This is a genomic window from Ignavibacteria bacterium (assembly GCA_017303675.1).
Lineage (GTDB): Bacteria > Bacteroidota > Ignavibacteria > Tepidaquicellales > OLB5 > OLB5.
The window spans coordinates 1,267,476-1,382,818 of sequence record JAFLBX010000002.1 but is presented as its reverse complement, the minus strand read 5'-3'; the positions used below and the strand labels follow the sequence as shown (position 1 = coordinate 1,382,818).

74 protein-coding genes and 2 tRNA genes (2 of these 76 cut by a window edge) are annotated in these 115,343 nt (G+C 37.0%); 50 read left to right on the top strand and 26 right to left on the bottom strand.

What is annotated here, in order from left to right:
• The 4 genes from J0M37_15465 to J0M37_15450 form a co-directional block, all read left to right on the top strand.
• Nucleotides 1-6,272: the 3' portion of an OmpA family protein gene (locus J0M37_15465; protein ID MBN8586487.1), read on the top strand. Its footprint begins 1,243 nt before the window's first position; only the last 6,272 of its 7,515 coding nucleotides appear in the window; the start codon falls outside the window, past its left edge; it ends in the stop codon at nucleotides 6,270-6,272.
• A 145-nt stretch (nucleotides 6,273-6,417) separates the two neighbouring features.
• Nucleotides 6,418-6,567 (top strand): hypothetical protein, encoded by a 150-nt coding sequence (locus tag J0M37_15460; GenBank protein MBN8586486.1) that lies wholly within the window; start codon nucleotides 6,418-6,420, stop codon nucleotides 6,565-6,567.
• Nucleotides 6,568-6,890: 323 nt separating this feature from the next.
• Nucleotides 6,891-15,422 carry a hypothetical protein gene (locus J0M37_15455; GenBank protein MBN8586485.1) on the top strand — a complete coding sequence of 2,844 codons (8,532 nt, stop codon included), beginning with the start codon at nucleotides 6,891-6,893 and terminating at the stop codon, nucleotides 15,420-15,422.
• Between the two features lie 37 nt (nucleotides 15,423-15,459).
• Nucleotides 15,460-16,719 (top strand): T9SS type A sorting domain-containing protein, encoded by a 1,260-nt coding sequence (locus tag J0M37_15450; GenBank protein MBN8586484.1) that lies wholly within the window; start codon nucleotides 15,460-15,462, stop codon nucleotides 16,717-16,719.
• A 103-nt stretch (nucleotides 16,720-16,822) separates the two neighbouring features.
• Here J0M37_15450 and J0M37_15445 read toward each other — a convergent pair whose 3' ends face one another.
• On the bottom strand, nucleotides 16,823-17,527 hold the full coding sequence (locus tag J0M37_15445; protein ID MBN8586483.1) for an SDR family oxidoreductase: 705 nt from the start codon (nucleotides 17,525-17,527) through the stop codon (nucleotides 16,823-16,825).
• 163 nt (nucleotides 17,528-17,690) lie between these two features.
• Here J0M37_15445 and J0M37_15440 point away from each other — a divergent pair, with 163 nt between their 5' ends.
• Genes J0M37_15440 through J0M37_15430 form a run of 3 tightly spaced genes read left to right on the top strand, consistent with a single transcriptional unit; the run spans nucleotide 17,691 to nucleotide 18,994 of the window.
• The gene (locus J0M37_15440) at nucleotides 17,691-18,059 is read left to right on the top strand and encodes a DUF2200 domain-containing protein (protein MBN8586482.1); all 369 of its coding nucleotides are present in this window, start codon (nucleotides 17,691-17,693) and stop codon (nucleotides 18,057-18,059) included.
• Between the two features lie 58 nt (nucleotides 18,060-18,117).
• On the top strand, nucleotides 18,118-18,567 hold the full coding sequence (locus J0M37_15435) for a VOC family protein (protein ID MBN8586481.1): 450 nt from the start codon (nucleotides 18,118-18,120) through the stop codon (nucleotides 18,565-18,567).
• A gap of 4 nt (nucleotides 18,568-18,571) precedes the next feature.
• Nucleotides 18,572-18,994, top strand: coding sequence for a DUF1801 domain-containing protein (locus J0M37_15430; GenBank protein ID MBN8586480.1), 423 nt, complete (start codon nucleotides 18,572-18,574; stop codon nucleotides 18,992-18,994).
• Nucleotides 18,995-19,052: 58 nt separating this feature from the next.
• Here the strand turns inward: J0M37_15430 and gdhA are convergent, their stop codons facing one another.
• The gene (gene gdhA, locus J0M37_15425; protein ID MBN8586479.1) at nucleotides 19,053-20,420 is read right to left on the bottom strand and encodes an NADP-specific glutamate dehydrogenase; all 1,368 of its coding nucleotides are present in this window, start codon (nucleotides 20,418-20,420) and stop codon (nucleotides 19,053-19,055) included.
• Nucleotides 20,421-20,640: 220 nt separating this feature from the next.
• Here gdhA and J0M37_15420 point away from each other — a divergent pair, with 220 nt between their 5' ends.
• Nucleotides 20,641-21,561: a hypothetical protein gene (locus J0M37_15420; protein MBN8586478.1), complete on the top strand. Its 921-nt coding sequence runs from the start codon at nucleotides 20,641-20,643 to the stop codon at nucleotides 21,559-21,561.
• A gap of 143 nt (nucleotides 21,562-21,704) precedes the next feature.
• Here J0M37_15420 and J0M37_15415 read toward each other — a convergent pair whose 3' ends face one another.
• The gene (locus tag J0M37_15415; protein MBN8586477.1) at nucleotides 21,705-23,126 is read right to left on the bottom strand and encodes an aldehyde dehydrogenase family protein; all 1,422 of its coding nucleotides are present in this window, start codon (nucleotides 23,124-23,126) and stop codon (nucleotides 21,705-21,707) included.
• A gap of 201 nt (nucleotides 23,127-23,327) precedes the next feature.
• Nucleotides 23,328-23,891 carry a hypothetical protein gene (locus tag J0M37_15410; GenBank protein MBN8586476.1) on the bottom strand — a complete coding sequence of 188 codons (564 nt, stop codon included), beginning with the start codon at nucleotides 23,889-23,891 and terminating at the stop codon, nucleotides 23,328-23,330.
• 202 nt (nucleotides 23,892-24,093) lie between these two features.
• On the opposite strand from J0M37_15410, the gene J0M37_15405 reads away from it, so the two are divergent.
• From J0M37_15405 to J0M37_15390, 4 genes are all read left to right on the top strand, one after another.
• Nucleotides 24,094-25,674 carry a methylmalonyl-CoA mutase gene (locus J0M37_15405; protein MBN8586475.1) on the top strand — a complete coding sequence of 527 codons (1,581 nt, stop codon included), beginning with the start codon at nucleotides 24,094-24,096 and terminating at the stop codon, nucleotides 25,672-25,674.
• A gap of 34 nt (nucleotides 25,675-25,708) precedes the next feature.
• Complete coding sequence (locus J0M37_15400; protein ID MBN8586474.1) at nucleotides 25,709-26,416, top strand: SDR family oxidoreductase; 708 nt, start codon at nucleotides 25,709-25,711, stop codon at nucleotides 26,414-26,416.
• Nucleotides 26,417-26,695: 279 nt separating this feature from the next.
• On the top strand, nucleotides 26,696-27,421 hold the full coding sequence (locus J0M37_15395) for an SDR family oxidoreductase (GenBank protein MBN8586473.1): 726 nt from the start codon (nucleotides 26,696-26,698) through the stop codon (nucleotides 27,419-27,421).
• 182 nt (nucleotides 27,422-27,603) lie between these two features.
• Complete coding sequence (locus J0M37_15390) at nucleotides 27,604-28,890, top strand: hypothetical protein (GenBank protein ID MBN8586472.1); 1,287 nt, start codon at nucleotides 27,604-27,606, stop codon at nucleotides 28,888-28,890.
• Nucleotides 28,891-29,057: 167 nt separating this feature from the next.
• On the opposite strand, the gene groL is transcribed toward J0M37_15390, so the two are convergent.
• Together groL and groES are read right to left on the bottom strand one after the other, a co-directional pair.
• Nucleotides 29,058-30,707: a chaperonin GroEL gene (groL, locus tag J0M37_15385; protein MBN8586471.1), complete on the bottom strand. Its 1,650-nt coding sequence runs from the start codon at nucleotides 30,705-30,707 to the stop codon at nucleotides 29,058-29,060.
• A 123-nt stretch (nucleotides 30,708-30,830) separates the two neighbouring features.
• Nucleotides 30,831-31,118, bottom strand: a complete 288-nt coding sequence (gene groES / locus J0M37_15380) for a co-chaperone GroES (GenBank protein MBN8586470.1) — start codon at nucleotides 31,116-31,118, stop codon at nucleotides 30,831-30,833.
• A gap of 195 nt (nucleotides 31,119-31,313) precedes the next feature.
• Between groES and J0M37_15375 the strand changes: the two genes are divergently transcribed.
• The 21 genes from J0M37_15375 (at nucleotide 31,314) to J0M37_15275 (ending at nucleotide 57,215) form a co-directional block, all read left to right on the top strand.
• Complete coding sequence (locus tag J0M37_15375; protein MBN8586469.1) at nucleotides 31,314-32,300, top strand: T9SS type A sorting domain-containing protein; 987 nt, start codon at nucleotides 31,314-31,316, stop codon at nucleotides 32,298-32,300.
• Nucleotides 32,301-32,308: 8 nt separating this feature from the next.
• Nucleotides 32,309-33,265 carry a T9SS type A sorting domain-containing protein gene (locus J0M37_15370; GenBank protein MBN8586468.1) on the top strand — a complete coding sequence of 319 codons (957 nt, stop codon included), beginning with the start codon at nucleotides 32,309-32,311 and terminating at the stop codon, nucleotides 33,263-33,265.
• A gap of 11 nt (nucleotides 33,266-33,276) precedes the next feature.
• Nucleotides 33,277-34,566 (top strand): T9SS type A sorting domain-containing protein, encoded by a 1,290-nt coding sequence (locus J0M37_15365; GenBank protein MBN8586467.1) that lies wholly within the window; start codon nucleotides 33,277-33,279, stop codon nucleotides 34,564-34,566.
• 52 nt (nucleotides 34,567-34,618) lie between these two features.
• The gene (locus J0M37_15360) at nucleotides 34,619-35,485 is read left to right on the top strand and encodes a T9SS type A sorting domain-containing protein (protein ID MBN8586466.1); all 867 of its coding nucleotides are present in this window, start codon (nucleotides 34,619-34,621) and stop codon (nucleotides 35,483-35,485) included.
• 10 nt (nucleotides 35,486-35,495) lie between these two features.
• Entirely contained in the window at nucleotides 35,496-36,812 is a 1,317-nt protein-coding gene (locus J0M37_15355) for a T9SS type A sorting domain-containing protein (GenBank protein ID MBN8586465.1), read from the top strand.
• Nucleotides 36,813-37,044: 232 nt separating this feature from the next.
• Nucleotides 37,045-38,862, top strand: a complete 1,818-nt coding sequence (locus J0M37_15350; protein ID MBN8586464.1) for an aryl-sulfate sulfotransferase — start codon at nucleotides 37,045-37,047, stop codon at nucleotides 38,860-38,862.
• A 160-nt stretch (nucleotides 38,863-39,022) separates the two neighbouring features.
• Nucleotides 39,023-40,777: an ABC transporter ATP-binding protein gene (locus J0M37_15345; GenBank protein MBN8586463.1), complete on the top strand. Its 1,755-nt coding sequence runs from the start codon at nucleotides 39,023-39,025 to the stop codon at nucleotides 40,775-40,777.
• A 92-nt stretch (nucleotides 40,778-40,869) separates the two neighbouring features.
• Nucleotides 40,870-42,591 carry an ABC transporter ATP-binding protein gene (locus J0M37_15340; protein ID MBN8586462.1) on the top strand — a complete coding sequence of 574 codons (1,722 nt, stop codon included), beginning with the start codon at nucleotides 40,870-40,872 and terminating at the stop codon, nucleotides 42,589-42,591.
• 8 nt (nucleotides 42,592-42,599) lie between these two features.
• Nucleotides 42,600-43,196, top strand: coding sequence for an XTP/dITP diphosphatase (locus J0M37_15335; GenBank protein ID MBN8586461.1), 597 nt, complete (start codon nucleotides 42,600-42,602; stop codon nucleotides 43,194-43,196).
• Nucleotides 43,197-43,253: 57 nt separating this feature from the next.
• A tRNA-Thr gene (locus tag J0M37_15330) sits at nucleotides 43,254-43,329 on the top strand.
• Between the two features lie 168 nt (nucleotides 43,330-43,497).
• Complete coding sequence (locus J0M37_15325; protein MBN8586460.1) at nucleotides 43,498-46,542, top strand: PAS domain S-box protein; 3,045 nt, start codon at nucleotides 43,498-43,500, stop codon at nucleotides 46,540-46,542.
• A 56-nt stretch (nucleotides 46,543-46,598) separates the two neighbouring features.
• A complete protein-coding gene (locus tag J0M37_15320) occupies nucleotides 46,599-47,888 on the top strand; it encodes an aminopeptidase P family protein (GenBank protein ID MBN8586459.1) in 1,290 nt (429 codons plus the stop codon).
• 277 nt (nucleotides 47,889-48,165) lie between these two features.
• Nucleotides 48,166-51,492, top strand: a complete 3,327-nt coding sequence (locus tag J0M37_15315) for a PAS domain S-box protein (GenBank protein MBN8586458.1) — start codon at nucleotides 48,166-48,168, stop codon at nucleotides 51,490-51,492.
• A complete protein-coding gene (locus J0M37_15310; GenBank protein MBN8586457.1) occupies nucleotides 51,485-52,129 on the top strand; it encodes a response regulator transcription factor in 645 nt (214 codons plus the stop codon). Before J0M37_15315 ends, J0M37_15310 begins: the two co-directional genes overlap by 8 nt.
• 125 nt (nucleotides 52,130-52,254) lie before the next feature.
• The gene (locus J0M37_15305) at nucleotides 52,255-52,644 is read left to right on the top strand and encodes a response regulator (protein MBN8586456.1); all 390 of its coding nucleotides are present in this window, start codon (nucleotides 52,255-52,257) and stop codon (nucleotides 52,642-52,644) included.
• On the top strand, nucleotides 52,604-54,139 hold the full coding sequence (locus tag J0M37_15300; GenBank protein ID MBN8586455.1) for a PAS domain S-box protein: 1,536 nt from the start codon (nucleotides 52,604-52,606) through the stop codon (nucleotides 54,137-54,139). The genes J0M37_15305 and J0M37_15300 overlap by 41 nt, the downstream gene beginning before the upstream one ends.
• A gap of 106 nt (nucleotides 54,140-54,245) precedes the next feature.
• Nucleotides 54,246-54,443: a hypothetical protein gene (locus J0M37_15295; protein MBN8586454.1), complete on the top strand. Its 198-nt coding sequence runs from the start codon at nucleotides 54,246-54,248 to the stop codon at nucleotides 54,441-54,443.
• Between the two features lie 52 nt (nucleotides 54,444-54,495).
• The gene (locus tag J0M37_15290; GenBank protein ID MBN8586453.1) at nucleotides 54,496-55,305 is read left to right on the top strand and encodes an AraC family transcriptional regulator; all 810 of its coding nucleotides are present in this window, start codon (nucleotides 54,496-54,498) and stop codon (nucleotides 55,303-55,305) included.
• 81 nt (nucleotides 55,306-55,386) lie between these two features.
• Nucleotides 55,387-56,646 (top strand): aspartyl protease family protein, encoded by a 1,260-nt coding sequence (locus J0M37_15285; protein MBN8586452.1) that lies wholly within the window; start codon nucleotides 55,387-55,389, stop codon nucleotides 56,644-56,646.
• Between the two features lie 70 nt (nucleotides 56,647-56,716).
• Nucleotides 56,717-56,806, top strand: a tRNA-Ser gene (locus J0M37_15280).
• 130 nt (nucleotides 56,807-56,936) lie between these two features.
• Entirely contained in the window at nucleotides 56,937-57,215 is a 279-nt protein-coding gene (locus J0M37_15275; GenBank protein MBN8586451.1) for a GIY-YIG nuclease family protein, read from the top strand.
• A 398-nt stretch (nucleotides 57,216-57,613) separates the two neighbouring features.
• Here the strand turns inward: J0M37_15275 and speB are convergent, their stop codons facing one another.
• From speB to J0M37_15240, 7 genes are all read right to left on the bottom strand, one after another.
• On the bottom strand, nucleotides 57,614-58,507 hold the full coding sequence (gene speB / locus J0M37_15270; protein MBN8586450.1) for an agmatinase: 894 nt from the start codon (nucleotides 58,505-58,507) through the stop codon (nucleotides 57,614-57,616).
• Nucleotides 58,504-60,255 (bottom strand): DNA polymerase III subunit gamma/tau, encoded by a 1,752-nt coding sequence (gene dnaX, locus J0M37_15265; GenBank protein MBN8586449.1) that lies wholly within the window; start codon nucleotides 60,253-60,255, stop codon nucleotides 58,504-58,506. The genes speB and dnaX overlap by 4 nt, the downstream gene beginning before the upstream one ends.
• Nucleotides 60,256-60,284: 29 nt before the next feature.
• Nucleotides 60,285-61,562 carry an exo-alpha-sialidase gene (locus J0M37_15260; GenBank protein ID MBN8586448.1) on the bottom strand — a complete coding sequence of 426 codons (1,278 nt, stop codon included), beginning with the start codon at nucleotides 61,560-61,562 and terminating at the stop codon, nucleotides 60,285-60,287.
• 6 nt (nucleotides 61,563-61,568) lie between these two features.
• Nucleotides 61,569-63,152, bottom strand: a complete 1,584-nt coding sequence (locus tag J0M37_15255) for a T9SS type A sorting domain-containing protein (GenBank protein ID MBN8586447.1) — start codon at nucleotides 63,150-63,152, stop codon at nucleotides 61,569-61,571.
• A 233-nt stretch (nucleotides 63,153-63,385) separates the two neighbouring features.
• Nucleotides 63,386-64,687, bottom strand: coding sequence for an exo-alpha-sialidase (locus J0M37_15250; GenBank protein ID MBN8586446.1), 1,302 nt, complete (start codon nucleotides 64,685-64,687; stop codon nucleotides 63,386-63,388).
• 331 nt (nucleotides 64,688-65,018) lie between these two features.
• Complete coding sequence (gene sppA, locus J0M37_15245) at nucleotides 65,019-67,637, bottom strand: signal peptide peptidase SppA (GenBank protein ID MBN8586445.1); 2,619 nt, start codon at nucleotides 67,635-67,637, stop codon at nucleotides 65,019-65,021.
• A 204-nt stretch (nucleotides 67,638-67,841) separates the two neighbouring features.
• Nucleotides 67,842-69,818, bottom strand: a complete 1,977-nt coding sequence (locus J0M37_15240; protein MBN8586444.1) for a T9SS type A sorting domain-containing protein — start codon at nucleotides 69,816-69,818, stop codon at nucleotides 67,842-67,844.
• A 211-nt stretch (nucleotides 69,819-70,029) separates the two neighbouring features.
• Between J0M37_15240 and J0M37_15235 the strand changes: the two genes are divergently transcribed.
• From J0M37_15235 to J0M37_15220, 4 genes are read left to right on the top strand one after another with little or no spacing between them, the layout of a single operon-like run.
• A complete protein-coding gene (locus J0M37_15235) occupies nucleotides 70,030-72,327 on the top strand; it encodes a tetratricopeptide repeat protein (GenBank protein MBN8586443.1) in 2,298 nt (765 codons plus the stop codon).
• 33 nt (nucleotides 72,328-72,360) lie between these two features.
• Nucleotides 72,361-72,699 carry a histidine triad nucleotide-binding protein gene (locus tag J0M37_15230; protein MBN8586442.1) on the top strand — a complete coding sequence of 113 codons (339 nt, stop codon included), beginning with the start codon at nucleotides 72,361-72,363 and terminating at the stop codon, nucleotides 72,697-72,699.
• Nucleotides 72,700-72,728: 29 nt separating this feature from the next.
• A complete protein-coding gene (locus tag J0M37_15225; protein MBN8586441.1) occupies nucleotides 72,729-74,621 on the top strand; it encodes a S9 family peptidase in 1,893 nt (630 codons plus the stop codon).
• Between the two features lie 20 nt (nucleotides 74,622-74,641).
• The gene (locus J0M37_15220; GenBank protein ID MBN8586440.1) at nucleotides 74,642-74,992 is read left to right on the top strand and encodes a hypothetical protein; all 351 of its coding nucleotides are present in this window, start codon (nucleotides 74,642-74,644) and stop codon (nucleotides 74,990-74,992) included.
• A 54-nt stretch (nucleotides 74,993-75,046) separates the two neighbouring features.
• Here the strand turns inward: J0M37_15220 and J0M37_15215 are convergent, their stop codons facing one another.
• Complete coding sequence (locus J0M37_15215; GenBank protein MBN8586439.1) at nucleotides 75,047-77,503, bottom strand: T9SS type A sorting domain-containing protein; 2,457 nt, start codon at nucleotides 77,501-77,503, stop codon at nucleotides 75,047-75,049.
• Between the two features lie 162 nt (nucleotides 77,504-77,665).
• On the bottom strand, nucleotides 77,666-78,646 hold the full coding sequence (locus J0M37_15210; protein MBN8586438.1) for a cytochrome C: 981 nt from the start codon (nucleotides 78,644-78,646) through the stop codon (nucleotides 77,666-77,668).
• Nucleotides 78,647-78,910: 264 nt separating this feature from the next.
• Here J0M37_15210 and J0M37_15205 point away from each other — a divergent pair, with 264 nt between their 5' ends.
• On the top strand, nucleotides 78,911-80,377 hold the full coding sequence (locus J0M37_15205; GenBank protein ID MBN8586437.1) for a hypothetical protein: 1,467 nt from the start codon (nucleotides 78,911-78,913) through the stop codon (nucleotides 80,375-80,377).
• A 49-nt stretch (nucleotides 80,378-80,426) separates the two neighbouring features.
• On the opposite strand, the gene J0M37_15200 is transcribed toward J0M37_15205, so the two are convergent.
• The 7 genes from J0M37_15200 to J0M37_15170 form a co-directional block, all read right to left on the bottom strand.
• Nucleotides 80,427-81,527 carry a glycosyltransferase family 4 protein gene (locus J0M37_15200; protein MBN8586436.1) on the bottom strand — a complete coding sequence of 367 codons (1,101 nt, stop codon included), beginning with the start codon at nucleotides 81,525-81,527 and terminating at the stop codon, nucleotides 80,427-80,429.
• A gap of 8 nt (nucleotides 81,528-81,535) precedes the next feature.
• Nucleotides 81,536-82,255, bottom strand: coding sequence for a class I SAM-dependent methyltransferase (locus tag J0M37_15195; protein ID MBN8586435.1), 720 nt, complete (start codon nucleotides 82,253-82,255; stop codon nucleotides 81,536-81,538).
• Nucleotides 82,256-82,270: 15 nt separating this feature from the next.
• The gene (locus tag J0M37_15190) at nucleotides 82,271-83,740 is read right to left on the bottom strand and encodes an oligosaccharide flippase family protein (protein MBN8586434.1); all 1,470 of its coding nucleotides are present in this window, start codon (nucleotides 83,738-83,740) and stop codon (nucleotides 82,271-82,273) included.
• An 85-nt stretch (nucleotides 83,741-83,825) separates the two neighbouring features.
• Complete coding sequence (locus J0M37_15185; GenBank protein MBN8586433.1) at nucleotides 83,826-85,550, bottom strand: VCBS repeat-containing protein; 1,725 nt, start codon at nucleotides 85,548-85,550, stop codon at nucleotides 83,826-83,828.
• A 131-nt stretch (nucleotides 85,551-85,681) separates the two neighbouring features.
• On the bottom strand, nucleotides 85,682-88,279 hold the full coding sequence (locus J0M37_15180; GenBank protein MBN8586432.1) for a YfhO family protein: 2,598 nt from the start codon (nucleotides 88,277-88,279) through the stop codon (nucleotides 85,682-85,684).
• Between the two features lie 18 nt (nucleotides 88,280-88,297).
• Nucleotides 88,298-89,659: a hypothetical protein gene (locus tag J0M37_15175; protein ID MBN8586431.1), complete on the bottom strand. Its 1,362-nt coding sequence runs from the start codon at nucleotides 89,657-89,659 to the stop codon at nucleotides 88,298-88,300.
• A gap of 184 nt (nucleotides 89,660-89,843) precedes the next feature.
• Nucleotides 89,844-90,653 carry a class I SAM-dependent methyltransferase gene (locus tag J0M37_15170; protein ID MBN8586430.1) on the bottom strand — a complete coding sequence of 270 codons (810 nt, stop codon included), beginning with the start codon at nucleotides 90,651-90,653 and terminating at the stop codon, nucleotides 89,844-89,846.
• Between the two features lie 167 nt (nucleotides 90,654-90,820).
• On the opposite strand from J0M37_15170, the gene J0M37_15165 reads away from it, so the two are divergent.
• Nucleotides 90,821-91,171, top strand: a complete 351-nt coding sequence (locus J0M37_15165) for a hypothetical protein (protein ID MBN8586429.1) — start codon at nucleotides 90,821-90,823, stop codon at nucleotides 91,169-91,171.
• Nucleotides 91,172-91,373: 202 nt separating this feature from the next.
• A complete protein-coding gene (locus J0M37_15160) occupies nucleotides 91,374-92,852 on the top strand; it encodes a glycine--tRNA ligase (GenBank protein MBN8586428.1) in 1,479 nt (492 codons plus the stop codon).
• Nucleotides 92,853-93,027: 175 nt separating this feature from the next.
• Here J0M37_15160 and J0M37_15155 read toward each other — a convergent pair whose 3' ends face one another.
• The gene (locus tag J0M37_15155; protein MBN8586427.1) at nucleotides 93,028-93,372 is read right to left on the bottom strand and encodes a hypothetical protein; all 345 of its coding nucleotides are present in this window, start codon (nucleotides 93,370-93,372) and stop codon (nucleotides 93,028-93,030) included.
• A 255-nt stretch (nucleotides 93,373-93,627) separates the two neighbouring features.
• On the bottom strand, nucleotides 93,628-93,987 hold the full coding sequence (locus J0M37_15150) for a hypothetical protein (GenBank protein MBN8586426.1): 360 nt from the start codon (nucleotides 93,985-93,987) through the stop codon (nucleotides 93,628-93,630).
• Nucleotides 93,988-94,968: 981 nt separating this feature from the next.
• Here J0M37_15150 and J0M37_15145 point away from each other — a divergent pair.
• From J0M37_15145 to J0M37_15125, 5 genes are read left to right on the top strand one after another with little or no spacing between them, the layout of a single operon-like run.
• On the top strand, nucleotides 94,969-96,249 hold the full coding sequence (locus J0M37_15145; protein ID MBN8586425.1) for a glycosyltransferase: 1,281 nt from the start codon (nucleotides 94,969-94,971) through the stop codon (nucleotides 96,247-96,249).
• A 1-nt stretch (nucleotide 96,250) separates the two neighbouring features.
• Nucleotides 96,251-97,525, top strand: a complete 1,275-nt coding sequence (purD, locus tag J0M37_15140; protein MBN8586424.1) for a phosphoribosylamine--glycine ligase — start codon at nucleotides 96,251-96,253, stop codon at nucleotides 97,523-97,525.
• Between the two features lie 23 nt (nucleotides 97,526-97,548).
• A complete protein-coding gene (locus tag J0M37_15135) occupies nucleotides 97,549-98,469 on the top strand; it encodes an NAD-dependent epimerase/dehydratase family protein (GenBank protein ID MBN8586423.1) in 921 nt (306 codons plus the stop codon).
• A gap of 16 nt (nucleotides 98,470-98,485) precedes the next feature.
• A complete protein-coding gene (gene meaB / locus J0M37_15130; GenBank protein ID MBN8586422.1) occupies nucleotides 98,486-99,418 on the top strand; it encodes a methylmalonyl Co-A mutase-associated GTPase MeaB in 933 nt (310 codons plus the stop codon).
• A 32-nt stretch (nucleotides 99,419-99,450) separates the two neighbouring features.
• Complete coding sequence (locus tag J0M37_15125) at nucleotides 99,451-100,596, top strand: acyl-CoA dehydrogenase (GenBank protein MBN8586421.1); 1,146 nt, start codon at nucleotides 99,451-99,453, stop codon at nucleotides 100,594-100,596.
• 106 nt (nucleotides 100,597-100,702) lie between these two features.
• On the opposite strand, the gene J0M37_15120 is transcribed toward J0M37_15125, so the two are convergent.
• Together J0M37_15120 and J0M37_15115 are read right to left on the bottom strand one after the other, a co-directional pair.
• The gene (locus tag J0M37_15120; GenBank protein MBN8586420.1) at nucleotides 100,703-101,476 is read right to left on the bottom strand and encodes an ABC transporter permease; all 774 of its coding nucleotides are present in this window, start codon (nucleotides 101,474-101,476) and stop codon (nucleotides 100,703-100,705) included.
• 66 nt (nucleotides 101,477-101,542) lie between these two features.
• Nucleotides 101,543-102,973, bottom strand: coding sequence for a hypothetical protein (locus J0M37_15115; protein ID MBN8586419.1), 1,431 nt, complete (start codon nucleotides 102,971-102,973; stop codon nucleotides 101,543-101,545).
• A gap of 342 nt (nucleotides 102,974-103,315) precedes the next feature.
• On the opposite strand from J0M37_15115, the gene J0M37_15110 reads away from it, so the two are divergent.
• From J0M37_15110 to J0M37_15090, 5 genes are all read left to right on the top strand, one after another.
• Complete coding sequence (locus tag J0M37_15110) at nucleotides 103,316-104,959, top strand: T9SS type A sorting domain-containing protein (GenBank protein ID MBN8586418.1); 1,644 nt, start codon at nucleotides 103,316-103,318, stop codon at nucleotides 104,957-104,959.
• Nucleotides 104,960-105,127: 168 nt separating this feature from the next.
• Entirely contained in the window at nucleotides 105,128-107,965 is a 2,838-nt protein-coding gene (locus J0M37_15105; GenBank protein ID MBN8586417.1) for a S8 family peptidase, read from the top strand.
• A 137-nt stretch (nucleotides 107,966-108,102) separates the two neighbouring features.
• Nucleotides 108,103-109,869: a T9SS type A sorting domain-containing protein gene (locus tag J0M37_15100; GenBank protein ID MBN8586416.1), complete on the top strand. Its 1,767-nt coding sequence runs from the start codon at nucleotides 108,103-108,105 to the stop codon at nucleotides 109,867-109,869.
• An 88-nt stretch (nucleotides 109,870-109,957) separates the two neighbouring features.
• Nucleotides 109,958-112,912, top strand: a complete 2,955-nt coding sequence (locus J0M37_15095; protein MBN8586415.1) for a TonB-dependent receptor — start codon at nucleotides 109,958-109,960, stop codon at nucleotides 112,910-112,912.
• A 20-nt stretch (nucleotides 112,913-112,932) separates the two neighbouring features.
• Nucleotides 112,933-115,343, top strand: the 5' portion of a protein-coding gene (locus J0M37_15090; protein MBN8586414.1) for a hypothetical protein. 877 nt of this gene lie beyond the right edge of the window; 2,411 of the gene's 3,288 nt are visible here — the first part of the coding sequence; it begins with the start codon at nucleotides 112,933-112,935; its stop codon lies beyond the right edge, outside the window.

Below are 115,343 nucleotides of genomic sequence, written 5' to 3'. Positions count from 1 at the left end.
TAAATGCAGATAACCTGATTCACTCGCCGGTTGGACTTGATGAGCAGTTGTATCAGTTTACTGATCTGTATAATGAAGGTTTAAACGGAATTCTGACAGAACAGGCTAACGGCTGGTATTACAAACATAACCTTGGGAACGGAAAATTTGAACATGCAAAATTAGTTTCACCTAAGCCTTCATTTTCGGGATTGGGAAGACAATTACAGTTAGCGGATTTGGATGCAGATGGAGGTAAACAGCTTGTTTCTTATGATTCAGAACCAAAAGGTTTCTTTGAATTAGACGATGAAAATAAATGGCAGCCATTCAGGTATTTTGATGCCCTACCAAACATTAATCTCAGGGATCCTAATACTCGCATGATTGATTTGAATGGTGATGGAATTGCAGATGTATTGATTTCAGAAGATAACGTATTTACATGGTATGAATCAGAAGGAAGAAAAGGAATTCAAAACATTCACAAAAATTATATAGGAGATGATGAAGAGAAAGGTCCACGCATAATTTTCGCTGATTTAGAACAAAGCATTTACCTTTCAGATATGAGTGGAGATGGGCTGATGGACATTGTCAGGATCAGAAATGGTGAGGTATGTTATTGGCCTAACTTAGGATATGGAAAATTTGGAGCAAAAGTTAGCATGGATAATGCGCCACTATTTGACCACCCAGATTCATTTAATCCCATGTACATAAAATTAGCAGATATTGATGGTTCCGGAACATCGGATATAATTTATCTGGGCAAAAACAATTTCAATTGCTGGTTAAATCTAAGTGGAAATAGCTTTCATACAATTCCTTATGTAATAGAATCTTTTCCGGAGGTCAATAATCAGTCAAAAATCACTGTAACTGATCTTCTAGGTAACGGCGTTGCCTGTATTGTGTGGTCAAGCAGTCTTGAAAAAGACGCAGTAAAACCACTAAAATATATTGATTTGATGAGCAGCAAAAAGCCGCATATTATGACTTCTTATAAAAATAACCTTGGTAAAGAAGTTTATATGGAATATACACCTTCAACCAGGTTTTATATTGAAGATAAACTGGCAGGCAATCCCTGGATAACCAAACTTCATTTTCCTGTTCACTGTGTTTCCAAATCAGAAATTCATGATAAGATTTCAGGTCATAGATTTGTTACAGCATATAAATATCATCATGGATATTATGACCATCCTGAGGGTGAGTTCCGCGGTTTTGGAATGGTTGAACAAACTGATTCGGAACATTTTGAAGATTGGGTTAAGGGAAATTCCTCGAATATAGTTGATAATGAATTACACCGGGAGCCTGTAGTTTCAAAAAGCTGGTTCCATACAGGTGCTTTCCTTGGCAAAGAGAGAATTCTTAACCAGTTTGCCCGTGAATACTGGTATGAGGAAATGCAAAGAAAGGGCTATCCTGTTTCACATGGTGAAATGAATTTACCTGAGGCACAAGTGATTCCAGCTCCGGGTTTATTCTCTAACGATACTTACGAACTTAATCCAACTGAATGGCGCGAAGCGCTTCGTTCATGCAAAGGAATGCCATTACGTTCTGAAATTTTTGCTTACGATGCCCCAGGAGATAATCCAACCCAGGCGCAGCTTATTAAACAACTTACACCTTATAATGTTTCAACTCATAATTGTGTAATTGAATTGCTGCAGCCAAAGGGAAACAACAATCACGCAGTTTTTATAGTCAAAGAAAGCGAAGCAATAACATATAGCTACGAAAGAAAAATCGATGATCCAAGGATTGCACATACTCTGAATATTAAGCTGGATGAATATGGAAACGTGTTAGAATCAGCTTCAGTTGTATACCCAAGAACTTCAGTACAGATTGATAATTCGTTACCTCAAATTACAAAAGATGAGCAGCTCAAAACTTCAATAATTTACACTCAAAATTCATTTACAAATGATGTTATTGGAAATGATGTTTATCGCCAGAGATTGCCTTCGGAAGTTAAAACATTTGAACTAAAAGGTGTGAATGCTACTTCTGGAAATTATTACAAATTAAGTGATTTTAATGATATCCTTTCTGATGATAAATCTACCGAAGTTGAATATTATGATTTGGCAGAACCTGCTGTAGGAGTAACGCAGAGAAGATTAATTGAACATGTTAGATCGGTTTATTACAAAGATGACCTGACTGGTTCGCTTTCATTACACTCAATCGAGTCAAAGGCTTTATCCTATGAAAACTATCAGCTTGCATATTCTCCTGAACTTCTCACAGATATTTTCGGACCAATTAATCTTCCAGTGTCTAAGATTAATGACTCGCTTATGGAAGAAGGCAAATTCACACATTCAGAAAATGATGCAAACTGGTGGATACGTTCCGGAACTGTTCAATATATTAAAGGCACAGAAAGCGTTATTGATGCGAAAAACCGTTTCTTCATGCCGGTTTCATATACTGACCCATACGGAGCTGTAACGAGAGTTAAGTTTTTTGGCAATTACAATTTCTTTATTGAAGAAACCGTAGATGCATTGCAAAATAAACAAACGGTTCTGGAATTCAACTTCAGGACTCTTACACCGCAGAAAATGCAGGATGCCAATATGAACATAAGTGAAACTATTGTTGATGAACTTGGGCTTCCTAAGGCTATGGCTGTTATGGGTAAAGGGACTGAAGCGGATTACCTAAGCGGTTTATTTGAATACCATACTGATGATGATATTAATTTAATTACATCATTTTTTAACAAATCTACATTTACATATTTTCCAGTAGATGATGTTGCCGGGCAGTTATTACAAAAAGCTACCGCAAGATTTGTTTATGATTTTGATATATATAAATCTTCAGGCGGTAAAAAACCAGCCGTTGTTGCATCAATTTTAAGAGAAGAACACTATTCCGTTAATCAAAACTCACCTTTGCAAATTAGTTTTGAGTATTCCAATGGACTTGGAAAAGTCGCAATGAAGAAGGTTCAGGCTGAACCCGGAATCGCTAAAAAGGTAATTGTAAATTCTGATAATACATACTCAGTAACTGAAATCAATACATCAAATTCTGCTCCAAAGTTATTAAGGTGGCTCGGAACAGGAAAAACCATATTGAACAATAAAGGAAACCCTGTAAAGCAGTATGAACCATATTTTTCAGTTACATGTCAGTATGAAGATTTTAAGGAGTTAGTTGAGTCTGGGGTAACACCAGTTTTGTATTATGACGCTTTGGGAAGACTTATAAAAACCGATATGCCAGATGCTACATTTACTAAAGTTGAGTTTGATTCATGGAAACAGGTCATTTATGACCAAAATGATACAGTGGAAAACAGTGAATGGTATAAAAAAAGAACTGATAGCTCAAGACCTGATTATATCAATGATTCCAAAGAACACTCAGCAGCGGTTAAAGCTTATGCTCATTACAACACTCCAACACAACACCATTTTGATACGCTCAGAAGACCGGTTCTCCAGATTGAAAATAACGGAAAGGATGAATTAGGAAATGATAGACTCTATTATACAAAAGCTGTACTTGATGTTGAAGGGAATATCAGAAACGTAATTGATGCCAGAAATAACGCAGTTATGAGCTACAAATATGATATGCTTGGCAATATGGTTTACCAGGATAGTATGGATGCAGGAAAAAGGTGGCTGCTGCATAATGCTGTTAATAATCCATTAAGAACATGGGACGAAAGAAGTCATGAGTTCCAGTATTTTTATGATAATCTTCACAGACCAACTGAAAGTATAGTTATTGGCGGAGATGGCGATGAACCGCTGAATAATACTTTTGAACGTATATTTTATGGCGAGTCAGAAATTGACCCTGAACAGAAAAATCTGCGGGGGCAAGTCTATAAGCATTTTGATACCGGTGGTTTAATTGAAACTCCTGAATATGATTTTAAAGGACAGCCAAAATCGAACAAACGAATACTTTTTAAGGATTATAAAACCGTTGCAAACTGGACAGATTCTAACTTAACAGATGCTCTAGAAACCGATGAGTTTGTATTTATCACAGAAACAGATGCGTTGGGGCGAATTACAAAACAAACAGCGCCAGATGGAAGTGTAATTACACCGGGATATAATGAAGCGGGATTGTTATCAAGCGAATCTGTCCATCATTTAAATCCAGATGTTAATTCGACATATATTATAGATATAGACTATAACGAAAAAGGGCAAAGAAACAAGATAATTTACGGCAACGGAGTTACTACTGAATACAATTATGACAGTGAAACATTCCGTTTGAAAAATCTTGTCACAAAAAGACAGGATAACAGCTTATTACAGGATTTGCATTATATATACGATGCTGTGGGAAATATTACCCACATTGAAGATAAGGCAATACCAACGGTGTTTTTTAACAATATGCGAATTGAGCCGGCGAATGAATATACCTATGACTCATTATACAGGTTAATTGAAGCAACAGGGCGGGAAAATGATGCCGCATTAAGTTTTGACAGTAAAGATAACTGGAATGACGCTGCATATATGCACCGGTATAATTCCGGTGACCCAATGGCAATGCGGAATTACACACAAAGTTATGTGTATGATGAAGTTGGAAATATATTACAAATGAATCATTCTGCCGGCTCGCAAAACAGCTGGAACCGTGATTATACTTATGATACAGTTACCAACAGATTGCTAAGTACTAAGGTTGGTACTGAATCATATTTATACCCACACCACCCTCAGCACGGATTTATTACAGCTATGCCTCATTTGGAGGATATTGGATGGAACTTTAAGGAAGAAGTCATCAGAACCGTGCGACAGAGAGTAAATAATGGTGGTACACCCGAGACCACATATTATCAATATGACGGACAGGGGCAGCGTATTAGAAAAATTACCGAAAACCAGGCTGATGAAGGTATTACACCCGCTGTAAAAGATGAACGAATATATATTTCAGGTTATGAATTATATAAAAAAACAAGTACTGGTTTAAGGCGAACGAGCTTGAGTTTATTGGAAAAGGAACACCGGTTTGTAATGATTGAAACACGCAATGAAATTGATGACGGTACAGAAGAATTTTTAGTACGCTACCAGCATCATAATCACCTTGGCTCTGCTAACCTTGAGCTTAATGAAAATGCGGAGGTAATTAGCTATGAAGAATACCATCCTTATGGCACAACAGCATACCAGGCAAAGAACAGTGCGATAAGAGCCGCCGCAAAACGCTACCGTTATACGGGAATGGAGCGGGATGAAGAAACAGGATTGGAATACCATAGTGCAAGGTATTATTTGCCGTGGTTAGGGAGATGGTGCAGCGCTGACCCGATTGGGATTGGGGATGGGGTTAATGTGTATGTGTATGGGCGGGGGAATCCGATTGGGCTTGTGGATACTTCAGGTAGACAATCAAATGCTCCGGAGTTTATTGTAGTAAAATGGTGGGACAATACAAGTTACGATAAAAGACAACTTCGTGGAGCTCTTTTTGTAAAGGTAGGCAAAAAAAACTATATTGAACCTGCAGAAAAAAAAGCCAATAAGGATAAAGAAAATATTCAAAGCGTTATTGATATGGATGAATCAACGCGCTTAAAGGGTTGGAAAGAGCGAGTTAAACAAAATAAAGAAAACCTTATTATGATTGAAAAAGATTTACAAAGTAAAAAACAAAGCATTGAAAATAGTCCTTCCGGAGTTTTATATATTGACAAATCATCCGACGGTTACATTCCGAACTTTAATACAACAAATGCAGAGTATGAAAAAATTAAAGCTGATGTAGCTTCTTATGTAAGAAATCAGACTCTGTCTCCGGGACTTACCCCACAAGACAAACTCATACTGAGTGAAGGATTGTCCTCATGGGACGCCTATGCAACAAAAATAGGGAAATCTAATAATAATATGTCTTCGGTGATGAGCAAAGACCCCTACTTATTACCTACAATCGAAATTGATTTACCGAAAAATCTTAATGTAACATTTGCAACAAACAGTGCTATTTTAGATGAAAACGGAAAAAAACAATTAGAAGCACTTTACATTAACTTGATGATAATACCAGACTTGAAAGTGACTTTGATAGGTCATACTGACAGTATTGGTTCTGACGAAGCTAATTTAGAATTATCTAAACAAAGAGCTACTGCAAGCAAAAACTACTTAGTAGAGATGGGCATTTCTGCTGATAGAATAAGTATCGATTGGAAGGGCGAGTCATTGCCAATAGCTAATAATGAGACAGAAGCCGGGAGGGCGCTCAATAGAAGAATTGAGGTAATTCAGAATTGACCATTCCCCACTACTGCAATGAGTTCGCTCTACCCAGTCCACAGTTGAAGCGTGGGATAAGGTAAATGTTTTAGACCAGGAATTCGGCAGATCTATTAATAATTACTTTAATTGTATATAGGTTTGAATTTAAAATAAATAAAATATGCCAAAAGCAAATAAGTCAAATTTTATCATTCATGGAACGTTAACCGATAGAAACAAAAATAAACTTTCTGGTTTTTTAGTAATAGCTTTTGACCGAGATATGCGCTTGGAATTTTTAAAAATTGAAAATGGATTAATAATAGAATAGGATTATAAGAAACATACGCATCAATGCGGAATGACAACGTATTTAATGTTAAAAAGTAGAAGAAATAGAATTTGAGAATTATTAATAATTAATATACAAAAAAATATTTTAATTAAAATTATAAGAATATAAAAAAAAGAAATAATTCATACTTGCTCAATATTAATCTTATTGATTCAAATGGCAAAGCACTTCCAGGTTATATACTGAAGCGTGAGATTGTGATAGCATTTAACATTAAATCAACTTTTTAGGAAATAATATCTTTGGCTTAATAAACTAAAAATTCGATTTTTGCAGATTTTTAAAAAAATAAAATTATTATGAAAACAACTATTGCCGGTATCGTTAAAATTCCTGATAATGATGAAAATGCATGTACTGGTTTTTTGAATTTATCAGTTAAAGTTTATCAGGTAACGCTAAATACAGAAAAACCTCTATTAACTCTACCGGTTGATGAAACCGGGAAGTTTACCGGGGAAATTCAATATGAAAAAGGTTTTTCCCTGATCGCAAGATTATATCTGCAATTATCCGAACAACAGGTACAGGAAATTCTTATTGATGAAAGCGGACCGCATTGTTATGGCAGTATATTATCAATCAACTTTACATATCATCCTGATAAACAAGGGATACCTTTATTTAACCGAATTAAAAATTCTGTATCCAAACAATTAGGGAACCTGTTATTGAAGGACTTAAACGAACAGCAGCGTATGAAGCTTTTATGTTTAGCCTGTATCAGAGAGCTTGATCTTAACAGACTATTGAATGCTAACAGGCTGTACACTGAATTGCAGTCTGAAATTGGATATTGTAAAAGAAAAATTGATGTGGCTTTAAAGCAAAAAGAAGCGGAGCAGGAATATCTTAATAAAGCAGCATCAGACCTGCAGAAAATATCCTCAAATATTGAGACTGAAGGTGTTCTGTTTGCATTAGCGGGAACTATTTCCGGGTCTGAATTACATTCTGTTCTTACGTTAAGTAAAAATAATATCATTGCTGCGCTTGAAAAAGCTGCAAACGAAAATGTAATATATAAAAGCAGCTTATTTGAGGATATTGCTGAAGGATTAGTTGTGATCAGAAATTGTTTGCTTATGAATTCATTTTATGATAACAGGTTTTATGATGCTAAAATTATTCATTTATCATCGCTTCAGTTATTTAAAAAAAGCGATTTACTTGATTTAACCATAGATGCCGGGAGTTTGCAATCGTTATTATCTGATGAAGAAGAATCCGGCGATGAACCATTAACTCAAAAGCCTGCCGGTGATATTGCAAAAGGCGGTGCAAAAATTAACGCTGATATACCAAATAACGATGAACTGAAAAAAATAATAGAGATCGATCTTATTCTAAATCAATTTCCTCCGTTGCTGGAACTATCTGTACAGGAATCCGCAAAGCTGCCCGGTCATCTTGATGAAGAAATGTTAATTAAAAAAGATTTGGATAGCTGGCTTAAATCGATTAAAAGTATAAAAGGAGCTGCCAAATATCCTGAAAAATATAAAGAAAGTGATAACCCGGAAGAAAGTTATGCTATTGATATTGTACAGGCATTTTCGGAGAAATATCCATCCCAGTCACTTGCTGTAAACCTGGGCAAAACAAAAATGCCGGGTATAGAACAAATATTGGTGATTTTAAACAAAAATAAAGATTTTAATATTTCTAAACAATCCGCTAATACTTTTTTCACAGTTTCAAAAGAACCTAATAAACCAAGAGAGATCAAACAGGAAGATTTAACCCGGCTGCAATCATTGCAAAGATGTTATAAGCTAACAGAAGGTTTTTCCGGAATAAACCAGCTTGAGGCTCTGGTATCAAGCGGCCTTGATTCAGCCCATAGAATAGTAACAATGGGACGGTTTGATTTTGCCGATAAAATGCAAAAGCGTGGTTTAAGCAGGAAAGAAGCGGATTTTATATTTTGCCGTGCGAAGTCTATTAATGATACTGTTACGCATCTAGCTGTTTTGTATCAAAGATTTGAAAGTAAGGATGCAATGCTGCCCGGAATAATGAGAAATGGAAACAGTAACCAGCCGCCAGCAGCCGCAGGCTTACCTGATATGAAGTCAATTTTCGGCAGTCTTGATACTTGTACATGTAATCAATGCCAGTCAGTATTCAGTCCTTCAGCATATTTAACGGATTTATTGCACTGGATAAAAAGTGATGTTGTTTGTGAGAATACGGGCAAGAACGGATATTCGGCATTGACCGGAAATTCTTCTAAAACCAGAAGAGGTGATATATCTTATATTAAATTAAATTGTAAAAATGCGGAAACAGAGCTGCCTTATATAGATCTTGTTAATGAGATCTTAACTCTAAACATTGAACCAAATGCTGATTACAGTTTGCTTCAAACAAATAATTCATCAGAAGAGTTATTTGTTCAGCCTGAACATCGCTATGATGCGATAGAAGCTAAGTTGATGGATTACTCATACACCTGGAAACTGCCATTTGATGTTAAACTTGCTGAATCACAGAAATATTTGTCAGAGCTTGGTACTACTCACGCTGAACTGATAAGAACATACAGTCACCCGGATTCCCATTTTAATACGATTTATTGGGCAAAAGCATTCCTTGGGATTAATGAAAATGAATATAAGATACTTATTGGTAATAATGCAGCAGGTGCATCATTCTGGCCAAAACATTGGGGTTTAAGCTCTTCTTCAAATAATGTTGGTGAAATATTAAGAAAATCCGGCTTAACTTTGGATGAACTTGAGGATATTATAAGGTCAACATATGTTAAAGGAAATGCCGCCATTACAATTTTACGCCCGCAAAATGGACCTGATGATTGTAACACCGATGCATTTACTTTTGCACCGGCTATAACTTCGGCAGTTGCTGAAAGGCTAATGAAATTTGAGCGATTGAGAAGAATAAGTAAGTTAAGTATCTTTGAACTGGATAAAGCTATTGAATCATTTGGTAATGTAATTAATGAAGAATTCATTATTAAGCTGGCATCAGCAATTTATCTGAAGGATAAAATAAATAAAACATTTATTGAGGTGTTAATATTTTGCAGCGATAAACCTTTCTTTGATAACATTAAGAATTCCTGGACAGAATATTATGCTGATAAGTACTGTAACAATTCTTTCAGCGATATAGTAAAAACTTTTTTTGATCCCGTTACACTGGATTCTTCATCCAACACTAAAAAAATTAAAAGTCTTATACCGGATGAAAAAGCAATTATATGTTTTGCTCTGAAAATTGATGAACAGGAATTAGATGCGATTGTAAACTGCAATTTTCCTTCTTCAAATCCTGTTTTAACTACCGGGGTAATTTCTGATTTAGAAGCATATTGTATCCTGGCTGATGTACTTACTTTAAGTATTAAAGAATTGATATCCTTTATAAGTATGAGCGGTAATCCGTTTTCTGCTAACCCCGTGAACCCGGCTCAAATAATTAAATTTATTGATAAATACTTAGAATTTAAGAAACTGTGTATTCTGCCAACAGCATTTTATGATATTGACAGAGGTAAGGGATATTTTGAACTGGATAACCAGGGTAAAGCTGTAGATCCTGATTTCGAAAAAGTTGCAAGAGACGCCTGGGAAAAAATGGAATTAGCTTTAACCGAAACCAGGAATCAGTATCCTTCAGGATATGATGTTAACAATCAGCCGATAATTGAAAATGGGGAACAATTAGCTCCATATTTGGAAGATGTAATTTCAAGGTATTTGGGAGAGCTTTTAGGAATTAAGGATTACATCGTTAAAGAACTGGTAAATTTTTATAATCCTGTATGGTTTAATATTTTCATAGATGATAAAGATAGAATCTGGGAGCTCTTGCCGGACGAAGTACTCTTACCGGAAGAAATAGTGGTATCAAATCAGTTTACTTCTCTATACAGATATTTATTAAGAATTTCTATTATTAAGAATTTATGCAGTTTAAGTGCTTTAGGATTAGAATCAGGTATAGAAATTAAAATTCATAACCACTTACAGATTCCTAATGATTCATTTTACTGGCTTGATAAAGACTATTTAGTATCAAATCTTGAACATTTAATATGGCTAAAGAATGCTGCTTTACAATCTGAATTTCTTGATATTCAACAGAATGAATATTTCCAGAAAGTGAGTGATTTACTCAATAATATAGGTAATTTACCTGAAGATCTTTATATAGTTTCGGGGCAAAACAGTTGTATCAAAGAAATGAGTAATGACGATTTTATTGATATGTTTGAAAAGACACAAGTGGTTACTTCATCTACAGCTGATCTAATTAAGATAATGAATTCTTTAATTTCTATATATAATTTATCCAAGAAGATTGATATCAAATATTCTGAAAGCTGGAAGTGGATATGGTCAACAACTTCAACAGGTGGATATACTGAGAGCAATATCAGCGATTTCAGAGAAAACATTAGAGGTCATTTAAGAAACAAATATTCAGAATTTAATTCATGGAGCAAATATATTATACCTATACATAATAAATTCAGATCAGATTTAAGGGATGCCTTGGTTTCATTTTACATAGGTCAGAGGGGATTTAAAAACGAAAGTTCAATTTTCGACCATTTTCTATTTGATGCCGAAATGGAACCATGCCGTAAAACTACCAGAATTTTGATGGCAATATCATCCGTTCAGTTATTGATACACAGGTCATTAATGGGATTGGAAACGGATGTTTGCATGGATGAGGACGATAAAAATGAGTGGGAGTGGAGAAAAAATTACAGGGTTTGGGAAGCGAACAGAAAAATTTTCTTGTATCCTGAAAACTGGATAGAACCTTCTTTAAGGCTGGATAAATCACCATTTTTTAAAGAAGCCGAAGATCTGCTTCAGCAGGATGAAATAAATGATAATAACTGTGAAAAAGCATATTTCAATTATTTAAGCAATTTAAACGAAGCTGCAAGATTAGATATCAGAGGAACATATATTGAAACAGATCCCGAAGAAAAAATCCATGTAATCGCCAGAACATGGAATGCTCCATATGCCTACTATTACAGGTATAGAACTAAAAACAAATGGTCAGCATGGGAAAAAATTGAACAGGATATTGAAGGAGATCATATTATTCCTGTTGTATTTAACAGGAGATTACATTTATTCTGGCCTGTATTTATAGAAAAAGAGCATCGTAAGATCAAAAGAATTATTGATGGAGAAGAACAAAATGCTCCTTATTACGAAATCAAGATTTGCTATTCCAGATTAGAATTTGGAAAATGGACCGGAAAAAAAATTCTTGATGGTACAGTACTGGCAGGACACTATTGCGGGCCGGATGCATTTAATAATATTTACAGAAAACTTGGAACTGATGAATTGAGAAAAGGGGCAAGACTTGCTGAAAATTTTGAAACCTATGCCCACGTAAGCCTTGATAAAAATTCGTTTTACTTTTGGGGTGAAAAAACCAATCCCGGAAATGATCTGATTATTAATTGCAGGCGTGAATTTGCAAAGGAATGGGAGACTTATCACACAGGATATACGGAATTAGCATTTGAAGACAGGTTCCTGATAACTTCGTGCAGCAATAAAGTAGAAATTATACCTGCAGTAATAGATACTACGTGGCCTGCAATATTAATAGCCCGACCAAATCAAACAATACCCAAAGCAATGCAAATGCTTCAGGGAGTTGACAGAATTGATACTGAATCTCTTGAAAACGGGTTATTCGTTAAAAACATTCGGGCGCATGTTGGCGGTTCATTAAAGATATTCAGGAACACAAACAGCAAATTCATGTTGACATATCCTCATCAGTATAAGGATGCGATGTGGAACAGCCCATTCTTCTTTAGTGATAAAAAACATTCTTTCTTTATTGAAAGAAACATATCAGTAAAATGTCAATGTTATTTCAAAAGAACAGGAAATAAATTTGAATACGTTTGTGAAAATGTTTCAGCACAAGGAAACAAATTTATTGTACAATCTTTTGAGCATCCTTTCGTTTGCTTAATGCTTTCAGAGTTAAACAAATATGGTATTACCGGGCTATTGAATTCAAAAAATCCGGATATCAGGAGGCAGACTAAAATCGTTAATAAATTTAATCAGGAATATCTTCCTGTATACTCATATATTGCAAATCCGTATCCTAAGGATGAGTATGATTTTTCTTATAACGGAGCATATTCACAATATAACTGGGAAGTATTCTTTCATTTGGTATCTTTAATTGCGAGGGAATTGAAAAATAACAATAAATTTTCTGAAGCAATTAAATGGCTGCAATTTGTTTTTGACCCGACAAATCATGAAAACGCATTTGGTAATTTAAGATACTGGATGATAAAGCCGTTTATGCAGGATGTATCAGATGGCTCTATACAGAATTTAATGCGTCTATTAAGCGGAAACGCATTAAGTAATGAAGAAGAGACGAAGAAAAAAGAATTATGTGCCCAGATAGAAGACTGGAGAGATAATCCTTTTGAACCGCACAGAATAGCCTCAATGAGAAACAGGGCTTATATGTTATGGGTTTATATGGAGTACATTCAAACTCTGCTGGATTGGGCGGATCATCTGTTCACACAGTTTACTACTGAATCTATTAACGAAGCTTCAAATCTGTATATCATGGCATTTAATCTATTAGGAGAAAAGCCAAAAAAGATCAATAAAAACAATACAACAAGCTTTTGTTATAATGATTTACTGAACGGGTTAGATCCGTTCTCAAATGTATCTGTAAATATTGAAAGCCAGTTAACTGGAGCAGAATTTTACAACAACTGTATGTGCAATTCTAATTCATATAATATTTCCAAAAACTATTCTTTACCCAATTTACTATTTTGTATTCCGGAAAATCCAAAATTGCTGGAATATTGGGAAAAAGTTAATGACAGATTGTTCAAGATCAGGAATTGCAGGGATATTAATGGTAATATTAGAGAAGTACCCCTGTTTCAGCCTCCGATAGATCCTGCGCTTCTGGTACGTGCAACTGCAATGGGTCTTGATATATCAGAAGTATTGGAAGATCTAGCAACCCCTCCGCTAAATTATCGTTATTCATTTTTGATTCAGAAAGCAAATGAATTTTGCGGAGAGGTTAAAGCTCTTGGAGGTCAATTACTATCTGCTTTTGAAAAACGGGATGCAGAAGAACTATCATTGATAAGGCAATTGCATGAACAAAATATATTAAAGGCATCCAAGAATTTAAAAAAACTCCAGCTTGAAGAGGCGAAGAATAACCTAAATTCTTTGATGCATAATAAAAAATTGATTGAAATCAGACTTAATGACTACCAGGGAAGAGCTTATATAAGTAGTAAAGAGCTAAATACAATTCAGCAAACCAAAGTTGCTGAAGGTCTTGTATATGGGGAGCAGGCACTTAATGCTGTTTCCGGGGTAATGGTGGCTATTCCGGATTTATTTGTCGGTGCACCAACTGCATCGGGAGCACAAGTTTTTGGTGGAAAAAAGCTACATAAATCTATTCAGGCAAGTGCTTCAATCTTGGGATTGCTAGCCTCGGTTTACCGAAATAAAGCATCAATGTCTGCTACATACGCAAATTATGAAAGAAGATATGAAGATTGGGCTTTACAGATCAAAACTGCCAATGAGGAATTAAAACAAATTGAAAAACAGATTTTAGGAGCTGAGATCAGAATTGCACTTGCTGAAAAAGAACTGGAAAATCATGAACTGCAGCAAGAGCAATCGAAGGAGATATACGATTGGATGAAATCAAAGTTTACAAATCAGCAGCTTTATACCTGGATGTCAGGCGAATTAATGAAACTGCACAGGAAAGCCTATGAACTTGCTTACGATATGGCTAAACACGCACAAAAGGCATATCAAAATGAACTAGGAAGGACTGAAGCGCCGGTTGTTTTCGGAAACTGGGATAGCGGCAGGAAGGGGCTTCTGGCTGGTGAGAGGTTGAGTGTTCAGCTCAAAGAATTGGATTCTATGTATATAAAGAACAATAATAGGGAATACGAGCTTACAAAGAGTATTTCATTGAAACTTCTGGATCCGCAGCAATTGGTTGAACTAGTTAAGGAGGGAAAATGTACTATAAACCTTCCGGAATGGCTATTTAATTTAGAATTCCCGGACAAAAAGTTATATGCAATGAGAATTAAGAGCGTAGCAGTATCATTACCTTGCATAACAGGTCCCCATACATCAACCAATATCAAACTATCATTGAAGAATCATTGGATTGGTTGGAATGTATCAGATACAACTGTAAATTATTCTGCAACATTTGATGAAATTATAACATCATCTTCGAATAATGATCCTGCTGTTTTTGAAGCAAATTTAAGAGATGAACGATATATGCCATTTGAAAACAAAGGGGTAGTTTCCCAATGGGATATCAGCTTACCAAATCAACATGATTTTGATTATAGTACAATAAGTGATTTAATATTACATGTACGGTATGTGGCAAAAGGAGGTAATACTATTTCATCATCAACAATCCCAATTAATGCTAAACAATTGATGTCCTGGAGGCATGATTTTCCGCAAGAATGGCATTTGTTACACAATTTTGATATTGAAAAAGGGATTGGTTCTGATTACGATAAATTAGAGAATAAATGCCCGGTTTTAACAACGGAGCATATTTCATATCAAATGAGATTAGCGGGAAAAAATACAGGTAGTGTTGAAAAATTATATTATTCTTATAAAGATGATAATGGGGAAATAAAAATAGTGCAAATTGCAGTAGATTCTATTATACAAATTGAAAATGGGATTATTAAAATCGGTAACAAAAAGGTAGAAGATATTTGGATTATTTATAAATTAGAACCGTGACAAAAATTTTATAATTAATAATTTCAAATTTAAGTCTATGAAAACATTATTACTAATTATAGCGATCTTTATTTGTTTTCAAACAATATATTCACAATGGTATGTTGATAATTTGCAGCAGACCGATGATATCCCTGCTAGTTGGCCTGATAGAATTCAGTTCTTTGACAACAACACTGGATGGTTTTCTTGCCCGGTTCATTCTGATACTCTTTATAAAACCACGAATGGTGGTGTAAGCTGGTTGGGTTATACAACTGTTGATACAAATCGAGTTTCTGTTTTATATTTTGTTAATCAAATGACTGGATGGGCGGTTGGCAATAGAGGTAAAATTGTGAAGACATCAAACGGAGGTTTGAATTGGATGTTGCAAACTAGCGGTGTATATTCATTCCTTAATGATGTAAATTTTTGGGATACTCAGAATGGATTTATTGTTGGTTCTTATGACTCAACTAGAGTTATATTGAAAACTACTAATAGTGGAACTACATGGCAAAAACTAGTAACTCCGGGAAACGGAAGATTATTCTCGGTTAAAATGTTAAGTGCTAACGTCGTTTATGCTGTTGGAGATTCGGGGAGAATAATTTATACGACCAATGGTGGAGCTAATTGGGAGAATCAAATATCTAATACAAATGCTACTTTGAGAAGTATCCAATTTAAGAACTATGGTCCAGTTAATATTGGATGGATAGCAGGTAAAAACGGTGCCCTTCTGACTACTTCCAATGGAGGTCAAAATTGGATTTCACGATCATTTAATCAGGTAAATTTTTATGCGATATTTTTTTCAACATATGACACTGGGTATACTGTAGGTCAATACGGTAGGATTTATAAAACAATAAACAGTGGATTGAATTGGTCCTTACAAAGTGTACCTCTTGATACTTCAGTTATTATCAAAGATGTTTTCTGCATTAATTCACAAAAGGTATGGGCTTCAGCGTATAACTATAATCTTATCTATACGACTAATGGCGGCGGTCCTGTTGGCATTCAACCTATTTCAAATGAAGTGCCAACGGGTTTTTCATTAGCGCAGAACTATCCAAATCCGTTTAATCCAAATACTAAGATTCAATTTAGCATCTCAAAATCAGTATTTACAAAGCTGACAATTTACGATATAACAGGACGTGTGATGGCTATTCTGGTTAATGAAGATTTAAAACCTGGAATTTACGAAGCCGAGTGGGATGCTTCTCATCGGGCAAGCGGTGTGTATTATTATAAGTTAGAGTCTGATTCATATTCAGAAACAAGACGCATGGTTTTGCTTAAATAATAATAATCATCAAATTTTTCATTTAACAAAACAATAGTAATAATTTGTTACTTATTTGTTACCCGCTGTATATCAAATATTTATATACCAATAATTTACCTTGCTATTTCGGGTTAGTTGCCCAAACTCCGGCTTCAGGGATAAAGCCCTTATCATCCATTTCCAGCATTGATTTGATCAAATGAGCTATCTGAGTGCCTTCAAGCTTTGTCGGATTAAAATCACGCGGCTTGCCGCCGGCATTAATGCCGAAATTTGTCTGTACTTCACTTGGATTTACAAGCATAACCCTGATATTATATTTTCTCAACTCTGCGCGCCAGCATTCATTCATGCCGCGCAATGCGAACTTAGTTGCGCAATACGGCGAGCCGTTTGCGAATCCGCCCGTTCCCGCGCTTGATGCAATATTTACAATATTGCCATAATTTTTTTCTGTGAAATACTTTGCTGACTCCCTGCCGCACATCATTGCGCCGGTAATATTTGTCATCAATACTTCATTGAACTTTGCTGTATCAATTCCGGTTAACGGACTGAAATATCCGTAAGCCGCATTATTAATAAGAACATTATAACCATCCAAAGCTTCAATGGTTTTTGCTATAAGGTTAACTACATCGCTTTCTTTACGTACATCCGCTGTAATTGGAATTGCGCCAATCTCTCTGGCTGCGGCTTTGAGTCTGGTTGTATCTCTGCCGCAAATTACGGCTTTCGCGCCTGCTTCTGTAAATACTTTAGCAGTTGAGTAGCCAATACCCATACTGCCGCCTGTTACCAATACTTTTGCATTTTTAAGATCCATTTAAGTTTTCCTTTCATTAGATTTATACAAGTATAATGTTAATATGGTTTTAAAATTAGTCAAATTGCCGGGAAAGAAATATAAGCCGGGTCTTATTGTGACATTGAAATAAACGTACACAATGTGTAAATTTTGTAAATCAGAAATTAAATGAATAAATAATATGAAGACCACCGCAGCGCATGATGAGAAAATCGCAAAAATGAGCTTTGCATCAGTGTATCCCCACTATGTTACTAAAGTTGAAAACAAGGGCAGGACTAAAAAAGAGCTTTATGAGGTTATTGAGTGGCTTACGGGCTTTGATAATAAAAAGCTCCAGGCACTGATAAAAGAGAAAGTTACTTTCGAAGAATTTTTTAAAAGGGCAAAGCTTAATCCAAATGCACATTTAATCACAGGCACTATCTGCGGATACCGCGTTGAGGAGATAGAAAATCCACTGACCCAAAAGGCAAGATACATGGATAAGCTTGTTGATGAGCTTGCTAAAGGCAGAAAGATGGAAAAGATCCTTCGAAAAGAAGGTTAATTAGGTTAATATCTGATGGCTTTAATAAACATGTTTTATAATAAGAAATAAAATATATATGGCAAAAAACAAATTGCTCAGTATGCATAATATCAGCATTGTTGTGGAATCACTTGATGATGCTGTAGCTTTATTTGAAGAAATAGGCATGAAGCTTGAAGGCAGGGCTGTAATTGAAGGTGAGTGGGCAGGCAGGGTTACAGGGCTGGGTGATCAAACTGTGGAAATTGCGATGTTGGTCACCCCCGATGGTCACAGCAGGATCGAGCTTTCGAATTTTATCACACCTCCAGTAGTATCAGATCACCGGAATGCTCCCGTTAACTCCCTTGGTTATCTTCGGGTCATGTTCGCAGTGGAAGATATTGATGAAATGGTAACAAAATTAACCAAACATGGCGCTAAACTTGAGGGGGAGGTCGTTCAGTATGAAAATTCATACAGGCTTTGTTATATCCGCGCAGCGGACGGGCTGCTGATAGGTCTTGCTGAGGAACTTAAAAAATAATAATATGAATATAAAAGAACAGATAAAAGAGTATATTTCAAGCCAACCTGAATCAAAACAAAGCGATATGCAGGAATTGCACAAAAAAATTCTGAAGTTGAAACCAAAATGTAAATTATGGTTCCTGGATGGCAAAGACAGTAATGGAAAAGTAGTTTCTAATCCAAATATTGGATATGGCTCGCAAAACATAAAATATGCTGATGGAACTACCAGGGAGTTCTATCAAATTGGATTGAGTGCAAATACTGCGGGGATATCTGTTTACGTTATGGGAATAAAAGATAAGTCATACTTAGCCAAAACATTCGGGAAAAAACTTGGCAAGGCAAGCGTAACCGGTTATTGCATTAAGTTCAAAACACTCAAGGATATAAACATTGATATACTTGAAGCGGCAGTAAGATTTGGGTTTGAGAACACATAAAAGCAATTAAAAAGGGCGCCTAAGCGCCCTGATTGTAAATTGTTAATTGCTGATTGGCTTACACAATACCATAAGCAAGCATTGCATTGGCTACTTTAATAAAGCCGCCGATGTTTGCGCCTGTTAAGTAATCGCCTTTTTTACCGTAAGCTTCTGCGGTATCAAGACATGTTTTGTGAATGCTCTTCATAATACCAAGAAGCTTAGCATCAACTTCTTCGCGGCTCCACATTAAGCGCATACTGTTCTGGCTCATTTCAAGTCCTGATACAGCTACGCCGCCTGCGTTAGCAGCTTTTGCGGGTCCGTATAAGAAGCCGTTATCCTGGTAAACCTTAATTGCTGCAAGATCACTCGGCATATTTGCGCCTTCTGATACGCAGTAACAGCCTGCATCGACCAAACCTTTTGCAAGGCTTTCATCAAGCTCATTTTGTGTTGCGCACGGTAAAGCTATATCTACCTTTAAGCCGTGTTCTTTAATTACCTGCCAAACGCTCAATCCTTCATAATATTTTACTTTGTGTTTATCAGCGTATTCTTTAATTCTTCCGCGGCGGTTGTTCTTAAGATCGAGTAAGAATGCGAGTTTTGCACTATCAATACCTGACTCATCAACTATCGTTCCGTTTGAATCTGATGCTGTTATCGGGATACCGCCTAAATCGTTAACTTTTTCTATTGCATACTGTGATACGTTTCCTGAGCCGCTAACTGCAACGCGTTTTCCTTTAAAGTCTTTTCCGTTGGCTGCAAGCATTTCTGCTGCAAAGTATACTGTACCGTAACCTGTTGCTTCGGGTCTTATTAAGCTTCCGCCGTATTCAAGTCCTTTGCCTGTTAATACGCCTGTATGTTCATTAACTATCTTTTTATAATAGCCATATAAGTAACCGATCTCTCTTCCGCCAACGCCAATATCGCCTGCAGGTACGTCCCTGTCGGGTCCGATATGCCTGAAGAGCTCTCTCATGAATGCATAGCAGAATCTCATTACTTCATCATCTGATTTGCCTTTAGGATCGAAGTCACTTCCGCCTTTACCGCCGCCCATTGGGAGAGTGGTTAAAGCATTTTTGAAGATCTGTTCGAAACCGAGGAATTTTAAGATACCAAGATTAACTGAAGGATGGAATCTTAAACCGCCTTTATACGGACCAATTGCATTATTGAATTCTACTCTGAAGCCTCTGTTAACCTGAACTTCGCCTGCATCATCTACCCATGGTACGCGGAATAAAATTGCTCTATCCGGCACTACTATTCTTTCATATATTTTTGCTTTTACAAATTCTGGATGTTTTGCTACTGTTGGTTCAAGGGTAGAAAGTACTTCTTCTACTGCCTGATGGAATTCGGGCTGAGCTGCATCTTTAATTTTGACTTTTTCGATTACATCTTTTATTACTGATGACGATTTTGCCATTGATATGCTCCTTCTTAGCGTGTTATTAATTTGATAGGATCGGGTTATTTGAAAAAATTCCCTGTTTTCATATACAAAAATACCGTTTTTTTACAACTTTAAACAATGATATTAGTCATAATTTACAAACATTTAACATATGTTTTCTTTGTTTATCTTGGAAATTGTGTTTAAATTGTTTAAACATAACTTTTAAAATGCTAAATAATTAAGGAATTTTATGAAAATAAAGAAATTTACATGTGTAAACTGCGGCGCGCCTAAAGTGAATGAATACAGGTCACCTTACATTATGTGTGATTACTGCGGCTCATTCACAGATATTGACTATACTCTTGGACTTGATAAGTGGAACGAATCAACAGTTAAAACCCTTAACTATCAGGCAACAAAAATTGCGCTTATGAATAAAATTCAGGCTGCCCTGCAGCGCGGAGATAAGGAACAATATTTCAGCCTGCAAAAAGATTTTTGGGATTATTATTACCGTACTTTCCCTGCTTACCTTCCGCCATCGATTGATGACGGATATAAATACAGAGATTACCTTGAAGTGTGCGCGGAATCAAGCACTGAATACGGTTTTGACCCAAAATGGCAGGAGTACGGAATTAAGCAGCAGCAGCTTCAGCAGGCATTGACATATTATAATGACGGCACCGGGAATAAAGTTGAAAGCACAGGATTTTTCAGGCTGGCAGAATTTTTTATAGGAATGACAAAAGACGGGATGAGAGTATTTTATGAAAACCCGAAGTATGCTATAATGCACGATCTTATCCCACAACAAGTGCACATGAAAATGAAGATGTCAATGTTCGTGCAGGTATGGCTGCCGTACCTTACGGAAGCTGACCAGGAAAAATTTCTGAAAATGTCCGGCTTCAGTATGCAGTACGTGGATATCGAAAGGCCATCGGGCAGAACAGGAGAGTGCGAACACTGCAAAGCTGAAATTTATATCCCGGAAGGCTCATATAAAGTACATTGCGAAAGCTGCCACAAGAATACAAAGGTTCAGCAGCAATTTAAATGTATGTCATGCGGCGCTGAAAATAAGGTACCTGAGTTCCCCGCAAAGCCCATTGACTGCGAATTCTGCGGAGTAGAGAACAGGCTGATACAAAGATTGTTCGGTTGATTTTTTAAATCTGTGAAGTCTTCAGCCCTTGATATGGATTTCATTTGGTTAGTTATTAATTTGCGAGCGTAGCGAAGCAATCTCATTTTATTAAATCATTGATAAGATTGCTTCGTCACTTCGTTCCTCGCAAATTTTTATAATTACAGCACAAGTATTTTCTCTTCAGTCATTTCATGTATCGCATAGCGCACGCCTTCGCGTGTGTTGCCTGAATCCTTAACGCCGCCGTATGGCATTGCATCCATTCTGTATGCCGAAGCTTCGTTAATTATCACTCCGCCTGTGTGAATGTTATTGTAAGCATACATAATTGCATTCATGTCATTTGTAAAGAGTCCTGCCTGAAGCCCGAAACGCGAATCGTTCACTTTTTCAACAGCCTCTTCGATGCTGTTTACAGCTTCAATAGTTATTACGGGGGCAAATACTTCTGCGCATTTAACATTGGCTGTATCGGGCGCGTTTTCAATCACTGTAGGTTCAAGCACAGCTCTGCTGCGTTTGCCGCCGCAAAGGATAGTTGCCCCTGCATTCTTTGCTTCATTAACCCAATTTTCTGCCCGGATAGCTTCATCTTCAGTTATCATCGGTCCAGTTATAGTGTTTTCATCGTACGGGTCACCATATTTAATATTTTTTGCTGATTCAACAATTTTACCTTTGAAAGTATCATAAATATCTTTGTGTACATAAACCCGCTGAACAGAAATACAGCTTTGACCGGCCTGTGAAAATCCGCCAATTGTAATTTTCGCAGCAGCGGAATCGATATCAGCATCATTATTTACAATTACTCCGGCATTTCCGCCGAGCTCCAGCGAAACTTTCTGCCGGTCTGTTTTCTTTTTGATTCCCCAGCCCACATCACCTGAGCCTGTAAAGCTTATAAGCTTAATTCTGCCGTCACTAATATGGTTATCCATATCGCTGCCTGAAACAGGCAAAATGTTCAAAGGAATTGAACTTATACCAAGCTTTTTGCAAACATCAAAAATAATTCTGCCAAGCGCAATTGCTGTGAGAATTGAGCTTGATGAAGGCTTTATGATGATCACATTACCTGAAGCAAGCGCCGGTGATATTTTATGCGCAGCCAGATTCAAAGGGAAGTTCCATGGAGTTATACCGAGTATCAATCCAACCGGGAATCTGCGTACAATGCCTGTTTTATTTTCAGAACCCGGAAGTAAATCTAAAGGCAGTACTTCGCCGTAAATACGTAAACATTCTTCGGCTCCAAGCCTGAAAGTTAAAATTGCACGGTCAACTTCGATCAGTGAAAATTTTATGGGCTTGCCGGTTTCATCTGTAATAAGCTTTGCAAGCTCGTTTTTCCTGGCTTTAATTCCTGCTGATATGTTATAGAGCAATTCCTGCCTTTTATATGCCGGCAGTGCTGCAAATTCTTTTGATACTGTTGTCAGATATTCCGCAGAAGTGTTAAATTCTGTATCACCTGCAATGTAAACTTCGCCAATTGTTTTATTTGTATATGGATTTATTACCGGTTTTATTTTGGCGGTTGTAATGAATTCACTGCCAATTAATATTTTTTCAGGCATAATGTAGTTGTTTAGTATTCAAATTTAGCTAAATAATGATAGGGTTAAAAGAGAAAAGTGTGAGCCTCTAATGTAACTCGAAACGCCGATTCGAGTCTAAGTAATTAAATTGTAGTCGAATCGGGGATTCGACTTACAAAAGCGCATAAAAAAAGGAGATTGTTGCCAATCTCCTTTTTAAAAACTTTCTTTAATAATAAATTAAAGCTGTTTTGAATCGCTTGATTTTTTGTTTTTGCTTGGGCATTCTTTGCTGTTATCGCCGGAATTTTTTCCTTCTTTATTGCAGCCGGTTTTACCTGAGCAATCCATATTCTTTTCTTTTAATGAAGCAGCCAGAGTTTCTTCATTGGTTTCACCTGCTGCATACATTATTGTTACGTTTGTCATTTTTGAAACATTGCAAGTTGAGCCGAATGATACTTCCTTAACGCCTGCAATACTTAATAAATTCTTCTGCAGATCTGCTTTTGAATCTTCGCAGGTTACTTTATCTGTAACGAACTGGTAGCTTGAAAACTCGCCGCCTGCTTTAATATTGCTGTTATCGCCGCATTTTGATTTATCGCAGCCTGTTTTATCGCCTGATGATTCAATAGCCGCTGTTTTATCACAGCCTGATTTATCGCCTGCGCTTGATGTGCATTCTTTGCTGCAATCTTTACCGTCTTTATCATTAGCTATTAAATAAGACTGGTTAAGATATAGAAAACCGAAAGCGAAAATTACAACAAGTGCCGCTGCTCCGAGAAATTTTTTATTCATAGCTTTAAAAATTTAGGTTTTTGATATGGATTTATTAAGGCAAAGATATAGATTTTTTGCTTTTAATCCAATAGGTTTAATTAACAAATTTCATAAGTTAAGTTAAAACCTAATCTTAATCATATTATTTATGAGCTATTTTAGCTATTTTTGTTATGAAAATTTATGAACTATACCCATAAGACAAAAGAAGGTAAGTAACATGAAAGAATTCAAAAACAGAAAAGAAAAATTCTTAACAGATTCAGCTATAGATATCCCTGCATTTATTTCACAAAATACCGAAGAATACAAAACTAAGCTTGGCGACCCGGGAAAATATCCGTTTACACGCGGTGTGCATGAACAAATGTACCGCAGCAAGTTCTGGACTATGAGGCAATACGCCGGCTTCGGCTCTGCTGAAGAATCGAACAAACGGTATAAATTCCTTTTGGAACAGGGAACAACAGGCTTAAGCATAGCATTTGACCTTCCTACACAAATAGGCTATGATAGTGATGAACCTATTGCCGAAGGAGAAATAGGAAAAGTTGGCGTTGCTATAGATACACTTAAGGATATGGAGATCCTATTTGACGGTATCACACTTGAAAAGATCAGCACTTCAATGACGATCAACGCAACCGCAGCGGTGCTGCTTTGTATGTATGTTGCAATTGCCAAAAAACAGGGAGCTGACCTTAAAAAGATAAGCGGAACTATCCAGAATGATGTTCTGAAAGAATACATTGCAAGGGGTACATATATTTATCCTCCTAAACACTCCATGAGGCTAATCACAGATATTTTTGCATGGTGCAATGAGAACTTACCAAGCTGGAATACAATATCAATCAGCGGTTATCACATCCGCGAAGCCGGCAGCAATGCCGTGCAGGAAGTTGCATTTACGCTTGCGGATGCAATTGCATATATCGAAGCAGCAGTTAAAGCAGGACTTGATGTAGATAAATTCGCTTCAAGGCTTTCATTTTTCTTTAACGGGCAGATAAACCTTCTTGAAGAAGTAGCAAAATACCGCGCTGCCAGAAGGATTTATTCAAAAATAATGAAAGAGCGCTTTAATGCAAAAAGCGAAAAGAGCATGATGCTGCGTTTCCATTGCCAGACTGCAGGATCATCCCTGACGGCGCAGCAGGTTGAAAATAACGTTATCCGCACTACCATTGAGGCAATGGCGGCAGTCTTCGGTGGCTGCCAGTCACTTCACACAAATTCAAAAGATGAAGCTCTTGCATTGCCAACTGAGGATTCCGTTACAACCGCATTACGCACTCAGCAGGTAATAGCATATGAAAGCGGAATAGCCGATACAGTTGACCCGTTTGCAGGTTCATATTACATTGAGTATCTTACCGACCTGATAGAAAAAGGGGCATGGGACTACCTGAATAAAATTGATGAAATAGGCGGGGCAGTTAAATGCATTGAACTTAATTTCCAGCAGGATGAAATTGCGAACAGCGCATATGAATTTGAGAAGGAAATTGAATCAGGTGAGCGCGTAATTGTTGGCGTGAATAAATTTGTTGATGAAGATCACCCTGAAAAGCTTAACCTGATGCATATTGATGAAGCTATCGGAAAGCTACAAGTAGAAAAGCTGAAAAAAGTAAAAGCAGAAAGAAACAACGATGAAGTAAAACGCGACCTGGATGGGTTGAAAAAAGCAGCCGAAGGCAATGATAACATGCTGCCGTATATCCTGAAATGTGTTGAAAGTTATTGTTCTATTGGCGAGATTTCCAATACTCTCCGCGGTGTCTGGGGTGAGTATTAGAGTACAAGCAATATGTTGAACTAAATTATAATTTATGAACCGGGTAGTATGGATCACCGGCGCTTCAACCGGTATAGGTTTTGAGCTTGCCAAGGTATTTGCAAAATCAGGTTATATTATTGTTGCAACTGCAAGAAGGAAATCAAGGCTTGTCAGCCTTGTGAACGAGATACGTTTTGCGGGACACGAAGCTTACGCTTTTGTATGCGATGTCCGCTCAGAGCGCAGCATTATAAGCACAAAGAAAAAGATACTTGAAAAGTGCGGCACTATTGATATTCTTATCAATAATGCATCAATTACTGCATTTAAATCCTTTATAGATACAAAACCACCGGAATTTGACGATATCATTGAAACCAACCTTCGCGGCGGATATTTGATGGCACGTACAGTGCTGCCGATAATGATGAAGAAAAAACGCGGGCATATTATCAATATTCTCAGTGTTGCTGCGCATACCGTATTTACCAACAGCTCTGCTTATGCGGCTTCAAAAGCCGGAATGCTTGCAATGTTCAACGGCTTAAGAGCTGAGGTCAGGAAATTCAATATAAAGATATCCAACATTATGCCTGGAGCTACTGATACACCTATGTGGAGTCCCGCTGTCAGACAGAAATCCGCCAACAGGATGATGACTCCGCGTGAAGTTGCTGATATAACTTACGCTGTTGCAAGCCAGCCAAAAAAGGTTGTGATAGAGGATGTTATTATCAAACCGATCAAAGGGGATCTGTAAAATATTTAATTGTAATTGATTTGCCACGAGCTTTAGCTCGTGGATTTAAGAGATCTTTTACCAAAGCGGCTTTAACCGCAATTAATTGATGATTATTTTGGATTGTTGATTGTGGAATGGCGGCTAAAGCCGCATTTTTTTCGGATTATTTTGTTCCTCCGCTCTGAAGAGCGGAGCTAACCATAATAAAACAAAGAGCTGTATTTTTTCATTTTGAAAGAAATTTTAGTTTTCTGTTCACTTCCTTTAGTCGAAAGTATTTGTAAATTAAATTACGTCATGAAACTACAGAACAAAATAGCAGTAATTACCGGCGCAGGTAAAGGAATTGGCAAAGCAACAGCGGAGCTGTTTTTAAAAGAAGGCGCAAAGGTTGTGCTAACTTCCAGGAATAAGTCTGACCTCGAGCTGTTAATCGCTGAAAATAAAAGTTACAAAGATAATATTTCCGTTATTGCGGGTGATATTTCCAAAGAGGAAACAATAAATAAAGTAATTGAGGAAACTATTGGCAATCATGGCAGAATAGACATACTTGTTAATAATGCAGGATTCGGTATCTTTGATAATCTGGTTGATTCCAAACTTGAAGATTTTGACTCTGTATTCAATACAAATGTACGTTCATTATATCTTATCACCAAAGGCTTTTTGCCTCACATGATAAAAGAACAATCCGGCACAATTATAAATATTGCATCAGTCGCAGGCAAGCAGGGATTTGCAACAGGCTCAATTTACTGCGCATCCAAACATGCAGTAATGGGCTTAAGCCGCGCATTGATGCTTGAAGTAAGGCAGTATAATATCCGCGTATGCGCAGTTTGCCCGGGAAGCGTTGCCACGGAATTTTTCAGGGCTGACTCACAAACTTCGCTTTCTTCAAGGAAAGAATCAGTACTCCAGGCTGAAGATATAGCCGAAACCATTCTTTTGGCAGCATCGCTGCCTGAAAATGCGACTCTGCACGAGATCGAGGTAAGACCTACAAATCCAAGGAAGTAATGACTTTATTCCCCTGCCTGCTGCAGGCAGGCGCGAAGGCGGGAATCTTTAGCATGATAGAACCCATGATATTAAATAACAATTTTATTCAAATGAGATTGCTTCGGAATAAATCTCGCAAGCTCGATTTATTCCTCGCAAAAATAAACTTATTTGCGAGGAGCAAAGCGACGTTTACCCCGTTGGGGAAGCAATCTTATCCATATAACGCTTTATTAATAGGATTGCTTCGCTTCGTATTTCGCAGGCTCAATACTTCACTCGCAAAAGTTGTACTTTCAATAGTATTAATTTGCTCAGTATTATATTCTCAGGAAAATAATATTGAGCTTGTTGAAAGCATTCCCGTTGAGACTACACTTGATAATCCCGATATCCGCAACACCCAGGAAGTATGGCTGGAAATGATAAACTCCGCCCAAAAAACCCTTGATATAGAGCAATTCTATATCTCAAATGAAAAAGGCGAGCCGCTTGATACAGTGCTGAATGCAATTGTTGCTGCTGCTAATAGGGGAGTAATAGTCCGTATAATAGTTGATGGTGAAATGTTCAGGACATATCCTGATGATGTAACATGGCTGGAACAACAATCACAAAACATAACTAAACATGTAATAGATTTTAAATCGCTTGCCGGGGGAATACAGCATGCGAAATTCTTTATCGTTGATGACAGTGAAGTTTTCATTGGCTCGCAAAATTTTGACTGGCGGGCATTAAAACATATTCATGAGCTTGGTATAAGAATTTCAGGAGACAGGGATCTTATCAAAATATATTCAGATATATTTAACGAGGATTGGAAGTATTCAGAAATAAATGACGGCAAAAGCTGGGATCTGCCAATTTATACTATAAATAAACCATATTGCAGGATATTAAAAAGTATTTATGGAGATTCAATACACGTAAAACCAACAATAAGTCCAAAAGAGTTTTACCATATTAACGGAGATAAAGATCTTGAAGAGATCATATTTATGATAAATTATGCTGCCAATGAAATTACTTTACAATTCCTCTCATATAATCCCGTAACAAAAGATGGCTACTGGGAAGAAGTTGATACCGCTCTGATTAATGCAACTAAAAGGGGTGTGAAGGTAAAGCTGCTGGTATCAGACTGGAATTTAAGCAAAACCGCTGTTGAGCATTTTAAAGAGCTTATCAAATATCCAAATTTTGAAGTGAGATATACTTCTATACCTGACTATTCAGGCGGATTTATTCCGTATGCAAGGGTAGAGCATTGTAAATTCATTACAGCAGATAGTTACACATGGATAGGCACAAGCAACATGAGCCATGATTATTTTTATGAATCACGAAATGTTGGATTGGTTGTGGAAAGCGAAAAGTTTACGCAGAGAGCGCGTGACATCTTTTATAAAAGCTGGAACAGCGAGTATGCAAGAGCAATTGAATCAAACGGTGAGTATGTGCCAAGAAAACGGAACCATGATTAACATGATTATAGGATTGTATTTGTAACGCGAAACGCTGTTTCGCGTATTTTAGTCGAATCAGCGATTCGACCTACATGAATAAGATTTATCATAAGACTTTTGAAGTCTTATAATAAAAAACCCCGGCAAGTGCCGGGGTTTAATTCGTAAATCATTTCTAAATTGAATTAATACATGCCGCCCATATCACCATAACCGCCGCCCGGAGGCATCATAGGAGCTGCTTTTTCCTTTTCAGGTTTTTCGCAGATAACGGCCTCGGTGGTGAGTAACATAGAAGCTACTGATGCAGCGTTCTCTAAAGCTACCCTTGTAACCTTGGTAGGATCGATAACTCCTGCTTTAATCAGGTTCTGGTATTCTTCGGTGAGTGCATTGAATCCGTAGTCATCTTTGTTCTTCTTTATCTCATTGATAACAACAGAAGCTTCAACGCCTGCGTTTTCAACTATCTGTCTTAAAGGAGCTTCAATAGCCTTCCTTATGATATCAACACCGATCTTCTGGTCTTCATTATCGCCTTTCAGCTTATCGAGTCCGCTTGAAACCCTGATAAGAGCAACACCACCGCCGGGAACGATTCCTTCTTCAACAGCTGCGCGTGTAGCATGCAGAGCGTCTTCAACTCTAGCTTTCTTTTCCTTCATTTCAACTTCTGTAGCTGCGCCTATTTTTAATACTGCAACGCCGCCTGAGAGCTTAGCAAGCCTTTCCTGTAATTTTTCTTTATCGTAATCGCTTGTTGTTTTTTCGATCTGTGCTTTAATTTCATTTACACGTTTCTTTATATCTTCTTTCTTTCCAGCGCCTTCAACTATGATAGTGTTATCTTTATCAATAACGATCTTCTTAGCTGTTCCAAGATATGCAACGGTTGCATTTTCAAGCTTGTAGCCTTTTTCTTCGCTGATAACGGTACCGGCAGTTAATACAGCAATATCTTCAAGCATAGCTTTTCTTCTGTCGCCGAATCCGGGAGCTTTAACAGCGGCAATTTTTAAAGTACCGCGTAATTTGTTAACAACAAGTGTAGCTAAAGCTTCACCTTCAAGATCTTCAGCAATGATAAGCATTGTTCTTCCTGCCTGTGCAACTTTTTCAAGTATTGGCAGTAAATCCTTCATTGTGGAAATTTTCTTGTCATAAATTAAAATATAGGGATCGTCTAAAACTGATTCCATTGTATCTGCATCAGTAACGAAGTATGGTGAAAGGTAGCCTCTATCGAACTGCATACCTTCAACGATATCAACTGTGGTATCGGTACCTTTAGCTTCTTCAACAGTGATAACGCCGTCTGTACCGACCTTCATCATAGCGTCAGCGATGAGTTCACCTATGAGCTTATCGTTATTAGCTGAAATTGAACCAACCTGAGCTATTTCAGTTTTGCTGGTCTTATCGATGTTTTTGCTTAATTTCTGCAGGCCATCAACTATTTTCGCAACAGCAATATCAATACCGCGCTTCAGGTCCATCGGATTTGCGCCGGCAGTTACATTCTTTACGCCTTCAGCGTAAATAGCCTGAGCAAGAACGGTAGCAGTTGTGGTTCCGTCACCTGCAACATCGCTGGTTTTGGAAGCAACTTCTTTTACCATCTGTGCGCCCATGTTTTCAATGGGATCTTCAAGCTCAACTTCTTTTGCAACTGATACACCATCTTTTGTAACTGTAGGTGTACCGAATTTTTTATCTATTACTACGTTTCTGCCTTTGGGTCCAAGTGTGACCTTTACGGCATTTGCCAATTTATCGACACCTTTTTTTAAGGCGCTTCTCGCCTCGGTATCGAAATGAATTAATTTTGCTGACATATTATTTTAGTCTCCTTATTTTCAAGTTTTTGTTTCCCTGAACTTGCCTGACTTTCAGAAGTTTTCAGGGTCTTCTGCAATGACCCTTCGACTCCGCTCAGGGTGACATTGCTTTTTTGTTAATTAACCTATAACAGCGTAAACATCGCTTTCGCGCATTATTAAATATTCTTCATCGTTTATTTTAACTTCTGTGCCGCTGTATTTGCCGTATAATACTTTATCACCGACTTTCAGATCCATAGCAATTCTTTTTCCGTTATCATCTGATTTGCCGTTTCCAATTGCAACAACTTCACCTTCCATAGGTTTTTCCTGGGCTGTATCAGGTAAAATAATACCGCCTTTTGTAACTTCTTCGGGAGCTTTAGGTTTTACAATAACCCTGTCTCCAAGTGGCTTTAAATTCATTTTTAGAATCCTCCTAAATTATTGATTATTATGTAAATATGTTTGTCAGGTATTAGTTAGCACTCGCTAACTGTGAGTGCTAAAATAATATAATAAGTTTTGTAAGTCAATAGTTCCCGCAGTGACCTAATATAGAGTGATAATTTTTTAAATTAATGATTATATTTACTTAACCACTCTAAATAAGGAGGTGTGATGAAATACCTTGTCATCATTTTACTCGGATTTACCCTACATGGCAAATCTCCGGAAATTTATGCGCATCAGGAAAGCAGCATTAAGGCTGTAATTGACAGCAGTATCTTTAACTATTATCCATTAAATGTTGGAAACCGCTGGTCATGGAACCTGTATCGTAACTACACTCCAGGATCAGGATATATATCAGCATTAATAACGGGTACCCAGGTAATCAGAAATCACCTGTATTATAAAATGAAAATCGATTCTTATATTATTTATACCAATCAATACACATCAGGATACAGTTTTTTAAGAATAGATTCATTAACAGGAAATTTCTATTCACTTTATATATCGGGTAATGATACTTCTGAGTGTTTGAATGACAGTCTGAATACACCTGTTAATGATTCTGCTTTTACGTATTGCATCGGCTCTACCGGGGGCTCATGGTACACACACACACGCGGTACGTACAATTTTTTAAATCAAACCTACATATCTGAAAGCTTCGGCTGGACAAATTATTTTGAAGCTTATGGATATCATGTTTATGCAAGAGGAATAGGTAAGGTCTATTCACGAAGCCAGGGAATGATGACATATACTGAAGAAGTTCTTAAGGGGTGTATAATTAACGGCCAATTATACGGCGATACAACTTTTCCTGTTGGTGTAATTCCCGTTAGCACAGAAATTCCTGAAAAATTTTCCTTATCCCAAAACTATCCAAACCCATTCAACCCGGTTACAAAAATTAAATTCAGTATACCGCAAAATGAAACGACCCACGGGGCCATCTCTACAAGACTGATTGTATATGATGCCCTCGGTAAAGAGTTAGCAATCCTTGTAAATCAGCAGTTACAGCCCGGCATTTACGAAGCAGAATGGGACGCATCATCATATCCCAGTGGTGTTTATTATTATAAGTTAAAGGTCGAGAAAACCCAGCGGGACGTCTTTACAGACTCTAAAAAAATGGTTTTAATAAAATAGGAGTAAATATGAAAACAATACTCTTAATACTATTTTTTAATTTTTCTGTAATTATTGCACAAGATACCAGTATTGTTAAATATCTGCCTCTTAAGACAGGTAATGTGTGGATATATAATTATTCCGGCTCCAGCGGCTCCGGTAAAATTAAAATGAGCGTATCAGGATTTATTATAAATAACGGACATAAATATTTTAACCTGGATTTAAACGGCACACCTTGTAGTTGCTCGTTCTATTCTTATTCACCATTTTTAGTTCAACTAAATAATGGAATCCGGATCGATAGTTCTAATGGAAATATTTATTTCAATACCGCTGCTGGTTCCTGTACATGGAATCCAAATGAGATGTTACTTGATTCTTTAAAAATGCTGCCAAATATATTCACTAGTAATTCATGTTATTTTACATCCTGCCAGGATACTAATATTATAAATATGTTCGGAAATAATTACAGAACCAAATATGTAGGTCAGAATGTACCAACATATTTTAAATTCAGAAGGTACGCTAAATATATTGGTTTAGTAAGTTCTGTAATGGGTTGTTATGCAGGCTCTAGCTGCACTTATACTTTGCAGGGATCTATAATTGATGGTGTTTTGTATGGTGATACATCGTTTCCTGTTGGTATAAGTGTGCTTAGTACAGAAACTCCTGAAAAATTTTCATTATCTCAAAATTATCCAAACCCGTTTAATCCGGTTACGAAAATAAAATTCAGTGTTCCCCTCTTGAGAGGGGTGCCCGAAGGGCGGGGTGTGTTAACACTTTTATCAATTTACGATGCCCTCGGTAAAGAAGCAGCAATCCTTGTAAATCAGCAGTTACAGCCAGGCACATATGAAGCCGATTGGGATGCTTCAGCATATCCGAGCGGCGTGTATTATTATAAGCTAAAGGTCGAGACGTCCCAGCGGGACGTCTTTACAGAAACTAAAAAAATGGTATTAATTAAATAAAAGAATAAATAATGAAGAAAATTTTACTTTTGATCATCTTGATCATATCTTCACAACTTACTTTTGCGCAAATGTTTGAACAGAATTCAGGTGTAACGGTAAGTCTGAATTGTGTATCAGTTTTTGATCTTAACAATGCCTGGATATGCGGTGATAACGGTACAGTACTTAGGACATCAAATGGCGGCGTCAATTGGCTTAATGTTACAGGAAGCGGTATTCCCGTGAATATTACCTTGAATCACATTTTTGCCGTAACGCCTTCGCTTGTATTAGCAGCAGGATACAATGCTACCAACACCTGGGTATGGCGTACAACAAATTCAGGTGCGAACTGGCAGCAGGTATTCAGCCAGGCTAATGGGTTTATAAATGCTGTAAGCATAAAAAATGACAGTACGGGTTTTATGATGGGTGATCCTGTTGGGGGAAGGTGGTCAATATGGAAAACAAGTAATAACGGTGCTGTTTGGGATTCAGCAGGTTTAGGGTTACCCCAAGCAGGCACGGAAGCGGGTTACTCAAATTGTATGACTTACGCGCAAACCAGAATTTGGTTTGGAACTAACAACACAAGGATATATTATTCTTCAAATAACGGAGCAAACTGGACGGTACAAAATTCTTCTCCTGAAACGGATGTCACAGCATTGTGGTTTGATCCGAACGGAAACACAACAGGATATTTTGGAGGTAATAATATTTTTAAAAGCACGAATTACGGGGTAAACTGGACAGGAATAGGTTCTCTTGGATCGGGTTTGATCGTTGGAATGACGGGTTTTCCTATGTGGTCAGGAAATGTAATGTATGTAAGGAATGCAAGCAGCTCAATTTATTATGGATTCGGCACGGGACAATGGTTTGTTTATTATACAGCGCCTGCGGGCTCATATAATCATATCGGGGTTGAAAGGAATTCCGGCTGGCCGATTGTGGGGTATGGGGTAAGGTCGAACGGAGGTATTACAAAGTTCAATGTATTCGTGGAAGGTGTAAACCAAACCAGCGGCGAAGTACCTGAAAAATTTTCTTTATCCCAAAATTATCCAAATCCGTTCAATCCGGTTACGAATTTCGAATTTAGTATAACAGATTACGGTTTGGTAAAATTATCAATTTATGACGCAATTGGCAGAGAAATAGATGTTATAATTAATAAACAGCTTCAGCCCGGCACGTATATCGCTAACTGGGACGCATCAGCCTATCCAAGCGGTGTGTATTATTATAAACTTCAGGAAGTGACTTCTCAACAAAGCTTCTTTACAGAAACAAGAAAAATGGTTTTAGTGAAATGAGGTATCACTTTAAAATAATATTTCACTGATATATTAGATTGGAGTATCATAAATGAAAATTAACAAAATATTAATATTAATATTTTTTGCTAATATAAATAGCGTTTATATTATTTCACAAATTAATGATGCTGTATCATATTTCCCCCTTAAGCCCGGAAATAAGTGGGTTTATTCTTTTTACAGTACTCAGTTCGGGCAGTCAGGAAGATTCAGCAGACAGGTAACAAGTACGAATATTTACAATGGACATATTTATTATTCATATGGCGGATATTATCAGCGTATTGATTCTTTAACAGCTAACCGATATTACTATTCTAGCAGCAACGGATGCCAATGGTCACCTTTCGATAGAATGGGAGATTCACTTTCGGCAGCGCTGAATGATACAATAAAATATGACTGCGGTGCAAATTATAAAGTCTGCAGCGATACTAATTTAAGGGAACTTTTTGGAACATTTAGAAGAACAAAGAATTTCAGATTGGGAAATAACGGTATAATTTTTGCCAGAAATTTCGGTATCATGGAGCTTTACACGCAAAGCGGAAATATATTTTATGTTGAACACCTGCGGGGATGTATTATTGATGGCGTAGTTTATGGCGATACATCATTAGTGGGCTTAAATCAAATATCTTCAGAAGTACCCGAAAATTATTCACTTTCCCAAAACTATCCAAACCCGTTCAATCCGTTAACTTATATCGATTTTCGTATTGCTGATTTCGGTTTTGTGAAATTAACGGTTTTCGATGTGATTGGCAAGGAAGTTGAAATTTTGCTCAATCGTGATTTGCAGCCAGGATCATATAAAGTTGACTGGGATGCTTCAGCATACCCGAGCGGGGTTTATTATTATAAGCTGGAAACTGAAGATTATTCTGAAACAAAGAAAATGGTTCTAATAAAATAAAATAATGAATGTGAAAAAATTAATTTACATATTTTTTTTCTTTTCGGTTTTAACGTGTTCAGCTTATTCCCAGTATTGGGTTGAGCAGACTTCAGGTGTTACAGTTCAGCTGACATCGGTATCACCGATAACAGAAATGAACATATGGGTCTGCGGTTACAGCGGAACCGTCCTTAGAACTACTAATGGGGGATCGAACTGGCTGAATGTAAGCGGCGGGGGAATCCCAAATACTGTTTCATTAGTAAGCATCTGGGGAATAGATGCGTCAACAGCTATAACGGCGGGTTATGTTGGCAGTGATACATGGATCTGGCGCACATCAAATGCCGGTGCAAACTGGGTACAGGTACTTTCCCAGCCCGGTGGTTTTATAAACGGTATAGTTTTTAAAAGAAATCAGCCGCTGCACGGATTTGCACAGGGAGATCCAGCTGGGGGAAGGTGGTCACTTTTTAAAACTTCAAATGGCGGTATAAACTGGGATTCTGCCGGCTGCTACCTGCCGCAGGCAGGTACTGAAGCAGGATGGAATAATTCAATTTTCATAGGCACACAGGCACCTTATTCCTTTAATACAGGTCTTGATAGTTCAATTTGGTTTGGAACAAATAATACAAGAATATATTATTCAACTAATTTTGGCTCAACCTGGATATCCCAATCAACAGCTCCGGAAGTTAATACATATGCGTTAGCAATGATTTTTTTTGGCGGTGGCGAAGGTTTGGCCGGCGGCACTAACCTTATAAGAAGTTCAAATTATGGCGCTAACTGGTCTTCGCAAGCATCGTTAGGTACAGGAAATTTTTCCGGCTTCGTAATGTTCCCGGCACCGGTTGATTTTTATGGTTATTGCTGGTATACCAGAAACACAACAAGTATATACAGAGGGATGTATGGTTCTTCTTGGGCAATTGAATATACAGCACCTGCTGGTAACTACAGGCATTTTACAAATGTAAGGAACAGCGGAATTTGTTTTGGCGTAAGATCAAACGGGGGCATTACCCGCTGCAATTATTACTTCTCAGGTATTACACAAACGGGCAATAGTATACCGGAAAATTATTCGCTTTCTCAAAATTATCCAAATCCATTCAATCCCGTTACAAAAATAAAGTTCAGTATTCCGGTTAAAGGTAACGTAAAATTATCTGTATTTGATGCTTTAGGCAGGGTAGTAAATATATTGGTAAATCAGAATTTAAACTACGGCACATATGAAGCCGAATGGAATGCTTCAGATTATCCAAGCGGTGTATATTTTTATAAACTTGAAACTGAAAAGTATTCAGAAACCAAAAAAATGGCTTTGGTAAAATAATTTACTGGTTTCAAATTTTTTTTGTAAGAATTATCCTACAATTGTGAATTAAGATTTTTAAAAAGGTAAAAAGTATTGACTATTTTAGGGGTACGGTTAACTCAAATTAACTGTATCCCCGGCATAGTTGTTATTTTTAACTAACCCTATTTATTAACTTTCCCGGGAATTTAATTATTGTATTAAGCTATTCAATCTTTTACATTTGTAAATATACATTTAAAAGTTAACTATGCCCAAACCGTTTTTAGTTTTTACTGCAATTATTCTCTTTAATTTTTTTACTTTTGCTTCAGGTACTGCCGGTAAAAGCTATTTAAGCTATTTTGACCCGGTTCCAAATGCAAAATATGTGAATAAAAATACTGCAATAGCAATTCGTCCGAATGCACTGTTAAACGCAGGCTCAATTTTAAAACCCGGCGCAGTAACAATTACAGGCAGTATAAATTACAACTATAGTTATACATGTGTGGTATCAGCAGATAAAAGTACATATATCTTTAAAACCTTAACCGGGTTTGCTGATGGGGAAAAGATAGCAGTAAAATTTTCATCTGTTATTAAAGATAAAAGCGGGAAAAGTATTGAACCATTTGAATATTCGTTTTACGTAACTGAAAGACCTCTCATTCAATCTCATTTCACAGGTTTGGAAAATGAATTAAGTGCGGAATTAATTTCAAAACTAGAAAACAATATACCTTCATTTACAGGTTCTCAAGATATACCTCAAATTAATGTAATTTTTTCCGATAATCCTTCACCCGGTAAAATTTTGATGTCGAATATAGTATTCAATGTTCAAATACCAAATACTCCTCATCTGTTAATACTTAATAACGATGCTTCCGCTGTTTTCTCCAGGCAAATGAGCGCACAGGTATTTGATTTCAACCGTCAGCCTAATGGTAATTTTACATATTTCAGCAGGAACGGGGGAAAGTATTATGAGCTTGATACTAACTATGTGCGTGTTGATAGCTTTTATACCGGTAATGGTTACCTGACAGATATACATGAATTGCGGGTACTTCCGAACCGGAATGCATTATTAATGAGTTATGATAAACAGATCGTGGATATGAGCCAGATCGTCCAGGGCGGGAATCCTGCAGCACAGGTTACAGGTTTAATAATTCAGGAAATTGATGTTAATAAAAATGTTGTATTTCAGTGGAGAAGCTGGGACCATATTCCCATAACAGATGCAACTCATGAAGATTTTCTGGCAGTTGAAATTGATTATATACATGGCAATGCATTAGAAGCAGACAATGACGGAAATATTTTGCTTTCATCGCGACATCTAGATGAAATCACAAAAATAAACAGGTTAACCGGCAATATTATCTGGAGACTTGGAGGAAAGCAGAATCAGTTCAGCTTCCCCAATGATCCGGGGAGATTTTCTCATCAGCATGGTATAAGGAGGCTTCTGAACGGGAATATAATAATGTTTGATAACGGTAATTATCATACTCCATCTGAATCCAGGGCTGTTGAGTATATCCTGGATGAAACTAACCGCATTGCAACAAAAGTATGGGAGTATAAAAATTCTCCTGCGATTTACGGAAATGCAATGGGCTTTGCCCAAAGACTTGAAAACGGTAATACTTTAATAAGCTGGGGATCAGTTAATCCTACTGTTACTGAAGTTAAACCGGATGGAACCAGAGCTCTTGTTATGAACCTTCCGGCAGGTGTCTTTTCATACAGGGTATTTAAATATAATTACGATAATAATATTACCGGGTATGAGCCGGAATCCAATAAGATTCCTTCTCAATTTTCTTTAAGGCAGAATTATCCAAATCCATTTAACCCGTCTACAACAATAGAATTTGATGTACCGGAATTAACAGGGGTAAAAATTGATGTATGTAACTCTCTGGGACAAATTGTTTCTACTATAATTAATGACAGGTTAAAAGCAGGCAGTTATAAAGCTGAATTTAATGCTTCAGGCTTATCAAGCGGAATTTATTTTTACAGAATGCTGACAGAAAATAATTCAATTATTAAAAAAATGGTATTAATTAAGTAATATATATTTGTAAAATTGTTTCAAAAGGGATATTATAGGAAAAATATATTCCGGTTAATTGATCGTCCTGCAGGATTTTTCTGCAGGACTTTTTTTATGTGTTCATCTTATTTAATTTTTGGTATAGCAACAATTCTTCAATTAAGCTAAATTTGCATAAATGATACATCTCAGACGCCTTTTTCCATATCTAAAAAGATACAGAGCAAAGCTTGCAATAGGCTTTATTGTAATTACCTTAAGCGCAATTTTTACCAATCTTATTCCTTTTGTAATTTCCAAAGCTATTGACCAGATAAAAAATCATACTGAAGGTACTTCACTTCTTAATTATGCTTTAATGACAGTGGGCTTTGCGGTTATAAGCGGAATTTTCCTGTATTTAACCCGCCAGATGATAATTGTTGTATCCCGTGAAATAGAGAACGACCTCAGAAATGATTTCTTCGGACATATACTTATTCAGGACCAGCAATATTTCCACTTTCACCCAACGGGAGATATAATGGCACTTGCAACCAATGATATTTCTGCAGTCAGAAATTTTCTGGGTCCGGGAATAATGTATACTGCAGAAACACTGATTAACTTTACAATGGCAATAACTCTTATGCTATCTTTCAATACCGAGCTTACTCTTATTGCAGTATTACCAATTCCATTAATTTCATATGTAGTTTACAGGATAGGAAAAAGTATAAATTACAAATTTGAGCGCGTTCAGGAACAATTCTCTGATCTTACAACCAAAGCGCAGGAAAATCTATCAGGTATTAAAGTAGTTAAAGCATATGTAAGGGAAGAAAGTGAAACCGAAGGTTTCAGGAATATGTCGTTAAGTTACATGAAAAAAAATCTTGAGCTGGCAAAAGTTCAGTCATTTTCTTATCCTATTATGTTTTTGCTTACCGGATTTTCTGTCATTATAGTGCTTTATATTGGCGGAAATAAGATCATTGAAGGTACTTTAACTATCGGTCAATTGACTGCTTTTATTATATATCTCGGACTATTAACATGGCCTATTATATCATTAGGCTGGATAATTAATCTCACACAAAGGGCGGAAGCATCAATGAAGAGGCTGGTGGAAGTATTCAATAGTAAGCCTTTTATTGATGATCCATCAGCAGATGCATTTAATGGGAGCGAGAATAAAATCAACGGAGCAATAGAATTTAAAAATGTTAGTTTCAGGTATCATGAAAATTATCCGTATGTGCTTAAAAATATTAATGTAAAGCTTAATGCCGGTGAAACCATCGGAATAATTGGACATACAGGTTCAGGTAAAACAACATTTGTTAATTTGATATCCAGGCTCTTTGATGTAGAAGAAGGTGAAATTTTGGTTGACGGAAAAAATGTAAAGAGCTATATGCTTGGAGACCTGCGCGGAGCAATTGGTTATGTACCACAGGAAACCTTCCTTTTCAGTGATACCATTGAAAACAATATTGCTTACGCTGAAAATAATTTTGATAAAGATTCAGTTATAAATGCTGCCAAAATTTCACAGATATATAAAGATGTCGATAACTTTCCTAAAAGATTTGATACAATTCTTGGTGAAAGAGGGATCAATCTTTCAGGCGGTCAGAAACAAAGAACATCAATTGCCAGGGCAATTGCTGCGGATCCTGAAATACTTATTCTTGATGATGCTTTTTCAGCAGTTGATACTTATACTGAAGAAGAAATACTAAATGGCTTGAAGAATGTTATGAAGAACAGGACAACTATACTGATAAGCCACAGGATATCAACATTGAAAAATTCAGACCGGATAATAGTACTAAAAGAAGGTACAATTGCCGAAGAAGGAACACATGATGTCCTTGTGAAAAAAGACGGAATTTATGCTGATATTTATATGAAACAGCTTCTTGAAGATGAATTAAAGGATCTAGAATAAATTAATTGGCTGAAGAACAAAATAAAAATACTGCTGAACCTGACGAAAACGAACAGGAAGAAGTTTTAGGCAAGGCATATGATGCCCGGCTTATGAAAAGGCTTATCAGGTATCTTAAGCCTTATACAAAATGGGTTATCCTGGCAATTGTATTAACTGTAGGAGTAGCATTGTTAAGTACTATCAGGCCTTACCTGACAAAAATTGCCGTGGATGAATATATTGTAAACAAAAACTCAGCCGGCTTAAGAAATATAGTGTTAATACTGCTGGGTACATTGATCTTCCAGGGGATACTTCAATATACCATGACCTATTTAACGCAATGGATAGGGCAAAAAACCATTTATGATCTGAGAATGGAGCTGTTTGAACATATTCAGAAATTTTCTATGTCCTTTTTTGATAAGAATCCGGTTGGCAGGCTGGTTACTCGACTTACCAATGATATTGAGGTTCTGAACGAAATGTTCTCAAGCGGTATCGTAATGGTTTTTGCTGATATTTTTATTATAGGCGGTATTCTTTTCTTTATGTTCAGCTTAAGCTGGCAATTGACACTTATTGCTCTTTCGGTTGTTATTCCTTTAATTTATGCCACGGTTATTTTCCGCCGTAAAGTGCGGACTGCTTTCCGTGATGTCAGATTTTATCTTGCCAAAATGAACTCTTTTTTACAGGAACACATCAGCGGCATTCTTGTAGTTAAGATATTTAACAAAGAAAAAAAGACACTGGATGATTTTAAGAAAATAAACTATGATCATACAAGGGCTAATAAAAAGTCTGTTTTCTATTATTCGGTTTTTTTCCCGGTGGTTGAGCTTATTGGCGCTCTATCAGGTGCATTAATTATATGGTATGGCGGAGGTGAAGCTATTCAGGGAGCTTTGACCATTGGTATATTGATATCTTTTATTCAGTATTCAGAAATGTTCTTCAGGCCAATAAGGGATCTTTCGGAAAAATATAATATAATGCAGACCGCAATGGCAAGCAGTGAAAGGATTTTCAGGCTTCTTGACCGCAAAGCGGTTATCAGTGACCCTAAGCACCCGCTTGAGCTTGCAGAGTACAAAGGTATTATTGAATTTAAAAAAGTATGGTTTGCTTATGTTAAGGAAGATTATGTTCTGAAAGATATATCATTTACAATTAACAGGGGAGAAAAAGTTGCCTTTGTTGGAGCTACAGGTGCAGGAAAATCATCAATAATGAATCTGATATGCCGTTTTTACGATTCACAAAAAGGTGAAATTACTGTTGATGGTATCAATATAAAAGATTTAAGGCAGGAGGAACTTCGTAAAAATATCGGGCTGGTTGTACAGGATATTTTTCTCTTTTCAGATTCAATATCGAATAATATAAGCTTAAATAATAACAAAATTCCTGAAGAAAAGATAAAAACTGCTGCAGCAGCTATTGGGATAGATAACTTCATTAACAAACTACCCCTGGGTTACGGGCAGAATGTGAAAGAACGGGGAGTTACTCTTTCGCAGGGTGAAAGGCAGCTTATTACCTTCGCACGAGCACTGGCTTATGATCCCAGGATACTTATTCTTGATGAAGCTACATCAAGCGTTGATACCCATTCTGAAATTCTTATCCAGCGAGCCATAGATAAGCTTATGGAAGGAAGGACTTCTATTATTATTGCGCACAGGCTTTCAACTATTCAGAAATGTGATAAAATTATTGTAATGCATAAAGGTGAAATAAGAGAAACCGGTACGCACCAGCAATTACTGGAACTGGGCGGCATATATTCAAAACTGTACCAGCTTCAGTATAAGGAATCATTTGTATGAAACAATTTATGAAGAAGATATTTATTGCTTCAAAAAATAAAGGAAAGATCTCGGAGATCAGGTCATACCTTACAGGATTCGGCATAGAAGTATTTTCAATGCTTGATTCCCATGAGATCCATGATATTGAAGAAACAGGTGATTCCTTTGAAGATAATGCACTCCTTAAAGCTAAAGCTGTTTATGAAATTGTAAAGATCCCGGTTCTTGCAGATGACTCCGGTCTTGAAGTTGATCTTCTTGACGGTAAACCCGGCATATATTCTGCCCGTTACAGCGGAATCAACGCCAATGATAACAGTAACAATGAAAAACTGCTTGCTGAGCTTGGTAATTCTCCGGAAGACAGAAGGACAGCCCGTTTCAGGTGTGTGCTGTGTTTATATGATGGAGAAAATTCACGATTTTTTGACGGAGTATGTGAGGGAAGAATTGATTTTTCAATAAAAGGAAATAATGGATTTGGATATGATCCATTGTTTATCCCTTCCGGGTATTCAAATACTTTTGGAGAGTTATCAAATGAAGTAAAAAGCCGGATTTCACACCGTGCTAAAGCACTTTTGAGCCTAAAAAAATACCTGGAACTAGAGAAAAGTATGTAATTTTTTAAGTATTGAAGATTTTTGATTAAATTTTTATGTTTGTATTCTGTTTTAATTGCTGGCGTAGCTCAGCTGGTAGAGCAGCGCACTTGTAATGCGCAGGTCGGGGGTTCAAGTCCCTTCGCCAGCTCCATAAAAACCCGTCAATTTTGGCGGGTTTTTTTATTGTTTTTTACAGTTTATACCGTAAATATATTAAAAATACAAAATTAATGGGTTTTTTTATTCAAAATTGTAGTTAATTTTGTTTCAACAGTGTACTGGTCATCACTGTTTATCATACCACAATTCAATTAAGGTTATGCCGATCGCAAAAGTATTTATTGTTGAAGATGAAGCTATTACAGCGCTTGATATTAAGCGTACACTGGAAAAGCTGAACTATGAAATTGTGGGCATTAAAGACCGTGGTGAAGAAGTTTTAAAAGTAATCGATTCAGCAGACCCTGATATTATATTAATGGATATTACACTAAAAGGTGAGCTTGACGGTATTGAGACCGCCCGGCTGTTAAATATCAGAAAAAAACTTCCCGTAGTATATCTTACTGCTCATTTTGATGATGAAACAATAGAAAGATCAAAATCCACTAACCCATACGGATTTCTTCTTAAACCACTAAATGACCGTGACCTAAATTCCTGTCTTAGGATGGCATTATTCAGATTTGATGCTGAAAAAAAACTCAGGGAAACAGAAAACCAGCTGGCAGTTACTAAACAGTATAACGAAGTACTGTTTAATTCCATTGGTTCAACTGCACTTATAATTGATTCCGAAGGTATTATTACAGCTATTAATCAAAAATCTTTTGAAGAAAAATTTCCGGTCAGCCATTTTTTGAATAGTGATATTAAAAAAGTGTTTCATGGCAAAACCGGTAACAAATTTTCACACTTAATTGAAGATACTTTATTGACAGGAAAAGATCATTCAATAGAGCACATTGTTAGATCCGGTGACTTAAAAATTAAATATGAAACTCGGTTTATAAAGTATTCTGAAAATGAGGTGCTTGCTGTATTCAATGATGTTTCTGAAGGTACTGATATTGAAAAAGCGCTGTATGAAAGTGAGCTTAAATACCGAAACCTGATACAGAATTCACCCCTTTCATTTACGAGACTTCTCATAAAGTCAAATAAATATGAATTTGTTAATGACGAATTCATAAAACAATCAGGTTATACACTGGAAGAGTTTAATGCCTTAACTGACCAGGAATATAAAAAAATGATCCACGCAGATGACCGTGAGCGTGTAATGAAAGAATATACCGGTTGGATAAAAGATGGAAGCAGGGGACTAAAGAACCTTGTTTACAGGATCATGAATAAAAACGGTCAGATCATCTGGCTTGATAGTTATCACTATGCCGACAGATCAGCAGATGGTTCAATAGAAGCCGTAAACCAGGTTTATCTTAATATAAATAAACAAAAAGAATCAGAGGAAGTTCTAACTGAATCAAAACAATATCTGGATGCTTTTTTCCAGCAGTCACTTGACGGCATATTTATTGCAAAAATTGACCCCCCAGTTAAATGGAACAGAAAAAAAAGCACTGAAGCAGAGCTTGAACACATTATTAAAAATGTAAGGATAATCCGCGCAAATCAACCGCTTGCAGAACAGTTCGGGATACGGCTTGAAGAGGTGCTTAAGCTGAATACATCCACTTATTATGGAACCGATACAGAGGCTGCGCGAAAAAGATGGAAGTTATTTCTTGATGAGGGACACTCTCATGTTAAAGAATACTTCAAAAAACCCGATGGTTCTAAAGTGTTTATAGAAGGCGACTATTACTGTCTTTACAACAGCAGTAATTATTTTACAGGATATCTTGGTATTCAAAGGGATATGACAGACAGAAGGATATCTGATGAGTTAATAAAGCTTAGTGAAGAAAAATTCCGCGCTGTTGCAGAATCAATGCCTGCCCAGGTTGTGATATTCCAGGATGAAAAATTTGTTTATGCAAACCCGTATTCTGAAGTAATAACCGGATATAAGACAGAAGAAATACTGAAGAAAAACTTCTGGGACCTGGTTCATGAAGAATTTAAATCAACAGCAAGAGAACGGGGTGAAAAGAGGCTTAAAGGAGAATATGTTCCGGATAATTATGAAATGAAGATCATTGCAAAAAACAAAGAGGAAAAATGGCTTAATTACAGTGCCAGAATTATTGAGTTTAACGGAAAAAAAGCAGTGCTTGGTATTGCTACAGATATTACTGAAAGCAAAAAGAACCAGGAAAAGATCAGGCTTTCAGAAATTAAATACCGCAATTTTGTTGAACACAGCTCTGAAGGGATTTTCAGGCTTGAATTCAAAAAGCCGGTTTCGGTAGATCTGGCAGTTGATGAACAGGTAGAGCTTATTCGGAAACATGTATATATAGCAGAATGCAACAGTGTTTTTTCCAAAATGTATGATGAAGACGATCCGGAAAAAATTATCGGGAAAAGTACTTCAAGCTTAAAATTCCAGAATCCTGATGAATCATCCAGAATAATGAAATTCGTTATGAATGATTACAGCGTTATAGAAGATGAAGTAACAGAATTCGATCCCGAGGGCAGGGAAAAATATTTTGTTATAAATATATCCGGAGTAATTGAAAACGGGCTTTTGACAAGTATATGGGGTGTTCAGCGGGATGTTTCTGAAAAGAAAAAATCTGAAGAAGCTTTGAAACGCTCACTTGTAGAAAAGGATATCCTTTTAAAGGAAATTCATCACAGGGTAAAAAATAACCTGCAAATAGTTACCAGCTTGCTTAAGCTGCAGGCGGGGTATGTGAAAGATGATAAAATAAAACAGCTTTTCAGAGAAAGCCAGAACAGGGTTCAATCTATGTCCTTAATTCACCAGAAGTTGTACCAGACTAAGGACCTTGCTCACATTGATTTTAAAGAATATATTGAAACTGTTACTACTCATTTACAGCACTCATACGGTATTCTTGAAGACAGGGTGAAGATAAAAACTGATGTAAGCCGAATGATCATGTCAATTGATAATGCTATTCCTGCCGGCTTAATAATAAATGAGATAGTTTCAAATTCGCTTAAACACGCTTTCCCTGACGGCCGCAAAGGAAATGTTTATATAAATGCTGCATACGATGAGTATAACAAAGAATACTGGTTGTTGATAAGAGATGACGGAATAGGTATGAAGCAAAAACCTGATATTGAAAATTCAGCTTCATTCGGTTTAAAGCTTGTAAATACCCTGGTAAAACAGCTTGACGGAATAATAGAAATTGTTACAGCAGGCTGCACTGAGTTCAGGATACATTTTAAAAGCGCAGATTATAAAGACCGAAATATATGATCATTTTCATTAGAAAAATTTTTAACAAAATTAACCGGCATTATTGCCTGAGATAAATGAAAAAAATAAACATAAACAGCTCTTTCTTTACTGAAAACAGAAAACGTCTTGCATCGTTAATGTTACCGGATTCTGCTGCAATTTTTAATTCGAACGATAATATGCCCTCAAATGCAGACGGGACAATGAAATTTATTCAAAACAGCGATCTTTTTTACCTGACAGGAATTCAGCAGGAAGAAACTATATTGTTACTGAATCCGGGGAATAAAAACCCGGAGCTTAGGGAAGTATTATTTATTCGTGATCATAACCCGGATCTTGAAGTTTGGGAAGGGAAAAAGCTTTCTCCTGCTGATGCTTCGGAGATATCGGGAATTAAAACTGTTTATGAGCTTTCCCGATTCGAAGATGCATTGCATGATACAATGTGCTCTGTTTCAGATATTTATCTTAATACTAATGACCATGACAGGTCAAAAAATATTGTTGAATCAAGAGATGCCAGATTTATTGGCTTCTGTAAAAAATACTATCCTCTGCATAATTATCACCGCATATCACCGCTGATTTACGGGTTACGTGCAGTTAAATCAAATACTGAAATTGAACTAATCCGCAAGGCATGTGATATAACCGGTGATGGCTTCAGACGACTTTTGAAATTCATTAAACCCGGGGTAATGGAGTATGAAGTGCAGGCAGAGCTTGCACATGAATTCATAAAACAGGGTGCATCTTTTGCTGACTACGAACCTATTATTGCTTCAGGTGAAAATGCCTGCTTTTTACATTATATTAAAAATGATGATCCATGCAATGACGGTGATATAATACTTCTTGATGTTGCTGCCGGCTGGGCAAACTATAATGCTGATATGACAAGATCAGTTCCTGTTAACGGTAAATTTGCAAAACGTCAAAAAGATGTTTATAATGCAGTTTTAAGAGCTATGAAAGGCACCATAGCAGAAATGAAACCAGGTTTAACTGTTAAAGAGATAATTATGATAACAAGGGAATTAATAGCAAAAGAGCTTGTTGATCTTAAACTGGTAAAACCTGTTGATGTAAAGAATATTAAGGCTAAATCTTCTGAATTTAAAAAGTATTATCCCCATGATGTATCTCATTTTCTTGGGCTTGGCGTTCATGATGTAGGTATTTTTACAGAACCTTTAAAACCGGGAATGGTGTTGACCTGCGAACCCGGTATTTATATCAGGGATGAAAAGCTTGGCATAAGAATTGAAAACGATATTCTTATAACAGAAAATGGAAATGTTGACCTGATGGCCGGTATTCCTGTTGAGGCAGAAGAAATAGAACAAATTATGAATAATTGATTATTATCCGGATATTTTAATTTTCTTCTTTATCTTAATGGATTATCAGTTATCTAACGGTTTTCCTGTATAGCATATTATATAATTAAATTATTATTTATATTACAAATGCGATTTTGCAGGACTATAATTTTCAATTTTTTTGTACAAATCTGCAACCCTGCAAATTTATTAAAAATTTATTACAAATTGTCCGGTAACATAATGAAGAATTAACAGCATTAGTTCTGAAATTTATTTTGGAATTATTTTATTAGCTGAAATTTAATATTACCTTTTGATTCATAAAACAAAAATACGTTCCTCTGCGCTTTTTATCACTATTACATATCTGATAATCGGTATTTTATGGATTACAATTTCAGGAAAAGCTGTAGAATATTTTACTGAAGGCTCTGATCATGGCCCGATGTTTGAGCTGTATAAAGGGCTTTTCTTTATCGTAAGTACTTCATTGATCCTTTATTTTATGATCAACAGGCGTGAAAAAATACGCGAAAAACTGGAAGATGAGATCAAGGAATCGGAAGAAAAATGGAAAAATATTTATGATAATGCTAACGACCCCATTTTTCTTATTGATAAGAATTACATGATAATTGAAGCTAACTCAAAAGCTTCCGCTCTTTACGGTTTTACTCAGGCAGAGTTTATTAAGATGCAGCTGGTTTCTTTGCATGAATATAATGATGAGAATTTCATAAAAATGCAGATGGATAATGCCCTTAAAGGATTCGGAAGCTCATATGAAGTTAATCACAGGAAAAAGGATGGTTCGCTGTTCCCGGTAGAAGTCAGCATTAAAGCAGTAGTAAAAGCAGACAGCATTCAGTTTATCCAGATTGTACATGATCTTTCTATCAGGAAAGAAATTGAAAAGAAGCTGATCAGCAGTGAAAGCAAATACAGAACACTGGTTGAAACTTCGCATGAACTTATTTGGGCTACAGATTCTGAAAATGTAATAACCTTTGTGAATAATGCTTCCAAAACAATTTATGGTCTCGATCCTGAAGAAATGATCGGGAAAAAGTTTACAGATTTCGCGACCAGTGAACAGATTGATGAAGATAAAAAGGCAATGATTGATTCAGCGCTAAGCGGCAGAGAGGTATTGCAGTATGAAAGCAGGATAACTGATTCTAAAGGAAAAGAAAAACATCTGTTAACCAATTGTATAGTAAACAAAACCCCGGAAGGTAAGTTCCAGGGGATGTTCGGCACATCACTTGATATTACTGAAAGGTTCGAATCCGGAGAAAGAATTAAGTACCACAACAGGGTTTATTCTTTATTAACAAATATGAATCAGCTTATTGTAAGAGCCAGCGATAAAGAACAGATCCTCACCGATGCCTGCCGCCTTGCAGTAGAATACGGTCATTTTAAAATGGCCTGGATAGGTATAGTAGATGAAAAAACAGGAGATGTTATTCCTGCATATAAATACGGCGAGCATCTTGATTACCTGGAGAAGATAAGCATATCGGTAAATGAAAATGAAAACACAGCGGGTCCGATAGTTAGAGCTTTCAGGGATAATATTTATTATGTAAGTAATGATGTGGAAAATGACGCTCTGCTGAGGAAATGGAAAGATGAAACTATCAAAATGGGCTTCAGAGCTTTTGCAGTCTTCCCCATTGAAATAAAAAATAAGGTTGTTGCAGTTTATAATATTTATTCAGAAAAAAAACAGTTTTTCGGTTCGACAGAAACAGAGCTGCTTCTAGAGCTTGCAGAAGATATATCATTTGCGTTGGAATATATAGAGCTTGAAAACCAGCAGAAAATTATTGAAGACAGGTATAAAAATATAGTAGAAAAGGCTCCAGTAGGAATTTATACACATCTTGAAGGAAAAATTACATACATTAATCCTGAAGGCTTCAGGATGCTGGGAGCTTCATCACATAAAGAAATAGTTGGCAAAGATATCTTTGATATAATTCAACCGGAATTTAAAAAAATAGTTAAAAAAAGACTTGAAGATATTGATGCAGGAAAAACCGCTCCCGAATTAGAGGAAAAATTCAGGAAGGTTGATGGTTCGGAAATTGAAGTCATGGTTCTTGCAATACCATATAGTCATAACGGAGTAAAAGGTGCGCAGGTATTTTTCAGGGATCTTACCGAGCAGAAGCGAGCTCAGCGCGAGATCCTTGAAATGAATGAACGGTTTTCGCTTATTACAAGGGCAACAAATGATGCATTATGGGACTGGGACCTGCGCACAGATGAACTATGGTGGAACGAAGGATTTAAAGATCTTTTCGGATATAAGGATTCCGAAATTGAAAAGACCTCTGTATCATGGACTTCCAGGATCCATGATGATGATAAAGAGAGGATATTAACAGGTGTTAACAATGCTATTAATTCCGGGCATGAATTCTGGTTCGATGAATACAGCTTCCGGAAAAAAGACGGTACTTATGCATATGTTTTTGACCGAAGCTATATAATTAAGGATAATAACGGAATTCCCTGCAGGATGGTAGGAAGTATGATCGATATTACTTACAGACGAAAGATGGAAAATGAACTTAAAGAAAGCGAAGAAAAGTGGCGCTCATTATTCGAAAATTCTCCAAGTCTGATCTTTACAGTTGATAAAAATGTAAAAGTAACCAGTATTAACCGATCTTTAAGTACCAGAGTTGACAGGGATGAAATTATTGGTACTGATGGTTATGCTCTTATCCATACGGATGAAATTCCCCGCATCAAAGAAATTATTAAAAAGATATTTACTTCCGGATTAGCCGAGAGCTTCACTGTTAAGAGCTCGGAAAATGATGGTGGTAATTATTATTCAGTACAGGCTGTGCCGCAGTTAAGAGATAACATTATAGAAAGTATTACTTTTATTGCAACCGATATTACTGAAAAGATCCGTTCAGAAGAAAAAATAAGGGTCACCAATCAAAAGCTGCATGCATTGGCTGCCCATTTGCAGACTATCAGGGAAGAAGAACGAACAATGATATCACGGGAAATTCATGATCAGCTTGGACAGGAGCTTACTGCACTTAAAATGGATATAGCATTTCTTTCAAGGAAAATTGACAAGATAAGGCTTACCGGCAAAGATGAATGGGATGAGCTTTCAAAAGGGCTGAAATCCATGAGTGAAATAACCGATCAGACAATAGCTTCAATTAGAAGGATTGCGCGTGAGCTCAGACCTGATGTACTGGATAAGCTGGGACTAAAAGAAGCAATAGAATGGCAGGCAGAAGAATTTACGAAGCGAACAGGGATTGATTGTATAGTTTCATTGCCTTCAGCTGATTTCAATTTTGACAGGCTTCTGGAAAATACGATTTTCAGGATTATTCAGGAATCGCTCACAAATGTAGCCAGACACTCTCATGCGACCCGTTCAAAGATCAGCATTTCAATTGCCGGTGATGTATTAAGTGTTTCCATTGAAGATAACGGAAAAGGAATAACAAAAGAAGAAATTGATAATGCTAAATCTTTGGGACTTGTTGGAATAAAGGAAAGGGCATATTCTGTAAACGGAAAGCTTTCTATTGAAGGTAAAAAAGGTGAAGGTACAATTTTAAAAATTTTAATACCGCTGAATAAAAATGAGTGAAAATATTATCAGAATTATAATTGCCGATGACCATTCATTCCTGAGAGAAGGAATAAAAAAAACCATCCAGGATGAAATTGATATGAAAATTGTTGGGGAGGCTTCTAACGCAAATGATGCCCTGAATATAATAAGGGAACTTGAGCCAGATGTTGCTATAATGGATATTTCAATGCCAGGAAAAAGCGGACTGGATGTACTTAAAGATCTTAAAGCGATGAAGAAAAAATACAGGATACTTATATTAAGCATGCATCCTGAAGACAGGTTCGCAATAAGGGCACTTAAAGCAGGAGCTGCCGGTTATTTAACCAAAGAAAGTGCCCCGGATGAACTTGTAAAAGCTATCAGGACAGTTCTGACTGGCCGAAAATATGTAAGTAAAGCCCTTGCTGAAAAACTCGCTGATATTTTATCGGATGATATGGATAAAATGCCTCATGAACAGCTTTCTGACCGTGAATATGATGTATTTATTAAAATTGCTTCCGGCAAAAAAGCTATTGATATTGCGGGAGAACTTTCAATTAGTGTACATACTGTCAATACATACAGGGCAAGAATACTTGAAAAATTAAGTATGAGTTCTAACGTAGAGCTTACTCAGTATGCAATGCATAATAATTTAATTGATTGATATATACATACTTATAGTTTGAATTTGTAGCATATTTAACTACATTTTAATCATTTTTTCTGCTCTTACAAAACGTAATCAGTTTAATTTATATTTGTTGTAAGGAAAATGAAAATTAATTTTAAATGCCTTACAATATGCTGATTGTCGAAGATTCTGATCTTGTGGTTCAAAAACTAACGAAGCTGCTCGAGCCGATAGAAAATATCAAGATTGAAGGACGTGCCAGTGATGGTTATACCGCCGTTAAAATGATCAAAGAGCTTCATCCTGATTATGTTATCCTGGATATCTCTTTGAAGATGGGGCATGGTATAAAAGTTCTGGAAGATATTTCAGGACTGGAAAACAAACCATATGTGATTGTTCTTTCTAATTTGAATTATCAGTATTACCGTGATAAATGCGAAAGGCTTGGTGCCATGCATTTTTTTGACAAGGCTATGGAATTTGAAAAAGTTTACGATGTGTTAAATGAAAGATCAAAACAAAAAGAAAATGCAGCAAACTCTTAACAAAATTCTGTTTTTTAAAGATTCTTCAGCTCTTACAGGTGCAAAAGACCTTGAACCTGATTTCTTTGATGATGAACAGGATTCCGGTTTGCATGAAATTTATAACCCAATTACTGATGATGTTCTTAAGGCCCTTATAAATCTATCATCTGATATTATCACCGTACTTTCACCATCCGGAGTTATTTTGTATGAAAGTGATTCTATAGAAAAAATGCTCGGTTATTCAAAAAATGAGCTTATCGGGCAGAATGCTTTCAGGTTTGTTCATAAAGATGATCTCAGACGTGTTTATTCAGATTTTAACAAAGGATTAAGAACTCCCGGAAAAGCAATTATAAGTTCATACAGGTTTTTAAAGGCAGATGGTAGTTATTCATACCTTGAATCAGCAGGTACCAGGTATGAAGGTTCTGCCGGTGAAAATATCGTAATTATTTCGAGGGATGTTACTGCGAGAATAGAATCAGAAAAAAATGTTTCCCGGCTTTCAGCAGCGGTAGAACAGTCTTCAAATACTATAGTCATTACTGATATCAACGGAAAAATTGAATATGTGAATAAAAAATTTGAAGATCTTACAGGTTATTCAAAAAAAGAAGCTATCAATCACAATCCAAATGTATTAAGATCAGCTGAAACACCTGATGAAATTTACAAAGATCTCTGGACTACAATTTTAACAGGAAAAGTATGGGAAGGTGACCTTAAGAACAGAAAAAAATCAGGTGAAGAATACTGGGAAAGAATAAAAATAACACCGGTAATAGATGAAAATGACAGGATAACTAATTTTATTGCTATTAAAGATGATATAACAGAAGAAATTATTAAGGATAAAAAGCTTGAGCAAAGCCTTAAAGACAAGGAAATTATGCTGAAGGAAATTCACCACCGGGTGAAAAATAACCTTCAGATCGTAATAAGCCTGCTTAACCTTCAGTCTGCATCGGTAGATGATTTAAAGCTCAAGAATCAGCTTACAATTAGCCAGAACAGGGTTCGCTCTATGGCACTTATACATCAGCATTTATACAGGTCAGCTGAGCTTTCAAAAATTGATATGGAAGAATATTTAAAAAGCCTGTCAAGCCAGCTCCTGGTCAGCTATGCTGACCATAAAGATGCTGTAAGCTTTCTCATTAATGCAGATAATATTATGTTCACAATTGAAACTGCAGTTCCGTTCGGTTTGCTGGTGAACGAAATTATTACGAACTCTTTAAAACATGGTTTCCCGCAGGGAAGAAATGGAAACATAAAGATCACCTTAAAAGAATTCGGTGAAAATGAATATGAACTTGAATATTATGATGATGGGGTTGGTATCCCTCTGAATATTATGAACGGTCATGTTGTGAGCTTCGGAATGCATTTGATTGAAATGCTTGTAAGCCAGCTAGAAGGCAGAATTGAGCTTATACCTTCAAACGGCACTAAATATAAAATTAATTTCCGGGGAAGTAATTATCAAACCAGGTTTAAGTACTCCTGAGTAATTGTCCCCAAAACACTAACAAAGCAGTATAGATTATTTAACATTACCTTTATGATGAAAAGTTTGGTATTATTACCCGGAAATTTTTTTAATTAATAATAAAATGGATAAATTATCATTTCTTGAAGAACTTGAACTCCGGTTGAATCAGCTGGAAGAAGAGCTTAACAATCACGACAAAACACAAAAGCGTGATTTTATTATGGAAAATATGATACATAATTTTGATGAAGCTCTTGATAGGACTAGTGAAACCGATCCTGCATTGCTTGAAAAAAGATTCAGGTATATGGATTATTAAAAGTAAAGACCTTTACATTTTAAGTTTTAACCCTTATTGCTAAATTTGGCTTATGCATAAGCCGGCAAAAGAATCCTTTTATAAATACGAAGAGATTAAACCTCCATTTGAACTCTCTGGACTGATCAATAAAATATGGCTGTTCAATTCACCGGCATTCTCTGAAATCGGCAGAAATTTCAGGATACTTCCTGATTACACAGCATCTATTATTTTCACCGAAGGAAGCTCTAAACAAAAGCAAGTTTTCCTTACAGGACCCAATACTATACCAATCCAGGTCCAGCATTTCACCAAACAATTAACATGCGGCTTCAGGTTTAAACCGGCAATACTTCACAGACTGCTTGGAGTAAACCCGGAAACTTCATTGGATAAAATTGTGCAATTATCTGAAATAATTGAAAAAAGATCTTACAAAAGACTATTTGAAAATTATTTCAAAGCAGGTAATATCATTAAAAAAATTGCAGCTTTCTATGATTTTATCCGCGGTTTTAATACTGAAGCATCTGAAAAACAGAATGAGCTGCTAAGCAAAATCGATGTAATCCTTAAATCTGATGGTAATGTAAAGATGGAATCAATTTATGCTTCGCTGAAAATCAGTTCCAGGCAGTTCCAGCGGAATTTTACTGCATCCACAGGACTATCACCGAAAGAATTTTGTAAAATTGTGAGGTTTCATACTCTTGCCAATAAGCTTGTGAAGAATAATTTCAGGCACTACGATGCCCTGGTTGAAATGGGATATTACGACCAGTCCCATTATTACCGTGAATTCAAAGAACTTACCGGTATGCTTCCTAGCGCTTTTGAAAGCAGGCAAAAAAGGATTAAACATCAAAATCTTTTGGATTAAAATAGATCCGGATACCCTATGTCGTATTTTTACAATACATTTTTTATTGCTTAAGGTAACTTTGTAAAAATATTCAATAATATGAAAACTCTGTTCCTCGTTATGACCCTCGTTGCAACAAATATCTGCTCTCAAACAGGCTTTAATGATCTGCTTATTCTGAACGAAAATAAAGATTTTTTCCGTCTTGTAAAATATTCTGAAAAAACTGAGCTTAGTGAATGGCAAAATAAGTTTATAAACTCACTTGTATTTAACCTGCAGAGCAAAAATGCGGAGTCTAATTTACTGATAAACGATCTTCTTACTTTACATGCTGCTGAAATCCATGATTCCTTAAAAATGCTGCTATATGAAACAAGAATGAAAAATTCTGTGCATCTATATGATTATAAAGACGCAGCATTTTGTTCAGAATATATCATTCAGAATTATTCATCATTGATAGATTCATCCGAAATGGATGATATAAAAAATTCTTTGATTATCTGGAAAGCAGCGGGGGATCTTGGCGCGCAGATTGCTGAAATTTCAGGTGACTCAAAAATTAACATTAAAAAAGATCTCGCGGGATTAATAAATATTCCCGTAAAGTGTAACGGTCATACCGAAGATTTTATTTTTGATACAGGTGCTAATTTTTCAGTAGTTAGTGAAAGTTACGCTAAAAAACTGAAAATGGTTATGATCGGCGGGGGGTTCGAAGTTGGTTCTGTTACCGGAAAGAAGATTACATCAAGGTTAGCTTATGCAGAATTGCTTGAAATTGGTAATATAAAGATAAGCAATGTATTATTCCTTGTTATGCCTGATGAGTCGCTTTCTTTTGCCGGGGGTTTGTATGTAATTAACGGTATAATCGGGTTACCGGTGATCCAGGAAATGAAAGAGCTGCATATAAGAAAAAGTGAGATTTTTATCCCTGCTAAAAGAAACCCGGCAATAAATTCTAATTTACTGATAGATGGATTTATCCCGGTGATAGAAGTTATTAATAATAACGATTCACTTGCATTTACGTTTGATACAGGTGCAAAAACCACTCTTTTATATTCTTCATATTACAGGCTTAATAAAAGTGTCATAGATAAAAAGTATGAACCTGAAGAAATTGAATTTGGCGGTGCCGGCGGTACAATTAAAGTTAAAGGATTTGTATTGAATGACCTTATTTTCCGGATCGGTACTTCAAGGCTCAAACTGGATGATGTAAAACTTGTTTCAGAACGTATAAAGGATCATGATAAATCCTTTTACGGCAATCTCGGGCAGGATTATATGGGGGAATTCAGCGAAATGGTGCTGAATTTTGAACATATGTATGTAGATTTCAAAAAGTAGAAAAATCTTACCCTTTATTAAAATCAATAAAATTTGTAAATTTGCTTTCTATTGAGCTGATTTTCACGCCGGAGAGGTGGGTGAGTGGCTCAAACCAACGGTTTGCTAAACCGTCATAGGGGGTTAACCTCTATCGAGGGTTCGAATCCCTCCCTCTCCGCTAAACTACGCTAAAGCTTCGTTTAGCAGGCCAAACAATTTTTTGAATAATTGGTATGGCTAGTTTTTAGGCAGGCACTTGTGCCTGCCTTTTTATTTTAAAACATATAAAAAATATTAATCCAATAATTATGTGGTACGTATACATATTGAAGAGTATAAATTCAAATTTTCGATATATTGGTTCAACCAACAATTTAAAGAGAAGATTGCTGGAACATAATGAAGGATTAGCTCAATCAACGAAACATTATAAACCTTTCGAGTTTGAGGCGTTTATTGGAGTAAAAACTGAAAGTCAGGCGAGAAACCTAGAAAGATATTTCAAGACAGGTTCAGGAAAAGCCGTATTGTTTAAAAGGATTTTACAGAAACCTGTATTGAAACCCAATGCTAATGATTTAATCTGATAAAATTTCAAATAAAGAAATTCATTAACTCCCCGGTTGACGAAGCTTTAGCGCAGTCAACCCTCTCCGCTAAACTACGCAAAAGCTTCGTTTAGCAGCCCAAAGAATTTTTAGAATAATTGGGATGGCTAGTTTTCAGGCAGGCACTTGTGCCTGCCTTTTTTTATGCCAAAATAGCGACTCAAACCAATCCCGATTGAATCGGGAATATCTCTGTCATTCTGAGTGAGCGAAGCGAGCGAAGAATCTAGACGACAATTTACCAATACAAATTAACCTATCTTTACTATAAAAAGATTACCACACCGAATTTGCAGTACAAATTCTCCTCGCAAAATTTTTCAAAAAAAAAGACGACCTACCGCGCCGTCTCTGCATTTAGCTCAAGAAAGAACTTTCTAAAACTTATAATTCAATATCTTATAAATCAGCTTTGCTGTTAAGAAGTCAGGGAAAGTATAATCTTTCTGCGGCGCAAGCTCAACAACATCAAATCCAACCAGGTTTCTTTCAGCGCAAACCTTCTTCAGCAGCCTCATTGTTTCATCCCAATAAAAGCCATTCGGCTCGGGTGTACCTGTTGAAGGCATGATTGATGGATCAAAATAATCCACATCAAAAGTAATATAAACATTCTTCTTTAATGTGCCGGTTATATCATTGATAAGCTTTTCATCAAAACCCCGGTCGCGCATTTGAAAGGCATAAAAGGTATTTATACCTTTTGCTTTAATAAAATCGAACTCCTCTTTGCACTGCGCACGGATCCCTACCTGTGTTATATCTGTAGTAAACTCAGAAACTCTGGCTGCAAATGATGCATGAGAATATTTAGACCCCTCATACTCTTCGCGCAGGTCTGAATGCGCATCTAAATGCAGGATGGAAAGATCACTGTAATTATCATAATGCGCCTTTATTGGCGCAGTGCTAATTGAGTGCTCTCCGCCAAGTGTTATAACAAACTTTCCGTTCCTGATATTCTCATCAACATTCCGGTAGATAAGATCCAGGGCTTTTTTGCCTGTTAGCTTTCCGAATTTCATTGGTTCTATTGCGGCAATCCCGATATCAAAGCATACCTGCTTTTCGGTCTCTTCATCAAAAAATTCAACATAATGCGAAGCTTCTAAAATAGCGCCGGGACCCTTTGCAGTCCCTTTACCGTATGACGTGGTTTTTTCATATGGTGCAGAAAGTATTACAACCTTTGAATTTTTATAGTTTGAATACTCTTTTTCAATTGCGAGGAAATTTTTCTTTAATGGAAGTGTTTTGCAGCCTTTGCTCATTTACTTATTTCTTTAGCGTTAAAATCTTTTAGTAATATACTTCTGATCTTATCAAAATTATCTGGTTCATTACCTGTTTCAGCGGATTCTTCGCTGATATAACCTGCACCTGATGAGCTGGAAATGAACTCAGAGCTTTTTACCAGGCCGATACTTAATGATTCACCGAAATATTTTGATATTTTTCCTGCGAGGTAATCTTTGTAGCCATCAACCAGCTCGTAGCTGGTATCATCAACCCTGATAAGCAGGTTCATTTTTTCATCCTGCTCAAATGTGGTATCTTTAATGATGCTGTAAACCCATTTACGCTCGGTTTTAATCTGATCTTTAATGCTTAACCAGTGAGTATTCAAGTCGCTTGCAGCATCAGCCAGGTTTATTGTATGTACTGATGATTCTGTTACTGTGCTGCTGACAGTCTGTGTGCTGGGTTCTGCGGGTTTACGTGGTGTTGTATCGTAAGTTACATTAACACGGGCTTCATTTTTAGATGTATACTGTATTCTGTTTTCAGGTGCTGAAGCGTTTTTCTTTTCACCTGCACTGCCGGTGCTGAAATTAGAAGTACTCCCGCCGGATTTTAAACGGTTCAGCTCTTCGAGTATCTGTGAAATTTCACGGGTATCGGTAAATTTTATCAGTTCAACAAGCAGCGCTTCAATCAGCGTACGCTGATTGGAAGAATACTTGAATGTATATTCAGTCTGAAGTATAAGCTTAAGTGAGTTAATAATTTCAAGCTGAGTGAATTTGCTGATATTTTCTGAATATTTTATCTTAACAGGTTCTGACTCAATGATAAGCTCAGCGCTTCCGGTAGAGCATGCAATCAGAAGATTGCGGTAATGTTCTGTAAGCCCATCAAGAAATATCTGCATATCATAACCTTTATCCATCAGGCTGTCAAAATAGTTCAGCAGGCCTTTTGCATCTTTCTGCTTTACAAGATCGGATATACCGAAATACACATCACTTTGAGCCAGGTTGAAAAATGCCTTCAGCTTTTCGAATGTAATATCATTATCGCAGTAAGCTGCTGACATATCAAAGAGGCCCTGGGCATCGCGCATTGAACCATCGCCTTTTTTTGCAATAAAGAACAATGATTCGTTATCAACCTTTATCTTTTCATTTTCGGCTATGTATTTCAGCCGGGAAGATATTTCTTCAATGGTCAGACGCTTGAAATCAAATTTCTGGCATCTGCCTAAAATAGTGAGCGGCACTTTTTCGGGGGATGTAGTTGCGAATATGAACACAACATACGGCGGCGGTTCTTCAAGTGTCTTAAGCAGCGCATTGAACGAAGCTCCGGTTAACATATGAACTTCATCAATAATGAAGATCTTGTACCTGGAACGAACAGGACCGTATTTAACTTTTTCCTTCAGTTCCCTTACATCTTCTATGTTCCTGTTAGATGCGCCGTCAATTTCAAACACATCAGGGTGGTTCCGGTTATCATTGATTATCTCTCTGCAGCTATCACATTCATTACATGGCTCACCGTTAGGTTTACGGTTCAGGCAATTTAATGATTTGGCAAGAAGTCTGGCAACAGTAGTTTTACCTACACCGCGCGGACCCGAAAACAAATATGCGTGTGAAATACGGTTATTCTTTATCGCATTCCTTAAAGTTTTTGTAATAAATTCCTGGGAAGTAACATCGTCAAATTCCCTTGGACGCCATTTCCTTGCCGTTACAGTGTAGCCTGCGTTTTCGCCGAATAATTCTTCTGCCATTATTAAGTGTTAAATGTAAATACTAATAGTTAAAATTGATTCCCAGCATATATTATGCTGAGTTTTCCTTTATCCAGCCTTTGCCAGATACAGGCTGTGTAATTGTTATAAGAGCTTACCCCTATATAATCTCCAAAGAAAACTGATTTTACGGGTACGAACGGTTCTTCAGATATCTTTTTATTCTCAAATGTCACACCGCCATCTGTTGAGCGTGCAAGATATACATCAGTATTCCAGTCATCATGGTCACGCCTGTCATAATATATTATATTTACGGCCCCGGTTAAGGGGTCAACATTCATCCAGCTCATGAACTGCTGTTTGCCGTTCCCAACTGGGTCATCATTTATTCTGAGGGCATCACTCCATGTATTTCCGCCGTCAGTTGATCTAACCAAAAAAACATCCACGTCGTTTTCGCCGTTTCGCCTGTCAGAATAGTTAATATAAATGGTGCCTTTATAAGGCGAACTGCTGATATCACACTGGGTAATTGGCAAACCGTTGCATCTGAAAATTCCTTCAATATCATATACCCATCCGCCGTACTGGCTGCCCGCAATTATATCATCCTCAAGCCACGTTGCACCGCCATCGGTTGAGCGGTCAAAATAAAGCTTATCATGCGCAGACCAGCTTACAAATATTTCACCATTTGGTCCGATGCACGGAACGGCACCTTCTGTGGTATTAGATGAATCTACACAATCACCTGAAATTTTATTTATTCTTAATGCTTCGCTCCATGTAGAGCCTGCATCAGAGCTGAAGGAAAAATGAATATTTGATTTATCTTCCGGGTTATGGCTGTCATATGCATCGAACTGTGTCCATGTTACGTAAATATTATTTTTCCATTTACTGTCAGTAAAATCAACGCATGCCCATGGTTTATCCTGCTTTTTCGGGGGATTAAGCCCCATATATGTCCCGGGATTTTCATATGTCATCCCGCCATCTGTAGAGCGCTGGCATACAATCCTGTCTATCCACTGGGAGTTTGAAGGCCTGGAAAGATGAAAAAAATAAGCCGAACCGTTTACATCAAATATAAGTACCGGGTCACCCCAAACACCGTTCTTGCCATCGGCAATTTCCTTGTTTACCCATGTACTGCCGCGGTCAAATGAATAATAATAATTGTTCAGGTTGGCACCCGCAATAATGTTATTGGGGTGCCTTGGATTTATTGCTATTGAAACCTCGTTGGGACTGTTGCTTATTGAATTAACTTTAATATTCTTAAACTGCGCTAAAACAACTGAGGGCACGATCAAAAAGATCAAAATTAATTCTTTTATCATTTGGTTTTATTTGGTTAGAATCATTTTTTTGGTTTCTGTGTAACTGCCTGATGAAAGCTGGTAAAAATATACACCACTGGGATAAGATGAAGCATCCCATTCATATTTATATGAACCCGGTGAAAGCTTGCCATTCACAATAACAGCAGCTTCTTTTCCGTTCACATCATAAATTTTTATTGTAATATCACGTGAATCATTTCCGCCGGTTGCGGGAACGTCAAAATCAATTCTCGTAACAGGGTTGAAAGGATTGGGATAATTCTGCTTCAATGCGAATGCTGAAGGAATTTCAGTGGAAATGGGTTCAACTCCAACCGGGAAGTTAATGATTGCTGTCCAAACGCTTAAAGTACCTGATACCAGCCTGATCCATATAGGCCTTACAACTCCGTTATGCGCTGATATGTTGGTATAATCACCGAAGAAAATATTGGATGCCGGTGTGAAAGGTGAAGAGCTTAATCTTTCGTTCACCCATGTAACACCGCCGTTTGTTGAGCGTGCCATATAAACATCTGTTTGTGTGTTTGAATAGTTTCTCCTGTCATAAAACACACAATATAAATGACCTGTAACCTGGTCAATTGTCATCCATGTGAAGAACTGTTCTTTTCCGGCCGGGTCATCGTTTATTCTTATCGGTGAGCTCCATGTATTGCCGCCATCTGTTGATTTGATAAGCATAACATCGTGGTCAGCGGGACCTGCGCTATCTGTATAATTAACATAAATTGTTCCGCGGTAAGGCGAGTTGCTGATATCGCATAAAGTTATCGGGAGGCCGTTTGATCTGTAAATTCCGGCTACAACATAATCCCAGCCGCCGCGCTGAGTGCCTGCAACTATATCGTTTTCAAGCCATGTTGAACCACCATCGGTTGATCTATCAAAAAATATTTTAAAGTTGTTAACGCCTAGGGGACCGGACCATGCAACATATACTTCACCGTTAGGTCCCACTGCCGGAACTGAACCTTCCGTGGTATAATCTTCATCAACACAGTTGCCGCCGTAGCGGCTAAGCCTTTTAATACCGGTGAAAGTTGCCCCCTGATCAGTTGAACGGGCAAACAATATTCTTGAACTATCCGCAGGATTTGATACTCCGTAATCATCGAACTCAGTCCACGCAACATACATCCAGTTTCCGCGCGGGCCGTGGGTCCAGTCTGTGATAGCCCATTCTTTATCCTGCTGCTTTCCATTGAACTGCCAGTATGTACCGGCATTCCATGTTGCACCAGCATTAGTTGATTTATTTACACCCATTCTGTCAATAAAGCTTGCGCCGTTAACCAAGTGGAAGTAATAAAAATTTCCAAGTGTATCGGTAATAATGCAGGGGTCTCCCCACACAGTATATGTACCTGATAGTATGCTGCTTGTCCATGTTAACCCGCCATCTGAAGAGCGGTAAACTTTATCTGTATTTGCGCCTGCTACAATTTGATTGGTATTTTTCGGATTTACGCATATCGAAGGTTCATTAGGGCCTCCGTTTCCGCTTATCTGGATATTGGTATAGGATGACTGAGAGTATATGGATGAGGTAATGAATAATAAAATTACAGCAATAGTAGTTTTCATTTGTGATATTTAATGATTATATCGTAAAATACTCAATTTAGTTATGATTTTAAAGGGATAATGAAAACGAATTTATATGGAAATTTAAAACTCAAAAAAACCTGTATTTATAGGTGATAGTAAAGCTGCAGCAATGATAAGATTGCCACGTCGAAATTGCTCCGCAATTTCTCCCCGCAAAATGATATCACGTAATATGAAAAAACGAACGAATGCCTGTAAAAAATTGCAACCTATTTATCAATTATTGCTGTATATATACTTAGCTTGTTGCTGTCAAGCCGTGTCCAGATGGGTCTTACCATTCCGTTTACTGCAATTACATTTGTATAATCACCCATAAATGTTTCAGCCAGAGGGTAGAAAGGTGAATCACTTATCCTTTCGTTCAAAAAAGTCTTTCCGCCATCACTTGATGATGCCAGGTAAACATCAGTCATATCATCATCGTAATTCCTTCTGTCATAAAACACAATATAAATAATGCCCGTTACCTGGTCAATTGTCATCCAGTTAAAAAACTGGTGTTTTGCCTCTGTATCATCATTTACTTTTACCGGGGGAGCCCATGTTATGCCTTCATTGGTTGAGCTGCTTATCCATACATCTGTATTTTCATACCCGTTTTTCTGATCGCTCCAGCTAATATATAAAGTTCCGCGGTTGCTGCCGTTGCTCATATCACAAACCATTGAAGGAAAGCCGAAGGTACGGTAAACACCGGGCACCTTAAACCTGAAAGTACCGGGAAGATCAGCTACCTTAACATCTTTTTCCCAGAAAGTTATACCTCCGTCTGTAGAACGGTCAAGCATTAGTCCGTAAGGCGAGCACCAGGTAAGATAAACTTCACCATTGAGTCCAACACACGGCACAACACCAAGTGTAGTGGCTCCCGCATCGGAGCATTCTGCCCCTGATAGCTCGTTTATCCTTTTTCTTTCTGCCCATGTTTCACCGCCATCAGTTGAATAGCTGAAAATAATATTTGAGGCGCTGTCAAGCGGATTTAATGCAGTGCCTTCTTCGCTGTATTTATGCTGCCCGCATTGTGTCCATGCGCAGTAAATGTTATTTCTGAAAGGTGAAAAGGTCTGGTCAACCGCTCCCCATTCTTTATCCTGCAGGTGGGGCGGATTTGCTCCCATATATGTTCCGTTAGACCATGATATGCCGCCGTCTTCTGATTTCTGGCAAATAATTCTATCGAGCCACTTACCGCCTTCTGAATATGAATTGGAAAGATGGAAATAATAAAAATTGCCGCGCACATCAGCAATTATGCACGGGTCACCATAAACACCGAATGTAGATTCAAGCTTTCTTATTTGCCATGTGAGACCGCCATCAAAGCTGTAGAAGTAAGATTCAATATTAGCTGCCGCTACCAGGTTCATTGGATTTACCGGATTAAAAGATATAGTAACTTCGCTTGGTGAATTTTCATCTGTAATTTTTATATTACGGTAGGGAGATTGTGCATATATTACTGCGGTAATCAATAATAATGAGGCAAAAAATACCAGGTTTTTCATATTTACATGACAAATTAATTATTATTGATTTATACCCCTATAATGGCGTGAAAGTTCCGTGGGAAAAGTTTAGTCATTCTGAGGAGCGAAGCGACGAAGAATCCAGACTATAAACTTTCCTCATACGTCTATCCCCACATTACCACAAATAAGATTGCCGCGTCAAAACTGCTACGCAGTTTTTCCTCGCAAAGGTTTGTCATTCTGAGGAGCGAAGCGATGAAGAATCCAGACCATAAACTTTCAATTTATGTAAATTGCATTACTTCCACAATTTAGATCGCCGCTTCGAATTTGCTTCGTAAATTCTCCCCGCAAAAATTACTTTCAATTAATACTTTATTTCAAGCCCATCGCTGTTAGATTCATCAATTCCCAGCATATCTATTAAATGTGACTGGAAATATCCAATAACAGAAGATGTCATGATTTCATTGATTTTATTCCCTCCGGGAACGGAATAATAAACGATCTTATACTTACCTGAAATACCTGATTTATTCTTTGCATATTTAACAGCTTCATACAGACCGCCGATTTCATCCACAAGCTTTTTGTTGAACGCATCAGTACCAAGCCAAACCCTTCCCTGGGCAACTTCTTCCGCTTCTTCACGCGTCATTTTTCTGCCTTCAGCAACTGCTTCGGTGAAACGGTCATAATAATAGTCAATAATACCCTGAATTATTTCGATCTCTTTTTCATCAAGCTCTTTATAAAAAGAACCTATATCTGAATTTTCGCCGCGCTTAAAATTCTCAACTTTTATATTTTGTCCTTTTAAAAGGCTGTCGAGATTTGGTCGTGCAGTAAACACTCCAATACTTCCTGTAATAGTGAGCTCATCAGAGAAAATTTTATCAGCGCTGGCTGATACGTAATATCCACCGGAAGCCGCTGCGCCGCCCATGGAAACTATGAACGGTTTCTTATATTTTTTCTTCAGTCTTATAATTGCTGCATTAATTTCAGCGGAACCCAAAGCTGAACCGCCGCCTGAATCAACCCTTAACACAATAGCCTTAACTTTCGGATTTGCAAAGGCATCTTCAAGCTGCTTAACTACTGTTTCACTGCCGGTCGATCTTCCTCCGCCTACGAACGGAATTGGCAGTGAAACCGGCGGGGGAGGCTCGCTTTCACCTGTTGTAATGCTGGCGTACACTCCGATAACGGCTATTTGCGGCGGTTCACCCCAGCTGTTATCCCATTCACTCCTGTTAAAAGATCTCACCACATTATTGGTTCGTGAATTATCCGCTGCAATTTCTTTCGCATCTTCATACCACCCAAGCTTATCAACAAGCCCCAGCCTGTATGCTTCGCTGCCGGTCAATGGCTGTGAGAGCTTTTCAATCATGTAATCATCAAGTGTCAGGTTTCGGCCTGTAACAATTCTGGAAAGCATTTTTTCGTAAACAATATCCAGTACACGGTTAATTACTTCTTTGCCTTCTTCTGTTGTTGAATCCAGCAAGCCCTGGAAGGTGAGCTTGTACTTTCCTGCATGAAATGTCTGAAGGTCTATTCCGTATTTTTCAAGGAAGCTGTTATAGTTGAAGACATTAATACTGAGCCCGTAAAAGAAGATAGCTTCGGCGGGCATAACTATATCATCGGCAAAAGTTGAAATATAATAGCCACCGGGGCCAACATCCTGAGGAAAATATACAGTGATTGTCTTATTCTTTGAGCGGAAACGTGACATAGATGCAGTCAGCTCTTCTATTGCCGCGTTTATTTCAAACCTGCCTGATGCCAGGGGGTACATTTTAAGTATCATCCCTTTTACGCTGGGATCGGCGGCAGCATAATCAATATCACCAATTACCTCGTGGATACTGCGTTTACCTTTGCCAAGAAGCCCGAAGAAAACATCTTCTGTGTTGTAATCCTGCAGTGAACCGGAGAGTGTTATTTCAACTATTTTTTTCTTCTCAGGTATTAAACTTTTCCTGCGTTCAATGTTGTATGATAACGAGAATTGTGAGCCTATGAAAGAGAAATTATTTCCTACGGAATTATTATAAACACTGTATTCAGGAAAAAGGTTATCATAATAAATTAATTTTTCTCTGCTATTATTAAAAATATGATTATACCTGAAGCTGCCGTTTGGGAAGTCAACTCTTATTCCGCCTCCAATAAATTCATTTCGAATTTCTTCCCGGTTGCGTGTGTAATTTACATTCAGATATAAACCATCGGCTATCTTTAGTTCTGCCCCGGCTTTAAGTTTGTTGTATTTAGTAAAGTTTGATCCATACCTGAATGCAGAAAAATCAGTCATTAATGTCAAACGATCGTTTTTTAAAGGCCTTATAGCTGTGCCAAGTGTAAATTTATCTGTAGTGTGATGCATTATTGTCATCGCGTCATCACTATTATATACAAAGGAAAATGATAAATGTGGATTAGGCCTGTAAAGAATTCCCAATCCCCCGCGAAAAGATGGGAAACCTGAATTTACATTTGCAGGTGAAACGAATCCGCTTCTGTGAAGAAATTCAAGCAAAATACCTGCTGATAATGATTTATTCCCAAATCCAAATCCCATTGAATAAGTACTGATAGTATATCTGCTTAATCTGCCAAAACCTGAATATTCAATCAGATTACCAAAAAGATCAGAATCATAATTTGTTGTGAAATCTTTGTTGTCTGTATATCTGCGGAATGCAAGCCCAAGAAAACCAGCGTTAATGGAAATATCAAGCTCATTCAATCCGTTGAATGATGCCTGGTGATTTAAAGCATTAATGGTAAAATTCAGCCGGTGTCCCAGTCCCAATACTGCGGGATTGTAACGGAAAGCATTTGAGCCTTCATCATATGCAGAAAATAAATATAATTCGTTTGAGGGGTTGAAGAGATTAAAATCCTGTGAATTTATATCAATTGAATTTAGCAGGGATAAAAAGATAACGAAAACAGTAAGTATTGATTTCATATCAGTATATTTTATATGTGTGGTTCTTCAAATATAATTATAATTGTTCAGTGAAAAAGGGAAGATTGCAGTTCTCGTTGCAAAGCATTCTTTTTGCCGTTGTAGCCGAAGCCTTTCAGGAGTCGTTAAACTGAGACGTCCCAGCGGGACTGTACAAAAAAAGGCGCTCATTTGAGCGCCCTTTAAAAGCTAAAAATATAAGTATTACTTTATCAGTGTCATTTTCTTCACATCTGAAAATTCACCTGCTGATAATTTATAGAAGTAAATTCCGCTCGGGATATTAACAGCATTGAAATCATAAGTATAATTTCCGGCTGCAAGATTGAGGTTGTTCACAAGCGAAGCAACTTCTTTGCCGAGCAAATCATACACTTTAAGTGTAACAAATGAGCCTTTTGGCAGGCTGAATTTTATATTTGTTACAGGGTTGAACGGATTCGGATAGTTCTGCTGCAATGAATAAACCTGCGGAACTTCTGAGCCATTCTGCTGTATACCTACAAAGTTACCTACTCTTATCTGGTAAGTTCTGTTGTGTGTTCTGGGTCCGCCGGATTCTGTACCGGTAACTGTTACTGTATAAAGTCCCAGCGGTACATTAGCAGTTGATGTTGTGTTGATAAGAACTGAATCAGCAGCACCGGTAAAATTCCTTACATTACCCGGTGAAAATGTAGGTGTTAATGTTCCGGGTGATGGAGATGGTGAAATGCTGGTAGTATATGTAACGGTTCCTGAGTAAGGACCCATAACCGGGTTTCTCATTCTTACAACAGAAGTTGAACCGGCATTGATGCTATCGATTGATTTATTGAATGAAATACCAAAATCAGGCAAGTAAGCAGTGAAATCCTGTAATGTATTGTTCTGTCCGGTATAGAACGGGAAAGTAATATTCCTACCTGCAATACCCTGGTAATCACCTAAGTAATAATGATCTCCCTGGTTAACTTTTATAACCGCAGGATTAAAAGCGCTGCCGATCTTGAAATTGGTGAATGTTAAGCCGCCATCTGTAGAAACTGCGCCCCATGTTTCTGTGAGATTATTTGTAGGGTCATCATTTCTTGAATCCCACCACATAACCCAAACTCTGCCCTGTAGGTCAACACTCACATCGGGCATCCACTGATCCATAAAGCCTGTATCATCATTTACTCTTACCGGGCTTGCATTGCTCCAAGTTGCTCCTCCATCGGTTGAGCGAGTGCAGAATATATCTGCAGCATCGGGTCCGGGAGGATTGGTAGCATAAACATTATATATGTAACCTCTTCTTGAAGTTGATGACATATCTACAGCAATATGCGGCATTCCATTTACGCGGATATTTGTTTTTAAAACATATCTTCCGCCTGGTCCTATTGTACCCGGGGTTGAGTGGGTTGATGCCTGAACATTAGCTGCAAATGTTGCGCCGCCATCTGTTGATACTTTAACAACAGTACCGCCATTATACCATGCGAGGTAAACTCTTCCGCCCGGTCCTACTGCTACATCGGGTCCGGGGTTAGGTGTACCAGTTCCCATGTTGCCTACAAAGCTCCATGTAGTGCCGTTGTTTGTTGAACGGTGGAAATCTACGCTTGCGCCGGTTGAAAAATTCACATAAGCCATGTAAACATGGTTTTGGTACGGACCGCCAGTTTGGTCTGCAGCAATCCATTCTTTATCTGCATTCGCATTATTTACAATGTTACCTAAATTTGTCCAGCTAACACCTTTGTTGGTAGATTTTAAAAGTCTGATACCGCTGGAAAGCAATGCGCAGTAAAAGTTGCCTAAACTATCAGCTGCAAATACAGGGTCACCCTGATTTGAAGAAATAGAAGTACTGAGCCAGCTTACGCCACCATCTGTTGTATAATAAATAAGCGGGGTTCCTGCAAAACCTGTTACTCTGTTATCAGTAGCAACAAAGTTTAACGGATCTCTTGGATTTACGGCAATGTCTGTTTCAGCAAAACCATTACTTGAAGATACCTGGTAGTTATCAAATGCACCAACAGGTATGGTGATAAGATCAATGCCATACGGCTCAAGAGGATATACCTTAGGCATTATTACATTCGTTTTGAATTTTTTATCTGAAAAGGGAACGTTCGGATCAATTTGCCCATAGGCATTGATACAAAACGAAAAAACAATTAAAAACAATAAAATAGATTTGCTTTTCATTTGTGATTTTTTGTTATTTTTTTGGAAATATCCTGAATTATATTATTAATTATATGCAAAATCAACCATTAAATATCTATACTAAGGTAACTGATTTTATTAAAGAATAATTTCAAGTATTTTATGATATTATGAAATTTATTTAAGCCAAATAACGTTTTAAATTCAAATAATCATTGTAATTTCTATTATAAAAGCTTAATTTTAGCTGATGAAAAACCCCAATTTTCTTAAAATACCCGTTTTTTTACTTCTTTTGGCTATTTCAGCCTGTTCAACTTTCAATTATAAAACATACAAAGAAGAACCCAATAAAAATATTGATGACCCTGAGCCTAATTATGATATAACTCTTACCCCTGAATTCCAGGATTTTACCGGATTTATGTTTATCGGCAACAGGATAGAGAACTTCAGCACTTACTTTAATACATTTTTTAATGCCAACGAGAACTTTAACGATGCATACGATGATTATGCAACCCGAATACTGGCAAACTATAATGAACGGCAGGATTCAATTTTTGCCAAGCCCAGGTTATCACAGGAGTCAATTGATAAATTCAATATAGCAATCGAAAAAGCATCAAAGGTAATTCAGTATCACAAAAGCAGTGAGTATATGGACCGTTCTGTTCTGCTTATCGGTAAATCATACTTTTTCCTTGGTGATTATTTAAAAGCTGAACGAAAATTCAGTGAATTCATCTCGAGGCTTAAATCAAGCCGCTATCTTGATGAAGCGCTGCTTTACCTGGCAAAAACACAAATTAGGCTTGAGAATGAAAAACCTGCTCTTGAAAGACTGGATGCGCTGATAAAGACCTCAAAAGATAAACACGTAGTTTCTGAAAGTTACCAGTCGTTGGCTGAATACCAGCTGAATAAGAAGGATTATGAAAATTCTATAAAGAATTTCAAGAAAGCTATAGAGCTTTCAGATGACAGTGAGTTCAAAGCGCAGATGCAGTTCCTTGTTGCATCTGTTATTTCAAGAACAGATCAAAAGCTTGCTGCAAAAGAGTTTGACAAAGTATTGGATTATAATGCTTCTTATGATCTTGAATATCTTGCCCGCTTTAATACAGCTAAAAATATGATCGCTTCCGGAAATTTCAGCGGAGCATCAGATATAATTGAAGACCTGGAAATAAAATACAAAGATATCCCCGCTAACCTCGGGCAGGTGAATTTCCTTAAAGGTGTTTACTATGATGAAAAGAAAGACGGGAAGTTATCCATTACACAGTATTATTATGTTATTAAAAATTTCCCGGCAACGATTCCTTCAGCTGATGCCAGCTATAAGCTTGGCAATTATTATGAAACAAAAAATGATTACTTCAACGCATTTATGTATTACCGCTTTTCAACCGAACAAAGCAATACAGGTACTTTTTATAAAGAAGCTTTAAATAAAGCCAATATTTATAAAAGATATTTTGAACTGAGATCTGTTATAGCCGGTGAAAAGATAAATACTGAATACAATAATGAGTTTAAAAAGAAGACAACTAAAGATTTTGATAAAAACAATGACCCTAATAAGCTGCCTAACAAAGAAGGTGATAACGGAAAATCAGGCGGTGTACCCGGGTTCAATATAGCAGACAGTATTTTATCAACCGGGGATTCAATTTTTACGATCGTAGATACTTCTGCTGTCAGGGAAAAAGAAATTTCTGCAGCAAAATTTGAGCTTGCGGAATTGTTTCTTTATGATTTGAACAGGGCAGATTCCTGCGAATTCTACCTGAAGGAAGCTTTTGATGAATCAAAAGATTATGATTTCAGCGCTAAAGTTTTATTTGCTCTTTCAGCGCTATACAGAAAACAGGAGCAATATGCTAAAAGTGATGAAATATTGAACAGTATTATCAGTAATTACCCGCTTTCAGCTGTTGCTAATTCTAGCAGAAAGCTATTAAATCTTTCTGTGGTCGATCAAACAGGTAATGATGCCGGTGATTCAATTTATTCTGCTGCAGAATCAAAATTTGTAAATAAGGAATTCCGTGCCGCGCTTGATGATTTTAAAGCATTGATAAATACATTTCCTGCATCCGTTCATATTGAACGAGCATACTTAGGAGCAGGCTGGATTTGCGAAAATGTTCTGAACAGTAATGACAGTGCATATTATTTTTATTCAATGCTGGTTAAAGATAAACCAAATTCTGAAGCTGCTGCTATGGTAATGCAGAAAGTTGAAGAGTATGAAACATTCAATAATGTAAATAAAACAGATACAACAGGCTCAAATACGCAGCAGCAGGAAGTGAAAGATCCTGTAAACCAGCCGCCGGGTGAGCTTAATAATACCAGTGAACCTGAAAAAAAATCAGACGGGACAGAAAACAACAATAATATCGACCCGATGCAGCTATTAAAAGAGCTTGAAGAGGGCAATAAGGAAAAGACTAACGAACAGGATCCTTCTAATAAAAATGAAGAAAATCCTGCTCCGACTGATCCAGGGACTCAGGAAACCCCTCCACAAGGACCCTGAGTTTTAAATTAATATCATACCTGCTGAATAAATATGGAAAATTGTCTGTTTTGCAAAATCATCAGGAAGGAAATTCCTGCATCAATTATATATGAAAATGAGGATGTGATTGCATTCAATGATATCAATCCGCAAGCCCCTGTTCATATCCTTATCATACCAAAAGAACATATCAGCTCACCTTATGAGATCAATGTAAATAATTCCGCTTTATCCGGAAAGCTGATCGAAGCTGCAGCCGCAATTGCAAAAAGTAATGATCTGGAAGGTTACCGGCTGGTATTTAACTGCAATGAAATTGCAGGTCAAACTGTATTTCATATTCACGCACATTTGCTTGGAGGAAGGGTCTTAAACTGGCCGCCGGGATAAAATTATTTATGAATTTAAATTAATATGATTTGAAAATTACCTGTTACATTCTGATTTCTGTATTCTGTTTCCTGTTTTCTTTTCCTTTAAGTTCCCAGCAATATACCATTGACCAGTATCTCAGTATTCGCGGAGCAGTATCCCCGAAATATTCATTTGACGGAAGCCGGATCTATTTTAATATGAATATTACAGGTACTAACCAGCTATGGTTCGTAACTTCACCGGGCGCATGGCCAAACCAGGTAACTTTTTTTAAAGACAGAATTACCGGTTACTCGCCAAATCCCGTAAAGGACCTGATCCTGATTGAAAAAGATGAAGGCGGTTCAGAATATGACCAGTTCTTTTTATCCAATGGTGCAGGTACAGATATTAAGATGATTACCGATGGAGCTCCGAAAGTATTAAACGGTTTCGGAAGATGGTCTGATGATGGCAGTTTTTTTACTTATTTTTCAAATAAACGTTCCCCTTATTTTTATGATATTTATACTTACCAATTGGAATCAGGTTCATCGAAAATGATATGGTCAAGTGATCATTCAAACTACCCATCAGTTCTTTCATCAGATGGCAACAAACTTGTGTTTTCCCGGTCATATTCAACTTATGATAATGACCTGTTTCTTCTGGATATTGCATCTGGCAAAGAAAAACTGATATCAGTTCATGATAATTTTAAAGATCCGGCTGAATTTTACGCTGCTTCGTTCGATCATACGGGCGGCATTCTTTACTTTATTTCTAACGATAAAAGTGACTTTTTCAGAATTGGAACATATGACCTGAAAACAGAAAAGATCAGCTATCAGGAATATGAATTCTTAAAGGAGTATAAGAGCTGTGATGTATCCAGGTTGTATTTTTCGCCTGACAGAAAATTGATGCTTATAATGATAAATGACAGGGGATATGACAGGATAAGCTTGTATAATATTGAAACAAAAAGGGAAGTAACGATACCATCGGAATTAAAAAGCTCCAGCATTACAGCTATGAATTTTTCAGGTGATAACACTAAATTAATTCTCGGGATAAATTCTGCAGCAAATACCAGCATACTGTATGAATGGGAATTAAATACCGGCAAAGTTGCCCAGATAACTTATCCTTCGCTTGCGGGAATTGATCCTAAAACTTTTGTGGAACCGGAACTTATCACTTACAAATCATTTGATGGACTTGAAATATCTGCATTTATTTATAAACCTTTAAATTCAGAAAATAAAAAATTACCATGTATAATTTCTATTCATGGCGGACCCGAGGGACAGGCTAATTATGGCTTTTCAGCGGTTTTCCAGTATTATGTTAATGCTGGATATGTTGTAATTGAACCAAATGTTAGAGGCAGCACTGGTTACGGTAAGAAATTTGCCGCTTTGGATAATGTAAGGAACCGGGAGAATTCAGTTAGAGATATCGCATCGCTGGTGGAATACTTAAATAACAGAGGGGATATTGATCCCGGAAAAATTGCAGTTACAGGCGGCAGTTATGGAGGTTATATGGTTTTAGCCTGCTTAACTTTGTACCCGCATTATTTTGCTGCCGGAATTGATATAGTCGGCATTTCGAATTTTGTGACGTTCCTTAAAAATACAAGTGATTACCGCAGAAATAACAGGGAAAGTGAATACGGCAGCCTTGAAAAAGACAGTGAATTTCTCGAAAGCATATCTCCTTTGGGAAAGGTAAAAAACATAAAAGCACCGTTAATGATAATTCACGGAAGGAATGATCCCAGGGTGCCTGTAACTGAAGCGGAACAGATGCATGAAGCAATCCTGCAAAACGGGGGATACTCTGAACTGCATATATATGAAGATGAAGGCCATGGGATAGCTAAGCAAAAAAACAGGCTGGATCTATATCCTAAAATAATAAAGTTTCTGGATGATAATGTTAAAAATAAATAAATACACCGGAGAAAGCAAAAATGAATAAAAATATAAAAATTATAATAGGCGCAGTAGTGGTATTATTTATCGGTTATCTTCTATATAGTGTATATAATACCGCAAAGGATGGAACTGAATCATTCGGTAATTTTGATATTAACAGTACAGCCAATAAAAATATTAAAGTTGAGCTGCTTGTTGAAAAAGGGATAACTCCCAATCCCGGCGGCGGAGCATCATTTTATGTTAAAGATAGAGCAGGTATTATTAAAAAAGTCACTATTGAAAAAGAACTTCCTGCCGGATTTGATAAAGCTAAAACATTAACTCTTATGGGACATCTTCACGGAGATTATTTTCACGCTGCAGATATTACGATAGAATATTGACTTAAGGCAATAAAAAAGGGGGCCTTGCCCCCCTTTTTTTATGATTTGAAATAACTATTTTGTGATCATCATCTTTTTGGTTTCTGTGAAACCATTTGCAGATAATTTATAAAAATAAACTCCGCTTGAAAGCTCAGAACCATCGAACTGTACGGTATATGTGCCGGGTCTTTGATTTTCGCTGATTATTTTCTTCAATTCTCTACCTAAAATATCATATACAGCCAGATTAACAAAGCCTTCAGAGAGAATATCATATTTAATATTTGTAACAGGATTAAATGGATTCGGATAGTTTTGCTGTAATGAGTATCCTGCCGGTACCTGGTTATTATAGTTTATTATTCCTACCGGGTTATGAGTTTCCCAAACTCCCCTTCCGTGAGTTCCGATACGAAGTGTATTTGTTGCCTGGTGATAGTCAAGATGCATAGCAACTGTATTTGGCAAACCATCGGCAAGTTCTGTCCATGTTGCACCCCAGGTATCAGTAAAAAATACACCTATATCCATCGCAGCATAGTAAATGCTTGTTGAGGTTCCTGGATAGTATATCAAGGCGTCGTTTACCGGAGAATCTGGTAAATTTCCGCTGATGTTATTCCAAACTGCTCCGCCATCAGTTGTTTTGTAAATTTTACCGGCACCAAAACCTGAAAATGTTACTATTGCAACCTGTGAAGAATCAGGGTGAATATTAATACTTGTAATTGTTCTTGTTGGAAGGCCTGTGGATGAATTAACAAAGTTTATTCCGCCATTAGTTGATTTAAATACTACACCGTTCACCGTAGCATACATAATATTGGGATTGGATTTACTGATAGCCATTTCTCTGATAGTACCGCTTGTTCCGCTTGAAATAGCCGTCCAGCTGGCACCCCAGTTAGTACTTTGAAATACCTGCTGTCGTGCAGTGTAAAAAATTCCAGATGTAGTAGGGTGTGCAATAATAGGACCAACCCATGCGCCTGAACCGGTTAATCCGCTTGTAGCGTTTTGCCATCCGTTACCGCCGTTTTGTGACCGCTGAAGACCGTTATTTTGTGTTTCACCGAGTATGAATTGAGAGCTTTGTGAATGGAAACATACTTCGCCACCATCGCCACCAAATGCTGCAGTCCAGTTCACCGTTCCTAAAGTCCTTTGTGTTCCGTTATCCTGCGTACCTCCCATAACATGATTAACATTATTAGGATCAGCAGCTATTCTGTAAAATTGTGTTAAAGTCAGCCCTGCGTTTAAATTAATCCATGTAGTACCTCTGTCAGTCGATTTCCATACTCCGCCATCGTTAACAGCTATAAGTTCGTTGGAATTCAGAGGATTAAAATCCATGTTATGCTGATCAACATGTACAGACCCGCCTGAATAACCATTGGTAATATTTTCAAAATTTGTTCCGCCGTTGGTAGTCCTCCAAATATCGATAGAGCCGACATATGCGAAATTTGGATCAAAAGGATTTACCTGCATATAAAAATCATACCAGGCTTGTCCGCCATCAAAATTATGGCCTACTGAAACCTGAGTATAATTAATACCTGAGTTAGTAGATTTATATGTACTTATAGTACTTCCTGCATATGTAGCGATATAAAGAACGGAAGGGGTATTTCTGCAAATAGCCATGTGATTTCTTGTACCCATGGGGACTGATGTATTGGCAGTAAATGTTACACCACCATCAGTAGAAATTCTGTAACCCGTGATTCCGCCTACGATATAAGCACTGTTTCCGTCGGGTGAAAATACAACATCATCACACCTGCCGGATACAGATAAAGTCCAGTTTACGCCTCCATCTGTTGAGCGGTATAATCCCGATGTACCCATTGCAGCTAAAAGCTGATTGGAAAATCCGGGGCGTACTACAATTCTTGAACAATATGTTAAGCTTGGCAAACCATTAGTGTAATTTGTCCAGGTTGAACCGCCATTTGTTGATTTTAAGATACCTCTTCCGTAATAAGATGCACCGCTGTAGGTTGCTTCACCGGTTCCGTAATAAAGAATATTAGTGTTGGAAGGATCTATGCAAATTGAGCCAGAGGACATTGAAATTTCATTATCACTAATCGGAGAAAAATTATTACCGCCATTTGTAGATTTCCATACACCTCCGAATGCTGCTCCGATATAAATTATTGAAGGGTTTACAGGGTCATATTTCACAGTTGTTACTCTTCCTGAAATATTTGAATATGCAAAGTAAAACCCGGATGTTGGGCCGATATTTGTCCATGTAACAGAATTATCAAAGGCGAATCCTTGTGTACGGCGTAATTCTTGTTTTTGTTCAAATGCTTTGCCATATGCATCATCAGGCAGCTGATTAAAAGGATACATACGTTGTTCGTAAAACCATTTTTCACGGTTAAAAGATTTTTTCTTACTTGTATACTCATCTACTTTTTCATAAGGATTATTCTGAATAATAATTTCCTGAGAGTATAAATGTAAAAAATTAAAGGAGAGGATAAGAATCAGAATTTTTATGATTGAATTCATATTAAATAGTTATAATTAGTAGTTAATTTTGTAATTTAATGTTAGAATTTTAAAAATACTATGTATTATTAAAACTGAATATTAGTTGAAATAATTAGTAAATTTAGACACCTATAATAAAAAAGGGGCAAAAGCCCCTGATTTATTAATGATTTAATCTGATTATTTCAGTCCCTGAGTCGTAATTTTTTCAATTTTATTGTTCACCGGTTTTTGAGCCATCAGATATTCATATATAGCTTCAAGGTCACTATCAGTGGAAGTCTTCGCTATGAAATTCCATGCCATGGGAGAATTGTATCCGCGTGATTTTGGATCAAGCCCGGTCACATCAATGCATGATTTGAATTTAGCCATAAAAATTTCTTTAGTCATATTCCCGATCCCGGTTTGTTTATCCGGTGTTAAGTTGGATGAACGGATTATTGTACCATCAGGCATAGGGAATTCCATTCCCCCGGCGAATTCCATACCGGGCAAGATCTCTCCTTTTTCGCTGGGCGAGTGGCAAAATTTACATCCGTAGCCAAGATACTCTCCCTGCTTTATTTTGTCCAGCCCGTCTGGACGCTTGCCGTATTCCGTAACATCAGCAGGAATAGTTCTGAATATCAGGTTAACCGGAAATTTCAAATCTTTTTCAGGAACTTTATTTTTTATAGCCGGCAGTGTCTTGATGTAAGCTATTATCGAATAAAGGTCTTCTTTATCCATTTTGCTGAACAGCGCATATGGCATCATTGGAGCAAGAAATTTACCGTCTTTATTTACACCGGAAGTAATAGCACGGAATATTTCACCATCTGTCCAGTTTCCTAAACCTGTTTCTTTATCACTTGTTATGTTTGAAGCCGGAACGAATCCTGCTCCTTCACCGTAATCATCGCCGCCTTTACCTTCAGTCCCGGGCACTACCGGCATACTGAATTTATTGATATCACGTGTGCTGTGGCAATCGATACAGAAAGCATAGCTGTTGGCAAGATACTTGCCGCGTTCAAGCCTTTCAGGTGTAGGCTCAATTTTTAAATCAGGTGCCGCACTCACCTTGGGAAACGCTGCCTGAAGATAAATGTATCCGCCTGCCGCAAATACAATTATAACTATGAGCAAAATGCCCAGAATTTTAAATAATTTTTTCATTGTTTACCTCCTTTAGGTAATAGTTAAATTTATGATTTTTCTTATTTTTATTCAAGACTTTTATCACACTTCATGATGACTTATATCTTTTTTTGATTGTTTTGTAAATATATTTTTTAATTAATAGTAATTGAAAGAAAAATTCAAAGTTTTGTGAGGGAAATTTTTAAAATTTTTCATTATTGTAAAGATTTACTATCGAATATAGTATGAATTTATTTGAAAATATTATGTATTTTGTGAGGAAATAATTATTAGAATTATATGCATAATTCCAAATTAATCAGAATATTACAGGCTTTTTCACCTGAAGAGATAAAGGATTTCAGGAAATTTATTGACTCAAGCTTTTTTAACAAAGAAGGTGCGTATATTGTGAGGGTTTTTGACGAACTGAAAAAATACTATCCACAATTTGAAAATGAAGCTATAGCCAAAGAAAAGCTTTTTAAAAAAATATATAAAGATAAACCCTACAGCGATGCGCTGATGCGCAAAGCAGGTTCTGCTTTGATAAAGCTTACCGAAGAATACCTGAGGTTCAGGGCATTTAAAGCATCTGAAACTGAGTGCGAACTGCATTACCTTCGAGTTATAAGAGAGAAACGTATTGAAAAATTATTTGAAACAGGCTCTGCAGCGCTGGAAGAAAAATTAAATGTTACAGAAGGCTCAGTTGACAGCGAGTATTTCAGAAACAGGTACAGGCTTGAGCTTGAAAAAATAAATTATTTTCTGGATTACAGTAACTTAATTAACAAGCAGCAGGAATCGATGCAAAGCGTTCAGCGTTATCTGGTTTATGATTCGTTGGTAAACCTGCTTGATATTGCCTTTAATATCCTTGTTGGAATTACAACTATGTACAGCGGTAAAAGCAATCTAGTGCTGCAATTGCTTGAGAGGATTAACCTGGAATCCGCAGGGAAAATGCTGATGGAAAATGATCCTGAGCTTTACCCGGTATTTGATCTTTTCCATAAAAGATACCTTGGGTTTAAGAATTTTGATGATGATAACTATTATTTTGAATATAAAAAAATAGCGCTGGAAAACATGAAATACCTTACATGGGAAAATCAGTTCACAATTTTTATCAGCCTGCAGAATATCTGTACAAGGAAATTTGTTGAAGGGAAAAGGTACTTTAAAACAGAACTGCACGAAGTACATAAAGAAATGCTTGAAAGAGGTTTGTATGTTCAGAAAAAAGGGGATTTTATGAATTTGCAGACATACCGTAATATAGTATTAACATCAAGCAACCTGCAGAAAAACGACTGGATAACTGAATTTATGACAGGTTACATACAGAAAATTCTTCCTGAACAGCGTGAATCATTGGAAGCGTGGACAAAAGCACTGGTAATGTATAATACCGGAAGGTTTGATGCTGCGTTAAAAGAGCTGCAATCGGTAAAAAATGATCATTACCTTACCAAGCATGAAATTAAGGCTATGACAATGAAAATGTTTTATGAGCTGGATGATTTTGAAGCTGGAATTTCATTTGCAGAAAGCTACAGGAAAATGGTGCAGAATGATAAAACATATGCGGATATACACCGAACCTCATATACTAATTTTTCTATACTTTTTTTAAAGCTGATAAAAATTAAAGCTGATAAAAATTACAGTGAAGCGGAATTCCTTAAGCTGGAAATTGAAAAAACCGTAACAAACTCTAAAGAATGGCTGGTAGAAAAGGTAAATGAATTAATAAAAAGATAGTTTATAAATCTGATGAATGCTAATTTGAATGTAACCTTTCCTAAAATTATTAATTAATTAAATTTTTTATAAGATTTAAAATTTCCATTTCACGTTTTTTTAAAGGAAATAAATTTTTGATATGTTCTCTTGCATTAATACCAAATTCGTCCGGCATGTTCATTGAGTTAACAATTGCCGTTTTAACATCTTCAGTATCCCTTTTGTTAATTGTCAGTCCATAATTATCTATAATTTTAGGTATACCATTTACATTTGAACCAATAGGAATGCATTCACAGAGCATAGCTTCGCATATTGTGCTGGGCATCCCTTCAAACATAGAAAACTGAGCATACACTTTAGCTTTTGAGTATTCTTCAACAAGCTTTTCGTAAGGTACAATCCCAAGCAGCTTAACGTTTGGAGAAACTGATCCTGTGTATTTGTCTAATTGTTCATTATTGAAACCTATCAAGACGAAATTTATATCAGGCAATTCTTTGGCTGCTTTTATTAGCAGATCAAACCCCTTTCGTCTGAATTCATCATCATTCACAATCAAACCTGCGCTTACAACTGATCTTTCTTTGCTAAGATTCGCTGATTTTTTGAAAAATTCTGAATCATACCCAAGGTACATTGTAAGGAATTCAGTTTTTATGCCGGGAATGAAATTTTTGATTCCATCTTTTACCGGAGATTTCCCCGGAATATCTGAATATATATAATTATTGATATGTTCTATAAGTGTTTCATCAACAGGCAGGATATAAGTGCAGTTTTTAAGGCTGAAACGTACGCAGAACGCTCTAACTGATTTTGAGACGGAAGCATTTGTAAAAACACCCATATTGATCTCAGGAATATAAGTAGCCTCATAACCTCCGGCACAGATTATGGACTTTTTACCGGTCAATTTTGCAAATAATACAGGGTAGAATGATAGATAATCCGCGAACCAGATATAGACAAGATCGAATTTCCAAATATTAAAAAGAAGGTAAAAAAACTGGTGAAACAGTGAAAATATAATTAGCGCATTACGCCTGCTTTTAAAATTCAGAAGCTTAACATTGTAGTTTTCGGAAAGTATTTCCAGGTCGTTGGTAATAAATTTTGGATTCTGGTAAAGGTTTTTTATGAATAATATTTTCTTTTTATCCTTCATTCAGGGCTTTATTTTTTCTTCGCAATAAAAAGAAAAATTGCAGAATCACGTTTTTTTACTCTTGCCGGCGTTACTGCATCTTCGATCATCATTTTGATCTGATAAAAGAAAGCTACAGGCGCAAGAATTATTCTGCCGGCAGTTCCAATCATATTTGCAAATGAATCAAAAAAGCTGAGCCTTAATTGTGATGTTACTGCAAGCTGTCCCAAAATAGGCTTATATTCTAAGACCTCAAAACCGCTGCGCTCAATTAAATACTGCAGCCCCATACAGGTCCAGCGGTTATAATCAAATGGTGATGCGTGGAATTGCCAGGTACCGTGCGTTGAAAGCAGCAGAATTCCGCCGGGTTTAAGTACACGTAAACATTCACCCATATATTGCTCAACATCCTGAACGTGTTCTAAAACCTGTGATGAGAGCACGAAATCAAAGCTTTTATCATCAAACTTAAGCTTTTCACCAGGTACAATTGAAAAATCAGCTTTTGGATTATTGCCTACATCTACACCAATATATTCAGAAATATGACCTTCAAATAAATATTGATATGGCTTTGCACCGCAGCCATAATCCAGAATCCTGTATTTTTCTCCCTGTTTAAGCAACCGGGGTATTGTGTTTTCATAAGCCTTACGGGTGAGTACACTTACGTAGTGGTATGAATCCCACAACGGAGGAGCTATTACCCGGGTCACATCTTTCGGTAATCCTTTGTATCCCATGTTAAAAAATTGTAGTTAGAATTTTACTCGGAACAGATATTTATTGATAAAGCCTTTAAACGATTTAATTTCAATGGGTTCATAGAATCTGAATATATAGAGTATAAACGGATATAAAATAACAGCAATAGCTTTAAGAGCTATTTCTAAGACCCTGTTATCGAAAGAAAAATAAAAAAATGGCGCTGCTAAAGCAGCATAACATAAAAGCATTAATACGATCTTATACCACTCATACTCAAAAAAATAATTTCTTTTTGAAAAGTAATAAATTATTAGGCACAATATAAAGAAACTCCCTAAATTTACAAAACATGCTCCATATATACCAAATATAGGAATAAAAATGAAATTACATATCACATTAACAACTAACGCTGTAACATAACTAATAAAAACATATTTGGTTTTTTTGGTAACATAAAAGCTGAAAACACCTACAAAATGAATCCCGTAGAACGGCATAGCAAGGATTATCCAAGGTACATATTGAGATGCTATCCAGTAATCTGTTTTCATAGTAAAGATCTTGATCAAATGCGGAGTGAAAAGCGCAATTATAAGTGATATGTATATAACCGCAAGAAATAAATATGTGATGGTTTTGGTATAAAAACGTTTCGCATTTTCATCTTTCAGCTTTTTCCATGAAAGTACTGTAAATGCCAGTGAAAATGGCGAAACAACCAGGAAATTTATCAAACCCGAAATATTATAAGCCAATCCGTAAATGCCTACATCATTGAGTCCTTTTAAATATCCTAATATGTACCTGTCTGCCTGGTTAAGCAGGGTAATAACTAGACTGGCAATCATGATTGGGAAGGAATATTTTAAAAGTTCAGACAAAAGGGTTCTTTCAAAACCAATTTTAATATGCCTTATAAAGTAGGGGAGCAATATTATAATTACAATTGCTGGAGCTGCTATTTTTGCAATAAAAACTCCCTCTAGTTTGATCAAGGTATACTGAAGGAAATATACCTGCAGTACAAGAGAAATTAAAGTAGAAAGTACCGCCAGAGCAGAATAAAGCTTAGCTTTTTCTTCAATTCTCAGCAGTAGAAAAATTATAAAAGAAAAAGATTCAACAGCTGCTATCATTGCAGCATATATAACAAATTTTGTGAGACCGGTATTTTCATAAACCAAACCGGAAAGCTGAGGAGAAAAAAGATAAATAGCTGCAAACAAAACAGCATTGAAAACAAGGAGGAACAAGGCAGTTGAAAACAGAAATCTTTTTCTCTTGATCTCATCTGTAATTTCAAGATACCACCTTACTACCCCGGATTCAAACCCGAAAAGAAAAACTGCCCATAATATCTGCCAAAGACTTTCTGTGAGAACATAGACTCCATATTCCTGTACACTGAAATTCAAAGTTAATAAAGGAAGCAGGATAAATGCGATCAGCTTGGTAGAAATACGGCTGAGACCGTATACAGCAGACTGGCTAATTGTATTTTTAATATCTTTTAACAATCTGCAAAAATATCAACTTAATTGCTTTTATAAAATGAAAAAGGCAGGATTATTATCCTGCCTTTTAACTGACTTATTGTAGTCTTTACTTAACTAATATCATTTTTTTAGTGTCAGTAAAACCATCTGCCTCTATCTTGTAGAAATACACACCGCTTGGCAGCCTTGAAGCGTTGTAGCTTACTGAATATTTGCCAGGTGACTGAACACCATTAACCAGTACATCAACTTCTTTACCGGATATATCGAACAATGTAACTTTAACTTCACCGCCGGTTACAATTGAATAATTTATGTTAGTAACAGGATTGAACGGGTTCGGGTAGTTTTGTTCAAGTGAGTAAACAGCCGGTACCTCGCTGCTGATTTGCTGAACCGGAACTACACCAAAAAAATCAATTTCCTGGTTTAAAGGCACGTTTGTCATTATTTCAGTTGTGCCGTCATGCCAGTCAACAATTACTGAATCAGCCGCTATAACAGGGTTATCTGCCAAAAATCCCAATCCAAAATGGACCCAAGGCATATCCTGTGAACTGCATCCGTTTCCGCCGGATACTTCTCTTATAGCAATGTAACTGCCGATCCTTATCTTAACCCTGGTGCCGATACCGCCACCCCAGAATTTTAACATTAAATACCAATTAGATGCTCCTGTATTTTTGAATAAGAAATCATTTTCACCCTGTGAACCGTTGCCTTGATTTACAACGAAGAGATCAAGCTTACCGTCGTTGTTATAATCTCCCCAGGCGGAACCCACACTTGAACTGTTATCGGTTGAAACAGCTTCGCTGTTCATCCTTGTGAAATTATCATTTCCGTCATTTCTATATAAAGCGTTTTTTTGTCCGTAATTATTTGCCACAAACATATCTAAGTCTCCATCGTTATCATAGTCGCCCCAGTTACACCCAAAACTGTTATCCTCATCATTAGCTATTGCGCCTGATGTTATCTTGGTGAAAGTACCATTCTTGTTATTCTTATACAGGAAATTCTTTCCGCTGTTGGCTACAAAAAGATCAAGCCATCCATCGTTGTTGTAATCTCCCCATGCGCAGCCTGAACCATATCCACCTGAAGTTACAACAGACCCGGTTGTGATTTTTGTGAACGTACCGTTTTTGTTGTTAAGGTATAGATCATCATTCTGGAAATCTCCGTTTGCCACAAATAGATCAGGGTATTTATCGTTATTATAATCTCCCCAAACTGCTCTCCTGTGTAGTCCGTTATCTGTTACAATTGGACCCGTAGTTACCTGTAGAAAATCGCCGTTCGGCAAACCTTTGTAAAGCAAATTTGTTCCGTGCTGCACGCTTAAGATATCAAGGTAACCATCTTTATTATAGTCAGTCCAGTTTACACCGCCGCTATGACCATTGACGAGTGGAACGCAGTTTGTTATTCTTGTAAAATTTCCGCCGCCCATGTTTTTATAAAGCAAATCTGGCTGATTTAAACCTGTAGCAATGTAAAGATCCATTCTGCCATCGTAATTGTAGTCACCCCAGGCACAAGCTAATGTTTGGTTCAGGCTGTTTGTCATTATAGTGTTATCGCTTGCAAGCTGGAAATTTCCGTTGCCTGTATTTTTATATAACTGAGGGAAAGTTGATGAGCCGAAATCATTGTATGATGTTACTATCAGGTCCAGCTTGCCGTCATTATTATAGTCACCCCAGGCGCAGCCTGAACCGTAACCATTTTCTGTAACAAGAGGCTGATTGGTTATTTTCTGGAACATCTGTGAGAAGCTTGTTAATGTAATTCCTATCATTAACAAAAAAAGAATGGACTTTTTCATAACATTGATTAAGAATTGTTTACGAAAAGATGCAGTGATAAATTTTGTAATTACAATATATATAATAAAAAAAGATTAGTCAATGTTAAATTGACTAATCTTTAGTATGTAAAAGATACTACTTATAAATATCAGCTTTTATCTGCTTTTTCTTCTGTTTCCTGCTGTTTTTTGCGGCGGAAATACATACCCCCGATGGCTATACCGAAAATTGCGGCAAGCAGAATATTTGTTCCCATGGAAATATTTTTACCGGTGTAATATGTTTCAGGCTCAAATTTAAATTCTATTTTATGTTTGCCTTTGGGAACAACAACTCCGCGGAAAAGATAATTTGTTTTTAGAATTTCCGCAGGCTGCCCGTCAATATAAACTTTCCAGTCAGGATAGTAGACTTCACTTACAAATAGCAGGTTATTGCCTGATGTTTCTGCATCTATAGTTACTTTATGAATATCATAACCTGTTATGTTAGCAGAAGCTGTTGAATCAGCCGGATCAATTTTAATACCCGGGTCCTTTTCAAGAAATGCTGTTTCCTGCGGATTAACAGTTCCGGTTTTAATACTGTTCAGTATATCTATTCCTGAAGCTGTTTTAGTTCCTTTAACAAAAAAAGCTTTCGGGTAGTAATTATTGTTCTTAAGAATATATTTACTGCCTTTAAAAACCGTAGTGAACATGCTGTCATTATACGGCTGGTCTGTGATAATATACTTGGTGCTCATTAAACGCCATGCTGCGGGATTTGTCATGCCAACAACATCATCCATATCCTGGTAAATTCGCAGTTTCGCACCCTGGTAACCGTAATTGTTCTGTAAACGCCAGTATGCAAGTGTATTTTCACGAACCGGCTGGCCCTTTTCAAGATGAAGCACACGGAAAGAGTTCAGGTCTTTTTCGTTTTTTAAGATCCAGTCAACGTAATCAGGCGTTTTAAAATACGATTCAATATCCGTTTTATTATCCCAGTGGAGGGTTTTAAAATCAATATGCCACAGGTCAATAACAGTAATAAGTATTATTGAAAGTAAAAACACCTGGTACTTGATATTACCCTTAACAAAAAGATAGATCATACCAAATGATGCCAGTAAAAGTACACCCACAATAAGAAGCTCTGATTTTACATTATCATAAGCTATCTGGGATATCTGCCCTACGTACTGCTGAATCTGCTGCGGTGAAGCTCCCTGCTGAGTCAGCTTCTGGACCAGCGGACCGGATGAAACCTGTGAAGTGTAATAATCCTGGAAACCAATTAAAGAAAGCAATACCGGAAGCGCAAGTATTGGGAAAATGAACTTTGCTGAATTCAAAAATCCCGCCGTTTGAGCCTTATCTCGTGTTATTTCAATTATTGATTTTATCCCAAAACCTGCAAGTATAACAAACGCTACATTGATAAGGATATGTATCATCACCGGAGCCCGGAAACTTGAGAAGTAGGGGAGGTTGTAAAATAAAATATCATACAGTAAAGGCCATGTTCTTCCGAATGATAATAATAATGATAAAAATGAAATTACAACCATAGCCTGAACTAGTGCGCTTTTTTTGAAATTATAGTAAATCCCGATAAACGCTAGCAGTATAGTTATAATACCAAAGTACATTGGTGAGGTAGTGAACGGCATTTGTCCCCAATATGTATTTGCCCGCTGACCTTTTACTTCAACATCACCAAATCCAACCCAGTACGGTACGAAGAATGTCATAACTTCTACAGGTGAAAATGACCAGTTGGTAGAATATTCATAATCAGCTGCTCCTGATACCTTCTGCTCACCCGGTGCCTGGGTAATTGGGGGAACTCCTCGGATGGAATATTTATTGTATTCACGGCTTGACATATAAGAATCAGCATACATCATTGCGCTTAAGCCAACCCCAACAATAAATATTGCCAGCAATATAAGCGCAGGCTTGAAATCGATCTTTTTAACCAGGTTAAATATTAGCCTGTATACCATATAAATACCGATGCCTGAGAAGAAATAAAACAGCATCTGCACATGGTTAGAGCTCATTTGTACGTGAATGAAAAAAACAAGTACGCCAAAGTAGAGAAGAATCTTAAAAATATTTTCCTTCACTTTGCCTTCGGCAATCATATCATACAGCTTTTCAAGCATCAGCAGAACTGCGGGAAACATCATAACAGCTATCATTTTACTGTTATGCCCCACTATTATCATTTGAATAATCGGTGTAATAAACACTGCTGCTATAGCAGCGTATAATGCGATCAGTTTATCTTTGAATTTGTAATCAATTAAGAAATAGAAAGAAAATGCGAATATAATGTAGAAAAGAACAATCGCCCAAACGTCATTTCCTGAAAACAGCATATAAACTGCATCTCGGGCGTAAACCCACACTGCGTGTGAAAGATCGTAAGTTCTTTCAAGATGCGGCACTAAAGCTGCAAAGCTTGGCATACCGTTAAAAATATAAGGTACCCATAACGGGAATTCACCTTTAGCCTTTGCATCATCAAGGAATGTTTTAAAGCTGCCTGAGGCTACATTATCAGCGGATGAAAATACTTTCCCGCCAAACAATCCCGCATTAAAGAATACAAGTATTAAAATTAAAATTACCGCCAGAAAAACAGGAGTCTGCCACTTTGCCGGAATAAAATCAATTGTGTAGCTTCTTTGTGTTTCCTTTTTTAATGGGTTATTTTTTGATTGAGTTTTTGCAGTACTTTTTTGTTGTGCCATTTATGTTTTAAGTAATTCTTATTTACTGATTTTCAGTTGTTTATCAAATATTTCTGCTAATTTCTTTGTCAGCAGTTTTCTTTCGTATGCTTCTATAGCTTTTTTATCTGAAGTTGGTAAAATTGCGGTATTATTTTCAAAAAAACCATTGTATAATTTCAGGTAATTTTCTTTCAGAACTTCCGGCTGATGATGCGGATTGATAATACCTGCTTTAGTTTCTATTAGCAGATCTTTGGCTTCGCCATCACCTGTAATTGCAAATACCGGTTTACCTGTGAGTGCACTTGCGCCAAGGTATTCAAACACCTTGCCGCTTAATATCATTTTGGAATATTTATCCTCATCAATAAGCAGCAGCATAGCGTCTGCTTTCATTAAATATTCAATACTAACGGAATGCGGAACGTAAGATATAATCTCAATCGTATCCTTTAAAGTTGAGCTGTTTATGTAGTCAGAAATATCGCTTCCAAGCCTGCCAACAAAGATGAATTTGATCTTATCTTTATCAATACTGCCGGCTTTAACCAGCTCTGAAATTGTATCGAGCAGGTAATAAGGATTACGTTTGCCGTACATTGAGCCTGTGTAAACCATTGTGAACTTTTCATTCTTAATGCTGCTTGCGGCAGTATGTTTGTAGTCATCAGAATCAAATCCGTTTCTAAGCAGAACAAAATCAGTTTTTGCTGAAACTTCAGGATATTTCCTTTCAAAATCATCCTTCATACCCGAGGCAACAATAGTAACAGTATCGGCTTTATCAAGCGTAGTCCGTTCATATTTCCTGTCAATTTTTTTAGGCAGGAACCATCTGTTTGGTGTAGTCAGGTAATCAGTCCATGCATCCCTGAAATCAGATACCCACGGCACAGGAGTGCCGTATTTTTTTTCAGCATATTTTTTAAGCTCCATTGCTATTAAAGCACAGGTATAGGGCGGTGATGATGAAAATATTATATCCGGCTTTTGTTCATCAATTATTTTTTTACCTTCTTTTACGGCATGTTTTTTCCATCCTATCCTTGCATCTGGAATAAAAAAAGTCGCTCTGATGAACTCAGCTATTTTGTCACTCAATTTAGACTTTGTTCCGCCATCGATATTATTCACATCAACAGCGGTATTTTTTGATTTTCCAGTAAGCTTTCTGTAAAGGTCATACGGCTCGAATATATCAGTCCGGTGAACATCAACATCATCAGGTACTTCATTTAACAGTGATTCATCCCTGGCAGGAAAATCACCATCCTTTACGGTAAGTACTACCGGCTTCCAGCCGAATTCAGGCAGGTACTTAACGAATTTAAGCACACGCTGCACTCCGGGTCCCCCGGATGGCGGAAAGTAATATGATATGATTAAGACCTTCTTCAAATGATTAGTTCGCTACTTCCGGAATGAGGAAAATTAGGTTCAATTGTTGTTTGCTGTTTAAATGCCAAATTCCAAAGCTCAAATGTCAATGGGGATAATTTGTATTTTCATTTTTTTTGGCATTTGGATTTTGACATTTGACATTGGATAAGTAAGCTGCTGGATTTCAGTTGTTCACCGGTTTCTATACTTTTTTGCCGACTACAAGCACACCTGTTCCTTCGGGTTTATTTTTATCGTTTACATCAAGCCACATAAAAAGGAGGGTCCACCAAATTGTTAATGAATAATATAATGGAAGTATTATAAAGAAAAGCTGTGATTTATTAAGCATTAACATAGGGTACTTTATACCAAGCTTCCAGTAAAGATTTCCCCATTTACCATAAGTGTATTCAAAGCTTTCAATTTTAAATCCTGCGCCTTCAAGCTTGCTGCAGATATCTTCCTTTGAATATCCAAGCCTGACATGTTCACCAATAAAGCTGTCATCATCTTCATGCTCAGCATCGCTGCCGCCAATATTACTAGGAGTATTTATCATAACCCTGCCGCCCTGTTTTAAGGCTGCGTAAAATCTTTTAAATACTCCTATATCATCTTCGATATGCTCCATTACATCAACTGAAAGCACAAAATCAAACCTGTTCTTAAATTCTATCTGAGTCAGGTCAGCATATTCAAATTCCGTATTTTTGATACCGCACTTTTCAAAAAAATATTTGCAGTCTTCAAGGTAATCTACCTTAACATCAACTGCCAGCATTTTCATGTTTGGGAATTTTTTAGCCATAAAATATGAATACTGCCCGAAACCGCAGCCAGCATCCAGAATATCATCAGGTGCCCTTTTACCGTAAAGCTCTTTGATTTTCCGTTTAACATACCATTCCCTAAGGAACATTAATCCAAGAATCTTATAAAAAATTTTCCTTAAAAACGGCGATCTTTTTACAATTCCGCCAATTTTATCTTTAATCGGGTCGTAGTGCAAATTATTAATTTTAATTGAATAATTGCGCAAAATATCTAATATAGTGTATAGTTACAATGGAAAATTGACATACCAACCATGATCGTAAAAATTACCAGCAGTTGTAATTATATAATATAGATTATTAATTCAAATTGATTTATTTTAGCGAAAATTAAAACAATCCCATGAACAAAAAATATATACTGAGCCTGATCGTATTATTAATTGCAGTGACAGCATGCAATATCGTAGAAAAAGAAGTGAACAAATTAACCGGACACGATGAAGAAAAGATCAAACGGCTTAAAAAAGAAGGCGTAAAATGTGAAGCTGAGATCTTAAAAGTTGAAGATATGAATATCACTGTCAATAAAAATCCAATGGTCAGAATGTATCTCGAAGTAATGCCTCCGGGAGAGCCATCATTTGACGCGCAGGTTGAAATGGTTGTGTCACGCGTCAATGTTCCGAGAAAAGGTGATAATGTAACGGTTTATTATAATCCGAAGGATAAGAGTGATATAATAGTTGAGTAGACCTTGATTACCATGATTACCTTGATTTCTATGATTTTCATGATTTCCACGATTAGACCGAATCAGGACTATCTCTTTTAATCAATACTTACTATCATAGTAATCCTTTAATCATGTCAATCATGGTCAAGTTTCTGTGTTTTTTCAAAATTCCCAAACCGTTATCTTTGCCTTTCACATAAAAATCAAACATTTATATATAATGAAGAACGATTCAAAGAGTAAACAGGGCAGCAATGCCTCAATGGATAAAATTGTATCCCTTGCCAAAAGGCGCGGATTTGTATTCCAGTCATCTGAAATTTACGGCGGCCTGAATGGCTGCTGGGATTTTGGACCGCTGGGCGTTGAGCTTCTCAACAACATTAAGCAGGCATGGTGGCAGGCAATGACATACCGCGATGATGTTGAAGGGCTGGATGCTTCAATCCTTATGCATCCAAGGGTGTGGGAAGCATCAGGCCACGTTGAGAATTTCACTGATCCAATGGTTGACTGCAAGCAGTGCAAAGCTCGTTACAGGGTTGACCTGTTATTTGAGACACTCCCTAAAAAAAGCAAAAAGCACATTGAAGATAAAATTAAAACCACTTTAGGCTATGAAGAGGCTTCTTCCAATGAAGCATCGATAAATAATTATTTCAGTGATAATATTGATCTTTTTACAGCTGATATAACATGCCCCAATTGCGGTAATACAGGTACTTTCACAAATGCGCGTAAGTTCAACCTGATGTTCAAAACATATATAGGGGCAATTGAAAGCGAAGATTCAATTGCTTATTTAAGGCCTGAAACAGCGCAGGGAATATTTGTGAATTACGGCAATGTAAAGGAATCAACCCGGCAGAAACTGCCCTTCGGTATTGCCCAGATAGGAAAAGCATTCCGCAATGAAATTAACACAAAGAATTTCTTATTCAGAGTGCGTGAATTTGAACAGATGGAAATGCAGTATTTTGTAAAGCCCGGCAGTGATGATGAGCTTTATAATGAGTGGAAAGAGCGCCGCATACAGTGGTGGGTTGATCTCGGTATTAAGCGTGAGAATCTGAACTTTGCCCCGCACCCGGCAGATAAGCTTGCGCATTACGCCAAGGCCGCAGTTGATATTGAGTTCAAATTTCCCTTTGGCTTCGGTGAAATTGAAGGAATACATAACCGCAGTGATTTTGACTTAAGCCAGCACACCAAGTTCAGCGGCAAAAAGCTGGATTACTTTGATGAGCAGAACAAAGAGCGTTTTATACCGTATGTCATAGAAACATCAGCCGGCGCAACGCGCGGATTTATGGCATTTTTATGCAATGCATTTGATGAAGATGAAGCTCCGACATCAGAAGGTAAATCAGAAGTTCGTACAGTTCTGCACTTTCACCCAAAGCTTGCGCCGATAAAGTGCGCTGTTTTCCCGCTGGTTAACAAAGACGGGCTTCAGGAAATATCACAAAATATTACTCAAGAACTGCAGAAGTCATTTAAGGTATTTTATGATGATTCAGGCGCAGTGGGCAGGCGTTACCGCAGGCAGGATGAATGCGGAACTCCTTACTGTGTAACTGTTGATTACGACACTTTAAAAGATGATACCGTTACAATCCGCGAACGTGACAGTATGCAGCAGGAGAGGATTCATAAGGATAAGATAAAGATGTATATTCTTGAGAAGATAAATAGTTGAGTTGTGAAGCAGGTGGGTGAGTAAGTTTGCAGGAATAATATTTCGACACTGTAGGTATCCGCCTAATTATAATGTTTTACAATCACAATAATTAAGGATATAAAAAATCCCCGCTTATTTCCTTGGTGAAATGGCGGGGTTTTTTGATAATTAAACTGTTAAATTATTCCTAAGGTTATTCCAACTCAGTAGGAGGAAGCAGAATTATGGTTTTTGAATTACAAAGATCAACATCCTGCATATAATAGTATTTATCATCTTCGCCGCGATAGCGAATATCGTAAATACAATTTGTGCTGTCAACTTTTTGTGTAAACTCAAATGACTGATTAATTCCAACTTTCCCGCTGATGTTAAGATTGAATCCCCAGTTATTAGCATCGTTGGGTGAAACCCGCACACCTTTCAATATCATACCTGAATTGTTTGTGACTTTGTAAACCAGGTTTTGTGAGTAAGATGAAGAGCTGAAAATACAAAGCGTTAGAAGTGAAGCTGCAGCGAAGATCATCTGTTTCATGGTAACCTCTTTCAGAAAAATTATAAAATGTTTGTTAGACTTTTCATATTCCCCAACAAAGTATTTCTAAAATCAGTTCATTGAATTTTTATAAAAAAATTTTCAATTCTTGATTCACAAAAAATCCCCGCTCATTTCCTTGGCGAAATGGCGGGGTTTTTTTATATAAAGGGGAGACTAACCCCTTTTTATTTTCAGGCAGTATAAAATTGCCCCCCACGGGCTGCTGCCTGCTATGGTTAATTCAGGTGATGTTTATTTCATCTTTCCTCTGTCATCCTGGGCAGGATTAGTGAGTGTAATTGTAGTTGTAGTACAGAGATCTACATCCTGGAGGTAGTAATAAGTGCCGTCCTCACCCTGGTATCTGACATCATATATACAGTTTGCCCTGTCAAGAGGCTGCGTGAATTCAAATGACCTGTCAACAGCCACGTTTCCTGTGGTGTTCAGGTTAGTACCCCATGTATTGGCGTCATTTGGTGAAATGCTTACGCCTGTTATCACCATACCAGAGCTGTTGGTAAAGCTGTAGGTGGTGATTTGGGCGCTTGAAATGTTAGTGAATATGCAAAGCGCTAACAGCGCAAATGCGGCTAAGATGTGTTTTTTCATTTTGTCCTCCCTTTAAAAGAGAATTGTTTCATCGAATTTTTTTTCTGAAACTTTATGGCTTATAATTTTTAAGCGGTATAATTTTTGATAGGCTGGTAATATATTTTTATTATTGCATTAATAATTAAAAACCTTTGGTATACAAATAGGGTTCTCATAACTATCTTCTGCAAAAATTAATTTTTCATAAACGCTGGTATAACATCTATATGTAATTTGAATTTCTACAAACCAATTTTTTTGAAATTGGTTTGACAATTCTGTCTGAAATAATTGTCATACATTATGAAAATGTACAGGCTCTTATTTAAAAATATTAAAAAATAACAACAGAATTCATGGCACGCAAATTGTATTACAAGAATACAGGATTCAGCGTTCTGTTAAATAAAGGTTCACAAAAAGAAATTATTGAGGTTAATAATATTATAATTCCCCGGTGAACTTAAAACTGGAATATACGTGTGGGTTAGAACCTGTACATATATTACAACAAGAAATATGAATACGGATGTAACCTGTTTAATACAGATTTCGGAAGTATACATTAATGAACTCAGCCTGTGGCTGGGTAATCATAAATTTCAAAGATTCACCGGGTATTTTAAACATGGAATTGTGGAAAAACAATTTTTTAGAATACATATCAACCAAGTTTATTATCCCCGTAATAACACACATATTTTTCCTTCTAATTTCCCCGAATGGACCGAAATATTATAACACTGGTGGTTATAAGCTTCGGAAGCCATTCAATAAAAGGCGGACTCAGTTGAGTTCGCCTTTTGTCTGTCTGCCAGTTAGAATTTCACAATCTTTTTTAATTGTTGAAAGATTATTAAAATAAATTCAATATTCACAATATATAAGGCTTATATGTTCGATTTATAGTGCATTACTATATAAATTGAATGAAACTCAATTTTTAATTAACTTTGAAATTACTCAAAAAAACAGATTTTTGGAAAAATTCACGGATTATTGAAGAAAGTATTAATAATATCATATTACTTTCCGCCAATGGGTATGGGCGGCGTTCAAAGAACTGCTAAGTTCGCCAAATACCTGAATCTATATGAGTGGCAGCCTTATATCCTAACGGTAACTCCAAAACTGTACCTTGCGAGTGATTATTGTTTATTGCATGAGGTCGAAAAAGCCGGTGTAAAAATTTACCGCACTGGTTCAGGCGAGCTTGAAACCAATGGCCACAAGGTTGTTAAATTTAAAAATGATTCAAACCGCAAGTTATTAAGCAATATTTCGCAAACCTTCTTAATACCCGATTCAAAAATATTATGGAAAACCAAAGCTGTTGAGCTTGCCTCTAAAATTATAACAGAGAACAATATTGAAATGCTTTATGCAACAGCTCCTCCTTATACTGATTTTCTGATAGCTTGCGAACTTAAAGAAAAATTCAATATCCCCCTGGTAATTGATTACAGGGATTCATGGATAGACTGCCCAAATAATTTTTATCCAACCCCTCTGCATAAAAGCAAACATAAAACCCTGGAAACGGGTGTGCTGAAATGCGCGGATAAGATTATAACAATAAATGATAAGATAAAAGAGCTGATCCACTTAAGATACCCGTTTGTAAATGATGAAAAAGTCTCCGTAATTCCGCAAGGATTTGACCCTGATGATTTTAACAGGACTGCAGTAAAGCATAATGAAAAAATGCGGATCTCATATTCAGGCAGTTTCCTTAATTATTACACACCTAAACATTTTATTGATGGTTTAAAGCTTGCTGTTGAGAAATTACCTGAGCTGAAAAGCAATATTAAAGCATACTTCATTGGTACTTTCCCTGAGCAGTATAAAGATTATATAAAACAGCAGGGACTTGAAGAAGCTGTTAATATAGTCGGATATGTTGAACACTCAGTTTGTACAAAATACCTGGCAGAATCAGATGTTCTTTGGATGATGATAAACAAAAGCGAGCGCTCAGACCTTCACTCAACAGGTAAACTGTATGAATATTTCGGCGCTAATAAACCGATCCTTGCTTGTGTGCCTGAAGGCGTAGCAAGAAGATCACTTGATATGCATGGCGCTGTTATACTTACTGAACCCAATGATGCAGCTGCAATAGCTGATGCAATATTAAATTTCTACGAAAAATTTAAGGCAGGCAGCCTGCCTGTGCCGAATGAGCAGGTAACCGGTATGTATGACCGCAAACGCCTGACCGGCAAACTTGCAAATGAATTTAACCTGCTTTATAAAAGTGAAGAGGTGAGTGCCTGATATGAAAGTACTTGTTATAGGTTCCGGCGGAAGAGAACATGCAATTACATGGAAGCTTAAGCAGAGCAAGAATGTTACTGAGCTTTTTTGCGCACCGGGCAATGCCGGTATTAATGAGCTTGCAAATTGTGTTGATATAAAAGCAGATGATATCGAAGGGTTACTCAAATTTGTCAAGGAAAATAATATAGAGCTCACAGTTGTCGGACCTGAAGTTCCGCTTGAAAAAGGTATTGTAGATTTATTCAATAAGGAAGGGCTTTTGATCTTCGGTCCGCAAAAAAGTGCAGCAAAGCTTGAACACAGCAAGATATTTGCAAAAGATTTCATGAAGCGCAATAATATTCCCACTGCAGAATATAAGACTTTCAGCTTAAGCCAAAAAGCCGAAGTGTTTGATCACATCAGTACTGCGACATACCCGCTGGTCATCAAAGCAGACGGGCTGGCTGCAGGCAAAGGGGTTATTATCTGTACCAATATTGATGATGCTATTAAGACCGTTAATGAATTATTTGATGATAAGATATTCGGCTCTGCAGGAGACAACATTGTCATAGAACAGTTCCTTGAAGGAACAGAGGCATCTGTATTTGCAATTTGTGACGGAACAGATTATATAGTGCTGCCAGCATCTCAGGACCATAAAAAAATTGGCGACGGCGAAACTGGTAAAAATACAGGCGGAATGGGAGCATACGCTCCTGCTGATAAAGCTGTAACGCCTGCAATAATGAAAAGTATCAGGGCAAAGATCATTGAGCCTGTATTGAAGTATATGAAAAGTGAAGGAAATGAATTCAAAGGCTGTTTATATTGCGGTTTAATGATAGATAAAACCGGGGAGCCGTATGTAATTGAATTCAATACCCGGTTTGGCGATCCTGAAACTCAGGTTGTTCTTCCTCTCATAAGCAGTGATATAACAGAAATGTTCACAGCATCAGCTAAAGGAAAAATTAAAGATTATAAGCTGACACTTAATAACGGGTATTGCTGCACAGTAGTTCTTGCTTCAGCCGGCTATCCTGATGAGTACGAAACAGGCAAAGAAATTAAAGGGCTTGAAGGCATTTCACCTGATGCTATAGTGTTCCATGCCGGTACAAGTTTTGAGGATGGAAAAGTGTTTACTGCGGGAGGAAGGGTCATAAATGTTACCGGTATATCACCTATAGGGCTAAAGGAAGCGATAAATATAGCATATCATAATGCAGCAAACATAAATTTTGAAAATAAATATAACAGAACTGATATAGGTTTAAAGGGTCTGTAATAATAGTGAAGGATAATTTTTAAATGAGAGTTTTAGTAACCGGTGGTGCAGGATTCATAGGGTCAAACATTGTTGATGCTTATATAGAAAGTGGTCATGAAGTTATTATTGTGGATAATATGTCAACCGGGGTAAAGGAATATATTAATCCAAAAGCTAAGTTTTACGAAATGGATATTTGTGACAGCGAGATATCGAAAGTATTTACTGAAAATAAGATCGATATTATCAATCATCATGCTGCGCAAATAGATCTCAGGAAATCAGTTGAAGACCCGAAATTTGATATAAATGTAAACATTGCAGGTTCTGTGAACCTGCTGGAAAATGCAAGGATTCACGGTGTTAAAAAATTCATCTTTGCATCAACAGGCGGCGCAATTTACGGCGAGCATGAATATTTCCCGGCAGATGAGGATCATCCTGTCAGGCCTTCAGCTCCCTATGGTATAAACAAGAACTGTGTAGAAAAATATCTGTATTATTATAATTTTGTTTACGGACTTGATTATGTAGTGCTTCGTTACGCAAATGTTTACGGGCCCAGGCAGAATCCGCATGGTGAGTGCGGCGTAATTGCTATTTTTACAGATAAGATCTTAAGCGGCTCTCAGCCGCTGATAAACGGTGACGGCAAACAGACGCGTGATTACGTATTTGTGAAGGATGTTGTAAAAGCTAACGTACTTGCTCTCGAGGCCAAAGGCCCGGTGATCTATAATGTATCCACAACCCGTGAAACAGATGTAAATTACATTTTTGACAGGATAAATCATTACGCCGGTACAAAGTTTGAAGAAAAACACGGTCCGGCAAAGCTTGGCGAACAGATGCGTTCAGTTTTAAGCTTTGAAAAGATCAGTAAAGAGCTTGGCTGGCAGCCAGAAACAGATATTGAATCCGGTTTAAAAATAACTACTGAATTTTTCAAGAACAAAAAATAATATATTTATATAAAAAGTGTTAGATCATTTAGCTGAAAAAATACTGAACTCAGAAAAGACTGCAGTCGCAAGAGGGATATCCCTTGTAGAAAATGAATCAAAGCAGGCAGGTGAGCTTTTAAAAAAGCTTTACAAAAATACCGGCAAAGCTTATCTTATCGGAATCACCGGACCTCCGGGTGCAGGCAAAAGCACAATTACAAATGCGCTTTCTAAAGTATTAAGAGCTAAAGGATATAAAATTGGAATTATTGCTGTTGATCCAACCAGTCCGTTTACCGGGGGGGCTTTACTTGGCGACCGCATTAGAATGCAGGAGTCAGGTACTGATGATGATGTTTTCATCAGGTCAATGGCAACACGCGGCAGCTTAGGCGGACTTTCTAAAAAAGCAAAAGAAGCCTGTGAAATACTTGATGCAAGCGGTAAAGATTTCATTATTATTGAAACTGTTGGCGTTGGACAAAGTGAGCTGGATATAGCCCAGACCGCTGATACAACAATTGTTGTGCTTGTTCCTGAATCAGGTGACGCAGTGCAAACAATGAAAGCCGGGCTTATGGAAATAGGTGATATATTTGTAATCAATAAATCAGACAGGGAAGGCTCAGAAGCGCTTGGAGTTGCGCTCAGAACTATGCTTCATCTGAAAATGACCAGGGAAAGTGACAGGGAAATACCCGTGCTTAAAACAGTTGCTTCAAGAAACAAAGGAATTGATGAGCTGTATGATTTTATCATGCTGCATAAAAAGTATCTTGAAGAAAAAGGTAAGCTTCAGCTAAAACGCAGAGAAAATCTGATAAAGCAGATAAATGAGCTGGTAAACAATAAGCTTGAAAATAAATTCTGGACTGATGAAAGAAAAGCTCTGCTTGATAAAGAGATCGCAAAAATTTCCGAAAGGGAAGTTACCCCTTATGATTTTGTAGATGAGCTGTTTACTTAAATTAAAAATTAATAACTTAAAAAATATACAGCATGAATTTTAATTTATCGGAGAGTAATTTAGAGATACAGAAGCTAGCCCGTGATTTCGCTCAGAACAGGATAGCCCCTGTGGTTATGAAGTATGATGAAACCTCAGAATTCCCCTGGGAAATTGCTAAAGAGCTTGGCGAAATGGGCTTTTTAGGTATAATGTTCCCTGAAGAATATGAAGGCTCTAATTTAACTATATTAGACTATGCTATAATAGTTGAAGAAATTTCCAAAGCAGATCCTTCAATGGGCTTAACTGTCGCTTCGCATAACGGTTTATGTACAAACCATATTTATACCTTTTCTAACGATGAATTAAAAAAGAAATATGTTCCCGATCTTGCATCAGGCAGGAAACTTGGCGCATGGGGTTTAACTGAAAATGTATCAGGCAGTGATGCTGCCGGTATGGCAACAACTGCTGTTAAAGATGGCAACTACTACATTCTAAATGGCAGCAAATGTTTTATAACCCAGGGCGGTGTTGGTGAAACAGCAGTTGTTACTGCGGTTACAGATAAATCCAAAGGTTCACGCGGTATTTCTGCATTTATAGTAGAAAAAGGCTTCGAAGGATTCAGCGTTGGCAAAAAGGAAAATAAGCTTGGAATGCGCTCAAGCGATACATGTGAGCTTATCTTTGATAACTGTAAAGTACCCGCTGAAAACCTTATAGGAAAAGAAGGTGAAGGCTTTAAACAGTGCATGCAGATACTTGATGGCGGAAGAATTTCAATAGCTGCGCTTTCTGTCGGCATTGCACAGGCTGCATTAGACCATTCCGTTAAATACGCCAAGCAGCGCAAACAGTTCGGCAAATCACTTTCCGAATTCCAGGGCATACAGTTCAAAATTGCTGATATGGCAACTGAAGTTGAAGCTGCAAGGCTTTTGACTTATAAAGCCGCGGTAATGAGAGATGAAGGCAAGGATTTTAAATTCGCAGCTTCACTTGCAAAATATTATGCAAGTGAAATAGCCTGCAAAGCTACCAATGAAGCTATACAGATACACGGCGGATACGGATTTATTAAAGAATTCCCCGTAGAAAAATTATACCGTGATGTAAAGCTTACAACAATAGGCGAGGGAACTAGTGAAGTACAGAAAATGATCATGGCAAGAGCCCTTGTTGAAATGTATTAAATCATAATTTACTTATTTCAAAATTGAGATATTAAAAAAGCCGTTTAGTAAAACTAAACGGCTTTTTCTCTATATAGTATTTCAGTTAAAATGTGTAAAATTTTTATTACCCGAATATTGTAGTCCATAAAACATAATCAAGTATCAGTGTCATTGATGCAGCAAGTACGAATGCCCTGATAGTCGCATTACCAACTCCAAGGGCGCCGCCTTTTGCATGAAGCCCTACATGACAACCTAATATAGAAATTGAAGCTCCGAAGAAAAATGCTTTTATCAAGCCTCCGGCAATATCTTTAATTTCAAATACACGTTTTGCGCTGGTAAAAAATACCTGGAATGATACATCCATAAAAAAATATGATACCCCGAATGCACCAAGAATAGCAATGGTATTGGCAATAACTGTTAAAACTGGCAGCATCAGGATACTTGCTAGGAATCTTGGCATTACAAGATATCTTACAGGGTTAATTGCAAGTGATTCAAGCGCATCGATCTGTTCTGTGACCTTCATAGTCCCGATCTCAGCAGCAATAGATGCGCCGATCCTGCCGGCAAGAACAATTGCCGTTAGAACCGGTCCAAGCTCGATAAAAATAGCTTTTGTTACAGCAGAACCAAGATATGATAAAGAAATAAATCCCTGGAATTGGTATGCCGCCTGCCAGGCAGAAACCGCACCGGTAAAGAAGCCGATTATAATTACAAGAGGAATTGAACCAACTCCAATATGTTCCATCTGATCAAGAATCAGCTTTCTATCTCTGAAAACCCTGGGTAAACTGATGATAATACCCCATATTAACAGCGAAATCCGGCCGACTTCAAGGAAAAAGAACTCAATTCTATCAATAAACCAATCAAAAATTTTAAGCATATCTCTCAAATATGCCTATTATAGTATAGTTAATCAATTCATAAATATTTTTAATTTATAAAAATATTATTTGCTGAGTTGCATCAATTGTGTATTTATCCAGTCTTTGGCGTAAATAGCTTCTTCTTTTTTCAGGTATGAACTGAAAAGCCTGTAAAAGGCTTTATCATACTTGTTTTTGAGCTTAAGAAGTTTTAATACAGAATTCAAAAAATTGTTTACAAGTAAATAGTTAACACCCAAAATATGTTTTTTCCTTTTTATGTAATGTTTCACGCTGTCAATTATATACATTAAAGATTCGGTGTCATTCAATTCGAAAAATAACTTGATCCTTAAAAGCCTTATTCTTAAGTAAAAATAAAATTCCCTAGATGTTATTAAGCTAAGCTCAGTCAATGAATCTGAATATTTCTTTTCATGGAGTAAAATGCTGGCATTAACAAGATGAATAATATCATCCTTACCGATTTCCTGCAGCAGGTTTTTGTATTTATCAAAAAAATAAACCGCCCAGTTTTTATTAAAAGATAAACCCGTTATTACTGCATTCATAAAATCTATATTGCTTATAAAACCTTCTGATGTAAATAAATTTTTCTTATCCATCAGCATGTAAGCGTTTACGATCTCATTCCCGAATCTTATCCTGTTGAGTAGAGTTCTGTCATCGCAATTATCCTTATAATCCATCAGAAGGTCTTTGAGCTCTTCTTCATTTAATATTTCTATAACCGAAAAAAAATATTTTTTAAACTGGTTAAAACAGGTTACTTCATTTTTCTCTTCATTCATTTTTAATGAAAGGTAATAACAATAGATCAACGGCTCTTCATTTTTAAAAGTACTTTCGTTACGGGAAATGTAGCCGGTAATTTCCTGTTTAAAATTAAGCATATAATTTGCTCCAAGAGTTGTTTCCCTGCTTTGTTTGGCAGCCATAATAAATGCTTTCAGCTTTTCCAGTATAAAATATTTATCTGCCGAGTCTGACAATTTCTGAAATGCCATTTCACGGCTGTAGAGCAAATTCACAAAAGAAAGCTCATTTCTGAATTTTTCGATTAAAAAATTTCTACGGTATATTCCGCTTTTCAGCTCAGCATTAACGGTATTTATTGTTTTTAAATTATTGAGCACGTCCAGTGTGTTTGTAAAAGCTTTTTTCCTGAAAAGGATTTTCAATAGCAGCTCAAGCTTAGCTGTTTGATTATTTTTGATGTACTCATTGATAAAAAACACATAAATTAATTGTGTAAATTCATTTAATACACGATTGAACCTGTATTTATTTATTTTTTTCCCGAATATTTCTTTTGCGAGTGTTTCATTAAAAAAAATTGATCCTGCTTCAAAATTTTTCTTCTTTAAATAATTAAATAACGCTGTTATTTCAATGCTTCTGTTAAAATATCCTGAAGTAATGAATGATTTTAATTTTTTCTGATCCTTTTGATCCATCGTCTTAATTAATTCAGCAAGTTTATTAGATCTCATATAGCTTTATATTTATAAGTAATTTCTGATTATTCAAAATTAAACAACAATAAGGAAAATATACAGTTATGTAATTTTCTCGTCTAAAATCTTTGTTACTAATTTTTATAAAACTGTCTTTTATAAAGGTTTAAAATCTGCATAAAAACGGGCATATTCTTCATAAATGATATAAATCATGCAGAAATATAATCATCAAATTATCTAAATATTTCTTTGCTTTAAGCTCTCCAAACTGAATAAATTTGTAATAACCGGTTTTAGAATATTCAAATATTAAATAATTTTTTATCTATAAAACTATTATTTTTGTAATACGGCACTAACTAAATTTAACCTGAAATGAAAACAACCTTGTATTTAGCCCTGTTATGTTTGATGGTATCCAACTCAAATTTTTTGCATTCTCAAGGTTCCACTATAACTGAAGTTAATGTAAACGGCAGAACCGTTTACGATATGCAGTCTTTAGGTTCCACGCATATGCTCGAAGTGAATCCCTCAAATCCATTGGAAATGCATGCCTGTTTTTTGGTTTCAACAGATCCACCCCCCGCATACACCAACCGAAATGTCAGGTATTTTTATACATCCAATGGAGGGACTTCCTGGGACTACATTGGCGAAGTTGCGCAAACACGCGCAGGATTCCCTTCATTGACATTTACCAATGATAGCCGCGCTGTAATATTAACAAGCAGTTCAGATAACGGCAGCTTAAGAACATTAGTATATGTGGATGTATTCGCCGGAGCGGGTACTTGGACAACCCTGGATCCTGGTTTGGCAAATTCAATAGTTCCTTTAAATCCTGTCGGTATAATAAGGAATACAAATAACCATCTTTTTTTCACCTGTTCACCTTTTAAAAATAGTTGTACTAACTTTAATCCACCCGGTACATTTTCCGGATATACGAACATAGACAGTTTCTCTTCACCCATAATGAGCGCTATAGATGTCACACCTGATAAAATAGGGATAGCCTTTATAACATCAATGCAAACTAATGTAGCGCCCGGCTCAGTGAAATTTATTGAATCAAGTAACAGCGGACTAAGCTGGTCTGAACCCGTGACAATATGGGCGGCTAATTATAATACCGATAGTCTTGCAGCGCTTAGAGGTATTGATTGTTCTTATTACGGCGAAACCCCAAGTGTAGTATTTGAAGTGTGTAAAAGATCACCTACAAGCGGTGAATATTTTCCGAAGAAAATAAGTCATATAATTTTTTGGTCTCCAACTGTTAATAACGGTAGTCCTCAAAAGATAGATTCTTCCATGGGATTAACCGGTTCAAATCCTACTAACGATGTTTTTAGCGGTGTTTGCAGGCCAGTAATCGGATATTCTGTGTTTAGTTCTGTTTACTTTGTAGCTTATTGTAAAGCGAGAAATGATACAGATGCTGCCGGAAACAATTTTTTTGATATTCACTTAAAGTGTACTGTAACTTCAGGTGCTTTATGGGGTACTTCATATCAAATCACAAACACATCAGGACCACTGCGGGATTTCAGGTATCCAAGTATTGCTGAACAAAATAATGCAATTCACATAACAGCTCAGCGCGACTCAATTCCGGGAAGCAGTATTAACGGCTCAAGTACATCTAACGCACAAATTGTGTTTATAAAGGTATATGATAACGGTCTTTCGTGCAGTCCTATCGGGATTCAAAATATTAATAATATTATTCCGGAAGAATTCGAACTCAAGCAAAATTATCCAAATCCGTTTAATCCGGTTACACAGATTGAATTCAGTGTTCCGGTAAATTCATTTGTAAAGCTGAAGGTATACAATTCAGCTGGAGAGCTTGTAAGCATACTTGCGGAAGGTGAAATGGCAAGGGGCAGTTACAAAGCAGATTTCAATGCGGCAAATCTAGCCAGCGGTGTTTACTATTATGTAATGGAATACAATGAAGAAAATTCAGGCAGGTGGAATTCAATTTCCAAAAAGATGGTTTTAATTAAGTGAGCAGACTAATACTTTATTAATATGTGAAGCCGCTGTTTTTGTAAATAAAACTAAAATAGCAGGTTAATAATATTCAAATACACGCTGAAATAGTAAAAAAGCATTGAAAATGTTTAGTTTTATATATAGATTGTACTATTAATTCAACTAAATTTAATTGTATTTGAAATGAAAAAGTACTGGCTGTTTTTACTTTGCCCAATGTTATTATCATTTTTCAGCTTTAAGGATAGCCCGGATCTTAAGTATAAAAAGATCGGTGACAGGGTAATTTTAAGAACTTCTGACGGAGCAAAATATCAACCCGGAATCATAAATATTAAATTTAAAGCTCCAAATAATAATATTTCCTCACTTTCAACAGCGACCCCTTCAATTGATAATATTATTCAGCAATACGAAGTTAAAAGTGTTTATAAACCATTCCCGTTAAAAAAGGATTTAAGCAAACGTTTGCCCGGTGATGAAGACCTTGACCGTTTTGTTACTATTAAATACAACGGTAATATCGATCCAACAGATCTTTCAAATGAGATACTGAAAGCTAACCGTGATATTCTTGAATGGGCTGAACCCGAATTTGTTTATGAGGCATTATTTGTTCCTAACGATCCTGAAATTGCAAACCAGTATCATATTGGAAGAATTAATTCTTACCAGGCCTGGGATATTACCCAGGGTGATACTAACGTAGTTATCGGAATTGTTGACAGCGGCGGCGATCTGGACCATCCTGATCTTGGCGCGAATATAAAATACCTGTGGACTGATCCCGATGACGGTATAGATAATGACGGCAATGGTTATATAGATGATCTGAGAGGCTGGGATTTTTATAACGGAGATAATGACCCCAATGTAATGGGCGGCAGCGACCACGGTGTTCATGTTTCAGGCTGTGCTTCACAGGTTACTAATAATAATACTCATGGCGCCGGACCCGGATTCAAGGTTAAGCTCAGAATTACAAAACATGCCCCTGACGTTCCGGATAACAATATATATAATTCAAACAGCGGTATTGTTTATCAATATCAAAACGGGGCAAAGGTTATAAACTGCAGTTTTGGCGGAGCTACATTCAGCTCAGCTACTCAGAATATTATCAATAATGCATGGTCAGCAGGTGTTGTTATTTGTGCATCTGCAGGCAATGACGGTTCAAATGTTCCAAGGTATCCCGGATCTTATGATAATGTGATAAATGTTGCTTCTACTAATGCAACAGATGTTAAATCAAGCTTTTCTAATTATCATTCCACCGTTGATATTTCAGCGCCCGGTGAAAATATACTTAGTACTTTATATAATAATATTTACGGACTTAACAGCGGTACATCAATGTCAACCCCGGTTACATGCGGTGTAGTAGGGCTTATCCGTTCCAAATATCCTTCCTGGACAAATACACAGGTTGTCGAAAGGCTGCTTCTTGGAGTTGACAGTATATATAATATTAATCCCACTTATGTTGGTATGCTTGGTACCGGCAGGGTAAATGCATTCAAATGCGTAAGTGATCTTCCGATTATTTCCAGGATCTCGCAGCAGATAAGTGATTCATTATACGGAAATAATGATAAAGTATTTGATATCAATGAAACAGTTACAGTAAACCTGACTTATAAAAATATCTGGCTTGCAGGCAATAATGTTTCTTTAAGGCTAACTTCAAATGACCCTGATGTAGAAATAGTTCAGGATTCAGTATATGCGGGTAACCTTTCGGCATACACAACATATTCTACAGGTATAACCAATACTTTCAGGGTAAAAGCTAAATCAAGCTGCCCGTTTGATAAGGTTGTGACATTTTCATTAAGAACATCGGCTAATGCTTACCATGATAATAACACTGCAAATTTTACAGTTACATTCAGGCAGGGATGGGCTACGCATACTATCAATAATATGAAGCTATCACTTACAAAAGACGGTGCTGTTGGGAAGAAAACACAGGCTTACGGAAGCGGTCTTTCTATACCAACTTATACAGGCAACCAGGTTCTCGAAGGCGGGCTGATGATAGGTGTAAGCAATACAAAAGTTTCTGATGCGGTTAGAAAAGGAACTGCTCCTGCAACTTCTTCTGATACAGATTTCACAGCTATTAATTCATATAACATGACTTTGCCCGGGATTCTTTCAAACGAAGACGGCAAAGGATATTTTAACGATAATGGCGCCGGTTCAAATAAAATTGGGGTAACTGTAAGATCAGAAAGCTTTGCATGGAACACTGCCCCGGATGCAAACTATATAATATTAAGGTATACAATTAAAAATACCAGCGGTGCATCTATTTCCAATATGTATGCAGCTATGTATCTTTATGCTACTCCTAACGGTGTAAATACGAATAACATTACATCGCTTGATACTGCGAACAAGATCGGTTACACTTTTAATAATTCTGCAACAAATCCGTACATAGGCGTAAGCCTGCTTTCAAATCAAAACCTTAATTTTAAAGCGTTGAATGCCAGTGAAGTTTTGACTGGCTTTACCACACAGGAAAAGTGGGATGCGATGAGCAACGGTATAGTAAGCGGTTACCAGGGACCCGGAATAAATTGTTTTGTAATTTCTGCGGGACCCATGAATCTGAATAATAACGATTCCGTTGTTGTTGGTTATGCGGTTGTAAAAGGAAATGACCTTGCTGATCTCAGGAATAATTCAAATAATGCAAAAAATAAATTCGGTGTAATTGGTATCGAACAGATCTCTTCAAATGTTCCTGAACGTTTCAGTCTTTTCCAGAACTATCCGAATCCGTTCAATCCTTCAACTACTATCAGGTTTGATGTTCCGAAAGAAGATATTGTGAAGCTCAGTCTCTACGATATTCTTGGCAGGGAAGTAAGCACAATATATAACGGTAAACTGGGAGCCGGAACATATAAAATAGATTTTAATGCTGCTGAAATTTCAAGCGGTGTTTACTTCTACAAAATAGAAGCAGGGTTCTATTCAGATGTTAAAAAAATGGTGATTCTTAAATAAATTAATGGAAAATTAACAAGGACAAAATTTATTTTTATAATTAAATTACTTGACAAGTTTATTTAAATCTATTATATTGAATTCAAATAATTAGCAAAAATCTCAATTTATTCATAAAAACATAGGAGAAAAATCTAATGTACAACAAACTGTTTACTCTCTTGTTGGTAGTTGTAATGATCGGTGCGGTCAGTACTACTTTTTCAACAGACAGACACAAAAGCTACAAAATTGTATGGAATGGCGACGCTTTAAGAGGCGATAACGGTCCATTTGTTTATAATAGCCAAAGGGTAGATTATGATCTGCAGGAACAACCGATAGTATACCAGCAGTCAGATGCTCCAGCTACCTGGACACTTTCTGAAGTGAATGTGAACGCAAGAACACAGTATGACCTTCAGTCAAATTCTGTATTACAGTATATCTGGCAGAATCCGGCAAATCCACTTGAAATGCATGCTGTATTTATGACATCAACTGATCCGGGTCCGAACTGGGCTGATAGAAACGGCCGTTATTTCTATACATCAAACGGTGGTACTTCATGGGATTATATTGGTGTAGTAGCTACTACAAGGGGCGGTTTCCCGTGTATTACAGCTACAAATGACAGCAGAGCAGTTGTTCTTCTTCATAGCAATGAAGTAAATGCTACAACAAGAACATATTTGTTCGTAGACGTATTTGCAGGCGCTGGTACATGGACAACATTAGATCCGGGTCTATCAAATCCCGCATTAGGAAACATTTGGCCGTATGCATATACTAATCCAACAAATAATCATGTATTATTTATCAGCTCACAAAATGGCGTAGATTCATGTCTGTATAACGTATGTACAAACCTGAACACACCCGGTACATTCAGAGGCTGGACTGCAGTTCCTAACGGTGAAACAGCAGAACAGTATTCAGTTGCTGTTTCTGATGATGGCACAAGATACGGAGTTGCTACATTAACATTATCGGGCGGTGCGCAGTTAATAGAATCAACAGATGGCGGTACAACATTCGGTGCTCCTCAGACAATTCTTAACTGGAACCCGGCAGATAGTATGGGTACAATCAGAAGCATTAACATGGTTTACAAAGGAACACAGCCATGTGTAGTGATCGGTCTTGCACATACAGATCCGGTTGCAGGTACATTCACACCCGGTTTACCTTCAAAGATGGTATTCTGGTCACCTTCAATTAACGGCGGAAACCCCGTTAAAATCGATTCAGCAGACGGTTTAAACGGTTCAAACTCAACAAATGACGTATTCCTTTCAGTTACAAGAGGCGTTATCGGAAGAGGTGAATTTGGCGGCGCTTTATACTGCGCTTATAACAAAGCAAGACAGGATACCAGCAGTATCGGAAACAACTTCTTTGATGTATATTTATCATATTCATTAAATAACGGTGCTACATGGTCAACACCAACACAGTTAACAAATAACAGCGGTCCGTTAAGAGACTATCGTTATGTAGCTATTGCTCCCAGAAATGCAGGCAACACTGTAAATATTATTACACAGGGTGACTCTGTTCCGGGTTCAAACGTTAACGGCGCTCCTGCTTCAACAGCACAGATGATCTATATTAAAGGAACTGACGTAATTGGTATTCAGCCTATCAGCAGTGAAGTACCGACAGGCTTCCAGTTAATGCAGAACTATCCGAATCCGTTCAACCCGACAACAAAGATCAGGTTTGCTTTACCGGTAAGCGGATTTGCAACATTAAAAATATACGATGCAACAGGTAAAGAAGTTGGTAACCTGTTATCACAGAATTTAACAGCCGGAACATTCGAATATGAATTAAAGGCTAATAACTTACCAAGCGGTGTTTATTTCTATAGACTGCAGGCTGGTAACTTTGCAGAAACGAAAAAGATGGTTTTAGTAAAATAAAAACTTAACAGTTTAAGGAGCCCTGGTATGATATAAGCAATTATATCTGCCGGGGCTTTCTTTAAAATAACAAATCGGAGGTAATATAATGAGGCTATTTAACCATTTCTTCTTAGCCCTTCTTCTAATTTTCACAATTGCCACAGTTGACCTCATTTCTCAGACAACCGGTAAAATAGCCGGTGTTGTAAGAGATGATAAAGGTGAGCTTTTGATCGGCGCGCGTGTAGAAATTGAGGGAACTCAATTGCGAAGCGGAACCGATGAAAACGGACAGTACGCAATACTAAACGTTCCGGTAGGCACATATTCAGTAAAATGTACATATGTAGGTTACGATTCCCAGGTTCAGAATAACATCAGTGTGAGCGTAGGTATTACCTCTACTGTTGATTTTTCACTTTCTGTGGGCGGAGTTGTAATTGATACAACCGTTATTATCGCAAAAAGAAAAACAATAGATAACGGAAGCGGTAAGATCATAGGTTCGGAATTTATCGATAACACCGGTATCAGGGGTATCGAAAATATAGTTGCAAAAACAAGCGGTGTTGTACAGGATGAAAAAGGCCAGAATATTAATATCAGGGGCGGCAGAACCGGTGAAACCCAGATCATTATTGATGGTATAGTTACAAATAATCCGTTAGACAGAGGTTCTACGGCTAACGTTTCAAACGGTGCTCTTCAGGAGCTTGCCGTATTAACAGGTGGTTTCAGCGCGGAATACGGTAACGTGCTCAGCGGTGTTATCAACGTTACAACAAAATCTGCACAAACAAATTATACAGGTTCTGTTGAAGTAGTTTCTGACGTTATCGCAGGTGATTATATTAAAACAAAATCACAGGGCTATAATATTTACAGTGTAAGTATCGGCGGTCCTGTAATTCCTACAAAAAAATTATCAAAATATTGGTCAATTTTCGGAAGTTATGAAAAGACCTATAATTTAGTAGACCAGCCTGTATCAACCAGCGTAGCTGAGCTATGGGCTGAAGATGGAATTCTTCCTAACTTTTCAAGAGCTGGTCAGTCCTATACCGGTAAAACAATAATCAGTATCAGTGAAATGACCAAAGGTAAAGTTAATTTAACATTAACCGGCGGCTTTTTTGGAAATGAAGAAACTTCAAGATTGTGGACCGGTTCATTCGGAAAATTCAATTCATACCACAATCCTTTAGTAAAAGATGACAATAAACAGGGCTATGTAAAAATTAACCAGTCATTTGGTTCAAAGACATTTTATGACCTGCAGGCTTCATATCTGCAGTCAACCTATAAAAGAGGTGATGGTATTTTCTTTGTTGATGAACTGATCCCAAGCCTGCAGGGTAAAGATGGAAATGTTTATCCTTCAATTCTGGCTTATGGCGATACAAATACTGTTCCCGGTATTTCAGGTATGGGCGGTACAGTATCGTCAAGCGCTAATTTCAGGGTTTTCAGGAATCCCGGAACAGTAAGTGGCCTATATGAAAAACAGAAAACAAATGCATTATCTTTTAATTTGAACTTCACTCACCAGGTACTTACAAAAAAATTCGGTAACCATGAGTTAAAATTTGGCGGTGAATTTAAACAGTTTAAAGTAAGAAGTTATTCAGCTAACGTAATAGGTTTTGGCTCATTGCCCAATCCAAATAAATATGCTAACGGTCAGGGTAACGGATCAGTTATCAATAATCCGGTGATAGATGAAAACGGTGCAAACTCCAACTTTATGGAAGCATACGGATATGATGTTTATGGTAATGAAATCGAAGAGGATTATATAGTAAACGGATTAAATGTAACAGAAGGTCCTAAAAAACCAAGAATAGGCGCATTCTATTTCCTTGATAAAATGGAATTCAATTATTTCAATACCAATATTGGTATCAGGGTAGATTATATGGATCCGAATACATTGGTTCCTATATCATATGAAAATTTAAAAGGATCTGATGGTGTTTTAAACGAAGCAGATTATACAACAGTAGAAAAAACAATTGAAGTAAGCCCAAGGCTTGGCTTCTCATTCCCGATAACCGATAAAACAGTTTTCCATGCACAATATGGAAAATTCATTCAGCTTCCTGCTCTTGAAAACCTCTATGAAAACCAGAGGGTAATAAGAGATCTGGCTGATGGCGGTGTAGGATATTTCACAGTATTTAATAACCCATTGTTAAAACCTGAAAGAACAACAGCATATGAGCTTGGCGTTAAACACACAGCCGGTGATTATGTAACAGTTGGTTTAACAGCTTACTATAAAGAAACATCAGATCTTATCCAGGCTAAAAATATAAGAGCCCAGGATAATTCATATACTTTCGCACTATATGATAATGGTGACTTTGGTATAGTAAGAGGTATTGATCTCAGCCTTGATCTCAGAAGAATCAACCGTTTGAGAGCTACAATTTCATACGGATTGGCATTTGCATCAGGTACTGGATCGGATATCAACTCTCAGAGCAATATTGCTTACAATGGTGATGAACAGCCTAAGATTCCAACAGCACTTGACTACGACCAGAGACACACAGGTTCAATTGAACTGGATTACAGGTGGGGAACATCAGATGTACCCAAAGGATTCTGGGGCGGAGTGCTTTCGCGTTTAGGCTTTAACGTTTTATTCAGCTTTAACAGCGGCAGACCTTATACACCTTCAGATAACTCTATAGACGTATTAGGTGTAGTTAGTTCTGTTGGCGGAAACAGGCCAATAGCTCCGCTTAATTCAGCTTACTCACCTTGGAATTTAAGGCTTGATCTAAAAATTGATAAAACATTCAAGATCTTAAATAAATTAAATGCTAATCTTTATTTGTTAGCAATTAATGTACTTGATCAGGAATTAATTAATGATGTATTTGCTACATCCGGAGAAGCCGGCAACACAGGTTTCTTAGATAGTTACCAGGGCCAGTTATGGGCACAGGCTAACGGACAGCAGGCAGTAGATCTTTATAAAATCAGGTCACATGCTATTAATAATTACGGTCCGCCAAGACAGGTTAGGCTCGGATTCAGATTATTCTTTAATTAATTATCGGAGTGTTAATAAATATGAAAAAAATTAGTTTAAATATAATATTATTACTTATTACCGGGGTAATTTACCTTGCCCCGGTAAATGATATATTTGCCAAAGAAAGAAAGGGTTATAACCCGGTGCGAACTAACGCCGCTACTACCAACAACTTTCTCCAGGTAAATAATATTAATGCAATTTTCAGAAGTGACGGTTATTTTAATTATGATAAAGTAAACTTTCTAAATGGTGCAGCAGGTATGGTTTGGCCAACTGCCGCAGCTCAGAGATTAACCGCCATCTTCACGACCGGTATAATTATCGGTGCTAAAGTTAACGGAGATTTAAGGCTTGCAGCTTCATTCTTCAATACACATTATACACCGGGTAATATTCCTAATGTTGGTCAGGTTCCCGGAGCATCTGTATGTTCAGATCCAAGGCTCAGAGCTTATCATGTTGCAGTAAACGATCCTAACTTATTCAATGGCGGTACAAGGGTTAAAAACGCCGGCGGAAGGGATTATACTATAGTTTATGATTCATGGGCAAGCTGGCCGGTAGATCTTGGTGCGCCGTATGTTGAAGTTAACGGTATTCCGGGGTATCAGCCTGAAGTTGATGGTGACAGACCGGGTATCGGTAACAGTGCTGCTCGTCCTGATGAAATAATCTGGAGTGTGTTTATGGATTATACTAACTGTACAAATAATATCCATGCTTCAGAGCTTTCATTACCTGGCGGTACTTTACCATTAGGTGTTGAAATACAGCAAACTTCATTTGCATTTTTATCTCCCGGTTTGCTGAATATGTATTTTGTAAAATGGAAAATTTTAAACAAAAGCGGAAATACCTGGGATAGTACTTACACATCAGTTTTCTGTGATCCGGATTTAGGTGAAGCAAATGATGATGCGGTAGGATGCGATTCTATAAATAATATCGGATTCTGCTATAACTTTGATAATGATGACCCGCTGTACGGTGCAGCACCTCCTGCAGTAGGCTTTAAATATTTACAAAGCCCGATAGTATTTACAGGCGATCCTGCAGATACAGCTAAGCTTCCATATGGGAATCTGGTAGGTTATAAAGCTATAGGACTTTCCAGTTTTAATGCATTTATAAATGGACAAAATGAATGTGAAGGTGATCCAGACGAAGCTCCACGTGCTTACAATTTTATGAAAGGACAGAATGGATGCGGAGTTCCTTTAAAAAATTTTGTAACCAATCTACCTACCAAATACAGATGGAGCGGAGATGCTTGTAACCGTTCCGGATGGTTTGACAGTACAGGACAGGATAAAAGATTTATTCAAAGCAGCGGACCTTTCACAATGAATTCACTTGATACCCAGATCATTGTTATAGGTGCTTTTATTGAAAGAGGCGCAAACAATAATGCAAGTGTTTGTGCATTACTCGAAGCAGGTTCGAGAGTTCAGAAATTTTACAATTCAAACTTTGCAGCTACACCGCTTCCGCCAACACCACAGGTTAGTGCTGTAGCAAATGGTGACGGTAAAATTACACTTTACTGGGGTTCCAGGTCTGAGTCTTACAATGTGTTCGACTCATTAGGCCAAACAGGTTCATGGAGATTCCAGGGCTACAATATTTACCAGGTAAAACCCGGAACATCAGGTGATAATGTTACTGACAGAACTTTACTTGCAGTTTATGATATTAAAGACGGTATAAAAGTTGTATATGATACTGTAAGGACAATTCAGCCAAGCGGTACTACCGAAGATGAATATAAACCGGTTGCATTTGGAAATGATAATGGTGTAAGCAGAATTATATCATTAACAGCAAACCAGTATCCAACAGGAGTTAACAACTTCTTTATCAACGGAACAACATATCGCTTCGCAGTTACAGCATATGGTGTAAATTTAAATGCCGGTAAGCCGTTTAAAGTACTCGAAAATCCGGTATCTTCACAGCTGATAAACGTTACTCCTAATTTCCCGATGATAGGCACAAATTTTATCAATAAACAATTCGATACATTATCGATTAACAGACCTGATAAAGTGTTTGGTGCTATTGTTGTAGATCCGTCAAAGGTTGTTACGGCAAAATATAAGATGGTTTGGACATCAGATGCAACATGGAAAGTCGTAAGAATACAGAATGCCCAGGTAGATACTATCCTTGGTAATATGATCGGGAAGAGCTTCTCAGATCCAAATGCTTTTGTAGCAGATGGATTGATGTTTAAAGCAGATACTATTTCAATCTTTAACTATGGTGTTATAAAGGATCCGGTAACCGGTTCCCAATCTGTAAATAGAGGCTGGAATTATACAGGAGGAACATTGAACTTAGGCGGCGCAGATACAGCTTCTTTAAGAACTTTGTTCTCAACAACATATAGAGCTCCACAAAGCTTATCAATGGGACTTAGCTGGCCTTCAGGTAATAATTATAGATT

Excerpts from the sequence above, each read along its gene's own strand:
- J0M37_15460 (MBN8586486.1), top strand. The coding sequence starts at position 6,418 with ATGCCAAAAGCAAATAAGTCAAATTTTATCATTCATGGAACGTTAACC.
- J0M37_15455 (MBN8586485.1), top strand. The coding sequence starts at position 6,891 with ATGAAAACAACTATTGCCGGTATCGTTAAAATTCCTGATAATGATGAA.
- J0M37_15450 (MBN8586484.1), top strand. The coding sequence starts at position 15,460 with ATGAAAACATTATTACTAATTATAGCGATCTTTATTTGTTTTCAAACA.
- J0M37_15445 (MBN8586483.1), bottom strand. The coding sequence starts at position 17,527 with ATGGATCTTAAAAATGCAAAAGTATTGGTAACAGGCGGCAGTATGGGT.
- J0M37_15440 (MBN8586482.1), top strand. The coding sequence starts at position 17,691 with ATGAAGACCACCGCAGCGCATGATGAGAAAATCGCAAAAATGAGCTTT.
- J0M37_15435 (MBN8586481.1), top strand. The coding sequence starts at position 18,118 with ATGGCAAAAAACAAATTGCTCAGTATGCATAATATCAGCATTGTTGTG.
- J0M37_15430 (MBN8586480.1), top strand. The coding sequence starts at position 18,572 with ATGAATATAAAAGAACAGATAAAAGAGTATATTTCAAGCCAACCTGAA.
- gdhA (MBN8586479.1), bottom strand. The coding sequence starts at position 20,420 with ATGGCAAAATCGTCATCAGTAATAAAAGATGTAATCGAAAAAGTCAAA.
- J0M37_15420 (MBN8586478.1), top strand. The coding sequence starts at position 20,641 with ATGAAAATAAAGAAATTTACATGTGTAAACTGCGGCGCGCCTAAAGTG.
- J0M37_15415 (MBN8586477.1), bottom strand. The coding sequence starts at position 23,126 with ATGCCTGAAAAAATATTAATTGGCAGTGAATTCATTACAACCGCCAAA.
- J0M37_15410 (MBN8586476.1), bottom strand. The coding sequence starts at position 23,891 with ATGAATAAAAAATTTCTCGGAGCAGCGGCACTTGTTGTAATTTTCGCT.
- J0M37_15405 (MBN8586475.1), top strand. The coding sequence starts at position 24,094 with ATGAAAGAATTCAAAAACAGAAAAGAAAAATTCTTAACAGATTCAGCT.
- J0M37_15400 (MBN8586474.1), top strand. The coding sequence starts at position 25,709 with ATGAACCGGGTAGTATGGATCACCGGCGCTTCAACCGGTATAGGTTTT.
- J0M37_15395 (MBN8586473.1), top strand. The coding sequence starts at position 26,696 with ATGAAACTACAGAACAAAATAGCAGTAATTACCGGCGCAGGTAAAGGA.
- groL (MBN8586471.1), bottom strand. The coding sequence starts at position 30,707 with ATGTCAGCAAAATTAATTCATTTCGATACCGAGGCGAGAAGCGCCTTA.
- groES (MBN8586470.1), bottom strand. The coding sequence starts at position 31,118 with ATGAATTTAAAGCCACTTGGAGACAGGGTTATTGTAAAACCTAAAGCT.
- J0M37_15375 (MBN8586469.1), top strand. The coding sequence starts at position 31,314 with ATGAAATACCTTGTCATCATTTTACTCGGATTTACCCTACATGGCAAA.
- J0M37_15370 (MBN8586468.1), top strand. The coding sequence starts at position 32,309 with ATGAAAACAATACTCTTAATACTATTTTTTAATTTTTCTGTAATTATT.
- J0M37_15365 (MBN8586467.1), top strand. The coding sequence starts at position 33,277 with ATGAAGAAAATTTTACTTTTGATCATCTTGATCATATCTTCACAACTT.
- J0M37_15360 (MBN8586466.1), top strand. The coding sequence starts at position 34,619 with ATGAAAATTAACAAAATATTAATATTAATATTTTTTGCTAATATAAAT.
- J0M37_15350 (MBN8586464.1), top strand. The coding sequence starts at position 37,045 with ATGCCCAAACCGTTTTTAGTTTTTACTGCAATTATTCTCTTTAATTTT.
- J0M37_15345 (MBN8586463.1), top strand. The coding sequence starts at position 39,023 with ATGATACATCTCAGACGCCTTTTTCCATATCTAAAAAGATACAGAGCA.
- J0M37_15340 (MBN8586462.1), top strand. The coding sequence starts at position 40,870 with ATGAAAAGGCTTATCAGGTATCTTAAGCCTTATACAAAATGGGTTATC.
- J0M37_15335 (MBN8586461.1), top strand. The coding sequence starts at position 42,600 with ATGAAGAAGATATTTATTGCTTCAAAAAATAAAGGAAAGATCTCGGAG.
- J0M37_15325 (MBN8586460.1), top strand. The coding sequence starts at position 43,498 with ATGCCGATCGCAAAAGTATTTATTGTTGAAGATGAAGCTATTACAGCG.
- J0M37_15320 (MBN8586459.1), top strand. The coding sequence starts at position 46,599 with ATGAAAAAAATAAACATAAACAGCTCTTTCTTTACTGAAAACAGAAAA.
- J0M37_15310 (MBN8586457.1), top strand. The coding sequence starts at position 51,485 with ATGAGTGAAAATATTATCAGAATTATAATTGCCGATGACCATTCATTC.
- J0M37_15305 (MBN8586456.1), top strand. The coding sequence starts at position 52,255 with ATGCCTTACAATATGCTGATTGTCGAAGATTCTGATCTTGTGGTTCAA.
- J0M37_15300 (MBN8586455.1), top strand. The coding sequence starts at position 52,604 with ATGAAAGATCAAAACAAAAAGAAAATGCAGCAAACTCTTAACAAAATT.
- J0M37_15295 (MBN8586454.1), top strand. The coding sequence starts at position 54,246 with ATGGATAAATTATCATTTCTTGAAGAACTTGAACTCCGGTTGAATCAG.
- J0M37_15290 (MBN8586453.1), top strand. The coding sequence starts at position 54,496 with ATGCATAAGCCGGCAAAAGAATCCTTTTATAAATACGAAGAGATTAAA.
- J0M37_15285 (MBN8586452.1), top strand. The coding sequence starts at position 55,387 with ATGAAAACTCTGTTCCTCGTTATGACCCTCGTTGCAACAAATATCTGC.
- J0M37_15275 (MBN8586451.1), top strand. The coding sequence starts at position 56,937 with ATGTGGTACGTATACATATTGAAGAGTATAAATTCAAATTTTCGATAT.
- speB (MBN8586450.1), bottom strand. The coding sequence starts at position 58,507 with ATGAGCAAAGGCTGCAAAACACTTCCATTAAAGAAAAATTTCCTCGCA.
- dnaX (MBN8586449.1), bottom strand. The coding sequence starts at position 60,255 with ATGGCAGAAGAATTATTCGGCGAAAACGCAGGCTACACTGTAACGGCA.
- J0M37_15260 (MBN8586448.1), bottom strand. The coding sequence starts at position 61,562 with ATGATAAAAGAATTAATTTTGATCTTTTTGATCGTGCCCTCAGTTGTT.
- J0M37_15255 (MBN8586447.1), bottom strand. The coding sequence starts at position 63,152 with ATGAAAACTACTATTGCTGTAATTTTATTATTCATTACCTCATCCATA.
- J0M37_15250 (MBN8586446.1), bottom strand. The coding sequence starts at position 64,687 with ATGAAAAACCTGGTATTTTTTGCCTCATTATTATTGATTACCGCAGTA.
- sppA (MBN8586445.1), bottom strand. The coding sequence starts at position 67,637 with ATGAAATCAATACTTACTGTTTTCGTTATCTTTTTATCCCTGCTAAAT.
- J0M37_15240 (MBN8586444.1), bottom strand. The coding sequence starts at position 69,818 with ATGAAAAGCAAATCTATTTTATTGTTTTTAATTGTTTTTTCGTTTTGT.
- J0M37_15235 (MBN8586443.1), top strand. The coding sequence starts at position 70,030 with ATGAAAAACCCCAATTTTCTTAAAATACCCGTTTTTTTACTTCTTTTG.
- J0M37_15230 (MBN8586442.1), top strand. The coding sequence starts at position 72,361 with ATGGAAAATTGTCTGTTTTGCAAAATCATCAGGAAGGAAATTCCTGCA.
- J0M37_15220 (MBN8586440.1), top strand. The coding sequence starts at position 74,642 with ATGAATAAAAATATAAAAATTATAATAGGCGCAGTAGTGGTATTATTT.
- J0M37_15215 (MBN8586439.1), bottom strand. The coding sequence starts at position 77,503 with ATGAATTCAATCATAAAAATTCTGATTCTTATCCTCTCCTTTAATTTT.
- J0M37_15210 (MBN8586438.1), bottom strand. The coding sequence starts at position 78,646 with ATGAAAAAATTATTTAAAATTCTGGGCATTTTGCTCATAGTTATAATT.
- J0M37_15205 (MBN8586437.1), top strand. The coding sequence starts at position 78,911 with ATGCATAATTCCAAATTAATCAGAATATTACAGGCTTTTTCACCTGAA.
- J0M37_15200 (MBN8586436.1), bottom strand. The coding sequence starts at position 81,527 with ATGAAGGATAAAAAGAAAATATTATTCATAAAAAACCTTTACCAGAAT.
- J0M37_15195 (MBN8586435.1), bottom strand. The coding sequence starts at position 82,255 with ATGGGATACAAAGGATTACCGAAAGATGTGACCCGGGTAATAGCTCCT.
- J0M37_15185 (MBN8586433.1), bottom strand. The coding sequence starts at position 85,550 with ATGAAAAAGTCCATTCTTTTTTTGTTAATGATAGGAATTACATTAACA.
- J0M37_15180 (MBN8586432.1), bottom strand. The coding sequence starts at position 88,279 with ATGGCACAACAAAAAAGTACTGCAAAAACTCAATCAAAAAATAACCCA.
- J0M37_15165 (MBN8586429.1), top strand. The coding sequence starts at position 90,821 with ATGAACAAAAAATATATACTGAGCCTGATCGTATTATTAATTGCAGTG.
- J0M37_15160 (MBN8586428.1), top strand. The coding sequence starts at position 91,374 with ATGAAGAACGATTCAAAGAGTAAACAGGGCAGCAATGCCTCAATGGAT.
- J0M37_15155 (MBN8586427.1), bottom strand. The coding sequence starts at position 93,372 with ATGAAACAGATGATCTTCGCTGCAGCTTCACTTCTAACGCTTTGTATT.
- J0M37_15150 (MBN8586426.1), bottom strand. The coding sequence starts at position 93,987 with ATGAAAAAACACATCTTAGCCGCATTTGCGCTGTTAGCGCTTTGCATA.
- purD (MBN8586424.1), top strand. The coding sequence starts at position 96,251 with ATGAAAGTACTTGTTATAGGTTCCGGCGGAAGAGAACATGCAATTACA.
- J0M37_15135 (MBN8586423.1), top strand. The coding sequence starts at position 97,549 with ATGAGAGTTTTAGTAACCGGTGGTGCAGGATTCATAGGGTCAAACATT.
- J0M37_15125 (MBN8586421.1), top strand. The coding sequence starts at position 99,451 with ATGAATTTTAATTTATCGGAGAGTAATTTAGAGATACAGAAGCTAGCC.
- J0M37_15120 (MBN8586420.1), bottom strand. The coding sequence starts at position 101,476 with ATGCTTAAAATTTTTGATTGGTTTATTGATAGAATTGAGTTCTTTTTC.
- J0M37_15115 (MBN8586419.1), bottom strand. The coding sequence starts at position 102,973 with ATGAGATCTAATAAACTTGCTGAATTAATTAAGACGATGGATCAAAAG.
- J0M37_15110 (MBN8586418.1), top strand. The coding sequence starts at position 103,316 with ATGAAAACAACCTTGTATTTAGCCCTGTTATGTTTGATGGTATCCAAC.
- J0M37_15105 (MBN8586417.1), top strand. The coding sequence starts at position 105,128 with ATGAAAAAGTACTGGCTGTTTTTACTTTGCCCAATGTTATTATCATTT.
- J0M37_15100 (MBN8586416.1), top strand. The coding sequence starts at position 108,103 with ATGTACAACAAACTGTTTACTCTCTTGTTGGTAGTTGTAATGATCGGT.
- J0M37_15095 (MBN8586415.1), top strand. The coding sequence starts at position 109,958 with ATGAGGCTATTTAACCATTTCTTCTTAGCCCTTCTTCTAATTTTCACA.